Annotated in this window: 106 protein-coding genes, 1 tRNA gene and 1 other RNA gene (1 of these 108 only partly in view); 65 read left to right on the forward strand and 43 right to left on the reverse strand. The window is 65.4% G+C overall.

Going from position 1 to position 112,395, the window contains the following annotated elements; genetic code table 11:
* Positions 1 to 425: 425 nt before the first annotated feature.
* The 4 genes from H8F01_RS12365 (at position 426) to H8F01_RS12380 (ending at position 4,624) form a co-directional block, all read left to right on the forward strand.
* Positions 426 to 1,205 carry an SEL1-like repeat protein gene (locus tag H8F01_RS12365; protein WP_187055421.1) on the forward strand — a complete coding sequence of 260 codons (780 nt, stop codon included), beginning with the start codon at positions 426 to 428 and terminating at the stop codon, positions 1,203 to 1,205.
* A gap of 113 nt (positions 1,206 to 1,318) precedes the next feature.
* A complete protein-coding gene (pdsR, locus tag H8F01_RS12370) occupies positions 1,319 to 2,008 on the forward strand; it encodes a proteobacterial dedicated sortase system response regulator (RefSeq protein ID WP_074546320.1) in 690 nt (229 codons plus the stop codon).
* Positions 2,008 to 2,595: a hypothetical protein gene (locus H8F01_RS12375; RefSeq protein ID WP_187055422.1), complete on the forward strand. Its 588-nt coding sequence runs from the start codon at positions 2,008 to 2,010 to the stop codon at positions 2,593 to 2,595. The genes pdsR and H8F01_RS12375 overlap by 1 nt, the downstream gene beginning before the upstream one ends.
* A gap of 25 nt (positions 2,596 to 2,620) precedes the next feature.
* Entirely contained in the window at positions 2,621 to 4,624 is a 2,004-nt protein-coding gene (locus H8F01_RS12380; protein ID WP_187055423.1) for an ATP-binding protein, read from the forward strand.
* A gap of 89 nt (positions 4,625 to 4,713) precedes the next feature.
* Here H8F01_RS12380 and H8F01_RS12385 read toward each other — a convergent pair whose 3' ends face one another.
* Positions 4,714 to 5,952: a hypothetical protein gene (locus H8F01_RS12385; protein ID WP_187055424.1), complete on the reverse strand. Its 1,239-nt coding sequence runs from the start codon at positions 5,950 to 5,952 to the stop codon at positions 4,714 to 4,716.
* A 192-nt stretch (positions 5,953 to 6,144) separates the two neighbouring features.
* On the opposite strand from H8F01_RS12385, the gene trpE reads away from it, so the two are divergent.
* The 4 genes from trpE to H8F01_RS12405 all read left to right on the forward strand — a co-directional run bounded on the left by trpE (position 6,145) and on the right by H8F01_RS12405 (position 9,630).
* The gene (gene trpE / locus H8F01_RS12390) at positions 6,145 to 7,620 is read left to right on the forward strand and encodes an anthranilate synthase component I (protein ID WP_187055425.1); all 1,476 of its coding nucleotides are present in this window, start codon (positions 6,145 to 6,147) and stop codon (positions 7,618 to 7,620) included.
* A gap of 2 nt (positions 7,621 to 7,622) precedes the next feature.
* Positions 7,623 to 8,330: a GntR family transcriptional regulator gene (locus H8F01_RS12395; protein ID WP_238480968.1), complete on the forward strand. Its 708-nt coding sequence runs from the start codon at positions 7,623 to 7,625 to the stop codon at positions 8,328 to 8,330.
* 218 nt (positions 8,331 to 8,548) lie between these two features.
* Complete coding sequence (locus H8F01_RS12400) at positions 8,549 to 9,241, forward strand: hypothetical protein (RefSeq protein WP_187055426.1); 693 nt, start codon at positions 8,549 to 8,551, stop codon at positions 9,239 to 9,241.
* 161 nt (positions 9,242 to 9,402) lie between these two features.
* Positions 9,403 to 9,630 (forward strand): hypothetical protein, encoded by a 228-nt coding sequence (locus H8F01_RS12405; protein ID WP_187055427.1) that lies wholly within the window; start codon positions 9,403 to 9,405, stop codon positions 9,628 to 9,630.
* 1 nt (position 9,631) lies between these two features.
* On the opposite strand, the gene H8F01_RS12410 is transcribed toward H8F01_RS12405, so the two are convergent.
* Genes H8F01_RS12410 through H8F01_RS12430 form a run of 5 tightly spaced genes read right to left on the reverse strand, consistent with a single transcriptional unit; the run spans position 9,632 to position 15,437 of the window.
* A complete protein-coding gene (locus H8F01_RS12410) occupies positions 9,632 to 10,684 on the reverse strand; it encodes a serine hydrolase domain-containing protein (protein WP_187059274.1) in 1,053 nt (350 codons plus the stop codon).
* A gap of 31 nt (positions 10,685 to 10,715) precedes the next feature.
* On the reverse strand, positions 10,716 to 11,447 hold the full coding sequence (locus H8F01_RS12415; protein WP_187055428.1) for a M15 family metallopeptidase: 732 nt from the start codon (positions 11,445 to 11,447) through the stop codon (positions 10,716 to 10,718).
* Positions 11,448 to 11,451: 4 nt separating this feature from the next.
* Positions 11,452 to 12,669, reverse strand: coding sequence for a dipeptidase (locus H8F01_RS12420; protein WP_187055429.1), 1,218 nt, complete (start codon positions 12,667 to 12,669; stop codon positions 11,452 to 11,454).
* Positions 12,666 to 13,922, reverse strand: a complete 1,257-nt coding sequence (gene lysA, locus H8F01_RS12425) for a diaminopimelate decarboxylase (protein ID WP_187055430.1) — start codon at positions 13,920 to 13,922, stop codon at positions 12,666 to 12,668. Before lysA ends, H8F01_RS12420 begins: the two co-directional genes overlap by 4 nt.
* A 60-nt stretch (positions 13,923 to 13,982) precedes the next feature.
* The gene (locus tag H8F01_RS12430; protein ID WP_187059275.1) at positions 13,983 to 15,437 is read right to left on the reverse strand and encodes a transglutaminase-like domain-containing protein; all 1,455 of its coding nucleotides are present in this window, start codon (positions 15,435 to 15,437) and stop codon (positions 13,983 to 13,985) included.
* A gap of 211 nt (positions 15,438 to 15,648) precedes the next feature.
* On the opposite strand from H8F01_RS12430, the gene H8F01_RS12435 reads away from it, so the two are divergent.
* The 7 genes from H8F01_RS12435 to H8F01_RS12465 all read left to right on the forward strand — a co-directional run bounded on the left by H8F01_RS12435 (position 15,649) and on the right by H8F01_RS12465 (position 23,396).
* Positions 15,649 to 16,800 carry a DUF819 family protein gene (locus tag H8F01_RS12435; RefSeq protein ID WP_187055431.1) on the forward strand — a complete coding sequence of 384 codons (1,152 nt, stop codon included), beginning with the start codon at positions 15,649 to 15,651 and terminating at the stop codon, positions 16,798 to 16,800.
* Between the two features lie 17 nt (positions 16,801 to 16,817).
* On the forward strand, positions 16,818 to 18,215 hold the full coding sequence (locus tag H8F01_RS12440) for a C40 family peptidase (protein WP_187059276.1): 1,398 nt from the start codon (positions 16,818 to 16,820) through the stop codon (positions 18,213 to 18,215).
* A 31-nt stretch (positions 18,216 to 18,246) separates the two neighbouring features.
* Entirely contained in the window at positions 18,247 to 19,344 is a 1,098-nt protein-coding gene (locus H8F01_RS12445; protein WP_187055432.1) for a dipeptide epimerase, read from the forward strand.
* 1 nt (position 19,345) lies between these two features.
* Positions 19,346 to 20,203 (forward strand): MurR/RpiR family transcriptional regulator, encoded by an 858-nt coding sequence (locus H8F01_RS12450; protein WP_187055433.1) that lies wholly within the window; start codon positions 19,346 to 19,348, stop codon positions 20,201 to 20,203.
* Positions 20,204 to 20,299: 96 nt separating this feature from the next.
* On the forward strand, positions 20,300 to 21,019 hold the full coding sequence (locus H8F01_RS12455) for a L,D-transpeptidase family protein (protein WP_187059277.1): 720 nt from the start codon (positions 20,300 to 20,302) through the stop codon (positions 21,017 to 21,019).
* Positions 21,016 to 22,263 carry a dicarboxylate/amino acid:cation symporter gene (locus H8F01_RS12460; protein WP_187055434.1) on the forward strand — a complete coding sequence of 416 codons (1,248 nt, stop codon included), beginning with the start codon at positions 21,016 to 21,018 and terminating at the stop codon, positions 22,261 to 22,263. The genes H8F01_RS12455 and H8F01_RS12460 overlap by 4 nt, the downstream gene beginning before the upstream one ends.
* Positions 22,260 to 23,396: an NAD(P)/FAD-dependent oxidoreductase gene (locus tag H8F01_RS12465; protein WP_187055435.1), complete on the forward strand. Its 1,137-nt coding sequence runs from the start codon at positions 22,260 to 22,262 to the stop codon at positions 23,394 to 23,396. The genes H8F01_RS12460 and H8F01_RS12465 overlap by 4 nt, the downstream gene beginning before the upstream one ends.
* A gap of 51 nt (positions 23,397 to 23,447) precedes the next feature.
* On the opposite strand, the gene H8F01_RS12470 is transcribed toward H8F01_RS12465, so the two are convergent.
* On the reverse strand, positions 23,448 to 23,807 hold the full coding sequence (locus H8F01_RS12470; RefSeq protein ID WP_187055436.1) for a hypothetical protein: 360 nt from the start codon (positions 23,805 to 23,807) through the stop codon (positions 23,448 to 23,450).
* Positions 23,808 to 24,212: 405 nt separating this feature from the next.
* On the opposite strand from H8F01_RS12470, the gene H8F01_RS12475 reads away from it, so the two are divergent.
* The 6 genes from H8F01_RS12475 to H8F01_RS12500 all read left to right on the forward strand — a co-directional run bounded on the left by H8F01_RS12475 (position 24,213) and on the right by H8F01_RS12500 (position 29,336).
* Complete coding sequence (locus H8F01_RS12475) at positions 24,213 to 24,725, forward strand: helix-turn-helix domain-containing protein (protein WP_187055437.1); 513 nt, start codon at positions 24,213 to 24,215, stop codon at positions 24,723 to 24,725.
* A 248-nt stretch (positions 24,726 to 24,973) separates the two neighbouring features.
* Positions 24,974 to 25,570, forward strand: coding sequence for an anthranilate synthase component II (locus tag H8F01_RS12480; protein ID WP_187055438.1), 597 nt, complete (start codon positions 24,974 to 24,976; stop codon positions 25,568 to 25,570).
* Positions 25,567 to 26,634 carry an anthranilate phosphoribosyltransferase gene (trpD, locus tag H8F01_RS12485; protein ID WP_187055439.1) on the forward strand — a complete coding sequence of 356 codons (1,068 nt, stop codon included), beginning with the start codon at positions 25,567 to 25,569 and terminating at the stop codon, positions 26,632 to 26,634. Before H8F01_RS12480 ends, trpD begins: the two co-directional genes overlap by 4 nt.
* A 42-nt stretch (positions 26,635 to 26,676) precedes the next feature.
* Positions 26,677 to 27,471, forward strand: a complete 795-nt coding sequence (trpC, locus tag H8F01_RS12490; RefSeq protein ID WP_187055440.1) for an indole-3-glycerol phosphate synthase TrpC — start codon at positions 26,677 to 26,679, stop codon at positions 27,469 to 27,471.
* Positions 27,472 to 27,492: 21 nt separating this feature from the next.
* On the forward strand, positions 27,493 to 28,194 hold the full coding sequence (locus tag H8F01_RS12495) for an HAD family hydrolase (RefSeq protein ID WP_187055441.1): 702 nt from the start codon (positions 27,493 to 27,495) through the stop codon (positions 28,192 to 28,194).
* Between the two features lie 167 nt (positions 28,195 to 28,361).
* Positions 28,362 to 29,336, forward strand: coding sequence for a bifunctional helix-turn-helix transcriptional regulator/GNAT family N-acetyltransferase (locus H8F01_RS12500; protein ID WP_187055442.1), 975 nt, complete (start codon positions 28,362 to 28,364; stop codon positions 29,334 to 29,336).
* Positions 29,337 to 29,485: 149 nt separating this feature from the next.
* On the opposite strand, the gene crp is transcribed toward H8F01_RS12500, so the two are convergent.
* The gene (gene crp / locus H8F01_RS12505) at positions 29,486 to 30,181 is read right to left on the reverse strand and encodes a cAMP-activated global transcriptional regulator CRP (RefSeq protein WP_187055443.1); all 696 of its coding nucleotides are present in this window, start codon (positions 30,179 to 30,181) and stop codon (positions 29,486 to 29,488) included.
* Positions 30,182 to 30,458: 277 nt separating this feature from the next.
* Between crp and speD the strand changes: the two genes are divergently transcribed.
* Positions 30,459 to 31,244, forward strand: coding sequence for an adenosylmethionine decarboxylase (speD, locus tag H8F01_RS12510; protein ID WP_019465856.1), 786 nt, complete (start codon positions 30,459 to 30,461; stop codon positions 31,242 to 31,244).
* Between the two features lie 986 nt (positions 31,245 to 32,230).
* Here the strand turns inward: speD and coq7 are convergent.
* Both coq7 and H8F01_RS12520 read right to left on the reverse strand, forming a co-directional pair.
* On the reverse strand, positions 32,231 to 32,872 hold the full coding sequence (gene coq7, locus H8F01_RS12515; RefSeq protein ID WP_187055444.1) for a 2-polyprenyl-3-methyl-6-methoxy-1,4-benzoquinone monooxygenase: 642 nt from the start codon (positions 32,870 to 32,872) through the stop codon (positions 32,231 to 32,233).
* Positions 32,869 to 34,107, reverse strand: a complete 1,239-nt coding sequence (locus tag H8F01_RS12520) for a (Fe-S)-binding protein (protein WP_338017279.1) — start codon at positions 34,105 to 34,107, stop codon at positions 32,869 to 32,871. The genes coq7 and H8F01_RS12520 overlap by 4 nt, the downstream gene beginning before the upstream one ends.
* Positions 34,108 to 34,217: 110 nt before the next feature.
* Here H8F01_RS12520 and rplM point away from each other — a divergent pair, with 110 nt between their 5' ends.
* From rplM to H8F01_RS12535, 3 genes are all read left to right on the forward strand, one after another.
* On the forward strand, positions 34,218 to 34,646 hold the full coding sequence (rplM, locus tag H8F01_RS12525) for a 50S ribosomal protein L13 (RefSeq protein ID WP_109123708.1): 429 nt from the start codon (positions 34,218 to 34,220) through the stop codon (positions 34,644 to 34,646).
* A gap of 9 nt (positions 34,647 to 34,655) precedes the next feature.
* A complete protein-coding gene (gene rpsI, locus H8F01_RS12530) occupies positions 34,656 to 35,048 on the forward strand; it encodes a 30S ribosomal protein S9 (RefSeq protein WP_074546260.1) in 393 nt (130 codons plus the stop codon).
* 54 nt (positions 35,049 to 35,102) lie between these two features.
* Positions 35,103 to 35,176 (forward strand) — tRNA-Gln (locus tag H8F01_RS12535).
* 771 nt (positions 35,177 to 35,947) lie between these two features.
* Here the strand turns inward: H8F01_RS12535 and H8F01_RS12540 are convergent.
* Positions 35,948 to 36,853 carry a GYF domain-containing protein gene (locus H8F01_RS12540; protein ID WP_187055446.1) on the reverse strand — a complete coding sequence of 302 codons (906 nt, stop codon included), beginning with the start codon at positions 36,851 to 36,853 and terminating at the stop codon, positions 35,948 to 35,950.
* Positions 36,854 to 37,258: 405 nt separating this feature from the next.
* On the opposite strand from H8F01_RS12540, the gene H8F01_RS12545 reads away from it, so the two are divergent.
* Complete coding sequence (locus tag H8F01_RS12545) at positions 37,259 to 38,911, forward strand: MFS transporter (RefSeq protein ID WP_187055447.1); 1,653 nt, start codon at positions 37,259 to 37,261, stop codon at positions 38,909 to 38,911.
* Positions 38,912 to 38,998: 87 nt separating this feature from the next.
* Here the strand turns inward: H8F01_RS12545 and rpiA are convergent, their stop codons facing one another.
* The 6 genes from rpiA to H8F01_RS12575 form a co-directional block, all read right to left on the reverse strand.
* Entirely contained in the window at positions 38,999 to 39,637 is a 639-nt protein-coding gene (gene rpiA, locus H8F01_RS12550; RefSeq protein ID WP_187055448.1) for a ribose-5-phosphate isomerase RpiA, read from the reverse strand.
* A gap of 30 nt (positions 39,638 to 39,667) precedes the next feature.
* Positions 39,668 to 40,132: an EVE domain-containing protein gene (locus tag H8F01_RS12555; RefSeq protein ID WP_187055449.1), complete on the reverse strand. Its 465-nt coding sequence runs from the start codon at positions 40,130 to 40,132 to the stop codon at positions 39,668 to 39,670.
* Complete coding sequence (locus H8F01_RS12560) at positions 40,129 to 40,749, reverse strand: 5-formyltetrahydrofolate cyclo-ligase (RefSeq protein WP_187055450.1); 621 nt, start codon at positions 40,747 to 40,749, stop codon at positions 40,129 to 40,131. The genes H8F01_RS12555 and H8F01_RS12560 overlap by 4 nt, the downstream gene beginning before the upstream one ends.
* A 106-nt stretch (positions 40,750 to 40,855) precedes the next feature.
* A non-coding RNA gene (ssrS, locus tag H8F01_RS12565) (6S RNA) lies at positions 40,856 to 41,042 on the reverse strand.
* Between the two features lie 7 nt (positions 41,043 to 41,049).
* On the reverse strand, positions 41,050 to 41,379 hold the full coding sequence (locus H8F01_RS12570; protein ID WP_187055451.1) for a cell division protein ZapA: 330 nt from the start codon (positions 41,377 to 41,379) through the stop codon (positions 41,050 to 41,052).
* The gene (locus tag H8F01_RS12575) at positions 41,372 to 41,611 is read right to left on the reverse strand and encodes a TIGR02449 family protein (RefSeq protein ID WP_187055452.1); all 240 of its coding nucleotides are present in this window, start codon (positions 41,609 to 41,611) and stop codon (positions 41,372 to 41,374) included. Before H8F01_RS12575 ends, H8F01_RS12570 begins: the two co-directional genes overlap by 8 nt.
* A gap of 102 nt (positions 41,612 to 41,713) precedes the next feature.
* Here H8F01_RS12575 and H8F01_RS12580 point away from each other — a divergent pair, with 102 nt between their 5' ends.
* Positions 41,714 to 42,277, forward strand: coding sequence for a UPF0149 family protein (locus H8F01_RS12580; RefSeq protein ID WP_187055453.1), 564 nt, complete (start codon positions 41,714 to 41,716; stop codon positions 42,275 to 42,277).
* Positions 42,235 to 43,584 carry an aminopeptidase P N-terminal domain-containing protein gene (locus H8F01_RS12585; RefSeq protein ID WP_187055454.1) on the forward strand — a complete coding sequence of 450 codons (1,350 nt, stop codon included), beginning with the start codon at positions 42,235 to 42,237 and terminating at the stop codon, positions 43,582 to 43,584. The genes H8F01_RS12580 and H8F01_RS12585 overlap by 43 nt, the downstream gene beginning before the upstream one ends.
* 103 nt (positions 43,585 to 43,687) lie before the next feature.
* Here H8F01_RS12585 and cydX read toward each other — a convergent pair whose 3' ends face one another.
* The 10 genes from cydX to rph form a co-directional block, all read right to left on the reverse strand.
* A complete protein-coding gene (gene cydX, locus H8F01_RS12590; RefSeq protein WP_187055455.1) occupies positions 43,688 to 43,819 on the reverse strand; it encodes a cytochrome bd-I oxidase subunit CydX in 132 nt (43 codons plus the stop codon).
* 15 nt (positions 43,820 to 43,834) lie between these two features.
* Complete coding sequence (gene cydB / locus H8F01_RS12595) at positions 43,835 to 44,965, reverse strand: cytochrome d ubiquinol oxidase subunit II (RefSeq protein WP_187055456.1); 1,131 nt, start codon at positions 44,963 to 44,965, stop codon at positions 43,835 to 43,837.
* Positions 44,966 to 44,975: 10 nt separating this feature from the next.
* On the reverse strand, positions 44,976 to 46,553 hold the full coding sequence (locus tag H8F01_RS12600) for a cytochrome ubiquinol oxidase subunit I (RefSeq protein ID WP_238481256.1): 1,578 nt from the start codon (positions 46,551 to 46,553) through the stop codon (positions 44,976 to 44,978).
* Positions 46,553 to 46,783 carry a cytochrome oxidase putative small subunit CydP gene (gene cydP, locus H8F01_RS12605; RefSeq protein WP_187055458.1) on the reverse strand — a complete coding sequence of 77 codons (231 nt, stop codon included), beginning with the start codon at positions 46,781 to 46,783 and terminating at the stop codon, positions 46,553 to 46,555. Before cydP ends, H8F01_RS12600 begins: the two co-directional genes overlap by 1 nt.
* Positions 46,784 to 46,982: 199 nt before the next feature.
* Positions 46,983 to 48,308, reverse strand: a complete 1,326-nt coding sequence (gene pepQ, locus H8F01_RS12610; RefSeq protein WP_187055459.1) for a Xaa-Pro dipeptidase — start codon at positions 48,306 to 48,308, stop codon at positions 46,983 to 46,985.
* A 1,351-nt stretch (positions 48,309 to 49,659) separates the two neighbouring features.
* Positions 49,660 to 50,019: a PilZ domain-containing protein gene (locus H8F01_RS12615; protein ID WP_187055460.1), complete on the reverse strand. Its 360-nt coding sequence runs from the start codon at positions 50,017 to 50,019 to the stop codon at positions 49,660 to 49,662.
* Entirely contained in the window at positions 50,016 to 52,313 is a 2,298-nt protein-coding gene (locus tag H8F01_RS12620) for a DUF1631 family protein (RefSeq protein WP_187055461.1), read from the reverse strand. Before H8F01_RS12620 ends, H8F01_RS12615 begins: the two co-directional genes overlap by 4 nt.
* 81 nt (positions 52,314 to 52,394) lie before the next feature.
* Entirely contained in the window at positions 52,395 to 53,561 is a 1,167-nt protein-coding gene (gene hemW, locus H8F01_RS12625; RefSeq protein ID WP_187055462.1) for a radical SAM family heme chaperone HemW, read from the reverse strand.
* A 3-nt stretch (positions 53,562 to 53,564) separates the two neighbouring features.
* Complete coding sequence (gene rdgB / locus H8F01_RS12630; protein WP_187055463.1) at positions 53,565 to 54,164, reverse strand: RdgB/HAM1 family non-canonical purine NTP pyrophosphatase; 600 nt, start codon at positions 54,162 to 54,164, stop codon at positions 53,565 to 53,567.
* A 17-nt stretch (positions 54,165 to 54,181) separates the two neighbouring features.
* The gene (gene rph, locus H8F01_RS12635) at positions 54,182 to 54,913 is read right to left on the reverse strand and encodes a ribonuclease PH (protein WP_187055464.1); all 732 of its coding nucleotides are present in this window, start codon (positions 54,911 to 54,913) and stop codon (positions 54,182 to 54,184) included.
* 76 nt (positions 54,914 to 54,989) lie between these two features.
* Between rph and H8F01_RS12640 the strand changes: the two genes are divergently transcribed.
* The 7 genes from H8F01_RS12640 (at position 54,990) to H8F01_RS12670 (ending at position 60,312) form a co-directional block, all read left to right on the forward strand.
* Complete coding sequence (locus tag H8F01_RS12640; protein WP_187055465.1) at positions 54,990 to 55,850, forward strand: YicC/YloC family endoribonuclease; 861 nt, start codon at positions 54,990 to 54,992, stop codon at positions 55,848 to 55,850.
* Positions 55,847 to 56,488: a guanylate kinase gene (gene gmk, locus H8F01_RS12645; protein ID WP_187055466.1), complete on the forward strand. Its 642-nt coding sequence runs from the start codon at positions 55,847 to 55,849 to the stop codon at positions 56,486 to 56,488. The genes H8F01_RS12640 and gmk overlap by 4 nt, the downstream gene beginning before the upstream one ends.
* A gap of 255 nt (positions 56,489 to 56,743) precedes the next feature.
* Positions 56,744 to 57,580, forward strand: a complete 837-nt coding sequence (locus H8F01_RS12650) for an ABC transporter ATP-binding protein (RefSeq protein WP_187055467.1) — start codon at positions 56,744 to 56,746, stop codon at positions 57,578 to 57,580.
* Positions 57,577 to 58,350 carry a lipid asymmetry maintenance ABC transporter permease subunit MlaE gene (mlaE, locus tag H8F01_RS12655; protein ID WP_187055468.1) on the forward strand — a complete coding sequence of 258 codons (774 nt, stop codon included), beginning with the start codon at positions 57,577 to 57,579 and terminating at the stop codon, positions 58,348 to 58,350. The genes H8F01_RS12650 and mlaE overlap by 4 nt, the downstream gene beginning before the upstream one ends.
* A gap of 59 nt (positions 58,351 to 58,409) precedes the next feature.
* On the forward strand, positions 58,410 to 59,273 hold the full coding sequence (gene mlaD, locus H8F01_RS12660) for an outer membrane lipid asymmetry maintenance protein MlaD (protein ID WP_187055469.1): 864 nt from the start codon (positions 58,410 to 58,412) through the stop codon (positions 59,271 to 59,273).
* Positions 59,274 to 59,326: 53 nt separating this feature from the next.
* Positions 59,327 to 60,010 carry an MlaC/ttg2D family ABC transporter substrate-binding protein gene (locus H8F01_RS12665; protein WP_187055470.1) on the forward strand — a complete coding sequence of 228 codons (684 nt, stop codon included), beginning with the start codon at positions 59,327 to 59,329 and terminating at the stop codon, positions 60,008 to 60,010.
* Positions 60,007 to 60,312 (forward strand): STAS domain-containing protein, encoded by a 306-nt coding sequence (locus tag H8F01_RS12670; protein WP_187055471.1) that lies wholly within the window; start codon positions 60,007 to 60,009, stop codon positions 60,310 to 60,312. Before H8F01_RS12665 ends, H8F01_RS12670 begins: the two co-directional genes overlap by 4 nt.
* A gap of 69 nt (positions 60,313 to 60,381) precedes the next feature.
* On the opposite strand, the gene H8F01_RS12675 is transcribed toward H8F01_RS12670, so the two are convergent.
* Positions 60,382 to 61,239 carry an MlaA family lipoprotein gene (locus H8F01_RS12675; RefSeq protein WP_187055472.1) on the reverse strand — a complete coding sequence of 286 codons (858 nt, stop codon included), beginning with the start codon at positions 61,237 to 61,239 and terminating at the stop codon, positions 60,382 to 60,384.
* Positions 61,240 to 61,441: 202 nt separating this feature from the next.
* Between H8F01_RS12675 and rpoZ the strand changes: the two genes are divergently transcribed.
* The 8 genes from rpoZ (at position 61,442) to H8F01_RS12715 (ending at position 70,105) form a co-directional block, all read left to right on the forward strand.
* Positions 61,442 to 61,732: a DNA-directed RNA polymerase subunit omega gene (rpoZ, locus tag H8F01_RS12680; RefSeq protein ID WP_114238931.1), complete on the forward strand. Its 291-nt coding sequence runs from the start codon at positions 61,442 to 61,444 to the stop codon at positions 61,730 to 61,732.
* Positions 61,733 to 61,865: 133 nt separating this feature from the next.
* Positions 61,866 to 64,031: a RelA/SpoT family protein gene (locus tag H8F01_RS12685; protein WP_187055473.1), complete on the forward strand. Its 2,166-nt coding sequence runs from the start codon at positions 61,866 to 61,868 to the stop codon at positions 64,029 to 64,031.
* 127 nt (positions 64,032 to 64,158) lie between these two features.
* Complete coding sequence (locus H8F01_RS12690; protein WP_187055474.1) at positions 64,159 to 64,542, forward strand: RidA family protein; 384 nt, start codon at positions 64,159 to 64,161, stop codon at positions 64,540 to 64,542.
* A 79-nt stretch (positions 64,543 to 64,621) separates the two neighbouring features.
* Positions 64,622 to 66,739: an ATP-dependent DNA helicase RecG gene (gene recG / locus H8F01_RS12695; RefSeq protein WP_187059278.1), complete on the forward strand. Its 2,118-nt coding sequence runs from the start codon at positions 64,622 to 64,624 to the stop codon at positions 66,737 to 66,739.
* Between the two features lie 104 nt (positions 66,740 to 66,843).
* Positions 66,844 to 67,770: a nucleoside hydrolase gene (locus H8F01_RS12700; RefSeq protein WP_187055475.1), complete on the forward strand. Its 927-nt coding sequence runs from the start codon at positions 66,844 to 66,846 to the stop codon at positions 67,768 to 67,770.
* A 108-nt stretch (positions 67,771 to 67,878) separates the two neighbouring features.
* Positions 67,879 to 68,124: a type B 50S ribosomal protein L31 gene (locus H8F01_RS12705; RefSeq protein ID WP_187055476.1), complete on the forward strand. Its 246-nt coding sequence runs from the start codon at positions 67,879 to 67,881 to the stop codon at positions 68,122 to 68,124.
* Positions 68,125 to 68,380: 256 nt separating this feature from the next.
* The gene (locus H8F01_RS12710; RefSeq protein ID WP_187055477.1) at positions 68,381 to 69,676 is read left to right on the forward strand and encodes a citrate synthase; all 1,296 of its coding nucleotides are present in this window, start codon (positions 68,381 to 68,383) and stop codon (positions 69,674 to 69,676) included.
* A 93-nt stretch (positions 69,677 to 69,769) separates the two neighbouring features.
* Positions 69,770 to 70,105, forward strand: coding sequence for a hypothetical protein (locus tag H8F01_RS12715; RefSeq protein ID WP_187055478.1), 336 nt, complete (start codon positions 69,770 to 69,772; stop codon positions 70,103 to 70,105).
* A gap of 54 nt (positions 70,106 to 70,159) precedes the next feature.
* Here the strand turns inward: H8F01_RS12715 and H8F01_RS12720 are convergent, their stop codons facing one another.
* The gene (locus tag H8F01_RS12720; protein ID WP_187055479.1) at positions 70,160 to 70,834 is read right to left on the reverse strand and encodes a hypothetical protein; all 675 of its coding nucleotides are present in this window, start codon (positions 70,832 to 70,834) and stop codon (positions 70,160 to 70,162) included.
* A gap of 85 nt (positions 70,835 to 70,919) precedes the next feature.
* Positions 70,920 to 73,418, reverse strand: a complete 2,499-nt coding sequence (locus H8F01_RS12725) for a penicillin-binding protein 1A (RefSeq protein ID WP_187055480.1) — start codon at positions 73,416 to 73,418, stop codon at positions 70,920 to 70,922.
* A 250-nt stretch (positions 73,419 to 73,668) separates the two neighbouring features.
* Between H8F01_RS12725 and H8F01_RS12730 the strand changes: the two genes are divergently transcribed.
* The 11 genes from H8F01_RS12730 to H8F01_RS12780 all read left to right on the forward strand — a co-directional run bounded on the left by H8F01_RS12730 (position 73,669) and on the right by H8F01_RS12780 (position 86,018).
* A complete protein-coding gene (locus H8F01_RS12730) occupies positions 73,669 to 74,727 on the forward strand; it encodes a pilus assembly protein PilM (RefSeq protein WP_187055481.1) in 1,059 nt (352 codons plus the stop codon).
* Entirely contained in the window at positions 74,727 to 75,443 is a 717-nt protein-coding gene (locus H8F01_RS12735; protein WP_187055482.1) for a PilN domain-containing protein, read from the forward strand. The genes H8F01_RS12730 and H8F01_RS12735 overlap by 1 nt, the downstream gene beginning before the upstream one ends.
* Complete coding sequence (locus tag H8F01_RS12740) at positions 75,440 to 76,105, forward strand: type IV pilus inner membrane component PilO (protein ID WP_187055483.1); 666 nt, start codon at positions 75,440 to 75,442, stop codon at positions 76,103 to 76,105. Before H8F01_RS12735 ends, H8F01_RS12740 begins: the two co-directional genes overlap by 4 nt.
* Positions 76,102 to 76,638 (forward strand): pilus assembly protein PilP, encoded by a 537-nt coding sequence (locus H8F01_RS12745; protein WP_187055484.1) that lies wholly within the window; start codon positions 76,102 to 76,104, stop codon positions 76,636 to 76,638. The genes H8F01_RS12740 and H8F01_RS12745 overlap by 4 nt, the downstream gene beginning before the upstream one ends.
* A 54-nt stretch (positions 76,639 to 76,692) precedes the next feature.
* On the forward strand, positions 76,693 to 78,816 hold the full coding sequence (locus tag H8F01_RS12750; protein WP_187055485.1) for a type IV pilus secretin PilQ: 2,124 nt from the start codon (positions 76,693 to 76,695) through the stop codon (positions 78,814 to 78,816).
* 157 nt (positions 78,817 to 78,973) lie between these two features.
* Complete coding sequence (locus H8F01_RS12755; RefSeq protein WP_187055486.1) at positions 78,974 to 79,969, forward strand: AAA family ATPase; 996 nt, start codon at positions 78,974 to 78,976, stop codon at positions 79,967 to 79,969.
* Complete coding sequence (locus tag H8F01_RS12760) at positions 79,966 to 80,898, forward strand: DUF58 domain-containing protein (protein ID WP_187055487.1); 933 nt, start codon at positions 79,966 to 79,968, stop codon at positions 80,896 to 80,898. The genes H8F01_RS12755 and H8F01_RS12760 overlap by 4 nt, the downstream gene beginning before the upstream one ends.
* The gene (locus H8F01_RS12765) at positions 80,895 to 81,428 is read left to right on the forward strand and encodes a DUF4381 domain-containing protein (RefSeq protein ID WP_187055488.1); all 534 of its coding nucleotides are present in this window, start codon (positions 80,895 to 80,897) and stop codon (positions 81,426 to 81,428) included. Before H8F01_RS12760 ends, H8F01_RS12765 begins: the two co-directional genes overlap by 4 nt.
* Complete coding sequence (locus H8F01_RS12770; RefSeq protein ID WP_187055489.1) at positions 81,425 to 82,405, forward strand: VWA domain-containing protein; 981 nt, start codon at positions 81,425 to 81,427, stop codon at positions 82,403 to 82,405. The genes H8F01_RS12765 and H8F01_RS12770 overlap by 4 nt, the downstream gene beginning before the upstream one ends.
* On the forward strand, positions 82,402 to 84,318 hold the full coding sequence (locus H8F01_RS12775) for a tetratricopeptide repeat protein (RefSeq protein WP_187055490.1): 1,917 nt from the start codon (positions 82,402 to 82,404) through the stop codon (positions 84,316 to 84,318). Before H8F01_RS12770 ends, H8F01_RS12775 begins: the two co-directional genes overlap by 4 nt.
* Positions 84,315 to 86,018, forward strand: a complete 1,704-nt coding sequence (locus H8F01_RS12780; protein ID WP_238480971.1) for a BatD family protein — start codon at positions 84,315 to 84,317, stop codon at positions 86,016 to 86,018. The genes H8F01_RS12775 and H8F01_RS12780 overlap by 4 nt, the downstream gene beginning before the upstream one ends.
* Here the strand turns inward: H8F01_RS12780 and H8F01_RS12785 are convergent.
* The gene (locus H8F01_RS12785) at positions 86,002 to 86,523 is read right to left on the reverse strand and encodes an O-acetyl-ADP-ribose deacetylase (protein WP_222615661.1); all 522 of its coding nucleotides are present in this window, start codon (positions 86,521 to 86,523) and stop codon (positions 86,002 to 86,004) included. The genes H8F01_RS12780 and H8F01_RS12785 overlap by 17 nt on opposite strands.
* Positions 86,524 to 86,596: 73 nt before the next feature.
* On the opposite strand from H8F01_RS12785, the gene H8F01_RS12790 reads away from it, so the two are divergent.
* The 3 genes from H8F01_RS12790 (at position 86,597) to H8F01_RS12800 (ending at position 91,657) form a co-directional block, all read left to right on the forward strand.
* Positions 86,597 to 87,061: a MarR family winged helix-turn-helix transcriptional regulator gene (locus tag H8F01_RS12790; protein ID WP_187055492.1), complete on the forward strand. Its 465-nt coding sequence runs from the start codon at positions 86,597 to 86,599 to the stop codon at positions 87,059 to 87,061.
* 347 nt (positions 87,062 to 87,408) lie between these two features.
* Entirely contained in the window at positions 87,409 to 88,542 is a 1,134-nt protein-coding gene (locus H8F01_RS12795; RefSeq protein ID WP_187055493.1) for an efflux RND transporter periplasmic adaptor subunit, read from the forward strand.
* Positions 88,543 to 88,555: 13 nt separating this feature from the next.
* Positions 88,556 to 91,657 (forward strand): efflux RND transporter permease subunit, encoded by a 3,102-nt coding sequence (locus H8F01_RS12800; RefSeq protein ID WP_187055494.1) that lies wholly within the window; start codon positions 88,556 to 88,558, stop codon positions 91,655 to 91,657.
* Positions 91,658 to 91,825: 168 nt separating this feature from the next.
* On the opposite strand, the gene H8F01_RS12805 is transcribed toward H8F01_RS12800, so the two are convergent.
* From H8F01_RS12805 to H8F01_RS12815, 3 genes are all read right to left on the reverse strand, one after another.
* The gene (locus H8F01_RS12805; protein ID WP_187055495.1) at positions 91,826 to 93,265 is read right to left on the reverse strand and encodes a M20/M25/M40 family metallo-hydrolase; all 1,440 of its coding nucleotides are present in this window, start codon (positions 93,263 to 93,265) and stop codon (positions 91,826 to 91,828) included.
* Between the two features lie 144 nt (positions 93,266 to 93,409).
* Positions 93,410 to 93,826 carry a large-conductance mechanosensitive channel protein MscL gene (mscL, locus tag H8F01_RS12810; protein WP_187055496.1) on the reverse strand — a complete coding sequence of 139 codons (417 nt, stop codon included), beginning with the start codon at positions 93,824 to 93,826 and terminating at the stop codon, positions 93,410 to 93,412.
* Positions 93,827 to 93,906: 80 nt separating this feature from the next.
* Positions 93,907 to 94,593, reverse strand: a complete 687-nt coding sequence (locus tag H8F01_RS12815; RefSeq protein ID WP_187055497.1) for a fumarylacetoacetate hydrolase family protein — start codon at positions 94,591 to 94,593, stop codon at positions 93,907 to 93,909.
* 237 nt (positions 94,594 to 94,830) lie between these two features.
* On the opposite strand from H8F01_RS12815, the gene H8F01_RS12820 reads away from it, so the two are divergent.
* From H8F01_RS12820 to H8F01_RS12835, 4 genes are all read left to right on the forward strand, one after another.
* A complete protein-coding gene (locus H8F01_RS12820) occupies positions 94,831 to 96,078 on the forward strand; it encodes an efflux RND transporter periplasmic adaptor subunit (protein ID WP_187055498.1) in 1,248 nt (415 codons plus the stop codon).
* Positions 96,079 to 96,163: 85 nt separating this feature from the next.
* Positions 96,164 to 96,850 (forward strand): ABC transporter ATP-binding protein, encoded by a 687-nt coding sequence (locus tag H8F01_RS12825; protein WP_187055499.1) that lies wholly within the window; start codon positions 96,164 to 96,166, stop codon positions 96,848 to 96,850.
* A gap of 10 nt (positions 96,851 to 96,860) precedes the next feature.
* Positions 96,861 to 98,027: an ABC transporter permease gene (locus H8F01_RS12830; RefSeq protein WP_187055500.1), complete on the forward strand. Its 1,167-nt coding sequence runs from the start codon at positions 96,861 to 96,863 to the stop codon at positions 98,025 to 98,027.
* A gap of 10 nt (positions 98,028 to 98,037) precedes the next feature.
* Entirely contained in the window at positions 98,038 to 99,357 is a 1,320-nt protein-coding gene (locus H8F01_RS12835) for an ABC transporter permease (RefSeq protein WP_187055501.1), read from the forward strand.
* A 54-nt stretch (positions 99,358 to 99,411) separates the two neighbouring features.
* Here the strand turns inward: H8F01_RS12835 and H8F01_RS12840 are convergent, their stop codons facing one another.
* The 4 genes from H8F01_RS12840 to H8F01_RS12855 all read right to left on the reverse strand — a co-directional run bounded on the left by H8F01_RS12840 (position 99,412) and on the right by H8F01_RS12855 (position 103,230).
* A complete protein-coding gene (locus H8F01_RS12840; RefSeq protein ID WP_425490116.1) occupies positions 99,412 to 100,800 on the reverse strand; it encodes a short-chain fatty acid transporter in 1,389 nt (462 codons plus the stop codon).
* 102 nt (positions 100,801 to 100,902) lie between these two features.
* A complete protein-coding gene (gene yedA, locus H8F01_RS12845) occupies positions 100,903 to 101,817 on the reverse strand; it encodes a drug/metabolite exporter YedA (RefSeq protein ID WP_187055503.1) in 915 nt (304 codons plus the stop codon).
* Positions 101,818 to 101,944: 127 nt separating this feature from the next.
* Positions 101,945 to 102,823: a methylated-DNA--[protein]-cysteine S-methyltransferase gene (locus H8F01_RS12850; protein ID WP_238480972.1), complete on the reverse strand. Its 879-nt coding sequence runs from the start codon at positions 102,821 to 102,823 to the stop codon at positions 101,945 to 101,947.
* Between the two features lie 134 nt (positions 102,824 to 102,957).
* Positions 102,958 to 103,230 (reverse strand): hypothetical protein, encoded by a 273-nt coding sequence (locus tag H8F01_RS12855; RefSeq protein WP_187055505.1) that lies wholly within the window; start codon positions 103,228 to 103,230, stop codon positions 102,958 to 102,960.
* A gap of 79 nt (positions 103,231 to 103,309) precedes the next feature.
* On the opposite strand from H8F01_RS12855, the gene H8F01_RS12860 reads away from it, so the two are divergent.
* The 4 genes from H8F01_RS12860 to H8F01_RS12875 all read left to right on the forward strand — a co-directional run bounded on the left by H8F01_RS12860 (position 103,310) and on the right by H8F01_RS12875 (position 106,405).
* The gene (locus H8F01_RS12860; protein WP_187055506.1) at positions 103,310 to 103,654 is read left to right on the forward strand and encodes a Rieske (2Fe-2S) protein; all 345 of its coding nucleotides are present in this window, start codon (positions 103,310 to 103,312) and stop codon (positions 103,652 to 103,654) included.
* 26 nt (positions 103,655 to 103,680) lie between these two features.
* Positions 103,681 to 103,893, forward strand: a complete 213-nt coding sequence (locus tag H8F01_RS12865; RefSeq protein WP_187055507.1) for a hypothetical protein — start codon at positions 103,681 to 103,683, stop codon at positions 103,891 to 103,893.
* A 295-nt stretch (positions 103,894 to 104,188) separates the two neighbouring features.
* Entirely contained in the window at positions 104,189 to 105,703 is a 1,515-nt protein-coding gene (locus tag H8F01_RS12870; protein WP_187055508.1) for a Wzz/FepE/Etk N-terminal domain-containing protein, read from the forward strand.
* A 69-nt stretch (positions 105,704 to 105,772) separates the two neighbouring features.
* Positions 105,773 to 106,405: a phosphatase PAP2 family protein gene (locus tag H8F01_RS12875; protein WP_187055509.1), complete on the forward strand. Its 633-nt coding sequence runs from the start codon at positions 105,773 to 105,775 to the stop codon at positions 106,403 to 106,405.
* Between the two features lie 52 nt (positions 106,406 to 106,457).
* Here H8F01_RS12875 and H8F01_RS12880 read toward each other — a convergent pair whose 3' ends face one another.
* The 5 genes from H8F01_RS12880 to H8F01_RS12900 all read right to left on the reverse strand — a co-directional run.
* Positions 106,458 to 108,275, reverse strand: a complete 1,818-nt coding sequence (locus H8F01_RS12880; RefSeq protein ID WP_187059280.1) for an SLC13 family permease — start codon at positions 108,273 to 108,275, stop codon at positions 106,458 to 106,460.
* 308 nt (positions 108,276 to 108,583) lie between these two features.
* A complete protein-coding gene (gene trmB, locus H8F01_RS12885) occupies positions 108,584 to 109,309 on the reverse strand; it encodes a tRNA (guanosine(46)-N7)-methyltransferase TrmB (protein ID WP_187055510.1) in 726 nt (241 codons plus the stop codon).
* A gap of 3 nt (positions 109,310 to 109,312) precedes the next feature.
* Positions 109,313 to 110,113 carry a thiazole synthase gene (locus tag H8F01_RS12890; RefSeq protein WP_187055511.1) on the reverse strand — a complete coding sequence of 267 codons (801 nt, stop codon included), beginning with the start codon at positions 110,111 to 110,113 and terminating at the stop codon, positions 109,313 to 109,315.
* 61 nt (positions 110,114 to 110,174) lie between these two features.
* Positions 110,175 to 110,375: a sulfur carrier protein ThiS gene (gene thiS, locus H8F01_RS12895; protein WP_187055512.1), complete on the reverse strand. Its 201-nt coding sequence runs from the start codon at positions 110,373 to 110,375 to the stop codon at positions 110,175 to 110,177.
* Between the two features lie 98 nt (positions 110,376 to 110,473).
* Positions 110,474 to 112,395 carry the 3' portion of a FecR family protein gene (locus H8F01_RS12900; RefSeq protein ID WP_187055513.1) on the reverse strand. It continues 412 nt past the right edge of the window, so 1,922 of the gene's 2,334 nt are visible here — the last part of the coding sequence; its start codon lies beyond the right edge, outside the window; its stop codon occupies positions 110,474 to 110,476.

Consider the following 112,395-nt stretch of genomic DNA (forward strand, 5'->3'; position numbering starts at 1 on the left):
CCTGCGCGGCCCGCCGGTCAGCCCCGGCGGCCGGCGCGCTTCCGTGCGCACCAGCCGCTTTCAAGGCTTCCACGGCAGAAGCAGAAACGGACGGGTTCAGCTGGCGAGGGCCATGCAGCGGCCATCGCCCTCAATGCATGCTCATGACCAGGCCCAGCAACAGGCCTCCGATCGCCAGCACCACGCGCAGTGGCTCGAAGCCGCGCAGTTCGGCATTGGGGTCGACGTTCGGTTGGCCGGAGGGGCGCATGGGCAGGGTTTCCTGAGATGGCGGCTCCATTGGGCGACCTCGGTGGGCATGGGGCGGGCGCCGGATATGGCAAAACGCGGGCAAGATCGGCCGGGGAGGTGACGGGTTCATCGTCAGCCTGGCGAAAGTGTTTGCGCTAGAGTGGCTCGCACTCGCCGCGAAAGGGATGTTCGTGATGACCGCTCGCATCCGCTACGCCCCGCTCGTCGCCTGCGCAATGCTCCTGCTGGCCGGCTCGGCCCAGGCCGCTTACCCGCCGCAGTCCGCCACGGGCGAGGCGCCCGCGCGGGAAACCTTCAAGCCGGACCGCAGTCCGGAAGAGGTCGGCCAGTCCTATTGCCCTACCGGCATGCAGCGTTTCGTGCCTGGCAGCTACTACTACTGCATGGGGCGGCGCGAGCTGGCCAAGGGAAACCACGCACGCAGCATGGCCGCCCTCATCGAGGCGGCGCGTTGGGGCAGCAAGCAGGCCCAGTTCCTGCTCGGGGTGGGCTACTTCAAGGGCGACAACCCGCGCCAGGATCGCGCCCGTGGCCTGGCCTGGCTGGGGCTGGCGGCCGAGCGCGGGGACGTGCTTTATCTCGGGGTGCTGAAGTCCGCCATGGCGCAGGCCACCGACGAGGAAAAGGCACGCGCCAGCCAGCTCTACACCGAGCTGCTGGGCAGCTATGGCGACGACGTGGCGGCCGTTCGTGCCGAGCGTCGCTATCGGCGCGAGCGTGACCAGCTGGTACGCGGCGATGTCTATGGCGCCGAAATCTGCATCGACGGTCTCAATGCCACCCGTCCGCCGACGGCGCGCGCGGACGATCCGGACCAGACTTTCTGCCCGAGTCGCCTGCCGGTTGCGCTGGTGGCCCGCCAGGTGGACGAGTCGGCCGAAGAAGTGCTGCGGGGCTGGGCGGGTCATGTCACTGTGGGCGAGCCGCGCAAAGTGCCCGCCCCCGGCCAGTGAGTCGTGGCGCCGCGCCGACGGCGAATGGCGAAATGCGGGCATTGGGGCTTCGTGGCTTGCACGGGCGCGGCGCAGCCGGCACGCTGCGCGCCATTGCCATTCCGGAGCGAGCCATGGGCCGCAGCATCGCCATCGTCGAAGACGAGCCACTGATCCGCGCGAACTACGTGGAAGCCCTGACCCGCTTCGGCTACGAAACGCGCGGCTACGGCTCGCGCCAGGAAGCCTCCAGCGCCTTCGCCATGCGCCTGCCCGAGCTGGTCATCATCGACATTGGCCTGGGCGACGAGCCCGAGGGTGGCTTCGATCTGTGCCGCGAGCTGCGCGCCAAGTCCGCCACGCTGCCGATCATCTTTCTCACTGCGCGCGATTCGGATTTCGACGTGATCTCCGGCCTGCGCCTGGGTGCGGACGACTATCTGAGCAAGGACACCAGCCTGCACCAGCTGGCAGCGCGCATTGCCGCGCTGTTCCGCCGCATCGAGTCGCTGAAGGTGCCGGCCAGCAGCGAGACGGTGATTGAGCATGGTCCGCTCAAGCTCGAGTCCGAGCGCATGCGCATCACCTGGAACAACGAAGAGATTCCGCTCACGGTCACCGAGTTCTGGATGGTGCACACGCTGGTGCGCTTCCCCGGCCATGTGAAGAATCGCGACCAGCTTATGCGCGAGGCCGAGCTGGTTGTGGACGACGCCACCATCACCTCCCACATCAAGCGCATCCGCAAGAAGTTCATCGCCGTGGCGCCGGAATTCGACGCCATCGAGACGGTGCATGGCGTGGGTTATCGATGGAAGCCGTGATGAAACGTTGGTGCTGGGCGTTGCTGTGGTTGCTGCTGATGTCGACGGCGCAGGCGGCCACCGGGGACAGGACAGCTGCGGTGTCCGGGCCGGCGGATCGCGATATCCCCGGCTGGACCATCCGCACGGTTGCGCCTGACGGCTGGACGCAGGATTGCTGCCTCTACGCCAAGGCCATCGGCGTGAACCAGGTGTTCTACAAGGGCGAGTGGACGGGCGAGCCCGAGCGGGTGATGGTGCTCAACGTATGGCCGTCCAAACTGTCGTCGCTCGAGGCCGAGCTGCAGGACGATCGCCACCATTACCTTGAGCGCGACAAGGCCGGCAAGGCCAGTGACTTCGCGGTCGACAACAAGACCATGGCCTGCCGTGGCGTGTTGTACGAAGGCACCGACCACAAGGACGACGTGGTGGTGTTCTGCGATCCGGGCCTCGCCACCGGCATCCGCCTCAGCTGGTCGATGACGCTGGCGCACGGCGACGCGCAGGAACATGACCTGCTCGCGTCGTTCCGTCGCGTGGTCGAGCAGTCCCAGTACGTGATGCAGCCGCCGGCCAAGGCGGGAGCCGCCAAAACGCAGCACTGAGCCGCGTTTTCGGTATCGTCGCCCCATGTCCCTGCGCCACAAGCTCCTGCTCGTCGCCCTCTGCACCCTGGCCTTGCCCGTGGCCGGCTGGCTGTACGTGCGCCAGATGGAGACCTTGCTGCGCGAAGGGCAGGCGCAGGCGCTGACCGCCTCGGCCCGCGCCATGGCGCGCAGCCTGGTGGTGACCGATGCGCCGCTGCCGCCGGCGGGGCCGGTGTGGTACGTGCAGGCCACGGCCAACCCCATCACCGTGGATGGCTACGGCGACGACTGGGCGCCGTTGACGCCGTGGAGCCAGTCGCTGGACAAGCGCGCCAAGGTGCTGCTGGCCCAGGACTCCGAATGGCTTTACCTCTACGCCGATGTGCGTGGCGCGCTGCGCACGCGCGCCGACGCGGACGATCCCGGCGCCCTGCGCGCCGACCATCTCGTGTTGAGCCTGGGCAAGGGCGGACAGTCGCGTCGCTTTCTGATCGCCAGTTCCGCTCCAGGGCAGGTCACCGCCCGCCCGCTCGATCCGCCGGTGGACGGCATGCCCGCCCGCCTCAGTGCGCAGTGGCAGGAAGACGGCAGTGGTTACCGCGTGGAACTGCGCGTCCCCCGCGATGGGCTGGATACGCTGGGGCTGGCCGTATTCGACCCGGCCACGGGGGGCGACCCGGAAGCCGTCAGCAGTCGTCCCCTGGTGACCTATTCCAGGGCGTTGTCGAAGGAACTGGGCCTGCTTGCCCTCGATGGCGTGCAGGCGCGCGTGCTGGCGCCCCAGGGCTGGCTGCTTGCACAGACCGGGCGCCTCAATACACCGGCTGCCGCAGCGGGAGATCAGCCGGGCTGGTTTGCCGCGCTGGTCTACCGCTCGCTGTTCGCCAACCAGGTGGACGATGCGGAGCTGTGGACGCAAGACGTGCCGCGGCTGGACGTGAGTGAGGTACGGCAGGCCAGCGAAGGCCGGCCGGCCACCTTGTGGCGGCAGGGTGAGGCGCGCGGCAGCGTGGTGCTCGCCGCGGCCGTGCCGATTGAAAGCGATGGCAAGGTGCGTGGCGTGCTGTTGCTGGAACAGGCCAGTCGTGCCGTGCCCCTGCTGGCCAACCGCGCCTTGCTGGGTTTGTTGTTGACCAGCTTCGGCGTGCTGCTGGTGGCCGGTGCGATCCTGCTGACCTTTGCCACGCGCCTGAGCATTCGCCTGGGCCGCCTGCGCGACGCGGCCGAACGTGCGCAATTGAACGATGGACGTCTGGACGGCCCGTTCCCGATGACCGCGGCCGAGGACGAGATCGGCGACCTGGCGCGCAGCTTCGAGCGCCTGTTCGAAGTAGTAGGCGGATACACCGACTACCTGCGCACGCTGGCGTCCAAGCTCTCGCACGAGCTCAATACGCCACTGGCTATCGTCAAATCCTCGCTGGACAACCTGGAGCACGCGCTGCAGGAAGGCAACGCCATGCCGCCGGATGCGCAGCCCTACATGCAGCGCGCGCGTGACGGCGTGGCGCGACTCGGCGCGCTGGTACGCGCTATGAGCGAAGCCAGCCGCATGGAACGCGCGATTGCCGCCGCCGAGCCCGAAGATGTCGACCTGGTCGAAGTGGTGCGCGGTTGCAGCGAGGCCTACCGACCGCTGGCGGGCACGCGACGGCTGGACACCCGTCTGCCCGACGAGCCGCTGACCATGCATTGCGCGCCCGAGCTGATCGCGCAGGCGCTGGACAAGCTGTTCGACAACGCCCTGTCCTTCACGCCCGAAGGCGGCTGGCTGCGCCTGACCCTGCATGCGACGGCCGACGGTGCGGAGATCGAACTGGCCAATCAGGGCCCGCCGCTACCGGCGGCGATGCAGGGTCGCCTGTTCGACTCGCTGGTCAGCCTGCGTGACAAGGCGACGCCGGGCGACGCACCGCATCTTGGCCTGGGACTCTATGTGGTGCGACTCGTCGCCGAACGCCATGGCGGCGTGGCGATGGCGCGCAATCTGGAAGACGGCGTGGCGTTCACGCTGCAACTGCATGGCATGCCGCGCCAGCGGCTGTAGGGCAGGAGTGAGTGAATGAGAAGTGAGAAGTGAGAAAAGGCCGCCGTGCTCTTCTCTCACTACTCACTTCTCGTCACTCACTCCTCGCTTCACTTCATCTCACCCAAGGTCCAACCACCGCCGCCCGGCATCACCGCAAACTGCCGCACGCTGGTCGCGGCGCAACTGGCCAGCTTGTCGGTGCATTGGGCCAGCGTGACGCGCAGGTGCTGGTCGTCCACCAGGTCGAAATCGGTGAGCTTGGTGCTGGCCACGCTGGCGGCAGTGTCCAGCGCCGTGCCGATGAACACGCCGTTGCGGAAAACGTAGAGCTGCAGCGCACTGGGCTGGCATTGTTGGTCGACCGACACGGCGGCTTCAGCGACATAGGTATCGCCCTTGCGCTGCGCGCGACCGGTGAGCAGGCGCTCGCCGGTGAGCAGGAAGCGGTCTTCGTCGTTCTTGGGCGAGGCCGTGCGCGCCATGCATTGCGCCGTGGCCGCGGCACCGGACAGCGGCTTCAACGGGCGTGCGACGTAGGGCTGCGCCACCGCCACGGTGGCGGGGCGGGGCATCCAGAGGAACAGGCCGGTCGCGCTGAGCAGCACCGCGGCAACCGCGATGGCGCGGCCACGCAGCATCGGCCGCTGGTGCAGGTACACCAGCGCGCACAACGCCAGCAGCAGGGCGAAGGGCGACAGCACGTGCCAGTACAGTCCCGCTGCAGCCAACAGTACGGTGAATACCGCTGCGGCAGAGAGTGGCTTCTTCACCGGTCTGGCTGTGACCGGCGTGGGTAGCGGTGGCGGCTCGGCCGCCGTGTCGTCCCGTGCATCGGGCGGAAAGGCCTCCGCGTACTCGTCGGACGCCCAGGTGTCCGTGTCGTCGTGCAACGGGGCGGCAAGGAGGACCGGCAACGGCGGCGGTTCGGGTTCTACGCCAGCCTCCGCCTTGACCACCACCTCCGCGTCAGTTGGTGCGAGCGCCCAGGCAAACCAGGTCTGGCCGCCGTCGTGACACCACTGGTCCCCAGCCTGGCCGTACTGGTTCAGTGCTTCCTCGGGCAGGGGGCCGCGCACCTGGTTGTCGCGGCGCAGCCACACCAGGCGTTCGCTGTCCGGCCATACGTCGGCTTCCGCGCCCATGCCGCGCAGCTGGGTGGCTTGCGTCTGGGCCGTGGCGTCTTCGAGCCCGCGGCGGATGATCAGCGGCGCCCGCGCGAACACCCGCTCGCGGAATCCGGCCATCTCCATGCCGAACGCCGCGGCCATGCGAGCGTGCACGGTTGCCGGGTCCTGCCCGTCGAGCAGGCGGCCTGAAAGCACCAGGCAACGGAGGTCCATACCCATCGATTTCCCCTGCGGATGCAGCCCTGTGCACCGATATCGCAAGGTTAGGCGCGCAGCGATGGCCGGACAAGCGGGCAGTTTCCTAGGGCCTGTCGACATGGCTGGCGCGGCCGGCGTGGTTGCCCGGGCTTCGGTTCGCGAGGCTGGTGCCCCTACAATGGCCGTTCAAGCTTGGCCATCCGGATCCCCCACGTGATTTCCCGAGACGATTTCGACGCGCTGGCAGCGCAGGGTCATACCCGTATCCCGCTGGTGCGCGAGGTTTTTTCCGACCTCGACACGCCGCTGTCGGTGTACCTGAAGCTGGCCGACGGCCCGTACACCTTCCTGTTCGAATCGGTCGAGGGTGGGGCAACCTGGGGACGCTATTCCATCATCGGCCTGCCCGCCAAGCGCGTGTACCGCCTGCGCGGCCATGAACTGGAGGTGGAGGACGCCGGTGAAGTCACCGAGCGCCGCCATGTGGCCGATCCGCTCGCCGAGATCGAAACGCTGCGCAAGCAGTACGACGTGCCGCGCCTGCCCCAGCTGCCTGCCTTCAGCGGCGGCCTGGTCGGCTACTTCGGCTTCGAGACCATCGGTTACATCGAGCCGCGACTGGCGAAGTGGGACCGCGCGGACGAACTGGGCACGCCCGACGTGCTGCTGATGCTGGCCGAGGAAGTCGCGGTGTTCGACAACCTCAAGGGCCGCCTGTACCTGATCGTGCATGCCGACCCGTCGCAGCCGCACGCCTATGCCGAAGCGCAACGCCGCCTCGACGCGCTGGTCTACCGCCTGCGCCAGAGTGGCGTGTCCTATCCGCAGCTCAGCCAGAGCACCGCGCTGGACGAAAGCGACTTCAAGTCGTCGTTCACCAAGGAAGAGTTCGAGGCGATGGTGGAACGCGCGAAGGAATACATTCGCGCGGGCGACATTTTCCAGGTGGTGCCGTCGCAGCGCCTCAGCGTGGGCTTCAATGCGCGCCCGGTGGACGTATACCGCGCACTGCGCGCCCTGAATCCGTCGCCGTACATGTACTTCGTGGATCTGGGCAACACGCAGATCGTCGGTTCGTCGCCCGAGATCCTGGCCCGTCTGAAGGATGGCAAGGTAGTGGTGCGCCCGCTGGCCGGCACGCGCAAGCGCGGCGCCACCGAGCAGGAGGACCAGGCGCTGGAAGCCGAACTGCTGGCCGATCCGAAGGAACGCGCCGAGCACGTGATGCTGATCGACCTGGGCCGCAACGACATCGGCCGCATCAGTGAAACGGGTAGTGTGGAAGTGAGCGAGTCGTTCGTGGTCGAGCGCTACTCGCACGTCATGCACATCGTGTCCCAGGTGCAGGGTGATGTGCGGCCGGACGTCGGTTACATGGACGTCCTCAAGGCTACCTTCCCTGCCGGCACGCTCAGTGGTGCACCCAAGATCCGCGCGCTGGAAATCATCCAGGAGCTGGAGCCGTACAAGCGCAACATCTACGCCGGTGCCATCGGCTGGATCGGCTGGTGGGGCGATGCGGATACCGCCATCGCCATCCGCACGGCCGTGATCCAGGACGGTCGCCTGCATGTGCAGGCAGGCGCGGGCATCGTGTACGACTCCGATCCCGCGTCGGAGTGGGAAGAGACCATGAACAAGGGCCGCGCATTGTTCCGTGCCGTGGCCCAGGCAGCGAAGGGGCTCTGAGCGTGGCCGGCCGGCGACGCAGTGCCACATGGACCTGCGCGCTGGGCCTGGGCAGCACCCTGCTGCTTGCGCCGCTGCATGCGCGCGAGCCGGAGACCGTGCCGGGCTGGCATGACGACGCCACGTCGCGCCTCGAGGCGCTTGCCCTGCTGCAGTCGCTCAATGCCGAACTGCTCAGCCATCCCAGCGCCACGCTGACGCTGGAACGCTGGTGTGGCGCCCATCACCTGGCGCCCGAGGCGAAGGTGATCGCCGAGCGCGTGCAGGGCGAAGACAAACCGCTACCGGCCGATGCGCGCGAGCAGTTGCAGATCGGTCCTGACGAACCGGTGCGCTACCGTCGCGTGCAGCTCGCCTGCGGCGGCCACGTGCTGTCCGAAGCCGACAACTGGTACGTGCCTGCGCGCCTGACCGACGCGATGAACCACGAGCTCGACACCACCGACACGCCGTTCGGCAAAGTGGTGCAGCCGTTGCACTTCCGTCGCCAGACGCTCTCGGCGGAACTGCTGTGGTCGCCGCTGCCGCCAGGCTGGGAGAATCAGCCCACGTTGCCGGCCTCCGCCCAGGCCATGCTGACCCTGCCGCACCACGTGCTGCAGCATCGCGCGGTGCTGTTCGACCAGTCCAACCGGCCCTTCAGTCTGGTGGTCGAGAGCTACACCGCGCAGGTGCTCGCGTTCACTCCACCCGCGTCGCATCGGCCATAAGTTAGATACGCGACCTATCGTTTTTCCCGGGCGTCTTCGATAAGAATGCGGGCCACAGTCACAGGGGGCTGACTGTATTGCGCGTAGCTGTCGAGAGACAGCCGTTTCCTGTCACGCGCATGCATCGCGCATCACCGCCGCCTGTTTATCTCCCGCGCTACGCGCGTCCATTGGGGGGACGTGCGGTAATGCGCGGGATACCAAGTCAGGGGAATGACATGAAGCTTTTATGGAAGAAGGGCGTGGTCATCGCGTGCGCCTTGAGCGTGTCCGCGTGCGCGTCGATCGTCGGAGGTCGCTATCAGAAGGTGGAAGTGGAAACGCGCGCGGCGAACCAGAGCGTGCATGCCGACTGCACGTTGAGCAACGGCGAAAGCCAGGTTCGCGTGACCACGCCGGGCACGGCAACGGTCCATCGTTCCTCGCATGACCTGAGCGTGAGTTGCCAGAAGGACGGCAAGCAGATCGCCCAGCAGTCGTACGACTCGACCATCCGCGGCATGGTGTGGGGCAATCTGATTTTCGGTGGACTGATCGGCATCGTGGTCGATTTCTCCGACGGAGCATCGCATCACTACCCGGACAAGTTGAGCGTGCCGGTGTCTTCGTCGTACGCCAGCGGCACGGTGTATTCGAACGCGGGCATCGCCCGGACGGGTGCCATGACGGCTCCTGCCCCGACGCTGGCCGATGGGCTCGCGAGCATGGACAGCCGCGTGGGCAAGACGATGTTCAACGCGGCGCAGAATGTGGCCGCCGCGCATCAGTGCAACCGCGCCATTCACGTGGTGATGGTCGACGGGCAGCGGGCGATGTTCCGTTCGCAGTGTCCGGCCTCGGACGACGTGCAGATCGAGTGCGCGGGCGACGCCTGCGTGGCCATGCAGCCGACGGGTCTTGCCGGCAGCTGAGTTACGCCGGGGCGACGTGCAGCAGCATCGGGGAAGCCGGATAGCGGTCCGGCTTCCTTGCTGCTTTCAGAAAAATCCCATGTTTCCACCCGCGTGCGGGACCTAATTTGTAGGAACTCGGATCACATCTGTGGGCGAAGCCCGCAGTAAGGAGTTCCCTCATGGTCACCCACGCTGTCGAATACGTCGTCGTGCACCAACACGGTGGCGACTGGGCCGTCTTGCGCGATGGTTCGCCCATCGGTCGTCGCCGTGCGCTGGGCGATGCCCTGGATTTCGCCACCCAGCTTGCCGAGTGCGAAGCCACGCAGGGCTGGCACGCCACCCGCGTGACCATGGACCGGCGGGACGTCGCCGAACTGCCAGGGTGTTGGCAGGTGGCCGCCTAGTTCATGGCTGGAGAAAGTGCTCGCCGATGGCCAGTGCGGTGCTGTAGGGCTCAGGGTCGTTGCGGTTGCTGAGCAGGATCACCGTGAGGTGTTGCTTCGGCCAGCGGATGATCACGTTGCGAAAGCCCATGCTCTCGCCGGAATGCCACCGCACATCGCCGTGGATACGCCAGCCGAAGCCGTAGCTGTCCACATCGGTTTCGCCGATGACCTTGTTCTGCGGGCTGAAGGCCAGCTGGCGCGAGGCATCGGAGAGCAGGCGGTGGTCGTAGAGCGCGGCGTCCCACTTCGCCAGGTCGTCGATGGACGAATAGATGCCGCCATCACCGCGCGTCGCACTGGTCGGGCTCTGGTCGGTCTGCGTCCACTGACCATTCTCTTCGCTGTACCCGTAGGCGCGATGCGTTACTTCAGGGCCGCCGTGCACATACATCAAGGTGTGCGTCATGCCCAGAGGACGGAAAATATGGTCGGCCAGGAAATCCTGCAGTGACTGCTTCGATGCGCGCTCCACGATCAGCCCCAGCAAGACATAGCCGCCGTTGCTGTAGCGGTAGGAGGTGCCAGGCGGGAAATAACTGCGTGGTTCCGCCGCCAGCAGGCGCAGCACGTCGGCATCGCTGATCTGCGTGGTCTGGTCCGCCGGCATCAGGTCTTCGTAATCGATCAGGCCGCCGGCATGACTGAGCAACTGGCGGATGGTGATGGCCTCGTGCTCGGCGGGAAGCTCCGGCAGCCAGTGCCTGACATGGTCGTCCAGGCCGAGCTTGCCGCGTTCGGCGAGCAACAGGATGGCGGCGGCAGTGAACTGCTTGCTGACGGAAGCGAGGCGATAGTTGGTGGCCGGCGTGGCCGCTTCGTGTTTCTCGAGATTCGCGTAGCCGTAGCCGCGGCTGACCACCGGTTTGCCATCCTTGATCACCAGCAGCGACGCGCCGGGAACCTCACCCTGATAGCGGGCCATCAGGGTATCGACCTCGGTCGCCGGGTCCCTGGCATGGACCAGCCCGGTCATGAACAGCAGCAGCGCGAACAGCGGCGTGAACTTGTGCATCGGGTCTGGCCCTCGGCCCTTGGCCATGGTCTTACTGCACGGGGACGTCGTAGATGGTGTCGGGCGTCGGTTCGGGACTCAGTGTGTAGTGCCACCACTCCATGGCGTAATTGCGGAAGCCCTCGCGCTCCATCGCGTGCCTGAGCACCTCGCGGTTGGCGTGCTGCGCCGCGCTTGCCTCCGGCGAGTCGGTATTGGCGCGGGTGCCGAAGTAGTCGAAGTCCGTACCCATGTCGAGCGGGGTGCAATGGGCGCCGGTGGTATCGCACTGCATCAGGGTGAGGTCGACCGTGGCCCCGCGGCTATGACCCGAGACCGGCGCAATGTAGTCACCCAGCAGCTGGCTCTTGTCGAGCAAGGGGTAGTGCGCCGCCTTGGTGCGCTGGTCAGCAAGATCGCCGGCCCAACGCACGAAGTGCTTCACGGCACGCGCCGGGCGATAACAGTCGAACAGTTTCAGCCGCTGGTGTTGCGCCTGCAGGTCGTGCTCCACCCGGGCCAGTGCCTCGGCCGCCGGCTTGAGCAGCAGGCATTTCGGTGCAAGGTAACCATCCACCGGTGCGCCGACAAAATTGTCGCTGCCCGCGTATTTGATGTCCTCGGCGATATCCGGCGAGAGCTGGTGGATATCGACCAGCCCTGCTTGCGTCGCAGTGGTTGCGGGCGACACGCGTGGCGTGCCGTCCGCATGCGCCGGACACGCCAGCGCCATCAACAGCATGGCTGGCAGGATGCAACGGTGGAGGATTACCGCCGTTTGCATTGGCTCAGCCCGCGTGGCCAGCGGTGGCGCGTTGGGTGACTTCGCCCCATACACGAAGCAGGTTTCCGCCCCAGATCTTGGCGATGTCGTCATCGCTGAAACCAGCCTTGCGCAGCGCAGCGGTGACATTGCGCGTCTGCGTGGCATCGCTCCAGCCGGCGAGGCCGCCGCCACCGTCGAAATCCGAGGCAATGCCAACATGGTCGACGCCAGCCACTTCGACCATATGCTTGATATGGGCGACATAGTCATCCACGTTGGGCGGCGGCAGTGCCGCATCGATGCGCTTCATGCCATCGATATAGGCGGGCAGGTATTCGTGTTTCTCGCTGTCGAAGTGCTTCGCGCCGGCCTGCTTCGCCACCTGCGCCTGCAGCGCCTTGATGGCGAGTTCGCGCGCCGGGTCGAGCCGGATGAAATCCTGCACGGCCACCGCCTGGATCACGCCACCCTTGGCCGCGATGGCGCGCAGCAGTTCATCGGACAGATTGCGTGGATGCGCATCGAGCACGCGCGAAGAGGAGTGCGATGCGATCACCGGTGAGGTGGACAGCGCCAGCACTTCGCCCACGCAGGCGTCGGACGAATGCGACACGTCCACCATGATGCCCAGCTGGTTGGCGCGCTTGACCACGCTGCGGCCGAATTCGGTGATGCCGTACTCCGGCAGTGGCGTGTCGCCCAGATCGGCTTCGGGCGTGGAGCTGCTGCACAGGTCGTTGTTGCCCATGTGGGCCAGGCCGACGTAGCGGGCGCCGCGCTGGTAGGCGATATCCAGATTCTTGATGTCGTGGCCCAGCGAGTAGCCGTTCTCCACGCCGATCATGGCCGACAGTTTGCCGGCCTTCTTGTTGGCCCGCACCTGGTCGGGCGTGGTGGCAAGGCGGATCTGGTCGGGGTACGTCTTCACCATCAGGTCGATGGCGTCGTACTTCTGTTTCGCCTGCGCCACCGCGTGTGCCCAGCCTGCCGGTGTCAGTGGGCCCTGGTCCACGTAAACGATAAAGAACACCGCGTCGAGCCCGCCGCGCCGCATTTTGTCCAGGTCCACCTGCATCGGCGTCTGCTTGCCGAAATCGAAGCGCGCCTCGTGCATGTAGGCAAAGGGGATGTCGACATGCGTGTCGAGCGTGATCGGCGGATCTTTCTGCGCGATGGCTGCGTTACTGGCGAGCGCCAGCGCGATGGCGATGCCGCTGCACAACAAGCCGATGTTCTTCATACGCTCTCCCAGTGACCAGCCAGCTGCTCGCCGGCAACCATGTCCTCAAAACGCTGTCGTTGCCGCACGACGGCGTAGCGCCCATCGTCCACCATGACTTCGGCCGCGAGCGGGCGCGAGTTGTAGGTGGACGACATGGAGGCACCGTACGCGCCTGCGGTGTGTATCATCAACAAGTCCCCGGGCGAGCAGGCGGGCAGGGTGCGGCCCCGGGCGAAGGTGTCGCCGGTCTCGCACACGGGGCCTACGATGTCGTAGGTCGTTGCCGGATGGGTGTTGCTGCCGACCGGGGCAATGTCGTGCCAGGCGTCGTAAAGGCTGGGCCGGGCCAGATCATTCATGGCGGCATCCAGTACCAGGAAGTTGCGTTCCTCGCCGTGCTTGACGCGGATCGCGCGCGTCAACAGTACGCCCGCCTCACCCACCAGGTAGCGGCCGGGCTCGAACAGTAGCCGTCCTTCGAAACCGGCCAGCGCCTCGCGCACGGTAGCGATGTAGTCGGCGGCGTCGACCGGATGGTCATGACCCTCGCGATAGCACACGCCCAGGCCGCCGCCCACGTCGATGCTGGCGAGGACGTGTCCCCCGGCCGCCAGTTCGCGCCAGAACGCCGCCACGCGTTTCAGCGCTTCGCGGTAAGGGCCGAGGCTCAGGATCTGCGAGCCGATATGCACATGCAGGCCGTCGAGCTGCACATGGCTCAGCGCATGCCGGGCGGCAAACCAGCGACGTGCCTCGTCGATGCTCACGCCGAACTTGTTCTCCGCCTTGCCGGTGGAGATCTTCTCGTGGGTCTGCGCATCCACGTCAGGGTTGATACGCACGGCGGCGCGTGCGGTGGTGCCGCGGGATTGCGCCAGTCGTTGCAGGGTGAGCAGTTCGTCGTGCGATTCCACGTTGAAGCGCAGGATGCCGGCATCCAATGCCTCGACGATCTCCTGCTCGCTCTTTCCCACCCCGGAAAACACGATGTGCTCGGGCGGGATGCCGGCCTGCATGGCTCGCCACAGTTCGCCGGCCGACACGATGTCGGCGCCCACGCCCTGCGCGTGCATCAGGGCGAGCACGCCGCGGTTGGAGTTGGCCTTTACGGCGAAGCAGATCAGCGAATCGGTGCCGTGCAGGGCCGCCTGCAGCGACTGGATGCGCTGGCGGATGGCACTGGCGGAATACACGTAGAGCGGCGTGCCCAATCGCGCGGCCAGCGCGTCCAGGTCCACGCCGTCGAGTTGGTGGTGCGGTGATGCCGTCATGCGCTTGCCTGGTGAATGAAGCGGCCTGAACCGTGCAGGCAGCGAGGAAGGGTAAGGGATTTAGCGTGTCGCGCTGGCCGCCCTGGCGGGCGGTAGCAGCTGCCAGGTGAAGTCGTAGTCCCACTGGTCGAAGTACAGGTTGCCACCGCGCCACTCCAGCTCGCCACGCTGCGAATCCACCGTTTCGGACCGGAAGAACTGTTTGTTCGGTACGAAGGGCTGGCTGAAGTCGCTGTTGAACGCGATGCGGTAAGCGTCCAGTCCGCCGAGGTAGAACCACTGCAGGGCCGGATCATCGCCCTTGGCCGGATGCAGCTGGCCGAAGGTCACGTCCATCGGCACCCAGCCGTAAGGGGCCAGGTACAGCTGGCCCCAGTCGTGGATGTTTTCGTATTTGCCGTCGGAGAAAATCCAGCCCGATTGCCAGCGGGCAGGAATGCCGTTGAGGCGCAGCAGTGCGATCAGCAGCATGGTCTGTTCGCCGCAGTCGCCATGACCGGCGTGCAGCGTGTAATCGCTGATGTTGCTGATGGTGGAGTATTCGCGCGCACCGGCCCAGGGAATCTGGTCCACCGCGGCGAACAGCTTCTGCGCGATGCGGTACGGGTTCTTCTCGTCGCCGACCACCTTGCGCGAGTACGCGCGCAGGTCATCGGTGAACACGATGTGCGGTGCACGCTCGGCCACGTAGGGAGCGAGCTCCGGCGTGATCGTGGTGGGCACGACCTTCGAGGCATCGATGTCGTGGTACTGCGCGTACACGGTCAGCTCGTAGGTCACGGCAAACGTGGTCGGCTTGCCCGCCTGCGCCTTCTTTTCCATGTAGGCCGTGCGTTGCAGCGTATCCACTGGAGCTACCTGTGCTCCATCGGGCTGGCTGTCGACCAGGCGCACGCCTTCCTGCTGGCCGGCCAGTTCGCGAGGGAAGGGCAGCCACGCGCGGATGGTTTCGCCCGCCGGTACGGCATCGGCGCGCACGGTCACCGTTTCGGTGACGCGCACATGGTTTGGCGTGACGCTGCTGCGGTGCGTGGCAAGCGCTTCGCGCCGGGCTTCGCGATGGTGGTCGCTGATCGATTCCAGCGGGCTGTCGCTCGATGGCACGGGGTGGGTGCGCCGCGCTGCGGCCTCGGGGCTGAGCAGGAACAGGTTGCTCGGCGCGCGCTTGAAGTAGAGCGTGCGGCCGTCGATCACCTGGTGCTCGATCAGGCCCTGCTGGTCCCAGCGGGCGAACTCCGCGTCGGTGAGGTCGGGCACCTGCTTGCGTACGCGCGCCTTGGCGGCGTCGGTGTCCAGGGTGAAGTCGAGCAGGATGCGGCGCATGCGTTCGCGCTGGAACAAGAGTGCTTCGCGCGACTCGCCCGGAAGGCCGGGCTGGGCCAGCGCCTTGCTGATGTCCGACTCGGCTGCCTTGAAGTGCCCGGCATCGATCTGGGCGATGGCCCGCTGCACCGGGGAGCCATCGACAGGCGTTGCCATGAGCATGGCGGGAAGGCAGGACAGCGCCCATGCCATCGGCAGCGTGCGCCAGCGTCGAAACGATAAGGAACCCTGAAGCGTCCGCACCTGCCACTTCCCCGCGAGAACCAGGCGAAGCCGTTGTGTAGCACGCTTGCATTCGACGGTCAATAAATTATGCTCCGGTCGAACTTCGATTGAATTAGATATTCCAAAACTTGGGAAAGGTATTCCTAAAACGAATGCCTCGGGGAGTCAGAGGGGACGCATGATCCACACGGCCTGGCCTTATCTCGCTGTCATGTTGCTGGCCGCGGGCTTGTTTCCCGCTCTCGAGCGGCGCTTCCAGTGGCGGTTCTTCGAAGTCCTTCCGCCCATCGTGCTGACTTATCTGCTGGTGACTGCCCTGGCGGTGTCCGGGCTGTGGCAGGTCAACGACGAGATCCGTTCGACCCAGACCCTGCTGATCGCGCACCTGGTGCCGGCCCTGCTGTTCCTGCTGATGATCAACTGCGACCTGCGCGCCATCTACCGGCTGGGACCGCGCGTGTTGGCCGTGTTTTTCGTGACCATGGTGTGCCTGTTCATTGCCTTTGTCGGCACCTTCCTGGTGTTCCGTCACTGGTTGCCCGGCAAAGCGTGGCAGCCGCTGGCGGCGTTGTCCGGCAGCTGGATCGGCGGCACGGCGAACATGGTGGCGGTGAAACAGGCCATCGGCATGCCGGACAAGTTGCTGGCGTTCTCCCTGCTCACCGATGCGCTGTGCTACTCGATGTGGGTGGTGGTGCTGTTCGGGCTGGGCAGGGTGGCCACGCAGTTCAACCAGTGGACCCGCGCCAAATCCAGCGCCGACATGGTGGTCGAGGAAACGCGCAGCCATGGCCCCACCACGCCGGACAACGTGCTGCTATGGCTGGGCATGGCGCTGCTGGCGGCCGCGTTCGCATCGTGGGTGGGTGATCGCCTGCCGACCTCGGACATGATCTCGCCGACCACCTGGACCATCATGCTGGCCACGGCATTCGGGCTGGTGGCTGCGCACACGCCGCTGGCGCGTTTTGCGGGTGCCAACACCATTTCCAGCGCCATGTTGATCAGCGTGGTGGCCATCCTGGCCTCGCAGAGCAACTTCGACGGCATCGCTTCGGCGCCGCTCTACATCATCTGCGGCCTATGCATCATCGCCATCCATGCCGTGCTGCTGGCGGGCGCGGCGCGCGTATTCCATTTCGACCTCTACCTGTGCGGCATCTCCTCGCTGGCATGCATCGGCGGCGTGGCTGCCACGCCCATCCTCGCGGCCAGCTACTCGCGCTCGCTGGTGCCGGTGGGCATCCTGCTTGCGCTGCTCGGCTATATCCTCGGTACCGGGTTTGGTCTGCTGGTGGCGCAAGTGATGTCGTCGCTGGCCATTGCCTAGGAGTCACCATGCGATTCATGTCTCGCCTGCCGATCTGTCTGATGCTTGCCCTGGCGTCCGTGCCCGTCCTGGCGGACAAGGGGCCCGATACCTTGCCGGTGCCGCCATCGGGCGTCATCGGCATCGCCAATAACGCGATGCTCGGCCCGGATTTCTGGATCAGGCAGTCGACGCAACCCGAACGCGTGCTGCTCGATGCCAGTGACATTCGCAGCCACAACGCCAACCTGTTCAAGGTCGATGCGTCCATGCACGACCTGCATGCGTTGCCCGCACAGATCGATCGGGCGACGGTCACCGGCTGGATCAACGACCTGTCCCAGTACCCCAAGCGCAAGCTGTACGACATCAAGGGACAGCCGGTGCCCGACAGCCTGCGCAATGAGCTGACGGACGCGTTGGCGCTGGACGCCGTGCCTGCGCAACAGCCCGCGCGCTACGGCATGGTGGTGCAGCGTGCAGCGCTGCGCACCTTTCCGACCAGCACGCGGGTGTTCACCTCCAACGACGACACCGATATCGACCGCTTCCAGGAAACCGCGGAGTTCCCGGGCACGCCGGTGCTCATCGCGCACACCAGCCGGGACGGTCACTGGTTGTTCGTGGTGAGTCCGCGCTATGCCGCATGGACGCTGCGCGAGAATGTGGCCGAAGGCCCGGCAGCGGATGTGCTGGCGTATGCCGGGCGCACGCCGCATCGCGTGGTCACCGGTGGCACCGTCACCACGGTGTTCACGCCCGAGCAACCGGCGGTGTCGCAGCTGCAGCTGGACATGGGCATCGCCGTGCCGGTGCTGTCCGATCTCCCGCCGGACCAGCCGGTGAATGGTCAGTCCCCGTATGCATCGCATGTGGTGCAACTGCCCATCCAGCAGGCGGATGGCAAGCTGGCCTTTTCGCCGGCGCTGATCCAGCGCGTGGCCGATACGCAGGACGACTATCTGCCGCTGACCGAGGGCAACATCATCCGCCAGGCCTTCAAGTTTCTCGGCGAACGCTACGGCTGGGGCCACGACTACGACGGACGCGACTGCAGCGGCTTCGTGTCGGATGTCTATCGCAGCATGGGCGTTGAGATGCCGCGCAACACCAGCAAGCAGGCGATCAGCCCGGGCTTCACGCACCAGGCCTTTGGCGACAAGGACAGTCACGATGCGCGCCTCAAGGCCGCCATGGCGCTGAAGGTAGGAGATCTGGTCTACATCCCCGGCCACGTGATGATGGTGATCGGCAAGCTGGACGGCGAGCCTTACGTCATTCATGACACCGGCGGCATTTCCTATCGCGACGGCAAGGGCGGCATGCGCCGCGTCAAGCTCAACGAAGTGTCGGTGACGCCGCTGCTGCCGCTGATGTACGACGACAAGCACACCTACGTCGACCGCATGACCAGCATCGTGCACGTACGCCCCTGACCGACTCCTCTTCAAGGACAGACTTCCCCTCATGAAGATCACCGACATCCAGTTCGGCATGCTGCGGGTACCGCTGAAAACGCCGTTCAAGACGGCGCTGCGTACCGTCAACCAGGTCGAGGACATCGTGGTGATGGTGCATACCGACAGCGGTCACGTAGGCCATGGCGAGGCGCCGGCGACAGCGGTGATCACCGGCGACACGCATGGCTCGATCATCGATGCGATCCGCCACTACATCGCGCCGCGCCTGATCGGCGAGGACATCGCGGACCTCAATCGCATCACCCAGCTTATCCAGACCGCGCTGGAGAAGAACACCAGCGCCAAGGCCGCGGTGGAGATTGCCGTGTACGACCTGTGGGGCCAGCTCTACAGCGCGCCGCTGTACAAGCTGCTCGGTGGCGGGGCCCCGGTGATCACCACCGACATCACCATCAGCGTGGATTACATCGACAAAATGGTGGCCGATTCGGTGAGCGCGGTGGAGCGCGGCTTCGAGTCACTGAAGATCAAGGTGGGCAAGGATATCGGCGTCGATATCGAGCGCATCAAGGCCATCTACGCCGCGGTGGATAACCGCGCGCTGCTGCGTCTGGATGCCAACCAGGGCTGGTCCGCCAAGCAGGCGGTGTATGCCGTGCAGACGCTGGAAGATGCCGGCATCCGGCTGGAGTTGGTGGAGCAGCCGGTGAAAGCGCGTGACCTGGAAGGCATGCGTTATGTCACCGAACGGGTGCATACGCCCATCATGGCCGACGAAAGCGTGTTTGGCCCGATGGAAGTCATCGAGCTGATCCGCATGCGCGCGGCCGACATCATCAACATCAAACTGATGAAGACCGGTGGCATCTCCAATGCCATCCGTATCGCCGACATTGCCGCCATGTACGGCGTGGAGTGCATGATCGGTTGCATGCTGGAAAGCAGCATCAGCGTGGCCGCGGCGGTGCACGTGGCGGTGGCCAAGTCCTCGGTGATCACCAAGGTCGATCTGGATGGCCCGTCGTTGTGCCAGTACAACCCGGTGGACGGTAGCGTGGTGTTCAACGAGTCGGAGATCTCGGTAGGCGATGCGCCGGGGCTGGGCATCCGGGAAATCCGCGGGCTCGAGAGGCTGGAAGGCTGACATGTCGCCGCTGGTGAAAATCCGCGCCGAGCGCGACCAGATGTCGGCGGTCGAGCGTCGCGTTGCCGACTTCATCCTCGAGAACGCGCAGCTGCTGCGCGACTACTCCTCGCAGCAGCTGGCCAACGCGCTGGGCATCAGCCAGTCCAGCGTGGTGAAGTTCACGCAGAAGCTGGGCTTCAAGGGTTACCCGGACCTGAAATATTCCGTAGGCGAGGCCATCGCGCGCGCCGACAACGGCGATGCGGCCCAGGTGGACGCGCAGGCGCGTGCGGCCGAGGGCGAGTCGGATGGCCGCAGCCTGTGGCGGTGCAAGTCCGAGGCGGAAGAAGAAACGCGCCTGATCAATCCGGACGACACCCTGCAGGCGGTGGCCCAGGCACTGGCCAGCGCCGGTTCCACCGGCAAGGTGTTCATGGTGGGTCTGGGTGACGACGACATCCATGCGCGCAGCTTCGCGCTGCGCCTGTCGCTGCTCGGCATTCCGTCCGTGCACAACGCGGACCCGGCGCGACTGGCGGCCAGCGTGTCGGCCGCGGGCGCGGGCGATTTGCTGCTGGTGTTCTCCGAGCAGGGCCATCATCCCGCCTTGTGCAAGGTTGGCCGCTTCTTCAAGGAGCAGCAGGGGCGCCTGGTCACGGTGACGCGGCATACCTCCAACCCCTTGCGCGCGCTGGCGGACGTGGCCCTGCTGGTGTCCGCGCACGACGACCGCCCGTATATCCAGCCGCTGCTTTACCAGTCCGCCCTGCAGCACCTGCTCGACAGCGTGTTCGTTCTGCTGTGCGAGGGAGACGAGCAACGCCACCTGCAGCTGCTCGCCAATCTTGAACGCGTCCAGCAGATGCTGGAGCCCTAGGCCACTCATCCACGGTATCGCATGAATCCACAGTCCCGTCGTTTCATGATCTGTCGTTTCCTGGCGGCCACGCTGGCAGCAGCGGCTGCCTGGCCCATGTCGTCGGCGTTCGCCGCGCAGGAGAGCAACGGTTGGCAGGGTTCGCGCCAGATGGTGCTGGTCATCACGCCCGACTGGAATGCCGACCACGGCGTGTTGCGTGCGTTCGAACGCACCGGGGACGGCTGGAAGCCGGTGGTGGACGCACAGAACGTCACGGTGGGCCGCGCCGGTGCGGCGTGGGGCATCGGCCTGAACGAAGCGCAGACCGATGGCCCGCAGAAGCACGAAGGCGATGGTCGGGCCGCGGCGGGCGTGTATCGCGTCGGCGAGGTCTTCGGCTACGGGGCGCAAGCGGATACGCGCATGCCCTACAGCGCCATGACCGATACCGACTGGTGCGTCGATGTGGACGGTTCGCCGTACTACAACCAGATCGTCGATGCGAAGAAGGTCGGCGCGAAGGCGGTGGAGGGCGCCAGCGAGCCGATGCGGCGCGACCTGCACATGGATGGCGACCAGCGCTACAAGATCGGTTTCGTCATCGAGCACAACGCTGGCGGCAAGCGCGGCGGCGGCAGCTGTATCTTCGCCCACCTGTGGGCGTCGCCCACGGATGCCACCGCCGGATGCACGGCCATGCCCGAACCGGTGATGCGTCGCCTGCTGGCCTGGATGAAGCCGGAAGAACAGCCAGTGTTCGTGCTGTTGCCGCAAAGCGAGTACGCACGGCTGCGTGCGTCCTGGCATCTGCCTGTCGTGGGTAAACAGCCTTGAGCCCGACCGCGCGGGTACTGGTGGGTCTGGTGCTGGGCGCCGCCGGCGGCCTGGTGCTGGCGTCGTGGTCGCCCACCGCCGCGGTGCAGGTGGCCGACGCCGTGCAACCGTTCGGGCGGTTGTGGCTCAACGCACTGCAGATGACCGTGGTGCCGCTGGTGTTCGCGCTGGTGGTGGTCGGGGTCAACACGGCCAGCGATGCGGCCGCATCGGGACGCATTGCCCGGCGTGCCATCGTCGCCTTCATCCTGATCCTCTCGGCAGGCGCCTTGTTCGCCGCAGCTGCCGCACCACGGTTGTTCGCGCTGTTTCCGCATAACCCGGCGTTGACCTCGGCGCTGGAAAGCGCCGTCGCCACGCATGTGCCGCCGTCCACGCAGGGCGTGGGCTGGGCGGAATGGTTCAACGGCATCGTGCCGTCCAATGCGATAAGTGCCGCCGCACAGAGCGCCATGTTGCCGCTGGTGGTGTTTGCGCTGTTCTTCGGTTTTGGCCTGACCCGCATCGAGGCTAGACAGCGCGAACTGGTGGTGTCGTTCTTCCGCGCCATCGCCGACACCATGATCGTGATCGTGCGCTGGGTGCTGTGGGTGGCGCCGCTGGGCGTGTTCGCCCTGATCCTGGCGGTATGCGCGCGCGCCGGCCTGCATATGCTGGGGGCGCTCGGCATCTACGTGCTGGTCGAATGCCTGCTGTATCTCGCCGTCACCTTGTTGATGCTGCCGGTAGCCATGGTGTGGGGTGGCGAAACCCTGCGCCGGTTCGTGCCGGCGCTGGTGCCGGCGCAGATCGTTGCAGCCAGCACGCAGTCCTCGCTGGCATCGCTGCCGGCCATGCTGGAAAGCGCGGAACAGCGGCTGGGCTATCCCGCCCAGGTGAATGCGCTGGTGCTGCCCATGGCAGTGAGCCTGTTCCGCCTGACCAGCCCGGTGCAGTACGTGGCATCGGCATGTTTCATCGCATGGGCCTACGGCATTCACGTGGGCGCCGCACCGTTGTTCGCGGCGGCACTGCTGGCGGTGGTGATCAGCCTGGGTTCGGTGGGGCTGCCCGGCGCGGTGAGTTTCATGGCGACCAACCTTCCTGTCGCGCAGGCGATGGGTGTGCCGGTGGGGCCGCTGGGGTTGATGCTCGCCGTCGATGCCTTGCCTGATGCGCTGGCCACCCTGGGCAACGTAACCGCCGACCTTACTGCCACCAGCGTGGTGGCACGCCAATCCATCCGGGAAAGTGATACCGCATGAGCAAGCTCCACGACGCCGACGTCATCGTGATCGGTGCCGGCATGGCCGGTGCCTCCGTGGCCTATTTTCTTGCGCCGCATGCGCGCGTGCTGGTGCTGGAGCGCGAAGATCATGCGGGCATGCATTCCACCGGACGCTCGGCCGCGCTCTTTTCCGAAACCTACGGGTCGGCCCAGGTGCGTGCGCTGACGCGCGCGGCGCGTCGCTTCTTCGACCATCCCCCCGAGGGTTTCACCACTCACCCGATTCTTACGCCACGGGGTTCGTTGAGCATTGGCACTGAGGCACAGATCGACACGGTGCATGCCCTGCATGCGGAGATGGCACCACGCACGCACGGATTGCGCGTGGTGGATGCGGCCTGGCTGCAGCAGACCGTGCCGGTGTTGCGTCCCGAGGCGGCGCAGATCGGACTGTATGAACCCGCCGCGGCTGATATCGACGTGAACGAACTGCACCAGGGCTTCCTGCGCGGACTACGCGCAAGAGGCGGTCAGTTGCGGCTGGGTATCGACATTCGTTCGATCGAACGTGGTCCGGGGCATTGGTTCATCGACGCAGGCCAGGAGCAGTTCCGTGCGCCCTTGCTGCTCAATGCAGCCGGTGCGTGGGTGGACCAGGTCGCTGCACTCGCCGGCGTCGCGCCCATCGGTATCCAGCCCAAACGTCGTTCCGCGTTCCTGTTCGAACCGCCTTCGGGCTTGAACACATCGAGCTGGCCGTTCGTGATGGACGTTGATGAGAGCTTCTACTTCAAGCCAGACGCCGGTTTATTGCTCGGTTGTCCCGCAAACGCCGACCCGGTGCCGCCGCATGACGTACAACCGGAAGAGCTCGACATTGCGATGGGCATCCATCGCATCGAAGAAGCGACCCGCATGACCATCCGCCGCCCCACGCGGACGTGGGCCGGCCTGCGTTCGTTCGTCCCGGATGGCGACCTGGTCGGTGGCTTTGCGCCGGGCGTTGACGGCTTCTTCTGGGTGGCCGCGCAAGGTGGTTACGGCATCCAGACCTCGGCCGCCATGGGCGAAGTGTGTGCGCATCTCGCGCTGGGCCTGCCGTTGCCGGGTCATTTGCAGGATGCAGGGCTGACGGCCGGCATGCTGGATCCACGCCGCCTCACGGCCTGACGTGGCGGCGAACGGATGTTGGCACGCCGCCGGACGCTGAGCCAGCGCCTGTCACGAGGCCTGGTTTGGCGGTTTCGTGGTTCCCGGAATATAGAGGTGCTGGAACACTGCGGCCTCATGTGCCTTGCCCATGCGTCGTGATCGCTCGAACAGCGTAGTGAGCAGGGGCCTCAGGACCAGCGGGCGCAGGTTGTGCGAGTCCTGCTTCAGGGCGTAGTCGAGCACGCCGCGAATGTAGGAGCGCTCGTCGTCAGTAAAGGCGAGTATGTGGGTGGCGATCTGCCCGCCCACCAGGGCGAAATCCAACTGTATCGGCACGTGTCCATCCCACGCGTGCCTCGCCTGCCGGCGGATCTGCCGCACTGCAGGGAGCAGTGCCAGTGCATCGAGAAACTTGTGCGGTGGAACCATGGTTCACGATCCATGTTTCGCCATTTGCGTTGGCTTGGATCATGGATAGGCAGGCCGGGGCGCTGACAGCGGGCAGCAACGTTCGCCGGCGTCCGGTATTACCACTGTTTGGATCGGTCAAAAATCAGAATAGTCGCGCAGCGATTCACGGCATCGGGCGATTGCAGGCGAAATGACACGTGTCAGGGCGGGTCGAAATCGCTGTGTGATCTCACGAGGCAGATACGCATGCAGGAAAGAACTTACCTGCACGCGATTCGCAGGGCGGCTGCAAGCGCGCCCCACTGCGGCGTAATCTCAGGAGTCTTCCTGTTCGCGTATCCGTGGTGCCCTTGCGGGCCGGTGCGTGAGGCGACGGCCGGTAGGCCTTTTGCGAGGGAGCTCTCCGTAGCGGTGTGGTGCGATGTGAAACACAAAGAGAACAGTAATACACCGAATGTGTTTGGTGATCGCGACGCGTGTAGGGAATACACGCATGGTGTCGAAGGCGACGGGCTGAGCGCAGATGCCGTTATCCGTCGGATGCGTCAGGTCTATGCGGTGCGCAGCGATAGTGCGCTCGCCGCCGCGCTTCACCTGGCGCCGAGTGCACCCAGCAACTGGCGCCAGCGGAACCGTCCTCCATTCGGCATGTGCGCTGCCATCGCGCAGTCCCGCGGCGTTTCCCTGGACTGGCTGGTGCTGGGCATTGGCGAGATGCGTCCGGCTATGCGTCGACAGGTTCGCGACACCCCGGCGGCGCCTTACCGGGCTTCCTCCCCGGTCGCGATGCGGCTCATCACCTTCGTGTCCTTGTGGGATGCCGCCGGATCGACGGACGAGCTGATCTGGCTGGAGCAACACCTCAAGCGCACGGTTTCCGAATATGAGAAATGGCTGGATGCGAACGCTGAAGAGGCGCCCGCAGCCGGCGATTGACCCTCGGAGCGGGTGATGCGGTGCGGGCATCCGTGCCTGGCGCTTCCGGGGCGCCAGGTCGGGGTGGCTGGATGGTTGCTGGCGTTACTTTTATTCCGTGAATCGGTGACTTTTTTTCCGTATTCCAGCGCGCGCGGACATTTCCTGCAGTCTTGCTGCATCGCGGCGATGGTGGCCGTTACAATCGGACCTCCCGGTACCTCGCCGGCAGACCATCCACGGCCCGAGATTCGCAGGTTACGCCGCTTATGCTCCTGATGATCGACAACTACGACAGCTTTACCTTCAACCTCGTGCAGTACCTGGGCGAGTTGGGGCAGGCCGTGAAAGTGGTGCGCAATGATGCGCTGGACGTGGCGGGTATCCGGGCGCTGAAGCCGTCCCACATCATGATTTCGCCAGGCCCCGGCACGCCGGACGACGCGGGCGTGTCACTGGATGTGCTGCGCGAACTGGCCGGCGAGATTCCGGTGTTCGGCGTGTGCCTGGGCCATCAGGCCATCGGACAGGTGTTTGGCGGCAAGGTGATTCGTGCCAAGCAGATCATGCATGGCAAGACCTCGCCGGTACGCCATCGCGGGCAGGGCGTGTTCGCCGGCCTGCCCGATCCGTTCGAGGCCACGCGCTACCACTCGCTGGTGGTGGAGCAGCATTCGTTGCCCGATTGCCTGGAAGTCACCGCGTGGACGGAGAACCCGGACGGCAGCATTGACGAGATCATGGGCCTGCGCCACAAGACCCTGAAGGTCGAGGGCGTGCAGTTCCATCCCGAGTCGATCCTCACGCAGTACGGGCACGACCTGCTGCGCAACTTCCTCGGCCTGCCGCTGAAGCTCGCCGCATGAACAGTGCAGGGACTGTGGGGCGCCGCGTCACCATCACGCCGCAGGAAGCGCTACAGCGCACCATCGAGCATCGCGAGATCTTCCACGACGAGATGATCGAGCTGATGCGGCAGATCATGCGTGGCGAGGTGAGCCCGCTGATGACCGCGGCGATCATCACCGGCCTGCGCGTGAAGAAGGAAACCGTGGGCGAGATCACCGGCGCGGCGCGCGTGATGCGCGAGCTGTCGGCAAAGGTGACCTTGCCGCCGCACGAGCATTTCGTCGACATCGTCGGTACCGGCGGTGATGGCGCATCGAGTTTCAATATTTCCACCGCCTCCATGTTCGTGGCCGCCGCGGCCGGTGCGCGCGTCGCCAAGCATGGTGGTCGCAGCGTGTCGTCCAAGTCGGGCAGCGCGGATGTGCTCGAGGCGCTGGGCGCGGTGATCGACCTGCCGCCGGCCCAGGTGGCGCAGTGCATGGATGAGGTCGGCATCGGCTTCATGTTCGCGCCCAACCATCATCCGGCCATGAAGGTGGTGGCACCGGTGCGCAAGGAAATGGGCGTGCGCACGCTGTTCAACATTCTCGGCCCGCTGACCAACCCGGCTGGTGCGCCGAACATCCTGATGGGCGTGTTCCATCCGGACCTGGTCGGCATCCAGGTGCGCGTGCTCCAGCAGCTGGGCGCGAAGCACGCGCTGGTGGTGTGGGGGCGTGACGGCATGGACGAAATCTCGCTGGGCGCGGCCACCTTGGTGGGTGAGCTGCGTGACGGCGAGGTGCGCGAGTACGAGGTGGAGCCGGAGGATTTCGGCCTCGCCATGGCCTCCAGCCGCAACCTGCGCGTGGAGAACGCCGAGGAATCGCGTGCCATGCTGCTGGAGGCGCTGGAAGGGCGTCGTGGTGTGCCGCACGACATCGTCTGCCTCAATGCCGGCGCGGCGCTGTACGCGGCCAACGTGGTGGATTCCATCGCCGCCGGCATCGAGCTGGCGCGTGGAACCATTGCCAGCGGCGCGGCCCGTGCAAAAATGGACGCCTTCGTGGCCACCACGCGGCGCCTGGCTGAAACCGCCTGACGCTCACATCTCTTTCATGCCCCGACGCTGCAAGCTTTCACCATGACCGACATCCTGCAACGCATCCTCTCCCGCAAGACCGAAGAAGTCGCCGAGCGCAGTGCCAGGCTGCCGCTGGCCGAGCTCTCCGCCCGCGTGGCAGACCTGCCGGAAACCCGCGGCTTTTCGGCGGCCATCGAGGCCAAGATCGAAGCCGGCCTGCCGGCGGTGATCGCCGAGGTGAAGCGCGCCAGCCCGAGCAAGGGCGTGATCCGCCCGGACTTCGATCCGGCAGCCATTGCCCGCAGCTATGAAAAGGGCGGGGCGGCCTGCCTCTCGGTGCTGACCGACAAGGATTTCTTCCATGGCAGCGAAGATTTCCTGCAGCAGGCCCGCGCCGCGTGCTCGCTGCCGGTGCTGCGCAAGGATTTCGTGATCGATCCGTACCAGGTGTACGAGGCGCGCGTGATCGGCGCCGACTGCATCCTGCTGATCGTGGCCGCGCTGGGCGACGCCGCCCTGCTGGAGCTGTCGCTGCTGGCCGCCGAGCTGGATCTGGACGTGCTGTGCGAAGTCCATGACGCGGAAGAACTGGAGCGCGCACTGGCGTTGCCCGTACCGCTGATCGGCGTGAACAACCGCAACCTGCGCACGTTCCACACCTCGCTGGATACCTCGCTGGAGCTGCAGCAGCTGATGGAATACGACCGCATCCTGGTCAGCGAGTCGGGCATCCACACGCCCGACGACGTGATCACGCTGCAGGACGCAGGCATCAATGCTTTCCTGGTCGGCGAGGCGTTCATGCGCGCCGACGACCCCGGCGCGGAACTGAAGCGCCTGTTTGCCACGACCTAAGAACACGCCAGAAGTAAACGTATGACCACAGGGGAAAGCAGTCTGGAGCCGGCAGCGGCGGAAGCGGCCGTGGCTTCGCCGCGCACGGTGCTGTTCGATTTCGACGGCGTGCTGATCCACGGCGACGCCTTCTATCTGTTCATGCGCGAACGTTATCGCCGCTCCTGGCTGCGCAAGCTGGGGGCGCTGTGCGCGCTGCCGTGGATGCTGCTGGTGGCCCCGTTCTCGCGCAAGCTGGCCGAGCGCGCCCTGGTGCATGTGGGCCTGATGGGACTGAACGAACATCGTTACCGGGCGGCGGCCGAAGCCTTTGGCGCGAGCCTGGTCCGTCGGCCCCGGCAGTTCTGCCGCGATGGCCTCAACGCCCTGCGCCGCCATCAGGCGGCGGGCGACCGCGTCATCGTGGTCACCGGCTGCGAACACGTGCTGGTCAGCCACATCCTGGCCCAGCTGGGCCTGGCGGATCTGGACGTGTTGGCCTCCCGGCTGTATTCGGGGCCGTTGGGCATGCGCGTGAAGCTGCATAACGTGGGGCGCCGCAAAACCGCGCAGCTGGCGGCTTTCGGCGTTAGCGAGTGGCATGTGGCCTATAGCGACTCGCTGGCCGATGCCCCCATGCTCAAGCCCGCTGCCGAAGCCGTGCTGGTCAATGGCACGCCCAAGCTTTGCAAGAAGCTGGAAAAGGCGCTGGGTCGCACCATCACCCGCGTCGACTGGTTCTAACCGGCTTTTTCCCTGTGTGAGTGCACCCTGTGCGCGATCACGGGGCGGGGGTGTTCGTCCCTGTTCCATCGCGCGCCATGGCAGGCCGTGCGGCCAGGGTCCGGGCTTGTCCCGGTCCGGGGATCGAATTACGTTAGCGTTTACATATTTGGTTCGAGGGCCGTCGGATGTACCTCCCTTCGCTCGCCCAGCTGGCGCTTGGCAGCCGGCTCAAGTCGCTCAGCGACCATTTCTATGGCGCCGTGGACGAGGTCTACCGCACCTGCGGGGCCGGCGTGGAGTCGCGCTGGTTTCCGGTGCTGCGCTTCCTGTGGGAAAACGGCGAGACCACGGTCAGTGACGTGGCGCAGGCCATCGGGCAGACCCATTCGGCGGTGAGCCAGCTGGCCGACAAGCTGGTCGATGCCGGCCTGGTCTGCCGCAACAAGGACATCCAGGACGGCCGCCGCAGCCTGCTCGCGCTGACCGACAAGGGGCGCGCCAATCTCACCGCGCTCGGCCCGATCTGGGTGGCTGTGCGCCGGGGCATCGTGAAATCGCTGGGCGAAGAAGGCCTGGAAACGCTGCTGGCCGCGCTGGCCGCCACCGAGGCCGGCCTGCAGGAACGGCCGGTGGTGGACGCCATGCTGGCCGAGCACGCGGCACTGACCTCGGCCACGCTGGAGATCGTGCCCTACGAACCGGCCCTCAAAGACCACTTCTACCGCCTCAACGCCCAATGGCTGGAGCGCCATTTCCGCATCGAGGACATCGACCGGGAGCTGCTGGGCGACCCGGAGCGCTACGTGCTGGCGCCGGGCGGCGCGATCTTCTTTGCCCGCCTGGACGGCGAGGTCATCGGCACCTGCGCCCTGCTGCACGAGTCGGCCGGCGTCTACGAGCTGTCCAAGATGGGTGTGGACGAAACTTTCCGCGGCATGGGTGCGGGGCGCAGCCTGCTGGCGGCGGCCATTGCCGAATTCCAGCGTCGGGGCGGCACGGAGCTGTTCCTGGAGTCCAACAGCCGCCTGAAGACCGCCCTGCGCATGTACGAGCAGGCCGGCTTCGTGCTGCAGCCGGCGGTACGCGCCGGGTCCCATTACGAGCGGGCCGACGTTTACATGGTCTACCAGCCGGGCGGGCGCCGCGGCCAGCCGGGCTGACCGGCGCGGGGGCATGAAAAAACCGGCCTGGGCCGGGCTGACGTCGAAGGGGCATGAAAAAACCCGGCCTGGGCCGGGCTGACGTCGAAGGGGCATGAAAAAACCCGGCCTGGGCCGGGTTTTTCTGTTTCCGGGGCGGCGTGGGTGCCTCAGCGCGTGCCGCGCACTACGATGGTCTTGCCCGCCACGTCGATCATGCCCTGCTCTTCGAGCTGCTTGAGCACGCGGCCGACCATTTCACGCGAGCAACCCACGATACGGCTCACTTCCTGGCGGGAAATGCGGATCTGGGTGCCTTCCGGGTGGGTCATCGCATCCGGCTCCTGGCACAGGTCCAGCAGCGTCTTGGAGATGCGGTTGGTCACGTCCATGAAGGCCATGCGGCTGACCTGGCGCGAAGTGCGCAGCAGGCGGTGGGTCAGCTGGGAGCCGATGGCGAACAGGATCTTGGGGCATTCCTCGCGCAGCGGACCTTCCATCAGCTGGAACAGGCGCTCGTAGCTGATCTCGGCCATCTCGCAGGCGGTACGGGTTCGCACCATGGATTCGCGCTGCGCCTGCTCCACGAACAGGCCCATTTCGCCGATGAACTGGCCACGGCTGAGGTAGGCCAGGATCAGTTCGCGGCCCTGCTCATCCTCCGTGCACACGGCCAGCGAGCCGTCCACGATGTAATAAAGCGTGTTGGCCGGGTCGCCGGGACGGATGATTGCGGTCTTGCCCGGGTAGCGACGGCGGTGGCAAAGCGCCAGAAACCGCTCCATCGAGGCCGGGTCCGGTGCGAAATTGGCTGGCGCCTGGGAGCGTTCAAAGGCTTGCTGGAGCTGATATTTGAGTTGCGCCACGTTAGATCCCGTTGATTCAAACGGAGGGCGCGGGCGTCCCCCGATGGTCCAATCCTTCCCCCCTCCGGGCATTATGGCAAACTAAAAGACCTGCCGAAGGTTCAGTTTTCCTTTTTTTTGCCGCATACTTCACGGTCTTTCGGACGCGATCCCTTTGTCGCGCTCCGGTCACAAGGGTCGTGGAAGCTTCCTGCTTTCACGTCGAATTATCCAGCGGGGACCCTTGTAGCTAACCCGCCTCTACTGCTGGCCCCATCCCCGGCCATGGAGAGTCGTTGTGGTTAAACCGCTTCCCCGCCTGCGTCTGCAGGGCTTCAACAACCTGACCAAGGCCCTGAGCTTCAACATCTACGACATCTGCTATGCAGTGTCGGAAGAGCAGCGCCAGCGCTATATCGAATACATCGATGAGCAGTACGACGCCGATCGCCTGACCCAGATCCTGACGGATGTGGCCGAGATCATCGGTGCCAACATCCTGAACATTGCACGCCAGGACTACGATCCGCAAGGCGCGTCCGTCACGATCCTCATTTCCGAGGAGCCCGTGGTGGAAAAGCTCGGCCGTGACACGATCTCCGACGCGGTGGTCGCGCACCTGGACAAGAGCCACATCACCGTCCACACCTACCCGGAAACGCATCCGCACAACGGCATTGCGACGTTCCGCGCGGATATCGACGTGGCCACCTGCGGCGTGATCTCGCCGCTGAAGGCCCTGAACTACCTGATCGACAGCTTCGAGTCGGACATTGTCATCGCCGACTACCGCGTGCGCGGCTTCACGCGCGACGTGAAGGGCAAGAAGCACTTCATCGACCACAAGATCAACTCAGTGCAGGACTATCTGGCCAAGCACATCCGCCAGAAGTACGAGATGTTCGACGTGAACGTGTACCAGGAAAACATGTTCCACACGAAGATGCACATCAAGGATTTCGACCTTGATACCTACCTCTTCGAGGCGCATGCGGATGACCTTTCGTTCAAGGAGCGCCAGCGCATCGAATCGCTGCTGCGTCGCGAGATCGAGGAGTTGTTCCACGGTCGCAACCTGATGTGATGAGAAACCCGCCGAAAGGCGGGTTTTTCTTTTGGGAGTCCTGGCTTTTCGCGGGAAACCGTGCAATGCAGCGTTGCTCCCTCTCCCCTCTGGGGAGAGGGTGGGGTGAGGGGCGGGTGCTCGCCTCGCGGTTTCATCCTTTAGCCATCAGCCATCATCTCTGTGATCAGGCTCATCGCTTCATTGAGGCCGTCATCCCGTCGCACTGGCCTGGACGCGTACTCCCCTCACCGTCATCCCTGCGCAGGCCGGAAGCGTTCTTCAGCAGCCGAATGGCTGGTCATCCAGGGCCTTAGTGGTCGGTCGTCGCCTCGTGCGTTCCCGCGACCTGGCCGCCTACGACGCAAAGCTAGTCCTCGTGGGACGCCGCGGGGGCGTTTCGGCCTCCTGCCGGCGACGCGAAGCTAGCGCCCTTTTCGGGGAGGCCGAGTCACTTTTCTTTTGCTGGCCCAAAAGTCCCACGGGGATTAGCTTCGCGTCAAAAGTAACCCAAAGAAAATGGCCTGAATGCTCCGGTGATTTTGTTGAATACGAGCCTGGCGGGGCTTCGGCATTCGGCACCGCACGATTCACGCGCAAGCGCTACGGCTCCCCCCGCGATGATTGTTTCCTTGGGGAGCTCTGCATCATGTGGAATACAAGCGCTACAGGTTCCGGAGCCCTAATTGCGACAGGCGCAGCGCCTAGACACTGACGCTACACCGCAACGCGCTGTGAGCAAGAGGACTTAAAGCCTCCGTCGAGACGTTCCGGTGCGATCCCGATTCCAGTCCCGATCCCGACCCCCGGTGGGAGCGAACCCTGTTCGCGACAGCGGTTTTGCGACTCCCTCGTAGGAGCGCACCCTGTGCGCGACCGCAGCGCTATGTCGATACCGCTCCGTCAGGTGGTCGCGCACTGGGTGCGCTCCTACAGGGAAGGGCGATGTGCCCTCTTTCCCCTATCCCCAAGGTTGGCCACGACAGAACGCCAAAGGCCATCACCCCTCAAACGCGATACGCCACCGCCTTCATCACCATCGACGTCAGCTGCATCACGCCGGGAATCGGAAACGGCAGATCGATGCCGCCTCGCTCGCGGGCATTGTGCGCATGGCGGATTTCATCGGCCTGCATTTGCGTCAGCACGGCGCGTGAGCGCTCATCTTGTGCCGGCAGCTGGTCGAGGTGTTCTTCCAGGTGCGCTTCCACCTGGCGCTCGGTTTCCACCACGAAACCCAGGCTCACCGGATCCCCCGCCAAGGCGGCGATGGCGCCAATGGCGTAGCTGCCGGCATACCACAGGGGGTTGAGCAGGCTGGGGCGGCTGTCCAGTTCCTTCAGGCGCTCGCTGCACCAGGCGAGGTGGTCGGTTTCCTCGGCGGCGGCATGCAGCAGGTGTGCGCGGGTTTCTTCGTTGCGCGCCAGCGCGGCCTGTCCGTCATAGAGCGCCTGCGCGCAGACCTCGCCCGTGTGATTGATGCGCATGAGGCCGGCGGCGTGCTTGCGCTCGGCATCGTCCATGTCCGACTCGTCAAACGCTTCGGCTGGTGAAGGTCGCGCGGCTTCCGGTGCGCCCGACACCGTTTCCAGGGCGCGTTCGATGCCGGCCAGCAGGCGGTCGAGCGGGGAAAGCGTGCGTGCGTTCATGGCGAAATCTCCAGTTGCTGCGCGAGCAGCGTAAGCGGATGCATGTGCGGCCAGTGCCGCCCCTGCTCATCCATGCCTGCGGCCAGATGCAGCCGGCATCCGATATTGGACGACAACAACTGCTCTGGCGCCAAGGTGGCGATCTGTCCCAGTACGCCTTCGCGCAGGCGCGCCGCGCGCTCGGGGAACTCCAGCATGTGTGTGCCGGCCGCGCCGCAACAGTGCGGCGGGCGTGGCACCACGGCGATATCGAGCGAGGGGATTTTGCGCAGCAGCTCCTGCAAGGCTGCTTCGCTGCGAGCCACATTCAGTTGCGTGCATGGGAAATGCAGTGCGATGCGTTGTTCGAGCGGACGGAACGCAAGGCGGTCGATGCGTTCGGCAAGCAGGCTTACCGGGTCGCTTACGGCTACGTCGGGAAGAGCGCGGCGCAGTGTGCCCAGGCAGCCTGGCGTTACGGTGACCAGCTTTGTCGCGCCTGAGCGGTGCCAGTTCTCGCGTACGCGATCGGCCAGGCGAACGGCGGTATCCATATCACCGCCGTGTAGATCCATGGCGCCGCAGCAAAACGCGGGCAGGCGCGCGACGCGATAGCCGGCGGCCTGCAATAAGGTGATGGCCGCGCGTTCGGCGGCTTCATCTTCCACGCTGGCTACGCAGCCGGGGAAAATCGCTACGGTGGTGTGCCCGGCGTCGTCGGCAGGGGCGGGAAGGGGTTTTGCATCGCTATCCGCATCCGACCAGGTCTGCAGGGCCGCACGCCATGCAGAGTTGGCTGGCAAGCGACTGGCAAGGCGCTGTTTCCAGTACGCCACGCCGGTGGTGCCGGCGACACGCGCGGCCAGACGTAGCAATGTGGGCTGCCTGAGCAGCGTCAGCAATACGGTGGGCCGCTCGGGTGCAGGGCCGATCAAGGCGCGCGTTTCCACCAGCAGCTCGCCGTATTTGACGTTGGCCGGGCATACGCGCTGGCAGTTGAGGCAGCCCAGGCAGTGATCCAGGTGAATGCGCAGGGCCGCCGTGGGCTCGGCATCGCCCCGGGCCAGCGCCGCTGCGATGGCTATGCGGCCGCGCGGAGACTCCGCCTCATTGCCGTCCAAGCCATAGGTAGGGCAGGTGGGCAGGCACAGGCCGCACTGCACGCACTGGTCGGCCAGAGCGACTATCTTCTGTTTTCGAGTGTGGGGGGGCTTTTCAAGCGCCATAGTGATCATGCTATCATTGCCAGCTCGCATCCCACCGGTCGGTGGGCTTGCGCGATTGATGAAAACTCCGTTATCATCTCGCGCCTTTGTTCCACCGATTATGTGTACCGCCCATGTGGCGGCAGCCCAGGTATTCTGAAATGAAAACGTTCAGCGCCAAGCCGGAAAGCGTCAAGCGCGATTGGTTCGTGATCGACGCCACCGATAAGACTCTGGGTCGTCTCTCGACCGAGATCGCCCGCCGTCTGCGCGGCAAGCACAAGCCGGAATTCACCCCGCACGTCGACACCGGCGATTACATCGTCGTGGTCAACGCCGAGAAGGTGGCCGTCACGGGTGCCAAGCTGGACGACAAGATGTACCACCGCTTCACCGGCTACGTCGGCAACCTGAAGACCACGAGTCTCAAGGATCTGCTGGCTTCGCATCCGGAGCGCGTCATCGAAATCGCCGTCAAGGGCATGCTGCCGAAGAACCCGCTCGGCCGCGCGATGTACCGCAAGCTCAAGGTGTATGGCGGTGCCGAGCACCCGCATACCGCACAGCAGCCGCAGGCGCTGGAAATCTAAGGAACCATCATGGCTATCCAGCAGAATTACGGCACCGGCCGCCGCAAGACCTCCGCTGCTCGCGTGTTCCTGCGCAAGGGCACCGGCGCGATCACCGTCAACGGCAAGACCCTCGACCAGTTCTTCGGTCGTGAGACGTCGCGCATGATCGTTCGTCAGCCGCTTGAGCTGATCGAAGCGACCGACAAGTTCGACGTGAACGTCACGGTCGCTGGCGGCGGCATCACCGGCCAGGCCGGCGCGATCCGTCTCGGTATCGCCCGCGCCCTGATCGAATACGATGAATCCCTGAAGTCCCAGCTCCGCAAGGCTGGCTTCGTGACCCGCGACGCCCGCGAGGTCGAGCGCAAGAAGGTCGGTCTCCACAAGGCCCGCCGCGCAACCCAGTTCTCGAAGCGCTAATCACGCTTCGACTGGCCGGTGCATCAAGTCAGAGCGCACCGCTCAGCAGGGTTTTGGGAGATCGTCTAACGGTAGGACAACGGACTCTGACTCCGTTTATCTAGGTTCGAATCCTAGTCTCCCAGCCAAAAACAAAAAGCCCGCCTTCATGGCGGGCTTTTTGTTTTTGATTGGGAGGTAGAGGACTCGCACCCCGTTCGACAAATTTGTCTGGAACAAATTTGGACAGCGCAACGCGCTGGCCCCGCAGCGCGAAGCGCGGAGGGGTGAGCCCCATGGAGGGGGCGAACAATCCTAGTCCCCACGTGCCAACAGCCCGCCTTCATGGCGGGCTTTTTGTTTTTGATTGGGAGGTAGAGGACTCGCACCCCGTTCGACAAATTTGTCCGGAACAAATTTGGACAGCGCAACGCGCTGGCCCCGCAGCGCGAAGCGCGGAGGGGTGAGCCCCATGGAGGGGGCGAACAATCCAGGCCTCCACGCATCGACAGCCCTCCTGACGAAGGGCTTTTTGTCTTTGATTGGCAGGCAGAGGACTCGCACCCCGCTACTCGGCACATCCTGCGCCTCACCCTTCGGGCCATTGGCTACGCCGATGTTCGCTCCGGCATCCTGCCTCCGCAGTCGACACATTTGTCTGGAACTCATTCGGACGGCGCAACGCGCTGGCCCCGCGGCGCGAAGCGCGAAGGGGTGAGCCCTATGAAGGGGGTGAACAATCCAGGTCCGTCATGCCAACGCGGCCGGATATAAAGCGGGTTCTTCTGTTTTTGATCGAAAGAGCAGGCTGGGCCGCCCGCTTCCAGAAATCCGCCCAGCCCTACCCGCTCAGAAGGCAGAAAAAAAGCCCGCCATAAGGGCGGGCTTCTGTGATCCACGCAAACCGCAGCGACCAAAGCTCACTGCCCCCGCTGCAACTCCATCGCATGAGCCCGCTTCACATAGTTCTGGTATTGCGGAATGGCAATCGCGGCAAGCATCGCAATCACGAAAACGGGCACCAGCAGAAGAAAGTAGAAGGCGGCTTTCGGCGGCTTGGGGTTGCTCGACCCGGTGTCCTGCCAGCGCGCGATCCAACTCAGCTGGGCCTGCAGATAGAACGTGTTGAAGAAGAACAGGGTCACGCCACCGATTTCGACCGGCAGGCTGTACTCGGCGAGCTTGCGCTTGATGGAGTCGGCCATCGAGAAGTACGCGGTGATCCAGAGCACGTAGTAGGCCAGCGTGAGCAGGCCACCAAGAACGGACTGCCTGTTGCCCGGCGCAACGATTTCCGAGGCGACCAGGCAGACCAGTCCGCCGGCGAGCATCATCGTGGCCTTGCTGTCGCCATCAATCTTGCGCACCCAGTTGGCCTGGATGAACGGCCAGATGATGGCGAAGATGCCGAGGGTGAGAATGCTGAACAGAAACACCAGGCCCCAGTGCAGAGAGGGAGGCGTGGGCAGGTCGCGGCGGTCTACGCGGTCCGATGCGTAGTCGGCATGTGATGCGTAGCCAAATCCTGGCGACGCCGCGACGGGTGCCGGATCGTTGGCATTGAACGTCGAGCCGGGGCGATCATGCGCGGTGAACACGGCGGCCGGTGCGCTCGCCGTTGCTTTCGGCGGCGGCGGTGCTGGTGGCGTGACCGTGTTTTCCGGAAACAGCGAGAACAACGGTACCCACTCGGTCAGGCCTTTGTGCCAGACCAGCGTATCGGGGCCGTAACGTCGTTCCGCGATGCCCTGCCGCACGTCTTCCTGAGTGAACGGGCCGCTCCGCTGGCCGTCCTGCGCTATCCATATCTTCTCGCCGTTGAGCATCTGGAGTCCCCTTCCTGTCTGGATTCAATATGTACAAAGGCCCGCTGTCAGGCGGGTCGTGAAGTACGCATGGGAGGTGTGCGCCAACTGCATGCGCCCGGGCGCGGGCGGTGTCACGTGAGTTGCGTGGATACGTGTACGCGCGCGCAAACGCCTGCGCGGATGCCCTGCGCACGCCCTGCGTTCTTCATGACAACGCCGCCAGCGGCCGGACGCGCCGGGCACAGACGGGCAAGCGATACGTTCCATTTACCGCTCCTGGTCCCCGGCTTCGAGCCTACTGGTGCACAGCGGGCAGGACAAGTTGGCCGTGCGGGCGCAGGCCCGGGACATTCACGACCCAAGGACGGGCAACCGCCGACTCTTGGCGGCACACCGGTGACACCAAGAGTTCATGGGCCGCACATGCTTCAGTCCACTACGCCCCAGGTCGACGCCGCCCCGCAGCCCACGCAGGAGCGCGAATCGGGTGTGCTGGCACCGCTGAAGGTGCCGGTGTTCCGGCAGATCTGGGTGGCCAACCTGTTCGGCAACCTGGGTACATGGGCGCAGTCGGTGGCGGTGGCGTGGGTGATCACCGCGTCGCATGCCAGCGCCATCATGGTGGCGATGGTGCAGGTGGCATCCGCCGCGCCGCTGGTGGTGCTGTCCATTGCCACCGGCGTTCTGGCCGACAACTACGACAAGCGGAAGATCATGCTGGTCGGGCAGGTGGTGGAGATGGCCGGCGCGATCTTCCTCACCACGCTGGCATTCATGGGGACGCTCGATCCCACCTTGCTGATCCTGGCGGTGTTGTGGATTTCGCTGGGCAGCGCCATCACGGTGCCGGCCTGGCAATCGGCCGTGGGCGAGCAGGTGCCACATCGCATGGTGAGTTCGGCGGTGTTGCTCAACGGCGTGAACTACAACGTGGCGCGTGCGGTGGGACCGGCCATCGGTGGCTTGATGTTGAGCGTGCTCGCGCCGAGCTGGGTGTTCCTGGTCAACACCCTCAGCTATGTCGGTCTGCTGGCGGCGCTGTGGTACTGGCAGCGCGACATCCCCGTGCGCACGCTGCCGCCGGAAGGTATCCGCGAAGGCGTCGTGGCGGCCATGCGCTTTACCTGGAACTCCACGGTAACGCGGCTGGCGATGCTGCGCTCTTTCATGTTTGGCTTTACCGCGAGCGTGATCTGGGCGTTGCTGCCCCTGGTGGCGCGCGAGCGTCCCGATGGCAGCGCAGCACTCTACGGCTACATGCTGGGCACGCTGGGCGTGGGTGCGATTCTGGGCAGCGTGCTGGTGCCGGTGCTGCGTCGGCTGCTGGGTTCGAGCCGGCTGATCAGCGTGGCGGCGATGACGCTTGCCGTGATGCTGGTGCTGCTGGCTTATGGCGGCTCACTGGCCGTGGTCATGCCTGCGCTCGGCGTATCGGGTGCCTGCTGGATCGCCGCCCTTACCGAATACAACGCCAACGTGCAGCTGCTCGTGCCCGACTGGGTGAAGGGCAGGGCATTGGCGCTCTATCAGACGGCCTTGTACGCAGGCCTTGCCATCGGATCGTTCCTGTGGGGGCATCTGGCCGAGACGATGAGCGTCTCCGGCGCCATCCTTTGCGCGGCGATCACCATGGGTGTCACCTCGCTGCTGGCCTATCACTCGCAATTCCCGCAGCTGGATACCGGCAGCGTCAAACTGGTGAAGCGTGCCAGCGGTTTTTCGCCGGAGATCGTGTTCGACCACGAGCGTGGTGACGTGGTCATGGCCATTGAGTACGTGGTGGCCGCCGAGAACGCTTCGGAGTTCATGGCGCTGGCCGATGACCTGAGGCATCTGCGCCAGCGTAACGGCGTGCGCTACTGGGGGCTGTATCGCGATGTCCGCGATGGCGAGCTGTGGCGCGAGGTGCTGCTGATCGAGAGCTGGCTGCAGCATCTGCGCATGCTCGATCGCATGACGCTGGCCGACAAGGCGCTGATCGACCGAGCGAGGGCGCTGCATCGCGGGCCGGACCTGCCCAAGGTGACGATCAGCGTGGCCTACGACTCCATTCCCCACGCGTCGGATGCCACGTAAGGGCGATCCATTCGCGGGATACGCACCATGAAAAAAGCCTCCCGGTTGCCCGGGAGGCTCTTGTCGTATCGCTCACCGGTGGCGGGCTCAGATTTCCTTGTCGCCCACCAGCACCACATTGGCCGGGCGGCGCGCGAACAGGCCGACGGTAACAATGCCGGGGAGCTGGTTGAGGTCGTTCTCCAGCGCCACCGGATCGGTGATCTGCCAACCGTGCACGTCGATCACCCAGTTGCCGTTGTCGGTGACCACGCCGTCGCGCCACACGGGGTTGCCGCCGCGCTTGACGATCTCGCGGCCGATCAGGCTGCGTGCCATGGGGATCACTTCGATGGGCAGCGGGAACTTGCCCAGCAGCGGTACCTGCTTGCTGGAGTCGATGATGCACACGAACTTGTCGCTGGCCTCGGCGATGATCTTCTCGCGCGTGAGTGCCGCGCCACCGCCCTTGATCAGGCGCTTGTGCGGATCGCACTCATCGGCACCATCCACGTACAGCGTGAGGCGGCCGGTGGCATTGAGGTCAAGCACCGGAATGCCCAGGCGCTTGAGGTGCGCGGTGGACTGCTCCGAACTCGACACGGCGCCCTGGATGCGATCCTTCAGGTCGGCCAGTGCGTCGATGAAGAAGGCCACCGTGGAGCCGGTGCCGACGCCGACAATGGCGCCGTCCTCGACGTAGCGGATGGCGGCTTCACCGGCGAGTTTCTTTTCGTTGGCGCTCATGGGCATGGGTTCCAGTAAGGGATGAAAGCGTTATTCCATCGTCAGGATGTGGCGCCATTCCTCGGCGCCCACGGGCATGACGGAGAGCCGGTTGCCCTTGCGCACCAGTGCCATGTCGACGAGCGCGGGTTCGGCCTGCAGCTGCTTGAGCGTGATGGTGTGCTTGAGCTTCTTCACGAATTTCACGTCCACCAGCATCCAGCGCGGATTGTCGCGCGAGCTGGCGGCATCGAAGTACTTGCTCTTGGGGTCGAACTGGCTGGGGTCGGGATACGCGTCCGTGGCGACTTCGGCAATGCCGACGATGCCCGGCTCATCGCAGTTGGAGTGATAAAAGAAGATCTTGTCGCCCACGCGCATGCCATCGCGCATGAAGTTGCGCGCCTGGTAATTGCGCACGCCATCCCAGGCTTCCTGGCCTTTCTTCTTCAGGTCGTCGATGGAGAAGGCGTCTGGCTCGGACTTCATCAGCCAGTACTGGGTGTTCTTGGTCATGCCTGGGCTTCTCCGTCCTTGCCGTTGGCGTGGCAGTCGATCAGTTCCTGATCGGTGGCGATGAAATCGAGCGGGACGTCCCAGGGTTCGTCGCCGATCTCGGGCAACTCCTGAAACGCATAAGCGATGCCAACCAGCAGCGGCTCGGTGGGGCGTACCTGCTCGTTGAGGAAGGCGAACGCGCGGTCGTAGTAGCCGCCGCCCGTACCCAGCCGGTTGCCGCGCCGGTCGAAGGCGGTCAGCGGCACCAGGACCAGGTCGAGCTGGAAGGGCTCCAGCAGCTCGCGCGGGTGGGTGGGTTCCGGGATGCCGTAGCGGTTGGGCTGGACATCCTCTCCCGACTGCCAGGGTGCAAAGCGCAGCTGATGATTCGGGCCGATCACCGGCAGCAGGAACTGCTGTCCACGGGTGGCCAGCGGCGGAATGACCAGGTTGAGTGGCAACTCGCCGTCGCAGGCCCAGTAGCCGGCCACGCGGGCGTCGGTGAGGTATTCAGGAAGCTGTTCCAGGCTGCGGCGCAGGCCCTGGGCGGCAGCGATACGCTGCGCGGGCGTCAGTGCGCGGCGCTGTTCGGCCAGTCCCCGGCGTAGTTCGCGTCGCTGGGCGTTGACGTCCACGTTCGCGTCTCCTGCTGTACGAGAGGCCTTGGGGTCCCCGGTCCATCAGGCGAGGAAACCCCTAGAACTTGCGGCGCCCGTAGGCGCCGCAAGTAGGGAATAGGTGGCGTTAACCGCGATGCCGCTGCCCACCAAACGACCTTGATCCACGATGGATCAGGTGGGAGGGCGACATGGTCTCAAGGCTTTCCGCACGCGGCGGACATGCACAACAACCGATGAAAAACCGACCCGGGGCCGTATTTAGGAACAAGGCAATAGTAAGAGTGTGCTGGCGCACACCGCAGAAAACGCCGTGGACTATTTTATGTGGGCGTCGAGGGCGGCTTCAAGCTTGCGACGCAAAGCGGCGATGCCGTCAGTCACGCTCTGATCAGAGCCGGTGTGCTGCTTGCGCAGGGCAAGGAACTCGTGCGTGACGCTGATGGCGGCCAGTACGGCCAGGCGGTCGAAGCCCGGTGCCTTGGCGTTGGCACGCAATTCGCGCATCTTGCGGTCGAGGAAGGCGGCCGATTCCAGCAGGCCGTCGCGCTCTTCGGGCGCACAGGCGATCAGGAACTCGCGATCCACCAGCCGCAGGGCGACGGCAACCGGCTCGTTGGCGGTGCTACCCACAGTGCTCTCAGCCATTGTTCTCGAGCGCCTTCAGTCGCTGGATCATTGCTTCGACGCGGCTGCGCGCCTGTTCATTGCGGGCCATCAGGCCGGCGCGCTCGCTGGCCAGCTGTTCCTGGCTATGGCGCAGGCTGCGGTTTTCCTCGCTGAGACGGCGCACGGCGTCAAGCAGGCGTTCAACCTGGTCGCCAAGAGCGGCAAGCTCTAGCTTCACGGGATCTGGCTTGACGGAATCGGGCGCGCTCATGGTTCGGAACTATAGCAGGAGGGCTGCCGAAAGCAGCAGGCGCGGGGGCGTTCTGGGAACCAGTGCATTAAACTCCGCCATTGTCTTGAAAGGAGCCTCGCGATGACCGCCAACGAGCTGATCGGCTACGACGAACTGGATGCCGCTGCCGCCCGCCTGCAGCTGGCTGAAGACGCCAGCGGCCTGCATGGTTCGCTGTGTGGCTTCCTGGCTGGCGGCGGCCGCATCGGCAAGCAATCGCTGGTGGAGGCGCTGCACATGGACGCCGAGGCGGCGACGCCCTCCGCGGGCGACAAGGCACTGCTTGAGCGCCTGGTGAAGCAGACTGAAACCGAACTGGCCGACCCTGAACTTGGTTTCGAGCCACTGATGCCCGCCGACGACCGGCCGCTGGAAGAACGCGCGGATGCCCTGGTGGACTGGTGCCGCGGATTCCTTGGCGGCTTCGGCCTGGGCGGCGCGGAGAACCACGGCAAGCTGTCGGATGAAGCGCAGGAGATCCTCAAGGACCTCGGCACCATCGCCGCCTCGTCCTTCGAGTTCGGTGACAGCGCCGAGGACGAAGACTCGTTGATCGAAGTGCACGAATTCGTGCGCATGGGCGCCATGCTGCTGTTTGCCGAATGCTCGAACCGGCCCGGTTCCAGCAACGACACCGTGCATTGAATATTTCGTCCGAGGAATACACCCGTCGCCGCCGCCAGCTGATGCGCATGGCGGGCGACGACGCGGTGCTGTTGATCGCCGCGGCGCCCGAGCGCGTGCGCAACGCGGATGCCAACTGGCCGTATCGGCAGGACTCGGACCTGCACTATCTCTCCGGGTTTCCGGAGCCCGACGCCGTGCTGGCGCTGATGCCCGGTCGCAAGCACGGTGAGGCAGTACTGTTCTGTCGCGAGCGCGACGCCGAGCACGAGCGCTGGCACGGGGAATCCATCGGTACCGATCGCGCCGTGAGCGAACACGGCATGGACGATGCGTTCCCCATCGATGACATCGACGACATCCTGCCCGGCATGATCGAGGGCAGGGCGCGTGTCTACTGCCACTTTGGCCGTGAACCCGAGTTCGACGCCCAACTGCTGGGCTGGATGCGTCGGCTGCGCCAGTTGCGCGGCGGTGGCGTGGTGCCGAAGGAGTTCGTGGCGCTGGGCCACCTGCTGCACGATCTGCGCCTGTACAAGTCACGGGGCGAGCTGAAGCTGATGCAGTCGTCGGCGTCGATTGCCGCCGAAGCGCATCGCGCGGCCATGCAGGCGGCCATCGCCGGTCGCCATGAATACGAAGTGGAAGCGGAGCTCCTGCGCGTGATGCGCAGCCGGGGCGCCGTTCCCGCGTTTCCGCCCATCGTGGCCGGTGGCGCCAATGCCTGCGTCATGCATTACACCGCCAACCGCGCCACCCTGCGGGATGGCGATCTGCTGCTGGTGGATGCCGGCGCGGAAGTGGACTGCTACGCATCCGACATCACGCGCACCTTTCCGGTGAGCGGGCGCTATAGCCGCGAGCAGCGCGCGCTGTATGAAGTGGTGCTGGCGGCGCAGCTGGCGGCGATTGACGAGGTGCTGCCGGGGCGCGCATTCAACGCGGCGCACGAAGCCGCCGTGCGGGTGATCGCCGAAGGCCTTTGCGCGCTGGGCCTGATCAAGGGCTCGGCCGACCATGCCATTGCCGAAGGCAGCTACAAGCGCTTCTTCCCCGCCAAGACCGGCCACTGGCTGGGCCTGGACGTGCACGACGTGGGCGACTACCGCGTGGACGGCGAACCGCGCGTGCTCGAACCGGGCATGGTGGTGACGGTGGAGCCGGGCATCTACGTACCGCCCGGCGATTTCACCGTGGCCGAGCGCTGGCGTGGCATCGGCATCCGCATCGAAGACGACGTGGCCGTGACCAAGGATGGCAACGACGTGCTGACCGACGGCGTGCCCAAGGATGCGGACGAGATCGAGGCCCTGCTGGCCTCGCGTTGAGATTCTTGACGCTGTAGGAGCGCACTTGTGCGCGACCGTCCCGCTCGGTGGTTACTGCTTCGCTGGTGGGTCGCGCACAAGTACGCTCCTACAGGGACAGGACTTACTTGCCCGGCTGACGCGGCTCCTTGCGCGCGTGCGCCTCATCCGTGGCATGCACCTCGTACCACATGGCATTGAGAATGCCGAAGGCGGTAGCGAGGCCGAGGCCGAGAATCCACGAGAAATACCACATGGCGTCGTTCCTCTCTCAGTAACCGTGGCCGGACTGGCGCACGTGATCCAGCGTGACGCGACCGCGCATCACGCGGTACACCCAGCTGGTGTAGATGATGATGATCGGCATGAAGATCACCGTCATGGCGAGCATCAGGCCCAGCGTGCCCTGGCTGGAGGAGGCATCCCACACGGTGAGGCTGGAGCGCGGATCCAGGCGGGAGGGCAGCAGGAACGGGAACAGCGCAAAGCCGGCGGAGAGAATGGTGCCCGCCACCATCAGGCTGCTGCACACGAAACCGCCCAGCCCTTTCTTGCCCACCGTGAGCTGCACGCCGATGGCGCCCGCAAAACCCAGCACCGGCGCAAGCCAGAAAGCCGGATGCTGCATGTAACTGGCAAACCAGCTGCTGCCGTGAGCCACCTGCTTGTAGAGCGGGTTGGAGACGCCGTCCGTGACCACCGGGCCTACGATGGCGAAGCCCTGCACGCCATAGGCGAGCCAGATGCCGGCAACCACGTAGAGCACGACGTAGGCCAGTGTTGCGATGCGCGCGACGCGTACCGCGCGGTCGGCGACCACGTGATCCGCCTTGTACGCGGCCCAGCAGGCGCCATGTGAAAGCAGCATGCTCAGCGAGACCAGTCCGGCCACCAGCGCAAACGGGTGCAACAGCTCGAAGAAGCTGCCCTGCCAGGTCATGCGCAGGTCGTTGTCGAACTGGAACGGTGCGCCAAGGAACAGGTTGCCGAAGGCAACTCCGGAAATCAGCATCACCACGATGCCGGAGGCAATGAGCACCCAGTCCCACAAGGTACGCCAGCGCTCGTCATGCACCTTGCCGCGGAAGTTGAAACCGACCGGACGCAGGATCAGCGCCAGCAGTACCAGGAAGATGGCCAGGTACATGCCGGAGAACGACACCGCGTAAAGCTGCGGCCACGCGGCGAACGCCGCGCCGCCACCCAGCACGAACCACACCTGGTTGCCTTCCCAGGTGGGCTCGATGGTTTCCAGCATCACCAGTCGTTCGTCTTCGGTCTTGCCCAGCACGCGCAGCAGCGCGGCAATGCCGAAGTCGAAGCCGTCCATGATGGCGAAGCCGATCAGCAGCACACCGAGCAGGGCCCACCAGATCACGCGTAGTGTTTCGTATTCGAACATGGCGTTCTCCTCAGGCGTGTGCCGGTACGGTGGTGGCCGTCGGCGCGGGATGGGCAGGGGGCCAGAGGCCCAGTCCATCCGGGCCCTTCCTGGCGTACTTCACCATCAGCACGGCGTCGATCACGGCCAGGGCGCTGTAGAACAGCACGAAGCCGCCGAGCGAGATCCACACCTGTCCCGCCGTGACGCTGGAGACGCCCAGCGCGGTCGGCAGCACACCTTCGATTGCCCAGGGCTGGCGGCCGTACTCGGCCACGATCCAGCCCAGCTCGGTGGAAATCCATGGCAATGGCAGGCTCCACAAGGCGAGCTTGAGGTACCACTGGTGCTTGTCCAGTTCGCGCCTGCTCGACTTCCAGAAGGAGAACGCGAACAGCGCGATGAAATAGAACCCGCAGGCCACCATGATGCGGAACGACCAGAACAGCACCGGCACGTTGGGAATGGTGCTGTCCGCGGCCTTCTGGATGTCCGCCGGCGTGGCCTTGCGCGGATCGTCCATGAAGCGTTTCAGCAGCAGCGCGTAACCCATGTCCTTGTCGTGCGCCGCGAGAATGGCCTTGGCTTGCGCGTTGTTCTTGTCCTCACGCAGCACCAGCATGGCGTCGTAGGCTTCGATGCCGGTCTGGATGCGTCCCTTGGTGTCTTCCACCAGGTTGGCAATGCCCGGAATGGGCTTGTCGATGGAACGCGTGCCGATCAGGCCCATCACCCACGGAATGCGCAATGCATAGTGCGTGGTGTGGTTCTCCACGTCGGGCAGGCCGAACAAAGTGAACGAGGCAGGCGCCGGCTCGGTTTCCCACATGGCCTCGATCGCGGCCATCTTCATTTTCTGGTTCTCGGAAACGGCGTAGCCCGATTCGTCGCCCAGCACCACCACCGACAGTGCAGCGGCGAGGCCGAAGCTGGCCGCCACGGTCATGGAGCGCTTGGCGAAGTCGACGTTGCGACCGCGCAGCAGATACCAGGCGCTGATCGACAGCACGAACATCGAGCCGATGACGTAGCCGGCGCTCACCGTGTGCACGAACTTGGCCTGCGCCACGGGGTTGAACATCACCTCGGTGAACGAGGTCACCTCCATGCGCATCGTCTGCGGGTTGAATGCCGAACCCACCGGGTTCTGCATCCAGCCGTTGGCGATGAGGATCCACAGTGCGGAAAGGTTGGTGCCAAGCGCGAGGAACCACGTGGTGAGCAAGTGCGACACGCGCGACATGCGGTTCCAGCCCATGAAGAACAGGCCCACCAGGGTTGCTTCGAGGAAGAACGCCATCAGGCCCTCGATGGCCAGCGGCGTGCCGAACACGTCGCCCACGTAGTGTGCGTAATACGCCCAGTTCATGCCGAACTGGAACTCCATGGTGACGCCGGTGGCGACGCCCATGGCGAAGTTGATGCCGAACAGCACGCCCCAGAACTGCACCATGCGCTTCCATACTTCCCGCCCGGTCATCACGTAGACACTCTCCATGATGGCGAGGATCCACACGATGCCCAGCGTCAGCGGCACGAACAGGAAGTGATAGAGCGCGGTCAGCGCGAACTGCAGGCGTGAAAGCGTGACGACCTCGGGGTCGATGATCATGGGCTGCCTGCTTGCGGTGAGGAGGACGAGGACGCCGGCGCGAGCAGCTGCTCGATCGCGGCAGGTCGGGTATCGGGCCGGTCGTAATGCGAGGCGACAACCCACCAGATCAGAGAAATGACGGCGATCTTGGCGACTACCAGCCACACCAGTTCTCGCCCCAGTCGGCGCAGCAGCGGGCGTGGTGGATCAACGGTGGTGGCCGGCTCGGTGGACGGCATGGACATGCATCAGGCCCCTGGAAGTACCTTGGGGGCGAGCATACGGAAGGGATGTGAAGCTGTCGTGCGGGTGGATGACGCAGCGGTGGATAGCCGCGTGGGCGGAAATGTCGCAACGATGGTGGTGCGAGTTCGTGTAAGTGTTTCTACGTATGCCCTGCCCGGTGCGAGCGGGCAGGGCAGGCTGCGATGCGGGTTCGCAGGATCAGCCGATCAGGTCGAACGCATCGCGCGTGAGGTTCTCCGGTGTGTTGTCCGTGCACACCACATCGTCCTCGATGCGGATGCCGCCGTACGGGCGGAAACGCTCGATGCGAGCCCAGTCGATATCCGTTGCCACCGGCTTGGCACGCAGCTCCTCGAGCAACATGTCGATGAAGTACAGGCCCGGCTCGATGGTTACGACCATCCCCGGCTCCAGCACGCGCGTCATGCGCAGGTACGGATGGCCCTGTGGGCGGGCGATGGTGCCACCGGTCTCCGACGCCTGGAAGCCAGCCACGTCGTGCACTTGCAGGCCGATGGGGTGACCCAGTCCGTGCGGGAAAAACGCCGACGTGACACCGGACGACACCGCGCTCTCCACGCTCATGCGGATGATGCCGTGCTCGCGCAGCACCTCCGCCAGCACGTGATGGGCGTGGATGTGCAGCTCGGGATAGCTCTGGCCGGCGCGCACTTTTGCAGCGAAACCGCGCTGCGCCACATCGACACTGTCGATCAGTGCCTGGAATTCGCCGTGTCCCGCGGCGGCGTAAGTGCGCGTAATGTCGCTGGCGTAACCGGCGGCGCTCGCGCCTGCATCGATCAGGAACGAGCGGCTTTGCGTCGGGGCGTTGCGATCAAAGTGGGTGTAATGCAGCACGGCACCGTGTTCGTTGAGTGCCACGATGCTGGCATAGGGCAACTCGGCATCGATCTGGCGCGCGGCCGCGAGATACGCCATGTGGATGCCGAACTCGCTCTCGCCCGCACGGAACGCCTGTTCCGCTGCATGGTGAGCACGTGCACCGATGCGGCTGGCCTCGCGCATGAGTTCCAGCTCATAGGGCGTCTTGTATGAGCGATGCCAGTGCAGGTAGTCCAGCACGGCCTGCGGGTTGTTCGCCTCGGCGCCCGGCACGGTGGGGCATTCGGGGCCGATGATCGCCCGATGCGTGGCCGCGCCCGGCAACAGGGCCACCGCGTCAATCGCTTCGCGCACGATCTCGATGTCGAAGTGTTCCACCCAGTAGCCGCTGGGCGCCGCAGGGACCACGTGCCAGTAGTCTCTGGGTTGCAGGTAGATCAGCTTGGGTTTCTGGCCCGGCGTATAGACGAGCCAGCTTCCCGGCGTATCGGTGAGCGGCAGCCAGTGACGGAAATGCGGGTTGGCGACGAACGGATAATCCTGATCGTCCAGAAACTTGCGCAGTGGCGTACCCGCCGCGATCACCAGGTGGTCGAAGCCGCCCAGGGCAAGCGCCTTGTCGGCGCGCTCACGGAGCGTGGCGAGGTGCTGGGAGTAGAGCGAGGCGAGGCGATCGTGCATGGCAACTCCGGACTGGCGCGCCCGGCCTTCGGGGTGGGGCGGGCGGATGGGGAAAGCTGGATGATCGCGCGGTGGGGTGGGGATGGCTAGTTTTGGTGGGGTTTAGGGGGCGTTACTTGCTGGGGGAGGCCTTGCAGGGCGCCTGGCCTTTGCTTTTCTCCCTCTCACCGTGGGGGAGAGGGCTGGGTTAAAGGGCCGGTGCTCGCCTCGGACTCTATTTCCCTCACCGTCATTCCTGCGGAGGGAGGAGGCGCCTTTCAACCGCCGAAGGGCGGGTCATCCAGTGTCTTTGCTCTGTGCCTTCGGTAGTCATGCCGGCGCCAGGTTGCCGCTTACGCCGCGGAGGCGTTTCGACCTCCTGCCGGAGGCCGAGTCACTTTTCTTTTGCTGGCCCAAAAGAAAAGTAACCCAAAGAAAATGGCCTTAAAGGCTGGCAGCATTCCGTGGGGATAAGCCCGAACGGCTGAGGAACGTTGTTGCTTGGCAACCTCCGCCTCTACACAGCGGGTACTTCCAAGCGCTTCGCAACGCGCCGATGCGAAGAGGGCTTAACGCGGAGCGTCGTGCCGCTGCGCGGCACCTCCTTCCTTGCCACTTGGTGGTTCACGTTGAACATCACCGGTCGCTCGTCTCCTCCCGTTCGGGAGAGGACTGGGCTGAGCACTGAGGTGAGAGAGAAACAGACTTCACACGGTGCGAGACACCCCCTGTAGGAGCGCACCTTGTGCGCGACCGCAGCGCCATGTCGATACCGCTCCGTCAGGCTGTCGCGCACAGGGTGCGCTCCTACAGTGATGCTAAGCCGGCACTCGATGTGTCATCGCGTCGCGATGTGCAGCGCAGCTGCACGAGCCTTCGGCTCTGGCTCTCGACCTACCCTCCCCGTTGAGCGGCGGTGAGGGGCGGACGAGAAGGCCCGCAGGGGGATCGGCAAGGATGCCGATCCCTTTTCGACAGGACAGGGATGTCCTGTCGAAAAGCCCGGCCGACCCTCACGGACTGGCCGGTTTCACCGGCCAGCGCCGCGATGGGGTGCTCTTTCTTTTGGTTACTTTTCTTTGAGCAAGCAAAGAGAAGTGACCCGGCCTCCGGCAGGAGGTCGGAACGCCCGCCGCGTAGGCGGCCAGGTCGCGATGCCACAACAACCGAAGGCCGTGAGCAAAGTCACTGGACCCCTGCCCTTGCCCCCCATTGCGGGGTCCGCAGGGGTGACGGCTAAAGAATGAAGTGACGAGGCGAGCACCCGCCCCTCATCACCGTAAACGTGGCAGTGCCCTCACGGCTCTCCCCCGGTGATGATGAAGGCACAAGGCCCGCCCTTTTGCGTGCCCCAAAGGGAGAAAGAGCCCCCTCAATCCCTCTCCGGCTGCTCCAGCCAGGCATCCAGCAACGCCGCATCCGACTCATCGATCGCCACGATGCGATACCCCGCCCATACCTGCCCGGGGCTTGCCGCCGCCTCGTGCCACTGCTCCTGGATCCCCACTTCGATGCTCTGCGGCGCGCTGCCCAGTCCGGGCAGCGCCACGCTGACCTGATAGATCGCTTCGCTGCGGGGCGGATGGGTGCTGATCAGCAGCATGCCGTTGGCGGAAAGGTTGCCCAGGTGGCCGATGGGGTGGCCGGTGATTACGTCGGTCACCACAGCGGTGAAGTTTGCGCGCTTGCGCAGGGCGCGGCGCTGGTCGATGGAGGCGACGTTCTCGTTCACGTCGGTGCTCCCGGACGCGTAGCGGCCGGCTGGCCGTTGGTGAGCTGGCGCAGGTGGCTGGTCAGTGCATGCCAGGCGCGGTCGAGCAGGTTTTCCTTGACCGGGGGCATCTCGCGCACGCGGCCGCAGGCCATTTCATGGGCGAGTTGTTCCAGCGTGATTTCCTGGCTGCGAAGACCGCGGCGGGTCACGAACAGGCTGTTGCCCGACACCGGTGAGTACCATGCCAGCTTGCGCTGGGTGATGCGTCCGTTGGCGGGGTCGATGAATTCGAACCAGCTGCCGAACGGCAGTTGGCGCAGGCGCTGGCGGATGCGGCGCTCGGGTGATTCAGGCGGCGGTGTCGGCACGGGCGGTGCCGGTACCGGCGGTGGCGCATCCGGTGCCAGGTGTTCACCGAGTCGCTGGTGCTGCTTGAGCTTGAGCGCCAGTTCGGTGGTGGTGGCGGGTTCGGCGGTGGTGGTGGTGGTCGTGGCGGCGCTGGCGGCGGGAATGCCCAGCAGGCGTTGCGCCACCTGCACGGCTTCCTCGGCGTGCATGCCGATCTGCTGCAGGCCCGATTCCACCTCGGCACGCAACAGGTTGCGATCGTGCACCGGATTCTGGCCAAGCAACTGGTCGGTGACGCCCAGGCGCATGGAGAAGGCTTCGCTGTCTTCGCCGTGACGCAGCAAGGTCAGGGCGAGCACGTCGGACCAGGCGCGTTCCAGCAACGTGCGCAGCAGTCCGCGCGGATTGCATTTCTCGAAGCGCTCGGCCATCAGCTCGGCGGCGCGGTGGCGCGCCTGCTCCAGCCGTTCGCGACCCTGCATGGCTTCCACTTGCCGACGTTCGGCGATCTGCGCCTTGCGGTTGAGCAGGCCCAGATGGTGTTCGATGTCGGCCAGCAGGCTGGTGTAGAGACCGGTGCTGGGCGGCTCGCGGCGGGCGCGGTCCACCAGCTGGTTGAGCTTGGCTTCCAGCGAACGATCCACGTCGCCTTCGGGGCCGTCCAGCCAGTCGTTGGCGGCCTCGGTCACCAGGCCAAGCAACTTGCGCGCGGGGTGCTCACTCTGATTGAAGAAACCCTGATCGGCCACGGCCATGCGCAGCACAGGCAGCTGCAGCTCGCCCAGCAGTGAATGCGCGTTGCCCTGGTGATGTACTTGGCGGTCCATCTGCTCGAACAGCATGGCCACCAGTTCCACCGTGTCGCCCTGTTCGTCGGTCAGGTGCATCTGCGCGGAACCCTCCGCGCGGCCGGTGTTGAGCTGGGTCACCAGTTCGTTGCGCAGGGCCTGCGCGCTGAGCAGTTCGCGGCGTGCCTGGTCGGCGACGTCGCCAACGTGCAGCTGCAGGGCATCCAGTGCCAGCTGCAGTTCTTCCGGTGTCGCGGCGCGACCGCCCTGGTAATTGAGCGTGCCCTGGCCGGCGCGATGATGGGCAAGCATTTCGCGAAGGTTGTCGAGCACGGCGATGTTGTCGCTGCGCGCGGGCTGGTGCGCGCCGGCAGCCGCGGCGGGCGGCGTCGGCTGGCGCTGGAACGTCGCCGGCGGCGTGTCGTTCGGGACGTTGCGCGGCTGGCGCTCCACCTGGGTGCGCGGCGCCGTGGGGAAGGCGCGCAATTGCGGAAGGATGCCATCCGCGCGCAGGTGTTCGTTGACGGTGTCGTAGAGGGTGGACAGGCTCTGCACCACGGCCAGGTCGAAACACTGCAGCAGATGCAGGCGATGCTCGACGGGTATGTCGGCTTGGGCCATCGCACCGCGGAAGGCCGAACCCAGCGCGTGGGGGCCCAGTGGCAGATGCTCGCCTTCCAGCGGCGGCATGCCGACCAGCACGGCCAGCCGGTAACCCAGCTCGAACAGCGGCGTGCCATGGCGGGCTTCGCCACGCGCTACCAGCTGTTCCAGCGCCACGGACTGCTCGTGCTCGGTGGCATCCAGCAATTCCAGCGGGCGGCGCAGGGCATCGGCGTGCGTTTCGGGTTCGATGATGGCGCCCACGCCGTTGAACTGCTGGCGCACGCCTTCCATGAAGGCGCGTTCCAGCGGTACGCGCTGCTGCTGGATCACCTGGCGGGAATAAAGGTAATGCTGCTGCTCGGAGGGGTTGCGTGAGCGTTCCGCCTGCGCGTACAGGCGTTGCGAGGCTTCGCTCAGGCACAGGCGCAACGGCGCCTCGAGCCAGCTCGCGCAAAGTGCATGGGTTTCTTCGATCAACCGACGCGCGCGCGGCGCCCAGCCGACATGGTCGGGACGCGACTCCCTATCGGATGCAAACGGTGGTCGTCGACCCTGCTGTTCGACTTCCATGACACACCTTGATTCATTCCCCCCGGATGGCGGCAAGTCTAAAGCGCGCCCCGCGCTCCCGCCATCGGCCGGACGGTGGATTCAGTCAAGGAATCCGGAGATGACGTCGTTGAGGAAGCGCTGGCCGAGGGCGGTGGTATGCAGGCGGTCGGCTTCGCCGCTCAGCCAGCCTTGCTCGCGGGCACGCTTGAGGGCGGCGCCGATGCGCGCGGCCGGCAGGCCGGTGCGTTCGGCGAAATCGGCCATGGGCACGCCGTCGATCAGGCGCAGGGCGTTGAGCATGTACTCGAACGGCAGTTCGTCGGCCGCCACGGGGTTGCTGCCACCGATGCGCTCCGGGCTGCCAGGGGCGGCCAGATAGGCCTTGGGGTGGCGGGTTTTCCAGCGGCGAATGATGTCGCCCGCGGCAACGTCGGTAATTTTACCGTGTGCCCCGGCGCCGATACCGAGGTAGTCGCCGAAGCGCCAGTAGTTGAGATTGTGCTCGCAGCGGCGATCGGGCCGGGCATAGGCGGATACCTCGTATTGCCTATAGCCGGCGTCAGCCAGCTGTTGTTCGCAGGCTTCCTGCATGGCCCAGGCGTGGTCGTCGTCCGGCAGCGGCGGCGGATTGGCCGCAAATGCCGTGTTCGGCTCCAGCGTCAGCTGGTAGTGCGAAACATGCGTCGGCTGCAGGGCGACGGCGCGCGCCACGTCGGCCAGCGCACCTTCCTGCGATTGCTCGGGCAGGGCATACATCAGGTCGAGGTTGATATTGCTGTAGCCGGCATCCTGCGCCGATTTCACCGCAGCCTCGGCCTCGCTGGCCGAGTGGATGCGGCCAAGGCGGCGCAGCTTGTCGTCGTCGAAGCTCTGGATGCCGAACGAGAGCCGGTTGACCCCCGCCGCCAGATAGCCGTCGAAACGGCCGTGCTCCACCGTGCCCGGATTGGTCTCCAGCGTGATCTCCGTGCCGGCCGCCAGTGGCAGGCGCTCGCGCACGCCATCGAGGAAACGGGCGATCTGCTCCGGCGTGAACAGGCTGGGCGTGCCGCCGCCGAAAAACACGCTGTGCACGGCGCGGCCATGGATGGCGGCGCCGAAATCACGCAGGTCGGCATCGAGGTCGGCGAGCAATGCGTCCACGTATGCCTCGTACGGCGGTGGCTCGCCGCGCAGGCCGTGGGAGTTGAAGTCGCAGTAGGGGCACTTCTTCACGCACCACGGCATGTGGACGTACAGCGAAAGCGGGGGCGCGATCAGGGACATGACTTAAACGTGCAGCTCGCTCAACTGGCTACGCAGCAGCGCGAGTGCGCGGCCACGATGGCTGATTCGGTTCTTCAGGCCGGGGGCGAGTTCGGCGGCGCTCACCGTCTCGTCGTCGGGCAGGAACAAGGGGTCGTAGCCGAAGCCGTGCTCGCCACGCTCTTCGGTAAGCACGCGGCCGTGCCAGCGACCTTCGGCGATCAGTGGCGCCGGATCGTCGGCATGCTGCAGCAGCACCAGCACGCAGATGAAGAACGCGCCGCGCTGCTCCGTCGGCACGCCGTCGAGTTCGCGCAGCAGTCGGGCATTGTTGGCGGCGTTGTCGCCATGCGCACCACTGTAGCGCGCCGAGTAAAGACCCGGCGCGCCGCGCAGGTGTTCCACGCACAGGCCTGAATCATCGGCCAGCGCCGGCAGGCCGCTGATGCGCGCAGCGTGGCGGGCCTTGAGCAGCGCGTTCTCCACGAAGGTGAGGCCGGTTTCGTCGGCATCGTCCACGTTGAAGGCCGATTGCGGCTCGACGTGCAGCCCGCTGTCGGCCAGCAGGGCGTTGAACTCTTTCAGCTTGCCGGGATTGCTGCTGGCCAGGACGATGCGTGTCATGCGTGCTTCCGCGTGGATCAGGGCAGTTCCAGCGCAGCGCGCTGGGCGGCGACCAGTTCGTTCACGCCCTTCTCTGCCAGGCCGAGCAGGGCGTCCATTTCGTCGCGGCGGAAGGCGTGGCCTTCGGCCGTGCCCTGCACCTCGATGAAGCCGCCGCCGTCGTTCATCACGACGTTCATGTCGGTGTCGCAGCTGGAGTCTTCGGCGTAGTCCAGGTCGAGCACCGGCACGCCCTGGTAGATGCCCACGGACACCGCGGCCACGGCACCCATGATCGGGTTGCGGCGCAGGTTCTCGCGCTTCATCAGCAGGGTGACGGCGTCCACCAGCGCGACATAGGCGCCGGTGATGGCCGCCGTACGCGTGCCGCCGTCGGCCTGGATGACGTCGCAGTCCAGCGTGATCACGCGCTCGCCCAGGGCCTGGCGGTCCACGCAGGCGCGCAGGCTGCGACCGATCAGGCGCTGGATTTCCATGGTGCGACCGCCCTGGCCGCCGCGCGCGGCTTCGCGCTGCATGCGGGTGTGGGTGGCGCGGGGCAGCATGCCGTATTCGGCGGTGACCCAGCCTTCACCCTTGCCGCGCAGCCACGGCGGCACGCGGTCTTCGATGCTGGCGGTGCACAGCACCTGGGTGTCGCCGAAGCTCACCAGCACCGATCCTTCGGCGTGGCGGGTGTAATGACGTTCAATGGTGACGGTGCGCAGCTGATCGCTGGCGCGGCCACTGGGGCGGCTGGGGGAGCTCATGTAGGGCAGGCCATTGGGCAAGGCAGGGCAGGAAAGTTTACCATTGCGCCCTTTCCTGGCGATTCCAAGGTTTCCCATGACCCGCAGCATGACGGCTTATGCCTCCGCCGAGACCACGGGCCCGGCTGGCACGCTGGCCTGCGAATTGCGCACGGTCAACCATCGCTACCTGGAGCTGAGCCCGCGCCTGCCCGACGAATTGCGGGTGTTCGAGCCGGCCCTGCGCGAACGCATCGCCGCTCGCCTGTCGCGCGGCAAGGTGGATGTCACCGTGCGCCTGCGTGGCGAGGCACGGGCTGAATCGCTGCAGGTCAACGCCATCGCCCTGGCGCGCCTGTCCGAGCTGGCGCAGGACCTGGAAGCGCGTTTCCCGCGCATGAATATCGAATTCACGGAGCTGCTCCGCTTTCCGGGCGTGCTGCAGCAGTCGGATGTGGATCCGGACGTGCTGCAGGCTGCCCTGCTGGAGGTGCTCGACCGCGCACTCGAGGCACTTACCGCCACCCGCGAACGCGAAGGCGCCAAGCTGGCCGAGCTGCTGAGGGAGCGACTGGATGCCATCGAGCGCATCGTGGCCGATGTGCGCGGCTTCATGCCGCAGATCCGCGAAGGGCTGCGCACGCGCCTGGAATCGCGCCTGGCCGACCTCAAGCAGCCGGCCGACCCGGGTCGCCTGGAGCAAGAGCTGGTGCTGCAGATCACGCGCAGCGATGTCGACGAGGAACTCGACCGCCTGGCCACGCACATCGCCGAAACGCGCCGCGTGCTCAATACGAAGGAGCCGGTCGGTCGCCGCCTCGATTTCCTCATGCAGGAATTCAACCGCGAAGCGAACACGCTCGGCTCCAAGGCCGTCGACGTGCGCAGCACCAATGCGGCGGTGGACCTGAAGGTGCTGATCGAGCAGATGCGCGAACAGGTGCAGAACATCGAATGAACACGACCACGCCTCCCGCCGAAAGCGCGACCTGCACCCTGTTCGTGGTGGCTGCGCCTTCGGGTGCGGGCAAGTCCACGCTGGTCAATGCGCTGCTGGAGCGGGAGCCGGCGATCTCGCTGTCGATCTCGCACACCACCCGCCCGCCGCGGCCGGGCGAGCTGTACGGCCGGCACTACTTCTTCGTGGAGCGCGAGGCGTTCGAGCAGGAGATTGCCGAGGGCATCTTCCTCGAACATGCCGAAGTGCATGGCAACCTCTACGGCACGTCGCGCAACACGGTGGATACGCTGCTCGCCTCCGGGCGCGACGTCTTGCTGGAAATCGACTGGCAGGGCGCGCGGCAGATCCGCAAGAGCAAGCCGGACTGCGTAAGCGTGTTCATCCTGCCGCCGTCGCGCGCCGAGCTGGAGCGCCGCCTGCGCGGTCGCGGGTCGGACAGCGCCGAGGTGATCGCTCGCCGCCTGCACAACTCGCGCGAAGAAATTGCCCATGCGCACGAGTTCGACTTCATCATCGTCAACGACAACTTCGATGAGGCGCTCGGCGACCTGCAGGCCATCGTGCGCGCGGTGCGCGAGCGCTCGGAGCTGCCGTGGAAGCGTCACGAGGCGCTGATCCAGGAGTTGCTGGCCTGATGGGCTGCTCCACTCTGTAGGAGCGCACTTGTGCGCGACCGGCCGATTACGGGATAGGGGCGCGCCCGGCTCCCGCCTGTCACAGAGGAGTGCCGTCAGTCCGCGGTCGCGCACAAGTGCGCTCCTACAGGGGAACTGTCAGAGGTCGCCAAGGTCTTGTTTTATTAGCCATTCCTGAGCGTCCTGAGAGGGGGCTCATGGCCTTCGTCCCCCTATTCAGCTAATTTGGCGCTTTTCCCCGGACCTCTCCCGCCCATGATCGACTCCGTTAGCGCCAAGCCAGACGACAGCGCCCTGGTGCGCGTCCGTGGCCTGACCACGGTGCTCAATGGCAAGAAAGTCTTCGATGCGCTGGACATGGACATCCCGCGCGGCAAGATCACCGCGATCATGGGACCCAGCGGCACCGGCAAGACCACTCTGCTGAAGCACATCACCGGGCAGATGCGCGGCGACAAGGGCGAGGTCTGGGTGGACGGCAAGAACGTGCCGACCCTGTCGCGTGACAAGCTGTTCGAGCTGCGCGAGCGCATCGGTTACCTGTTCCAGAATTCCGCGCTGCTCACCGACTTCGACGTGTTCGAGAACGTGGCGTTTCCGCTGCGCCAGCACACAGCGCTGCCGGAAGTGCTGATCCGCAACATCGTGCTTACCAAGCTGCAGGCCGTGGGCCTGCGCGGTGCGGCGGACCTGATGCCGACGGAACTGTCGGGCGGCATGGCGCGTCGCGTGGCGTTGGCGCGCGCCATCGTGTTCGATCCCATGCTGATCCTGTACGACGAACCTTTCGTTGGCCTCGATCCCATCGCGCTGAACCAGGTGCTGAAGCTGATCCGCACGCTCAACCAGACGCTGGGCATCACCAGTGTGCTGGTGGCGCACGAGCTTGAGGCGATCAAACAAGTGGCCGATCACATCTATCTGATCGCCAACGGCAAGGTGGTGGCACAGGGCGATCCCAAGACCATTGCCGATGATGGTTCGCCGTGGACGCGCCAGTTCTTCGGTGGCGAGGCCGACGGCCCGGTGCCGTTCCAGTATCCGGCCGGCGATCTGGGCGCGGCGCTTGGTTTTCCAGGGAAGGGCGCATGAGCGCGACGTCAGGTTCCGAAAATATCGTGGTGCGTTCGCTGTCGCAGATCGGCGATTGCGGGTTGTTCCTGCTGCGCATTCTTTCGGCCGTGCCGCGCAGCCTGCGCCACTGGCGCGAGACGGTGCGCCAGCTGTGGTTCGTCGGCGCGATGAGCCTGATCATCATCATGGTCTGCGGCCTGTTCGTGGGCATGGTGCTGGGCCTGCAGCTGTATGACGTCCTGTCGATCTTCGGCGGTACCTCGGCCACCGGCACGGTGGTGGCCATCGCCATCTATCGCGAGCTGGGGCCGGTAGTGACGGCGCTGCTGTTTGCCGGCCGCGCTGGCACGTCGGTCACGGCCGAAATCGGCCTGATGCGTGCGACCGACCAGATCGCCGCGATGGAGATGATGGCGGTCGACCCGATTGCCTACGTGGTGGCGCCGCGCTTCCTCGCTGGCGTGATCGCCATGCCCCTGCTGACCTGCGTGTTCTGCGCGCTGGGCATCTTTGGCGGCCACCTGGTGGGCGTGACCTGGCTGGGCATCGATAACGGCACCTTCTGGTCGAACATGACCGCCACCGTCGAGGTGGTGAAGGATGTGGTCAACGGCGTGATCTGGAAGAGCGTCGTGTTCGGCATCGTGGTGTCGCTGATCGCCGTGTTCCAGGGCTACACCACGCCGCCGACCAGCGAGGGCGTGGCTTACGCCACCACGCGTACCGTCGTTGCCTCGTCCATCGCCATCCTGGCGCTGGACTTCGTGCTCACCGCCTTCTTGATGTGAGTGCCTGACGTGAGCGCATCCATGACCGTAACTACCCACTTTTCCATGAGGATCGTGCCGTGAGCCAGAGACAATCCTATGCCGTCGGCACCGGCCTGTTCATCGTGCTTGGTTTTGCCGCGCTGGGTTACCTTGCGACGCAGACCACTTCGGTGGCCAACACCAGTCGTGGCCCGAGCTATGCCGTCGAAGCGCACTTCGCCAACATCGGCCAGCTCAAGGAGCGCGCGCCGGTGAAGGTGGCGGGTGTTCGCGTGGGCCAGGTCCAGTCGATCGTGCTCGATCCGGGCAAGGAGACGGCCGATGTGAAGCTGGCCATCGACAAGCGCTACGACCAGATCCCGGACGACTCCGTCGCCACCATCTTCACCAGTGGCCTGCTGGGCGACCAGTACGTGGGCCTGCAGTACGGCAGCTCCAAGAAGACGCTGGCCGAGGGCGGCACGCTGGCGCTGACGCGTCCGGCCCAGCAGCTGGAGGAAATGCTCGGCAAGTTCTTCGGTGCTGGCGGCGTGGCGGACAACCTGTCCGGCAGTTATTACGTCAAGGCCCGGTTCACCAACGTGGGCGCACTTTCCGTCGGCGCTCCGGTGAAGATGGCCGGCGTGGCCATCGGCAGCGTGCAGGCAGTGAAGGCCGATCCGGTGAAACTGGACGCCGAAGTCACCCTGGCCATCGACAAGCGCTACGACCAGATCCCGGATGATTCCGCCGCGGCGGTGTTCACCAGTGGTTTGATCGGCACCCAGTACGTTGCCGTCCAGCCCGGCGGCTCGCCGGACATGCTCAAGAACGGCGATGAGATGGTGCTGACCCAGTCGGCCATGCAGATCGAAGACCTGATCGGCAAGTTCCTCGTCAGTGGCTCGTCCTCTGACAAGAAGCCGGCTGATGCCGGCAAGACCGACAGCGGCAAGCATTGAACCGGCGCATCCCGTACCGATATTCCAACGACGTATTCCCCAGGAGTTTCCCCATGTTGCGCAGTCTGGCCATTGCCACCGCCATCGCTTTCGGTAGCGTGATCGCCGCCCCCGTATTTGCGCAGGACGCCGCCCAGGGCGCGGCCGCGCAACAGACGCCGGTGCAGGTGGTGCAGGCGGTGTCCGACGATCTCGCCCGGGCGATCGACGGCCACCAGCAGGAACTGAAGAACAACCGCGAAAAGCTGATCGGCGTGATCGACAGCGCCTTCCTGCCGCACTTCGACATCGACTACGCGTCGATCCTGGTGCTGGGCCAGCATGCCCGCGAGGCCACCCCCGAGCAGCGCTCGCGCTTTGCCAAGGCGTTCTACAACTCCATCACGCACCGCTACGCGGAAGGCCTGCTGGACTACACCAAGGGCCGCGTGAAGGTGTTGCCGTTCTCGGGCGACCTCAACGACAAGCGCACCATCGTGCGCAGCCAGGTGGTGATGGATGACGGCAAGACCGTGGCCGTCGATTACGCGTTCCGCAAGGACAAGAACGGCACCTGGAAGGCCTATGACGTGATCATCGAGGGCATCTCGTACATCACCAACTACCGCAACCAGGTGGACGCCGAGATCCGCAAGGTCGGCATCGACAAGCTGACCAGCAACCTGGAAACCCAGGGCGACCAGGCGCTGAAGGAAATGGAAAAGGAATCCTCGGGGCAGCCGGGCGCCAAGCAGTGAGTGAATCCACCGCCAACGTGCGCATCGACGAGGCCACGCCGGGCAGTGTGCGCGTGTCTGGCGAGCTGACCTTCGGCAATGCCGCGGCAGCGCTGACGGCCATCGACGCGGCCGTGTCGCGCGACGGCCGCTCGGTACTGGATCTCTCGGGCGTGACCCGCAGCGACAGCGCCGGCCTGGCTTGCGTGCTGGCGGTACTAGCGCAGTCGGCGGGACGTGGGCGCAAGCTCAGCGTGAGCCACGTGCCCGAAGGCATGCACCTGCTGGCCAGTGTTTGCGAGGTCGAGGGCTTGATGGCCTGAGTCCAGGTGGGTCGGGTGGACATGAAAAAGGGGCCGTGAGGCCCCTTTTTCATTGCCGGGAAGGACGTGTCAGTCCTTCTTCGGCGCCGGCTGCTGGCTGTTGTCGGTTGCCTGCGGCTTCTGTTCCTTGTTCTCCCACTTCTGCTGCTCGTCCAGTAGCTGGTCGGGGTCGAAGCTCTTGTCGTGCAGGCCCTGCAGCTGCTCGATCACTTCCTCCGGCGGGTTGCCGTCGTAGATCTGGTAGATGCGCTGCTGGCGGTAGGCGTCGCGGATGAAGGCGTACGGGTCGTAGGCGGAATTGAGGAAGCTTTCCGCATCGATGGCGCTGGAACGCAGGGTCACCAGGTACATCAGCTCAGGCAGATACTGCTGGCCGTACTCGTAGTGGTTGTTCCGCGTGAAGTAGCTGATCGGGTCGAAGAAATAGCCGTCCACCGGCACGCGCCAGAAGTCGCGGCCCGTGGTGGGGCCGAACAGCGGGAGCACCAGGTAGGGGCCATCCGGCACACCCCAGCGAGCAAGGGTGACACCGAAATCGGTTTCGTTGAGCGGGATGCCCAGCTGGCTGGCCGGGTCGAAGAAGCCGCCAATGCCCAGCGTCAGGTTGACCAGGAAGCGTCCGCTGCCCTGCAGCGCCTGCTTCGGTCGTGCCTGAAGCAGGTCGTTCGCCACCGAGATCGGCATGTGGATGTTGGTGAAGAAGTCCGCCATGCAACGGCGGACGGTCGGGTTGGTTACCTTGCGGTATCCCACAGCCACCGGGCGGATCACCGCCTTGTCCAGCGAATCGTTGAAGGCGTAGACCTTGCGATTCATCTTTTCGTACGGATCGTCCGTACGGGGCTTGGCGATCGTGCAGCCGGCAAGCAGCGCAATGGCCGCCAGGGGCAGGCTGCGCATGACAAGTGAACGGAGTGCGGACGGCATGAAGGCGACGGTCCCAAGGGGCTGAAGGGAGTAGAATATTGTACTGTTGGGTTTTTTATTATGTACAGACCCCCATAAGTCTATGAGGGCCGGCTGCAGGCCGCATGAACCGCGCATCTTAAGCCTTGCTGCATTGCCAGCAAAGCCGCCGCTGGCTACACTGACAGGTGATAAGTCGCTTTATTCTCTAAGGATTTCAGTAATGGCCCGCATTACCGTCGAAGACTGCCTGCAGGTAGTCGACAACCGCTTCGAACTGGTGCTGATGGCGACCAAGCGCGCCCGCCAGCTCGCCAAGGGTGCCGAGCCGGCAGTCAATCCCGATCATGACAAGCCGACGGTGCTCGCCCTGCGCGAAATCGCCGATCGCCGCATCGACCAGGCCACCATCGACGAGATCGACAAGGCCGAGCGTGAGCGCGCCGAGCGCGAAGCGCTGGAGTGGGCCGCCGCCGAAGTGGACGACGACCTCTCCAAGGGCGGAGACGACTGATGGATGGCGGTGGCTGTAGCCAGCAAGGCCCTGGCGCCGGCTTGTCCGGCGCTTTGCGCTGCGGGCTTCATGCCGCCACCCTCGCGCCACTCAAACGTCGCGAGGCGGTCGCCTGAGCGGGGACCGGACATTCATGCCTGCCGTCACGGACTCCTCTTCCCCGGATACGTCGACGCTGCCCCCGTATGTGCTGGCTCTGAAGGAGCGCGTGGCCTACCTGCCCGAACCGCAGGTGGCCCGCGTGATCCGCGCCTACGAAGTCGGCGCCGTGGCCCACGAAGGCCAGGCCCGCAAGAGCGGTGAGCCATACATCACGCATCCCGTAGCCGTGGCCGGCATCCTGGCCGAGCTGGGCATGGACGCCGAGACCATCATCGCGGCGATCCTGCACGACACGCTGGAAGACACGGCGCTGAGCCGCACGGAGCTCGCCGGCGAATTTGGCGAAACCGTGGCCGAGCTGGTCGACGGCGTCACCAAGCTGGACAAGATGCGCTTCTCCAGCCGGCAGGAGGCGGATGCCGAAAGCTTCCGCAAGATGCTCCTGGCCATGGCGCGCGACCTGCGCGTGATCCTGATCAAGCTGGCCGATCGCCTGCACAACATGCGCACGCTGGGCGCCAAGGATGCCCCGTCGCGCCGCCGCATCGCGCGCGAGACGCTGGAGATCTACGCGCCCATCGCACAGCGCCTGGGCATGAACAAGTTCAAGGCGGAGCTGCAGGACCTGGGCTTCCGCGCGCTGTATCCCGATCGCTACCGCGTGATCAGCGAGCGCATCCGCGCCGCGCTGGGCAATCGCCGCGAAGCCATGGGCAAGATCGAGGCGGCGCTTTCCACGCGCCTGACGGCCGACCACATCACCGCCAGGGTGGTGGGGCGGATCAAGTCCGCGTGGAGCATCTATTCGAAGATGCGCAACGAGCACAAGAGCTTTGCGCAGCTGATGGATGTCTACGGCTTCCGCGTCGTGGTCGACTCGGCCATGAGCTGCTACATGGCGCTGGGCGCCGTGCACGGTCTCTACAAGCCGGTGGATCGCCGTTTCAAGGATTTCATCGCCATTCCCAAGGCCAACGGCTACCAGTCGCTGCACACCGTGCTGCTGGGGCCGTTCGGCGCGCCCATCGAAGTGCAGATCCGCACGGCGGAAATGGATTCAGTGGCCGAGCGCGGCGTGGCTGCGCACTGGGCCTACAAGACCGATTCCGGCCCGGCCAACAGCGCGCAGGCGCGTGCCCGTGAATGGCTGTCGTCGCTGGCGGACAGCCAGGCTCATACCGTTTCGTCGTCCGAGTTCATCGAGAACGTCAAGATCGACCTGTTCCCGGACGAGGTCTATCTGTTCACCCCGCGCGGCGACATCCTCGCGTTGCCGCGCAACGCCACCGCGCTGGACTTCGCCTATGCCGTGCACACGGACGTGGGCGACCATGCCGTGGCTGCCCGCGTGGACAAGAAGCTGGTGCCGTTGCGCACGCGCCTGGAATCGGGCCAGCTGGTGGAAATCATCACCGCGCCGTCGGCGCTGCCCAATCCTGCCTGGCTGGAGTCGGTAGTCACCGGCAAGGCGCGCACCGCCATTCGCCAGTACCTGAAGCACCTGCAGCACGAGGACGCCGTGGACTTCGGCCACCGCATGCTCGATCGCGCGCTCGATGCCCTGGGCACCAGCCTTGATGCGATTCCGCCGGCCGTGCTGGATCGTTTCCTGGAAACGTCCAAGCTCAAGCGATTGGAAGAGCTGCTGTCGGATATCGCGCTGGGCAACCGCGTGCCGCATCTGGTGGCCAGCCAACTGGTGGCTGCGCGCGGCAAGAAATCCACCGAGGTGCAGCAGTCGCCGCACGCGATGGAGAAGATCCGCATCACCGGTGCGGAGCGCGGCGTGCTCAGCTTCAGCAATTGCTGTCATCCGCTGCCGGGCGACGAGATCATCGGTTACCTCTCTTCCGGCAAGGGCATCGTCGTTCATCGCGTCGAATGCCCGAATGTGGTGGAGCTGCGCAAGTCGCCTGAGCGTTGCGTGGCCATCGAGTGGGACCGCGACGTGCAGGGCGATTACCGTGCCGAGCTGCGCATCGAAGTCATCAATCGCCCCGGCGTGCTCGCCACCGTGGCCGCGGCCATTGCAGCGGCGAACTCGAACATCGAGAACGTGGAATACGTCGAGCGCGACGCCGCGGCGGCCACGCTGCTCTTTGCGCTGGAAGTGAAGAACCGCAAGCACCTGGCCGACGTGATCCGCCGCGTGCGCCGCACCGGCGTGGTCAGCGGTGCCTACCGCTACCCGCTTTAGGGCGAGAAGTGAGTGAAGAGGAGTGAGAAGTAAGAGAAGGCTAGCCGGCTCTCTCTCTCACTACTCACTCCTCTTCACTCACTTCTGGTTTTAGACTGTGGGCCTCAGGCAACCACGAGGCTCTCCCATGTCCCGCAGCATCATCACCACCGACAAGGCACCGGCCGCCATTGGTCCGTACTCGCAGGCCGTGCGCGCCGGCAACACGGTGTATTTCTCGGGCCAGATCCCGCTGTGTCCGTCCACCGGCAACATGATCGATGGCGATATCGCGCTGCAGGCGCGCCAGGTGTTCCTGAACCTCAAGGCGGTGGCCGAGGCGGCCGGTGGCTCCCTGGAGAAGATCGTGCGCATCGGCATTTACGTGACCAACCTCGGTCACTTCGCCACGGTCAACGAGATTATGTCCGAGTACTTCACCGCACCGTTCCCGGCGCGCTCGACCATCGAAGTGTCCGCGCTGCCCAAGCTCGCGGCCATCGAAGTCGACGCCATCATGGTGCTCGACTGAGCGAGCCCGGGGCTCCATGCCGCTGACCGGCCTGCGCGGCCGGCCGCGGCTGGACGGCTCGCCCGGTCAGGCTTCATCGATGCCGCCCTCTCGCGCCAACGCCGCCACCATTCTTTCCGATCCCGGCGCCACGCCGGTATCGGCGTTGCCGGGTGTCGGCCCTGCCTTGGCGGAGACGCTTTCGCGGTTGGGGCTGGAGCGTGTGCAGGATCTGTGGTTCCACCTGCCGCTGCGTTACGAAGACCGCACGCGCGTTACCGCGATCGCCGACCTGCGTCCTGGTGAGCGCGCGCAGGTCGAAGGCGTCATTGAGGCCGTCGAGCGCGGTTTTCGCTATCGACCCCAGTTGAAAGTCGTCATGACCGACGACTCGCACCAGACCCTGGTGCTGCGCTTCTTCCATTTCAATCGCAACCAGTCGGAGCAGCTCAAGCCCGGTACGCGCCTGCTCTGCTACGGCGAAGTGCGGCAGGCGGCGCAGGGGCTGGAGATGGTGCACCCGCAATACCAGCGCCTGAGTGGCGATGAGCCGGCGACCGTGGACGATCTGCTCACGCCTGTCTACCCGACCACGGAAGGGCTGGGCCAGAAGCGCCTCGCTGGCGTGATCGCCAAGGCTTTGGCGCTGTTGCCGGCGGATGCGCAGCTCGAACTGATGCCGACCGAGCTTTGCGTCGCGCACGGGCTGACCTCGTTGCGCGAAGCCTTGCTCTACGTGCACCGTCCGCCACCGGATGCCCACCTGGGGCAACTCACCACCGGCCGTCACCCTGCCCAGCAGCGACTGGCTTTCGAAGAACTGCTGACGCAGCACCTGAGCCTCAAGCGCATGCGCGCGGCGGTGCGTCGTCGTCACGCGCCGCGGCTCGCTGGTACCGGCGAGTTGCGCCAGCGGCTGCTGGCGAGCCTGCCCTTCGGTCTTACCGGTGCGCAGCAGCGCGTCAGCGCGGAAATCGCCCGGGATATCGCCGAGCCCAGCCCCATGCTGCGGCTGGTGCAGGGTGATGTCGGCAGCGGCAAGACCATCGTTGCCGCGCTTGCCGCCCTGGCCGCCGTGGAATCGGGCCAGCAGGTGGCGCTGATGGCGCCCACCGAATTGCTGGCCGAACAGCATCTGCATCACTTCCGGCATTGGTTGACCCCGCTGGGCATCGAAGTGGCGTGGCTGGCCGGCAAGGTGGCGGGCAAGGCGCGCCAGCAGGCATTGCAGCGGGTGGCGTCCGGCGCGCACGTCGTCATCGGCACGCATGCCTTGATGCAGGAGGGCGTGTCGTTTGCGCAGCTGGGCCTGGTCATCGTGGACGAGCAGCATCGCTTTGGCGTGCAGCAGCGACTGTCCCTGCGTGACAAGGGGGCCGATCACGACACGGGCCTGGTGCCGCACCAGCTGGTGCTGACGGCCACGCCGATCCCGCGCACGCTGGCGATGAGTGCCTACGCGGACCTGGATGTGTCCGCCATCGACGAGTTGCCGCCCGGGCGCACGCCGGTGCAGACCATCGCGATCTCCAATGCCCGCCGCTTCGATGTGATCGAGCGCATCCATGCCGCCTGCCAGGAAGGGCGCCAGGCGTACTGGGTGTGCACGTTGATCGAAGAGTCCGAGCAGTTGCGCGCCCAGGCCGCCGAAGTGGCCCATGCCGAGCTTTCCGCGGCGCTGACCGATTGCCGTATCGGTCTTATCCATGGGCGCATGAAGCCCAAGGAAAAGCAGGCCGTGATGGATGCTTTCAAGGCCGGCCAGCTGTCCGTGCTGGTGGCCACTACCGTCATCGAGGTGGGCGTGGATGTACCCAATGCCAGCCTGATGGTGATCGAGAACAGCGAGCGCCTGGGTCTGGCGCAGCTGCACCAGCTGCGCGGGCGAGTGGGGCGCGGCGCAATCGCCTCCAACTGCGTGCTGCTGTATCAGCCGCCGCTCGGCCAGCTGGCGCGCGAACGCCTGCAGGTGATGCGCGAGACCAATGACGGCTTCCGCATTGCCGAAAAGGACCTCGAACTGCGCGGCCCCGGTGAGGTGCTTGGCACGCGGCAGACCGGCCAGCTGAGCTTCCGCATTGCCGACCTCGCAAGGGATGCCCATCTTCTGCCCGCCGTGCAGGAAGTGGGCGCGCTCCTGTTGGAGCAGCACCCGCGCCAGGCCGAGCTGCTCATCACGCGCTGGATCGGCGCGGCGGCCCGCTACGCACACGCGTAAACGCCGCTTCATCGGGCAGGCGCATGCTTGGCGCCATCCCGGCCAGGCTTTGCGCGCACCGTGCAAGGCCCTAAGCTAACCAATCCCCCAAACGAAAGATCGCCATGAGCCAGCTGCAATTGTTGATCGACACCGACCCGGGCGTGGATGACGCGCTCGCCATCCTGATGGCCCACGCGCACGCCGACGTGCTCGGCCTGACGATTGCGGCCGGCAACGTCGGACTCGGTCACACGGTTCGCAACGCGCGCACGTTGGTGGATCTGGTGGCGAAGCCGACGCCTGTGTTTCCCGGTTGCCCGACGCCGCTCGTGCGCCTGCCCGAGGAAGATGCCATGCACGTGCACGGCAGCGATGGCCTGGGCGATATCGGCTTTGCGGAGCCGGTCAGCCTTGCCGCCGCCGAACACGCGGTGCACGCGCTGATCCGCCTGACGCGCGAGCAGCCGGACCTCACCCTGGTGGCCCTGGGACCGCTGACCAATCTGGCGCTGGCCGTGCGATTGGATCCCACCCTGCCGCAGCGCGTGAAGCGTCTGGTCATCATGGGCGGTGCTGTCACCGGGCTTGGCAACACGGGGAAGATCCCCGCCGAGTTCAACATCGGCTTCGACCCCGAAGCGGCGCATGTGGTGTTCGAGGCCTTCCCGAAGTTCGATCTGGTCGACTGGGAAGTCGTGCTGCGCCACGCCTTTGACGACGAGGAATTCAACGGCTGGATCGCTGCCGGCGACAAGCGCGCGGTGTTCTTCGAGCAGGTGTTCGGCACGGCGCGTGCGTTCAATGCCAAGCGCGGGCGTCGCGGCGTGATTGCCGCCGATGCGCTGGCCATGGCGGTGGCGATCGATCCGGCCATCGTGACGCGCGCGGAAGAGCGCCATGTGGCGGTGGAAATGGACGGTCGCCTGACGCGCGGCGCGACGGTGGTGGACTGGACCGCCCGACTGGGCCAGCCGGCCAATGCACGCATCGTCATGGAGGTCGACCAGGCCCGTTTCGCAGCCATGGTGCGGCGGGCACTGGGAGCCTGAAGGGCCTGACCGGGCGGGGTTTTCCGGTCCAAGTCACTGACCGGCTTGCCAATGGGAGAGGGTTGTGGTTAAAATGCCGCTCTTTTCACCCACCGCTTTGAGTCAGTCATGAAGCCCGATATCCATCCGAATTATCGCCCGGTGGTGTTCCAGGACCTGTCGTCGGACTTCGCGTTCCTGACGCGTTCGACGATCGCCACCAAGGACACCGTCAAGTGGGAAGACGGTAACGAGTACCCGCTGATCAAGGTGGATATCTCGAGCCACTCCCATCCGTTCTACACCGGCAAGCAGAAGACGCTTGACACCGGCGGTCGCGTCGACAAGTTCCGCAAGCGCTACGCGCAGAAGTAATCGCGCGAACGCATCAGCTGTCACGCCGCGGCCACGTGGCGTAAGCATGCTTGATCGCACGGGGCGAGCCTAGGCTCGCCCCGTGCTTTTTTGCGTTCGCCATCCGACCATCCGCTAGGGCATGTTGGCTAGTCGATATGTGATAATGGGCGGCGAGGTGTCGCAGCCTTTCCCCATCCGCGACATCAACCCTACCTCGTCGGCCACCGCCCAAAGGCGAGACGCCGTCGATGACATTTCGTGAAGGAGGTTTTCCGTGTCCGATTCCAAGATCGTCAAGTTGGTGGATGAGTCGACCAACCGCAGCAGTGAACTGCCCCTGCTGAGCGGTACGCTCGGTCCCGCATGCATCGACATCGGAACGTTGTACAAGGACACGGGCCACTTCACCTATGACCCGGGCTACGGCAGCACCGCCAGCACCAAGAGCGCCATCACCTACATCGACGGTGACGAAGGCGTCCTGCTGTACCGCGGCTACCCGATCGAGCAGCTGGCCGAGAAGTCCAACTTCCTCGAGACCTCGTACCTGCTGCTGAACGGCGAACTGCCGACCCAGGCCCAGTTCACCAAGTTCGAGCACGACATCACGCATCACACGATGATGCACGAGTCCCTGAAGGACTTCTTCAAGGGCTTCCACCACGACGCGCACCCGATGGCCATGCTGGCCGCCTCGGTGGCGTCGCTGTCGGCCTTCTACCACGACGACATCGATGTCGATAACGCGGAAGACCGCAAGCTGGCTGCGATCCGCCTGATCGCCAAGATGCCGACGATTGCCGCTGCCTGCTACCGCTACTCCATCGGCTGGCCGTTCCGCTACCCGCGCAACAACCTCGAGTACGTCAACCGCTTCCTGCACATGATGTTCGAAGTGCCGAGCGAGCCGCTGGAAATGAACCCGGTGGCCGCCAAGGCGCTGGACCTGCTGTTCATCCTGCATGCCGACCACGAGCAGAACGCCTCCACCTCGACGGTGCGCCTGGTGGGCTCGACCGGTGCCAACCCGTACGCTTCCATCGCCGCGGGCATCACCGCGCTGTGGGGTCCGGCACACGGTGGCGCCAACGAAGCCGTGCTGAAGATGCTCGAAGAGATCGGCACCGCCGACAAGGTCGAGACCGCCGTCAAGCGCGCGAAGGACAAGAACGACAACTTCCGCCTGATGGGCTTCGGCCACCGCGTGTACAAGAACTTCGATCCGCGCGCCAAGATCATCCGCGAGATGTGCCACAAGGTGCTCAACGAGCTGGGCGTCAACGACCCGCTGCTCGACGTGGCCATGAAGCTGGAAGAAGCCGCGCTGAAGGACGACTACTTCGTCGAGCGCAAGCTCTACCCGAACGTCGACTTCTACTCGGGCATCATCTACAAGGCGCTGGGTATCCCGACCGAGATGTTCACGGTGATGTTCGCCATCGCCCGCACCTCGGGCTGGATCGCGCACTGGATCGAACAGCACGAAACCCCGGGAGCACGCATCGGCCGTCCGCGCCAGATCTACACCGGTGCCGACGTGCGCAATTACGTGTCGAGCGACAAGCGTTGAGCTGACAGACGTCGAGCTTGACCCTATGGCAAGCTGAAAAGCGCCCCGGTTTCCGGGGCGTTTTTTTATGCCCGCGCGGCAGGAGGTGCAGCGATGTCCGGCATTCGATGGAGGGTGGCTTCACTCATCCTTGTCCTGGTGGCGCCTGGAATGGTGATGGCAGGTATCTGGAAGGAATCCCAGCCATGGCCGTATCCGGGGGAAATGCTGATCTACAGCGGCTGCGGTTGTGCGGACAGTTGCTGGGTTGCCGAGCTCAGGAGCAAGCGCACACAGGCACTGAAGGCACGGCTTCGGTGCGACTGCGAGGTTGTGCACTTTTTGAAAGTCGGTGAGAAGGAGCGTGTTTACGCCCCCTCGTGCAAGGCATTTGAGGGGAATGACAAGTTCGAGGTGATCACGCGGACCATGGAAACGCTGACGCACTGATGAAAAAGCCCGGCATCAGGCCGGGCTTTTTGCGTTGCCGATACCGGAATGTCGTCAGCGTAGTGCGGACGACAGCATGCGCTCGAACTCGTCGTCATTGCCGGCGGTGGCGAGCAGCTCCTCCACGGCCGTGATGGAGGCGCGGCGCATGGGCTTCTCGTCGATGCGATCCAGCGGCGCCTGCTTCAACGCATCGTGTGGCAGTACGGTGATGTCGAAGGGCAGACCGTCGGCGGCGAACAGCAGTACGGGGTATTCCTCCTGCTCGTCGCGAGTGACACGCAGGCGGCGTGTCTGCTGGGTCAGCGGGATGCCGCGTTCCTCAAGGAACAGAACGACGCTTTCCGGTGTATCGCTGAACACGTGCAGGCAGACAGCCGAATGGGCATCGGCCGTGCCTTCGAGTACGGCGCCGACCAGGCGCGGGTCGAAGCGGTCGAGGAAGCGCATGGCCTCCACGGCGGCCTCGCGGCGCGTCTGCAGCAGCTGGGGTTGGGAGTCGGCCTGGAAAATGCGCTGGTGTTCGCGCAACGCGTCTTCGATCTCATTGTTGCGCGGCAGAGCCTGCGCATCGAGGATGCCGAGCCGCTCGGCGGCCTTGATCTTGGCGTGGTGGAAATCGCGGATGCCGTGTTCGCTCATCAGTCGTGCCGCCTCCTGGGCGACACGCAGACGATTGCGCTGAAGACGATCCTGCGCGTGGATGCGATGGTGCTGACCTCGTGCCATGCCTCATTCCTCCGGCAATCTGGCGCTCGCGGTGGCGAGCGCAGGCGGCAGCGCGGCGTTGGGAACCGATCCGCTCTGCCGACGATTAGAAGATGTCGTAGGCGTGCTGCTGATCCTGATCCTCCTGTTCCTGGTTGGCCTGCTGCTTCATGCGGTCCACATCTTCGACCTTCATTATTTCGGATCGACCATTGATCTGCACGGTGGAGATGCCCGGCGGCATCGGCAGCAGCTCCGCAGGAGTGTCCTTCAGGGCGCTGCCCATGTAGGACATCCAGATCGGCAGCGCCGCCTTGGCGCCGAACTCGCCCTTGCCGAGCGAGCCGAAATCGTCGAAGCCGACCCACACCGTGGTCACCAGGCTGCCATTGAAGCCTGCAAACCAGGCGTCGCGGTGATCGTTGGTGGAGCCGGTCTTGCCGGCCAGGTCGGTGCGGCCCAGGGCCATGGCGGCCGAGCCAGTGCCACGCTTGATCACGTCCTGCATCAGCGAGGTGATCAGGTAGTCGTTGCGCACGTCGATGACCTGGGGGGCCAGCACGGGCGGATGGGCACCGTCGCCATGGGCGTCGGCCGGGAGTACGGCGTCGCCCACGCCGGCCACGCTGCCGGTCGTGGCTGGCGTGCCGGTGGAGCTGGCGGCGGCTACCGCATTGGTGGGCGCTGCCGAGGCGCCGGCCGGCGGCGGCGGGCCCGGCGGGCGGGTATCCAGCAGGCGCTCGGCGCAGGTACGACAGGCCCGGGCGGGGTTGGCCTGGTACACGGGCTTGCCGTCGCGGTCGTCGATCTCGCTGATGAAGTAGGGCGTGACCAGGTAGCCGCCGTTGGCAAAGACGGCATAGCCACGCGCCATGCTCATCGGCGACACCGAAGCGGTGCCCAGCGCCATGGAGAGGTTGCTGGGCAGGGAGTCCAGGGCGAAGCCGAAGCGGGTCACATAGTCGCGCGCATAACGCACGCCGATGGCGTCCAGCAGGCGCACCGAGACCAGGTTCTTGGACTGCACCAGAGCCTCACGCAGCGGAATCGGTCCGTCGAACTTGTCGTCGTCGTTGGACGGCGTCCAGAGGCCGCCCGGGCGCGACGGGTCGGGCAGGGCCAGCGGGGCGTCGTTGACGATGGAAGCCGGCGTGAAACCGCGTTCGAAGGCCGCCGAGTAGATGAACGGCTTGAAGCTGGAGCCCGGCTGGCGGGCCGCCATCACGGCGCGGTTGAACTTGCTGCGCAGGAAGTTGAAGCCGCCCACCAGGGACTGCAGGGAGCCGTCCTCGGGGCTGATCGAGACCAGGGCGGCCTGGGCCGACGGGATCTGGGTGAGCTGCCACTGGCCCTTCTCGTCGCGGGACAGGCGGATGATGTCGCCGCGCTTGAGCACGGTGGACACGCTCTTGGGGGTGGCGCCGACGCGGGTGTCGTCGATGCGGGGGCGCGCCCAGCTCATCGCCTCCAGGTCGAGTTTCACCTGGTCGCGGCTGGCCAGGTAGACGCTGGCCTCGGTGGCCGAGACCTGGGTGACGATGCCCGGCTGCATGCCGGAAATGTCGGTGTAGCCCGCCAGTGCACGCTCCAGTTCGTCCGTGCCGGCGTCGGCGCCGAGCTCCTGGTGGGCCTCGGGGCCCCGCCAGCCGTGGCGGTGGTCGTACTCCACCAGGCCGCTGCGCACGGCGTCCACGGAGGCCTGCTGGCGCTTGCTGTCGACCGTGGTCTTGACCACGTAGCCCTCGGTCAGGGCGTCGTTGCCCAGGCGGTCGAGCACCTGCAGGCGCACCATTTCGGCCAGGTAAGGGGCATCCACCTCGATCGGCGGCTCATGCGGCGAGGCATTGTTCGGTTCGGCGATGGCCTGCTCGTACTCGGCCTTGGAGATGTAGCGGTTCTCCAGCATCTGGCCCAGCACCCAGTTTCGCCGTGAAATCATGCGCTTGGGGCTGTTCAGCGGGTTCACCAGCGACGGCAGCTGGAAGGTGGAGGCGATGGTGGCGCATTCGGCCACGGTCAGCTGGTCCAGGGTCTTGCCGTAGTAGTACGAGGCCGCCGCGGCCACGCCGTAGGAGCGGTGGCCCAGGAACATCTTGTTGATGTAGAGCTCCAGGATCTGGTCCTTGGTCAGCTCGCTCTCCATGCGCAGGGCGATGAAGATCTCGGTCAGCTTGCGGGAATAGAGCTTTTCCGGGCTCAGGAAGAAGTTGCGGGCCACCTGCTGGGTAATGGTGGAACCGCCCGGCCCCTTGTCGCCGCCGGACACCACCACGTGCCAGCCGGCGCGGGCGATGCCGTGCCAGTCCACGCCGGGGTGCTGGTAGAAGCCGGCGTCCTCGGCGGCCAGCACGGCGTGCTTCAGCCGGTCCGGCACCTCGCCGATAGCCACAGGGATGCGGCGGGTTTCGCCGAAGCTCGCAATCAGCTTGCCATCTGCCGATAGCACCCTGAGCGGCACCTGCATGTGGTAATCCTTGAGGACGGCCACCGAGGGCAAACGGGGGGAAATAAGCCAGTAGGCCACGCCGATCGCGGCAACGCCCAGCAGCAAACCCGTGAAGGCCAGGACGAGGATCCAGCGCAGCAACCGCTTAAGAATTTGCATGATTGGGTGTTTGCGAGACGTGAGTCAAAACAAGACAGAGTATAGATGTAGCAGTATCTACGGCATGAACCGTAGGGTGCCACAGCAAAAAACAGGCCACCGACCCATTCGTTAAAGCTGTGCATGCCGTCACGCGAATGGTTCGAGAAAAGACGCGTAGGCCGTTGCCAATACGTTAATTTTTGGATTAAATGCCGACGCGCACTGTGCCAGTCACTGGCCCGGGCGCCTAGGGGCAAGGGGGAAAATCGTGGGGCTTTTTACACCCAAGAAGCCGCCGCTTGTTGGCGTCGACATCAGTTCGACGGCCGTCAAGCTGCTGCAGCTCAGCCAGGCCGGCGGTCGCTATCGCGTAGAACACTACGCGGTTGAGCCACTGCCCCCCAATGCTGTGGTCGAGAAGAACATCGTCGAAGTCGATGCCGTGGGCGAGGCCATCCGGCGCGCCCTGGCGCGCTCGGGCACCAAACTCAAGCATGCGGCGGCAGCGGTGGCCGGGTCGGCAGTGATCACTCGCGTCATCCCGATGCCGAGCGAGCTGTCCGAGGATGACCTCGAGGGCCAGATCCAGGTCGAGGCCAACCAGTACATCCCGTATCCGATCGAGGAAGTCAGCCTGGACTACGAGATTCTCGGTCCGGTGCGTGACAACCCGGAAATGAACAACATCCTGCTCGCGGCCTCGCGCACCGAGAACGTGGACATGCGCGTTGCCGCGCTCGATCTGGGCGGTCTGACCGCCAAGGTGATCGACGTCGAGGCCTTCGCCATGGAGAACGCCTTCGCGATGGTGGCCGACCAGCTCAACGTCGGGCGCGATGCGCTCGTCGCCGTAGTGGACATCGGCGCCACCATGACCACGCTGTCGGTGCTGCGCAACCAGCGCACCATCTACTCGCGTGAGCAGGTCTTCGGCGGCAAGCAGCTCACCGACGAGATCATGCGCCGCTATGGCCTTTCCTACGAGGAAGCCGGCCGGGCCAAGCGCAAGGGCGGGCTGCCGGACTCCTACGAGAGCGAGGCCCTCGAGCCGTTCAAGGAATCGCTGGTGCAGCAGATCAGCCGCCTGCTCCAGTTCTTCTTCGCAGGCAGCGAGTACAGCAAGGTCGATCAGGTCGTGCTGGCCGGCGGTTGCGCTTCCATCGACGGCATCGGTCCCATGCTTGAACAGCAGCTCGGCGTGCCGTGCCTGGTGGCCAACCCGTTGGCCCGCATGTCGCTGTCGCCCCGCGTGCAGGCCCAGTCGCTGGCACAGGACGCCCCCGCGCTGATGATCGCGGTCGGCCTCGCGCTGAGGAGCTTTGACTGATGGCACACATCAACCTACTCCCGTGGCGAGCCGAACGGCGCAAGCAGCGCGAGCGCGAGTTCTTCATGCAGCTCGGCTCCGCCGTGGTGGCGGCCGTGCTGGCGGTGCTGGTGTGGTCGCTCTGGATGGATGCACGCATCAGCACCCAGAACGATCGCAACACCTACCTCCAGGGTGAGATCAAGCAGCTCGACGAGCGCATTGCCAAGATCAAGGACCTCGAGAAGGTCCGCGAGAGCCTGCTGGCCCGCAAGCAGATCATCGAGCAGCTGCAGGCCAATCGTTCGCAGATGGTCCATCTGTTCGACGAGCTGGTGAAGACCATTCCGGCCAGTGCGCGCCTGAACGGCCTCAAGCAGACCGGCGAGTCGATGACCCTGGACGGCGTGGCGCAGTCCAACGCCAGCGTGGCCGAGTACATGCGCAACATCGAAGCCTCGCCGTGGATGGGGCATGCCGATCTGCGCAAGACCGAAAACACCCATGGCGACAGCCGTCTGCCTTACTCCTTCGGACTGGACGTGGCATTGAACCGCCCGAAGCCGGATGAGAACGGCGAGGGAGCGAACAGTGACGTGGCTCCGGCTGCGGCGGGTTCGTCGGCCGCGCCGTCGGGCCAGGGCAAGGCCGCCCAGCCAGCCAAGGCGGCATCGACCGCCCCGACTCCGGCTGCCAAGCCGGCCATTCCTGCAGCCAACGGAGGAGCCAAGTCATGAAGTTCCTCCAGGAATTGCAGAGCCTCGACCGCAACAACATCGGCGGCTGGTCCAAGTCGATCAAGATGTTCTTCAGCGGCCTGGTATTCGTCCTCATCGTGTTCCTCGGCTGGTACCTGTTCATCAGCGACCAGCAGGACCAGTTGCAGACGGCGGCCGGCAAGGAAGACCAGCTGAAGAAGGAGTTCTCCGACAAGCAGGCCAAGTCGGTTAATCTCGAGGCGCTCCAGCAGCAGCTGGATGAAATGCAGGACATGCTGCGCCAGCTGCTGCGCCAGCTGCCCAGCAAGACGGAAATGCCCGAACTGCTGGTGGATATCTCGCAGACCGCGCTGTCGGCAGGCCTGGAAACCGAGCTGTTCCAGCCGGGCCCGGAGTCGCCGAAGGACTTCTACGCAGAGAAGCCGATCCAGTTGCGCATGGTGGGTACCTATCACCAGTTCGGTACCTTCATCAGCGGCGTGGCTTCGCTGCCGCGCGTGGTGATCCTGACCATGCATGACGTGTCGCTGACACCCAAGGACAAGGCTTCGGGGCTGCTGGTGCTGCAGGGCACGGTGAAGACGTACCGCTATCTGGATGAAGACGAAAGCGCATCAGCCAAGGCGGCCAACGCCAAGTCGCCGCGCGGCAAGGCTGGCAATACCGGGGGGCGGAAATGAGCAAATTGACTGCCACCGCGCCTGCCTTCATGGCTAAAGCGTCATTGGTGATGTGCGCGCTGCTGACCCTCGCCGGTTGCAGCGGGCAGGACGATCTGCACCAGTGGGTCGCGCAAGAGAAACAGAAGAAGGGTGCGCCGATCCCGCCGTTGCCGGTGATCAAGACGTTCGAAACCTTCCAGTACGCCGATCAGGACAAGCGTGATCCGTTCAGTCCGAGCACGGCCGAACTCCAGGGGAACTCCAACACGGGACCTCGGCCGGATGAAAACCGGCCGAAAGAGCCGCTGGAAATGTTCGCGCTGGATAGCCTAAAGATGGTGGGCACCGTGGGGACCGGCGCCGGCATGGAAGTGCTGGTGAAGGATCCAGGGGGCGTGATCCACCGCGTTCATCGTAACGAATACATGGGCCAGAACTATGGTCGGGTCACCGCGGTCAGCGACGACCACCTCGACCTGGTGGAACTGGTTTCCAACGGCAACGGTGGCTGGATGGAACGTTCCGCCAGCATCGCGCTCAGCGAGAAATAAGAAACAGGGGCTGATGCAATGACCAATCAATTCAAAACTGTTCGAGGCCGCGTCATGCGCCAGGCAAGCCGTTATGTGGTCGTGAGCCTGCTGGCGCTGGGCGCTGCCTGGTCGAATGCGGCAGCCGCTGCCACCAGCACCCTGAAGGACATCAGTTACGACGCCTTGCCTGGTGGCCGCGTCGAGCTGCACCTGAACTTCGCCCAGGGGCCGGTGCCGGAGCCGAAGATCTTCACCACCGGGAATCCGCCGCGCATCGCTGTCGATTTCCCGGATACAGACAACTCGGCACCGCGCCATCTGGATATCGGCAAGGGCTCGACGTCCGGCGTGTCGGCAGTGTCTGCCGGTGGCCGTACCCGTGTGGTGGTGGAGCTGTTTCGTGACTCCACCTACCGTTCACGCGTCGAGGGCAACAGCCTCGTGCTGACCGTCAACAACGGCACGGATGCGCAGACCACCACCACGGCTGCGACCATCGACCCGTCCAAGGCACTGCCTTCGATGGCGAACGGTCCGGCGATCTCCAACATCGACTTCCGCCGCGGTCCGAACGGTGAAGGCCGCATCCTGATCGATTTCAGCGCGGCCGGCGCCAATGCCGACATGAAGCGCCAGAACGACAAGGTCATTGTCGACATCGATCACGCCAACCTTCCGGCCAACCTGGCCCAGCGCCTCGATGTGCTCGACTTCGCCACGCCGGTGCAGTCCATCGTGACCAAGGCCGGTCCGCGCGGCGGCGCGCACATGGAAATCAGCGTGAAGGGGCCGGCGGATACCTCGGCTTACCAGAGCGGCAACCAGTACGTGGTGGAAGTGGCGCCGAAGAAGAAGGACGCCAAGGCCGATGGCGTCACCGCCAAGGGCCAGGATCCGGTCTACACGGGCAACCGCGTGACCTTCAACTTCCAGGACATCCCGGTGCGCTCGGCCCTGCAGCTGCTGGCAGACATTTCCGGCCTCAACCTGGTGGCTTCGGACACGGTGGGTGGCAGCGTGACGCTGCGCCTGGTCAACGTGCCGTGGGATCAGGCGCTGGATGTGGTGCTGCGCGCCAAGAGCCTGGACAAGCGCCGCAACGGCAACGTGATCTGGATTGCGCCGCAGGACGAACTGGCCAAGTACGAGCAGAGCATTGCCGATGCCCGCATGAAGGCGGAAGACAATGCCGAGCTGGTCACCGACTACGTGCCGATCAGCTACGGCAAGGCGAAGGACATTGCCAAGCTGCTGACCCAGGGCAGCATGCAGGGGCAGGGCGGTAGCGGTAGCGGCAACGGTTCTCGCGGCTTCCTGTCAGCGCGTGGCAGCGTGTCGTTCGACGAGCGCACCAATACCCTGCTGATCAACGACAACCCGCAGAAGATCCGCGAACTGCGGGCCCTGATCGCGGTGCTCGACAGACCGGTGCAGCAGGTGCTGATCGAATCGCGCATCGTCATTGCCACCGACAACTTCACCCGTGAGCTTGGCGCCAAGTTCGGCGTGCAGGGTAAGAAGGTGAACCCGAGCGGCCAGACCCTCTCCACCGGTGGTTCGAGTAATGGCGACGGCACCGCCAGCGGCATCAACGTCAACCTCCCGGCCGCCGGGTCCGGCGGCAGCTTCGCCCTGGGCATCCTGGGCAAGAACTACGCCCTGGACCTGGAACTCTCGGCCGCACAGACCGAAGGCCGTGGCGAAGTGATCTCCAGCCCGCGCGTCATTACCGCCAACCAGCAGGAAGCGGTGATCCGCCAGGGCCAGGAAATCGGCTACGTGACCTATCAGAACAGCGCCACGGGTGCGTCTGGCAGCGGTACGGCGACCGTCCAGTTCAAGGACGCCGTGCTGGAGCTGAAGGTCACGCCGACCATCACCTCTGACAACCGCGTGTACCTGATGATCAATGTGAAGAAGGATGCGCTGGCCCAGTTCATCACCGTGCCGGGCAGTGGCCAGGTGCCGCAGATCGACACGCGTGAGATCAACACCTCGGTGCTGGTCGATAACGGTCAGACGGTGGTGCTGGGTGGCATCTACGAGATCACCAAGCAGAACACGGCCACCAAGGTGCCGGGCCTGGGCGACATTCCGGGTATCGGCATCCTGTTCCGCAACACCTCGCGTGAAAGCGACAAGGCGGAGCTGCTGATCTTCGTGACGCCGCGCATCCTGAGCGACAGCCTGCAGTAACCGGTCTGACCACAGGAAAACAAAAAGAAGGGGCGGCCATAGCCGCCCCTTCTTTTTGCCGGCGCGGCCGGCGATCCGGGGGCCGGAAGTCATGGGTATTAAACTTCCGGGGCCGGTTAAGGTCTGACCTACGTTCAACCCCCGATGGATTCCCCTGATGGACATGCCCGAGGCTTCTTCCTCATCCCGCCTGCAGCAGGCGTTCCTGCACGTTCGCGATGAGCTGCAACGCAGCGTCATCGGCCAGCCGCACCTGATTGACTGCCTGCTCGTGGCCTTGCTGGCGGACGGGCACCTGCTGGTGGAAGGCGCGCCCGGCCTGGCCAAGACCACCGTGGTCAAGGCGCTGGCAGGCTGCATCGAGGCGGACTTCCACCGCGTGCAATTCACGCCGGACCTGCTGCCGGCCGACCTCACCGGCACCGACGTCTTTCGCCCGCAATCGGGCAGTTTCGAGTTCGAGAAGGGGCCGCTGTTCCACAACATCGTGCTGGCGGACGAGATCAACCGTGCACCGGCCAAGGTGCAATCGGCCCTGCTCGAAGCCATGGCCGAGCGCCAGATCACCGTGGGTCGCAGCACCTGGCACCTGCCCGAGCTCTTCATGGTGATGGCGACGCAGAATCCGATCGAGCAGGAGGGCACCTTTGCGCTGCCCGAGGCGCAGCTGGACCGCTTCGTCATGCATGTGACCATCGGCTATCCCGATGCATCCGCAGAGCTGGCCATCCTGCAGCTCGCGCGCGAACAGGCACGCCGCAGCCTGCATCCGGTGTCGGCGGCGCGTCCCTCGTTGAGTCAGATGGATCTGTTCAGCGCGCGCGAAGCCGTGCTCGACGTGCATATGGCTCCGGCGCTGGAGGAGTACATCACCCAGCTCGTGCTCGCCACGCGCGAGCCGGGCGTCTACGGGCCGGAACTCAAGCGCTGGATCGCCTGGGGCGCAAGCCCACGCGGCACCATCGCACTGGATCGCTGCGCGCGCGCCCATGCATGGCTGGCGGGTCGCGACTACGCCCTTCCGGAAGACGTGCACGCCATTGCGCACGAAGTATTGCGTCATCGCGTGCTGCTCAGTTACGAGGCGGAAGCCGAGGGTATTCGCAGCGACAAGGTCATCCGTCGCGTACTGGACCTCGTGCCCTTGCCGTGAGTGCCGTCGTCGACATCCCATCGGACGGCGATGGGCGCACGCGTGTCCGCCTGGCCGAGCTGGTCGCCCTGCGCGCCCGAGTCGCCAAGGCCGCATTACCGCGCCTGGAGAGTCGCGCCATGCGCGCCGGCCAGCAATCGAGCCGCCTTTTTGGGCGTGGCATGGATTACGCCGAGTCGCGCATCTACCAGCCGGGCGATGACGTGCGCCGCCTGGACTGGCGGCTGACGGCGCGCAGCGGACGACTGCATACCAAGCTGTTCCAGGAAGAGCGCGAAGGTCGCCTGATGATCCTGCTTGATGCGCACGAAGGCATGCGCTTCGGCACCCGCGTGCGCCTGAAGTCCGTGCAGGCCGCGCGCGCCGCTGCGCTGGCCGCGTGGTACGCGGTGCGCGCCGGGGAACGCGTGGGACTGATGTCGTTTGGTCATGGGCACCGCTTGTTGCGTCCCCAGGCGGGCACGCGCGGCGCGCTGGCGATTTGCGGTGCACTGGCCGACTGGGATGCCAACCCACAGGATGCGCCGGGTGAGCCGTTGTCCGATGCGCTGCTGCGCGCCGGACGGCTGATGCACGGCGCCAACCGGGTGCTGCTGATCAGTGATGGCCTGAGTGCCGATGAAGCCTCCCGCGGGCGCCTGCTCGATCTCTCGGGCAAGGCCGGCATTCGCGTGCTGGTCGTGGCGGACGCACTGGAACTGGGCATGCCGCCGGCAGGCCGCTATCCCATGGAACACGATGGCGTACGCCGTGAAGTGGCGCTGTTTGGCGAACGCCAGCGCAGGGAATTCCAGCAGGCGCTGGGTGCGGGGCAGGCACGATTGAACGGCATGGCGCAATCGCTGGGCGTGCCGCATGTCACCATCGATACCGCTGCCGACCCGTTGGATGCATTGATGTCGTTGCTCGCGCCCGGAGTGCGTCGATGAGCGCGTCAGCGGCAACGCCGAACGGACCCCAGCTGCGGGATATCCATTTGCCACCCGCGCCCTCGTGGTGGCCGCTGGCACCGGGTTGGTGGGGCCTGGTCGTGCTGGCCATCGTGCTGATAGCGGTGAGTCTCTGGTGGTGGCGCCGTCGAACCCGAAGGCTTGCCGCAGAGATGCAGGTGCTGGCGGAGGTCGATCGCGTGGCGGCCCTGTGGCGCGAGCAGCCGCAGGCCTTGGCGTCCGCGCTGCACCAGCTGCTGCGTCGCGCCGCGTTGCGTTTCGATCCGCTGGCAGGACAGCAGCGCGGCGACGCCTGGCGCCAGACCCTGGCGCGCGTTCCCGTCGACGCATCGACGCTCGGGCAATTGCAGGCGCTGGAGACGGCGATGTTTCGCCCGGATGCCTCACTGGATGCCGATGCAGCCGTATCGGCAGTACGACGCTGGCTGGTACTGGCGTGGCGGCAGGGTGGCCAAGCCCGGCGACCGCCTGCACAAGGCATCGTCGCCGCAGGCGAGGTGCAGCCATGATGGCGTTCGCGTGGCCGTGGATCTTCGTGTTGGCTCCCCTGCCGTGGCTGGTGCGCTGGTGGTTGCGCCCGGCACCACCGGGGCAAGCCCTGCATCTGCCGCATCCCGGTGTGCACCTGGATGCGCCGGAACGGCAGGGCCGCGGCAGCTGGCGCACCTGGCTGCTGGTGCTCGCGTGGCTGGCCCTGCTGGTCGCTGCGGCACGTCCCCAATGGGTCGGTCCGCCGCAGGTGCAGCAGCGCAGCGGACGTGCCTTGATGCTGGCTGTTGACCTGTCCGGCAGCATGCGTACCGACGACATGCAGTTGAGCGGACAGCCCGTCAGTCGCTTCGGTGCCGTCGAGGCCATTGCCGGTGACTTCATCGCGCGGCGCAGTGGCGATGAAATGGGTTTGATCCTGTTCGGCAGTCGCGCATTCCTGGTAACGCCGTTGACCTACGACCTGCACGCGGTGCAGGCGCAGCTGCAGGGTGCAGCCGTGGGGCTCGCCGGCACGGAGACTGCGATCGGGGATGCCATTGCCGTGGCGGTGAAGCGACTGGCAGGCCAGCCCGAGCAGGCCCGCGTGGTGGTGCTGCTCACCGATGGCGTGAACAACGCGGGCAACATCACGCCGCTCGATGCGGCCCATGCGGCCAAGGCAGCCGGCGTGCGCATCTACACCATTGGCATTGGTGCGACGGAGATGAACATTCCCGACTTGTTCGGCACGCATACGGTCAATCCGTCTGCCGATCTCGATGAGAGCATGCTGCGCTCCATCGCCGGCCAGACGGGCGGCCGTTACTTCCGTGCCACCGATTCGAACCAGCTTGCCGACGCCTATCGCGCCATCGACGCGCTGGAGCCGATGCCGCAGCAGGGGCCGTCGCTGCGGCCGCGCCACGAACTTTTCCGTTGGCCGCTCGCACTGGCCACGCTCGCCTGGTTGCTGGCCTTTGCACCGGGCGTGCGTCGCCGGGAGGCATTCGCATGAGCGAGGCCTTGCAACAGTTCCACTTCCTGCGGCCATGGTGGCTGCTTGCGCTGGTGGCGTTGCCGTTGCTGGTCCTGATCGCGACGCGTCGACAGGGCGCCCGCGAACAGCTCTCGCGCCTGGTCGACCCCGAACTGCTGCCATTCCTGCTGAAGGGAACCACGGTGCGCCGCCGTGCTTCGCCGTGGCTGCTTGCCGGTGGCTGGCTGCTCGTCACGCTGGCCATGGCGGGACCCACCTGGAGCCGTGTCGCGCAGCCGCTCTACGCGAAGCGTGCGGCGCAGGTGGTGGCCGTCTCCATGTCACAGCGCATGCTGGCGCGCGACGTCACGCCGAGCCGCCTGGACCGGGCGCGCTACAAGGTGCGCGACCTGTTCGCCGTCAATCACGATGGACTCAATGCCTTGATTGCCTACGCCGGCGAAGCCTTCGCGGTGGCGCCATTGACCACGGACGCGTCCGCGCTCAACGACCTGCTCGACGCGCTTGCGCCAGACACCATGCCGGTGGATGGTGACAACGCGGCCCAGGCCATCGAGCGCGGCACCGCGCTGATTCGCGACGCGAAGGTGGGTGGCGGATCACTCGTGCTGGTCACCGATGATGCCGGCGACGCGGCGCAGGCGGCAGCGCGCAAGGCGGCGGCCGATGGCGTGCGCGTGTCGGTACTCGGCATGGGTACCGCTCAGGGCGGGCCCGTGCCGTTGTCGGACCAGGGCTTCCAGCGTGACGAACACGGCGACATGCTGCTCGCGCGCCGCAACGACAGTGCCTTGCGTGCACTCGCTGCCAGCGGCGGTGGGCAGTACGTGCCGATGACCGACGACAACCGCGATATCCAAGCCCTCGCCACCGAACTGGCGACGCATGGCGAGGCGGAACCGGCCGCGGACCTGCACAGCGATGAATGGCAGGATCGCGGCCCGTGGCTGTTGTTGCTGTTGCTCCCGCTCGCGGCGGTGTCGTTTCGTCGTGGCTGGCTGATGCTTCTGGCGCTGGCGCTGCTTCCGGCATGGCCCGGTCCGGCGCGCGCCAGCAGCTGGAGCGATCTGTGGCATCGCCCCGACCAGCAGGCGGCCACCGCCTTGCAGCAGGGCGATGCAAAACGGGCGCAGCAGCTGGCGAAGGATCCGGCATGGCGTGGTGCAGCTGCCTATCGCGCGGGCGACTACGCCACGGCGGGAAAGGACCTGCGCAGCCTTCCCGGCAGCGATGCCCAGTACAACCTCGGCAATGCGCTGGCGAAGCAGGGCGATTACCAGGGCGCGCTCGACGCCTATGACCGCGCGCTCAAGGTGGATCCCCACAACGCCGATGCGCAGGCCAACCGCAAGGCGGTGGAAGACTGGATGCATCGCCAACAGAAGAATCCACAGAACGACAACGGCGCGAAGGACAACAAGGGCAAGGCTGGCCCGGGTCCAACCACCACGCCGCCCGACAACGCGCAGGGCCAGTCCGGCCAGCCGCAGCGCGAGGACGGCAAGCAGGATCAGGGTCAGGGCAAGCCATCGCAGGACGGCAAGGATGGCGCGCAGGGCAACGGCAAGCCGCAGGGTGAGCAGGGTGGCAACCAGCCGATGGACCGCTCTCCGGATCAGGGTGGCGCCACTCCACCGCAGACGCCGGAGCAGCAGGCCGAGCAGCGTGCCCGCCAGGAACAGGCGCAGCAGGCCCTGCAGAAGCAGATGGACGCGGCCCTGGGTCAACAGGCCAGGGACAAGCCACAGAACGGCGCGCACGAGCTGGGCGCCATCGAGAAGGACGATCCGCAAGCGAAGTTGCCCGCCGATGTACGCCAGGCGCTGCAGCGCGTGCCGGACGACCCGGGGGCGCTGTTGCGACGCAAATTCGAACTGGAATACCGGCAGCGCCACGGTGGCGCCGGGCCGTCAGAGGGTGATTCGCCGTGAAGCTGCGTCTGTGGAGATTCCTGTGCTGCGGCATCCTTTGCCTGTGGCCGCTGGTGTCGCTGGCCGCCGAGGTGCAGGCCACGCTGGATCGCCAGCAAGTGGCCCTGGGCGAGACCGTCACACTGAACCTGCGCGCCAATGGCGGCGGCATGGCGTCCGTGCCCGACCTGAGCGTGTTGTCGCGCGATTTCGCCGTGCTCGGTTCGTCGAGCAACACCAGCATCAGCATCATCAACGGGCAGCGCGCCGCACAGCTGACCGTGGGCGTGGCCCTGCGCCCCTTGCACGCGGGTACGCTGCACATTCCCGCGCTGTCCTTCGCCGGCGGCACCACCGGGCCGCTGGAGCTGGAGGTGACGCCCGCGGATGCCAGCGTCGAGGCGGCGGGGCGCAAGGACGTTTTCCTTGAGGCCACGGTCGATCCGGCGAGCGCCTACGTCGGCCAGCAGATGACCTATACCGTGCGCCTGTTCTTCGCGACCGACCTCACCAGCGGTGCGCTGGAAGATCCGCAGGTCACGGGCATCGACTTCCGCCGGCTGGGCGATGAGGTCAACTACCAGGCCGAGCGGGGCGGTCGCCGCTACAACGTCATCGAGCGCCGCTACGCCGCCATCCCGCAGCGCGAGGGGCACCTCAAGATTCCGTCGGTGGCGTTCCAGGGCGAAGCGGTCAACATGGCCAATTCGGACGCCTTCTTTGGCAACGGCACGCCGGTGACCGCGGCCTCGCCGGCGGTCGACATCGATGTGCGCGCAGCGCCGGCCCAGGCCTCGCGCGCTGCGTGGCTGCCCGCGCGCGCGCTCAGCCTCACCATGGATGGCGGCCCGGCGCACGGTGATCTGCATGTCGGCGAGCCGCTGAACCTGGTGATGAGTCTGCAGGCCACCGGGCTGCCCTACGAAGCGCTGCCGTCGCTCAGCCTGCCGTCGCTGGACGGCGCCACCGTGTATCCGGACAAGCCGGTGAACGGCACGCGCGTGGAAGGCCCGTGGCTGGTCGGACGTCGGCAGCAGAGTTTCGCCGTGGTGCCGCATCGCGCCGGCACGCTCACCATTCCGGAAACCACGCTCACCTGGTGGAACGTGGCGGAAAACCACGCCGAAACCGCGCGCATTCCGGCGCAGACCCTGACCGTACTGCCCGCCGCCGGGACGCCTGCCTCCTCGTCGTCGGCTCCGCAGTCCAGCGTTGCAGCGCCCGCCACCACGCCCGGCGAGGTCCCTGTCACCGCTGTCAGGCAGATCCCGTGGCGCCTGCTTGCCCTGATCAGCCTGGGCCTGTGGGTGATCAGCGTGGTGGGGTGGCTGGTGTGGCGTCGGCGTCCGCGTGGGCCCCGGTCGGCGCCGGGCGTTTCCCCGGATGCCACGAACGGATCGGCCTCACGTCTGCAGGCGGCCTTCCTTGCCGAGGCAAAGGGGAATGACACTGGGCGGCAGGCCAGCGCACTGCTCGCCTGGGCGCGCGCGGAACGACCCGCGTTGCAGAACCTGGGTGAGCTGGCGCAGGCGTTGTCGGCTGGCCCACAGCGCGAAGCCATCGATGCGCTGCAGCGCAAGCGCTATGCGGGGGTGGAAGAAACGGGTCTTGGCGACCGGCTCGCCCAGGCGTTCAAGCAAGGCTTCGCGTGGCAGCCTGCGGCAGAGGCCGGTGACGGCTCGCCGTTGCCGCCGCTCTATCCCTTCAATCTTCGTCGTTGAGCGCGGCGCGCCACAGGGCGGCCATGGCGTCACCGAAGCAGCAGATCAACACCTGCTCGGGGCCACCCGTGGGCCCATCGAGCAGGGTGCGCAAAGCAACGCGTGACGCCTGTTCCGGCGGATATCCGAACACGCCGCAACTGATCGCGGGAAATGCGATGGAGGAAAGGTCATACTCCGTCGCGAGCAGCATGCTTTGCCGGTAGCAGCTGGCCAGCCGTTCCGCCTCGCCGTGGCTGCCGCCATGCCACACCGGGCCAACGGTATGGATGATGTAGCGCGCAGGCAGGTCAAAGCCGGGCGTGACGCGGGCTTCACCCGTAGGGCAGCGTACGCCGGGGCTGACCTCCGGGATGGCGCGGCAGGCTTGCAGTAGCCGTGGGCCTGCGGCACGGTGAATGGCGCCATCCACGCCACCGCCACCCAGTAGCGAGGTGTTGGCGGCATTGGCGATGGCATCCGTCCCGAGGCGGGTAATGTCACCAGTGATGATCTCGATGTTCACAGGCATTGGCTTCGTAAAAAGTTGCGACGTATGCTTGGCCTTCCATCCTGCCCTCCGGGACTGATCCATCGCCATGACTAAGGCAGAAGACATTTCCTTCGGCTATCTGCTCAACGACGTCACCTTGCTCATCCGCAAGCACTTCGACAGACGCGCCGTGAAATTCGGGTTGACCCGTGCACAGTGGCGGGCCACGAAGATGCTTTACCACCGCGAAGGCATGCGCCAGACCGAGTTGGCCGAATCGCTCGAGATGGAGCCCATTGCGGTGGGGCGCGTGATCGATCGCCTGCAGGCCGCCGGTTTCGTCGAGCGCCGCCCCGATCCCAAGGATCGCCGCGCCTGGCGCCTGTATGTCACCGACCAGGCGCGCGGCGTCATCGCCGACATGGAACTCATTGCGCGGGGTATCCGCAAGGACGCCGCCAAGGGCATCCCCGTGGCCGAGCTGGAACAGGCGCTGGGCGTGCTCAACCGCATGAAGGACAACCTCCAGGCGCTGGATACCGGCACCGCCGAGGAAGTAGGCGAGGCCTAAGGCCGCCAGCACACTGCCGCGCGACCGACAGGCGGGCTCTTGCCACGCCCTGTCGGCGACCCGGTCACGCTCGTCCCGGAAAAGACACCCGTTCCAGGCCTTTTGGCAGGTGCGCGTCACTGCCCTGCCACACTACTTTGCAGAACTATTGCGCCAGCCTGACGGGGGCGTTTTGCAGGGTGCTGCCGGTCGTGCGGGTGTTGATCTCCCGCTGCTTCCACCATGCCCGTGCAACGCACCGGCAGAGCGGGCAAGGTGCATTCCCTTTTGGACAGGCAGCGCAGCCGATAAAGCGGCGTCCCGGCGCATGACGGGCATGTCGGTAGCGGTGAGTGGTCGGAGACATCATGCAGCGTACGATCCGCAGGAAATCCATCGTGCTCGCCACGGGCATCATCGCCGCCGTCGCCGCTGCGCAGATGTACCGTGGCAGCGAGCGTGCGAAGGCGAAGACGCCTGCCGCCCCGTCGTCGTCCGTGCCGGTGAAGGTGGCCAGTGCCCATCGCGGTGACCTGGACCTGCGGCTCAAAGTGATCGGCCGTGCCGAAGCGTTTTCCACGGTGAACGTGCAGGCGCGCGTCAGCGGCCAGCTGCAGACGCTGCTGTTCTCGCCGGGCGGACAGGTGAAGCAGGGCGACACCATCATCCGCATCGATCCCAGCCTGCTGCAGGCGCAGGTGGACCAGGCGCTGGGCAACCTTGCCAAGGACCAGGCGCAGCTGGACAACGCCAACACCGTCATCAAGCGCTACCAACCCCTGCTCGGCAAGGGTTACGTGTCGCAGATGGATTACGACACCTACAAGGCGAACCAGGGCATCTACACCGCCTCGGTGAAGGCCGATAAGGCCGCGGTGGAGCTGGCACGCACGCAGCTGGGCTACGCGCAGATACAGGCGCCGTTCGACAGCATTGCCGGCGCACCGCTGGTGTATCCGGGCGCACAGGTCACGGCGAACGACACCTCCATTGTGGTGCTGAACCAGATCCGCCCCATCCATGTGACCTTCGCGGTTCCTGAAACCGGGCTCGATGGGATCAAGGAATCCATGGCGCGCGGCAAGGTGCCGGTGACGGTGAACGTTCCCGGTTCGAAGGCCGCGCCGATGGAGGCCGAGCTCGACTTCATCAACAACGCGGTGGATGCCACCACCAGCACCATCCAGCTCAAGGCACGCTACGCCAACGACGACATCCGGCTTACGCCGGGGCAGTTCGTGGAAGTGTCGCTGCCGACCACGCGACTGGCCAACGTGGTGACGGTGCCCGTGGTGGCGTTGCAGAACTCGCCGCTGGGCAGTTTCGTGTTCGTCGCCAACGGTGACGGCACGGTGCAGCAACGCATGGTGACCGCCGGGCCCACCACGGGCTCGCAGATCGTCATCGAGAAGGGCCTGACCGGCAACGAGACGGTGGTGACGGACGGCCAGCTGCTGCTCGTGGATGGTGCGGCGGTGCACGTCGTGACCGACAACGGCTGATGCGGCGACCCTCATGATTCTGCCCGCTCTGTGCATCCGACGTCCGGTGATGACCACGCTGCTGATGGTGGCGCTGCTGGTGTTCGGCATCGCGGCGTATCCCAAGCTGCCGGTCAACGAGCTGCCCAACGTCGACTTCCCCACCATCACGGTGAACGCGAGCCTGCCCGGTGCCGCGCCGGAGACCATGGCAACCGCGGTGGCGACGCCGCTGGAGAACCAGCTCTCCACCATTGCCGGCATCCAGTCGATGACCTCGACCAGCGCGCTGGGCTCCACCTCGATCACGCTGACCTTCGAGCTCGACCGCAATATCGACGGTGCCGCGCAGGACGTGCAGGCAGCCATCTCCTCGGCGCAGCGCCAGCTGCCTACCAACATGCCCACGCCGCCAACCTTCCGCAAGGTGAATCCGGCGGATGCGGCCATCCTCTATCTCACGCTGCGTTCGCGCACGCAGCCACTGTCGGTGGTGGATGACTACGCGGAAACGCAGCTGGCGCAGCGCCTGTCGATGATCGACGGCGTGGCGCAGGTGAACGTGTACGGCTCGCAGAAGTATGCGGTGCGCATCAGCGTGGATCCGCAGAAGCTGGCGGCCAGCGGCATCGGCATCGATACCGTGCAAAATGCGGTGTCCGCGGCGAACGTGAACCTCGCCACCGGCTCGCTCAACGGCAATCGCCAACTGCTGCAGATCCGTTCGGACGGCCAGCTCCCGCGCGCCAATCTCTACAACAACATCATCGTCGCCTATCGCAATGGTGCGCCGGTGCGCCTGGCTGATCTCGGCAAGGCCGATGACAGCGTGCAGAACGACCAGGTGGCCAGCTGGTACAACGGCGAGCGTGCCATCGTGCTGGCCATCCAGCGCCAGCCCGGCTCCAACACCGTGGCCACCATTGATCGCATCCGTGCGGTGCTGCCCGCCTTCGAAGCCACCCTGCCGCCGTCGATCAAGCTGGCGGTGCTGTACGACCGTTCGGTGTCCATCCGCGAATCGGTCAGCGACGTGCAGTTCACCCTGCTGCTGGCGGGTGTGCTGGTGGTGCTGGTGATCTACCTGTTCCTCGGCAACGCTTCGGCCACGCTGATTCCGGCACTGGCCTTGCCGGTGTCCATCGTCGGCACCTTCGGCGCGATGTTCGCGCTGGGTTACAGCCTGGACAATCTCTCGCTGTTGGCGTTGACGCTCGTTGTCGGCTTCGTGGTGGACGATGCCATCGTGATGCTGGAAAACATCGTGCGCCATGTCGAGGACGGCATGGACCCGTACGAGGCATCCCTGAAGGGCGCCAGCGAAATCGGCTTCACCATCTTCTCCATGACGTTGTCGCTGGTGGCGGTGTTCCTGCCGGTGATGTTCATGGGCGGCATCGTGGGGCGCCTGTTCCACGAATTTGCCGTGACGCTGAGCGTGGCGATCCTGATCTCCGGCTTCGTGTCCATCACGCTCACGCCCATGTTGTGCAGCCGCTTCCTGAAGCACGCTGAGCATGAGAAGAAGGCGCGCATCGTGCTGTGGTTCGATGCCGGCTTCGAGCGCGTGCGCCGCGGTTACGTGAGCACGCTGACCTGGGCCGTGCATCATCCGCGCAGCATCCTGGGCTTGTTCGCGGCCAGTCTGCTGGCCACCGGCCTGCTGTTCGTGGTGGTGGACAAGGACTTCATTCCGGCCGGCGATTCGGGTCAGCTCAACGTCAACGTCGAGGGTCCGGACGACACGTCGGTGGCAGGCATGGTGCTGCGCCAGCAGCAGCTGGCCAAGATCGTCGCTGACGATCCCAACGTGGCCAGCTATATGTCGTCCGTGGGCAGCGGCGGTGCGCGTACCACGACCAACAACGGCTCGCTGTCACTCACGCTGAAGCCGGCCAGCGAACGTCCGCAGGGCATCAACGACATCATGCAGGAGCTGCGCGCGAAGTTCGCCGCGGTGCCGGGTATCCGTGCCTACATCCAGAACCCGCCATCCATCCAGGTGGGCGGACGCCAGTCCAAGGCGCAGTACCAGTACACGCTGCAGTCCATCGACACTCCTGCGCTGTACCACTGGTCGGGTAAGGTGATCGACGCCTTCAGCAAGTTGCCGGGCTTCCAGGACGTCACCAGCGACCTCGATCTCAACGGGCCCTCCATCGTGGTCAACGTGGACCGGGACAAGCTCGGCACGCTGGGCCTGACCATGGATCAGGTGCAGACGGCGCTCGGCTCGGCCTTCGGTGCCAGCCAGATCTCCACCATCTACGGCGCGTCCTCGCAGTACTGGGTGATCCTGCAGGTGTACTACGCGCTGCAGAACGATCCCGATGTACTGTCGCAGCTCTACGTCACCTCCAGCAGCGGCACGCTGGTGCCGCTCAATGCGGTGGCGAGCTTCGAGCGCAAGCCGCAGGCGCTCACGGTGAATCACCAGGGGCAGATTCCGGCGGTCACGGTGTCATTCAATCTGGCGCCGGGCGTGAGCCTTAGCGAAGCGGTGGCCAGCATCGGCGGCGCCATGAAGCAGATGAACCTGCCGCCGACGATCACCGGCAGCGTGCAGGGTACGGCGCAGGCTTTCCAGGATTCGATGCAGGGCATGGGCCTGCTGCTGGTGCTGGCAGTGTTCGTGATCTACCTGGTGCTGGGCATCCTGTACGAGAGCTTCATCCATCCGTTGACGATTCTCTCGGGCCTGCCGTCGGCCGGCGTGGGTGCGTTGCTGACGCTGATGGTGTTCCGCGCGCCGCTGGACCTGTTCTCCTTCGTGGGTATCGTGATGCTCATCGGCATCGTGAAGAAGAACGCGATCATGATGATCGACTTTGCGCTGGAGAAGCAGCGCAACGAAGGCACGGATCCGGCGCTGGCCATCGTGGAGGCCTGCCACGTGCGTTTTCGCCCGATCATGATGACCACCATGGCGGCGTTCGCGGGCACCTTGCCGATTGCACTGGGGCTGGGCGCAGGTGCGGAGACGCGTCGCCCGTTGGGCCTAGCGGTGGTCGGCGGCCTGCTGGTGTCGCAGGTGCTCACGCTGTACCTGACCCCGGTGATCTACCTGTACCTGGATCGGCTGCATGCGCGTTTCTCGAGCAAGCGGCGCGTGGGTGGAGTCGAAGCCGCGCATTGAGCGGCGGGCAAAACCGTAGGAGCGCACTTGTGCGCGACCGCGGCGTTTTGTCGTAACCGTTTCGCTGGCTTGTCGCGCACAAGTGCGCTCCTACAAGAGTGGGTCTACGCAAGGCCCAAAAAAAAGGCGGCCAATGGCCGCCCTTTTTTCATTCATCATCGCGAAGTATCACTCCTCCGCGCCATCACCCTTGAAGGCGCCCGGCTTCGAGCCGAAATCACCATCGGCCTGCGCCGCCATGTACGAGAACGCGGCATACACCGCGACGTTCTGCGCCAGCTCCTTGGGGTCGATCTTGTCTAGCGTGTCGTTGGCGGTGTGGTGGTAGTCGAAGTAGTACGTGCCATCCTGCACCAGGCTCAGCGCGGCCATGCCCTTGCCATGCATCTGCGACAGGTCGGAGCCGCCGCCGCCGGGCTTCTTGGCGTCGTAGTCCACGCCGATGGGCGCGAGCACCTTGGCGATCTGGTCGATGGCGCCGCGAGCTTCGGGCTTCACACTGGCGGTCATCAGCCAGATCTTGCCGGCGCCGAAGTCCGACTCGGTGCCGAGCTGGAAGTTCGACACTTCCTTGGCGTGCTTGTCGGCGTAGGCACGGCCGCCCCACAGGCCCATCTCTTCGTTGGCGAAGGCGATGACACGGATGGTGCGGTCGGGGCGCTGCGGCATGTCGTGGATGAGCTTGCCGGCCGCCATGGCAATGGCCACGCCCGCGCCGTCATCGATGGCGCCGGTGCCCGGGTCCCACGAATCGAGGTGACCGCCGATGGCAACGACCTGTTCCGGATGCTTCTTGCCCGTGACTTCACCGATCACGTTGGCGCCCTTGTAGGTGCCATTGAAGCCCACATCCAGATCCAGCTTGATGCTCACCGGCTTGCCGTAGCCCAGGATGCGCGTGAGCTGGTCGGCATCGGGGTTGGACAGCGCGGCCGCCGGGATGGCGTCCTTCGGATCGGTGAAGCCGGTGACGCCGGTGTGTGGCGTGCGGCTATGGTCATCGGTGCCGGCGGAGCGCAGCAGGAAAGCGGCGGCGCCCATCTTGGCGGCGATCACCGGGCCGCCTACGCGGATGCCTGAGCCGATGGCGTAGTCGGCGCCATCCTTGTGACGCTGCATGCGCTCGTCGATATAGACGATCTTGCCCTTCACGCTGGCCGGATCGGCCTTCTTCAGCGCATCGAGCGTGTCGAAGTGCACCACTTCGGCGGTCAGGCCGCCCTTGGGCGTGCCGGCGGAATAACCCAGTGCAATCAGGTCGAGCGGCTGCGGGAAGGGCGCCACGATCGCGGCGTGTTCGCTGTGGCGTTCCCACAGCGGGTAGCTCACTTCCTCGGTGTAGACCTTGTCGAAGCCCAGCGCCTTGAACTTGGCGATGGCCCACTCGCGGCCGCGCACGTCGGCCGGGCCGCCGGCAATGCGCGGGCCCACTTCCGTGGTCAGCGACTCGACGATCTTATACGCCGTGTTGTCGTTCATGGCCGTGTCGCGCAGCTGTTCGGCCGTCTTTACGGCTGCGGCAGGGATGGTGGTCTGGGTCGCTGCGTTCGCCGTGCCGATGGCAAGCATCAGGCTGGCGGAAAGCAGGGTAAGCGGCAATCGGCGCATGGGGTGGTCCTTGGGCGGAAACTGCGATTATGGCCCGCCACCATGTGGCTGCTTAGGCCAGAAGTCATGGTGTGGGCAACGAACAAACCAGCCAAACGAAAAAGGCGCCCAGCGGCGCCTTTCCCGCGTGTCGTTCCCCGTCGCTTACTTCGGGTTCTGCGACTTCAGCAGGTCGCGGATCTCGGTGAGCAGCACCACGTCGGCCGGCGGGGCCGCGGGGGCGGCTTCCTGCTTCTTGGTGAGCTTGTTGATGGCCTTGACCACCAGGAAGATCGCGAAGGCAATGATGAGGAACTGGATCAGGGTATTGATGAAGTTGCCGTAACCAATAGCCACTTCGGCGATTTTGTGCGCCGGATCGGTATTGTCGGCCGGCTTGAGCACTAACTTCATCTGCGAGAAGTCGACGCCGCCGGTAAGCATGCCGATGGGCGGCATGATGATCTGGTCCACCAGCGCGGTGACGATCTTGCCGAACGCGCCGCCAATGACCACGCCGACCGCGAGGTCGATGACGTTGCCACGCATGGCGAATTCTTTGAACTCTTTGATCATGCTCATGCTTCTCTCCCTGGACTGGATGGCGAAGGAACTCTAGCGCAGCGGGCCATGGACGCGACAGGCATTCGCGTCCGTGGGGTTCAGGCTACCTTGCCTTCGAGTGTGGCCACGCCCGCCAGCTCCGCACGGAAATGGTCGCCACGCTGCAGGGCGGAAACGCCGGCCGGCGTGCCGGTGAAGATCAGGTCGCCCGCCTTCAACTCGAACAGCGTGGACAGGATGGCGATGATCTCGTTCACGCCATGCACCATGTCGCCGAGACGACCGTGTTGGCGCTGAGCGCCGTTCACGGAGAGCGTCAGTGCGGTGTCAGCATCCAGCGTCACGTCGCCTGCCGGACGCAGGGCGGACACCGGGGCGGAGTGGTCGAAGCCCTTGGCCACATCCCACGGGTGGCTCTTGGCCTTGGCGATGGCCTGCAGGTCGCGACGCGTCAGGTCCAGTCCCACGCCATAGCCCCAGATCAGCCCGGCGGCCTGCGCATCTGACAGATCGCGTCCCCCGCCGCCCAGGGCTACCACCATCTCCACCTCGTGGTGCAGGTCATGCGTGGCTTGCGGGTAGATGACGTCGGCGCCGTCGGTCACCACCGCATCGGCGGGCTTGGTGAAGAACAGCGGCGTGTCCTTGTCCACCGTCGCGCCCATCTCGCGGGCGTGCTCGGCGAAATTGCGCCCGATGCAGAAAATGCGGCGCACCGGGAAACGTTGGTCGCTGCCGATGATGGGCAGGCTCGGAACAGGCGGGGGCGTGAGGGCGTATGACATGGCTCGAAGGGTACCACCGTGGGCCATACGCGCCAGTCACTTGTCACGTCAGCTTTTTTCGCGTGCGGCATGCGAGTACAACCGGGCCGGCTCTCGGCCGCTGGCCGCCGCCGTGTGACACCTGTCACCGTGTTCGGCTGATGTGGGCATCTGGAGGCGAAGGCATCGCCCCCGCATTCTGTGTGGCATCGAGCTGTATGGCGTCAAGGAACCGGCGGGGACCGGCAGGGAGAGCGTGTGGCGAATGCGGATCTGTTGAAGGAACTGCGCATCGAGAAACACCTGCGCGAAGAGCACAGCCAGGGGCCCGGTCGCTGGCCGTGGATCGTGGGTGCCGTGCTGCTTGTGTTGGCCCTGGCAGCAGCTGCGGCTTGGTGGGTGATGGGGCATCGCGCCATCGAGGTGCAGACGGCGCAGGCGCAATCGCCCGTCGCCAATGCGGCAGCGGGCGCCGTGCTGCAGGCCACTGGGTACGTCACCGCACGGCGGCAAGCCACGGTGTCGGCGCAGATCACCGGCACGCTGACCGAGGTGCTGATTGAAGAAGGTGATCACGTGAAGCAGGGCCAGGTGGTGGCCCGGCTGGATGACTCGCAGTACAAGGCGGCGCTGGAAGCTGCGCGCACGGCAGCGGCGGCGTCGCATGCGCTGGTCGCCCAGTTCCAGGCGCAGCTCGCGCAGAACGAGCGGGATGCGGTGCGCAACGAGCAGCTGGCCACCAAGGGGCTGGTCGCCAAACAGGTGGCCGAACAGGCGCGTACGCAGGTGGACAGCACACGCGCCCAGCTGCTGTCGCAGCAGCGCAGCGCGGCATCCGCCGATTCGCAGGTCGTCGAAGCCAAGGTGAATTTTGACTACTGCGTGATCCGCGCGCCGTTCGATGGCGTCATCACCACCAAGGACGCGCAGGTTGGCGAAATCGTCTCGCCGTTCTCGGCCGGCGGTGGTTTCACCCGCACCGGCATCGGCACGGTGGTGGACATGGATTCGCTGGAAGTGGACGTGGATGTCAACGAGGCGTACATCGGTCGCGTAAAGCCGAACATGCCCGCCGAGGCGGTGCTGGATGCTTATCCGGACTGGAAGATCCCCGCGCACGTGATTGCCATCGTGCCGGCCGCCGATCGCGGCAAGGCCACCGTGAAGGTACGCGTGGCGCTGGAGAAAAAGGATTCCCGCATCGTGCCGGACATGGGCGTGCGCGTGTCTTTCCTTGAGCAGAAGCAGGACGCGCAACCGGCGCAGGTGCCTCAGGGCGCGCTGGTGCCGGCGGCAGCCATTGCCCAGCGCGATGGCCATGGCGTCGTGTTCATCCTTCGCGGCGACACGGTGCAGCAGCGCGGCGTGCCGTCAACGGCATCCAAGGTCGGCGACCAGAGTCTGTTGCCGACGGGTGTGGACGTAGGTGACACCGTGGTCGTGTCGCCGCCGGCGGAATTGAAGGACGGTGACCGGGTGAAGGCAGCGGCCAAGGCCGCGCAATAACCCGTTCGTCAAGCGATAGCGGCCGCATCGCGAGGGGCGATGCAGGCCAGAGCATGCAGAGCCATTCGCATCGGGAGTGACAGCCATGAACACGTTGATCGAAACCCGCGACCTGTCCAAGGTGTACGAGCGCGGCAAGCAGAAAGTGGAAGTGCTGCATCACATCAACCTGGATATCGCCGAAGGCGACTTCCTCGCGTTGATGGGCCCTTCCGGTTCGGGCAAGACCACCTTGCTCAACCTTATCGGTGGCCTCGATACGCCGACCGGCGGCAGCATCACGGTGGCCGGCCAGCGCCTGGACCAGCTCTCGGGCGGGCAGCTCGCCAAATGGCGCGCCGCGCACGTGGGCTTCGTGTTCCAGTTCTACAACCTGATGCCGATGCTCACGGCGCAGCGCAACGTGGAGTTGCCGCTGCTGCTCACCAAGCTCTCGGCTGCGCAGCGACGCAAGAATGCCTCCATCGCGCTGCAGCTGGTGGGGCTGGAAGAGCGTGCTTCGCACAAGCCCAGCGAACTCTCCGGCGGCCAGCAGCAGCGCGTGGCCATTGCGCGCGCCATCGTGTCCGATCCTACACTGCTGGTCTGTGACGAACCCACGGGCGACTTGGATCGCCAGTCGGCCGAAGAGGTGCTTGGGCTGTTGCGTGTGCTCAACCGCGAACATGGCAAGACCATCGTGATGGTCACGCATGACCCGAAGGCGGCGGAGTACGCCAATCACACGCTTCATCTGGACAAGGGCACGCTGGTCGAACAGGCCCTGGCGTGAGGATGCGACGATGAAATATCTCCATCTCATCTGGGCGGCGCTGTTCCGGCGCAAGACCCGCACCATACTCACGCTGGTATCGATCATTGCCGCGTTCCTGCTGTTCGGCATGCTCGACGCCGTGCGCACGTCCTTCAACCAGGCCGGGCAGAGCGCCAATGGCGCCGAGCGCCTGCAGACCGGCTCGAAGCTCTCCTTCATCCAGACCCTGCCGCAGGCACTGGAATCGCAGATCGCACAGGTACCCGGGGTGAAGATGGTGACCTACGCGAACTGGTTCGGCGGTGCCTATCAGGATCCGCATAACCAGGTCTTCAGTTTCGCGGTGGAGCCGAACTATATCGACCTCTATCCCGAGATCCAGGTGGATCCGGCCGAACGCAAGGCGTTCGACGACACGCGTACCGGCATCCTGGTGGGTGAGCGGCTGGCCAAGCGCTTCAACTGGAAGGTGGGCGACAAGATTCCGCTGCAGTCCACCATTTTTCCGAACCGCCAGGGCAGCAAGAACTGGACCTTCGACATCGTCGGCATCCTGCATGCCAAGGACAAGAAAAGCGGCGGCTTCTTCGACCAGATGTTGCTTCTTCACTGGAAGTACTTCGACGAGACCACGCCATTCAATCGCGGCACGGTGGGCTGGTACGTCACGCGCGTGGCCGATGTGAACCAGGCTGATCGCGTCGCCAAGGCCATCGATGCCATCTCGGCCAATTCCGACCACGAAACGCGCACGCAGACCGAGCAGGCCGCCACTGCCAACTGGATGAAGCAGCTGGCCGATATCGGGCTGATCGTGGGTTCGATCATGGGCGCGGTGTTCTTCACCCTGCTGCTGCTTTCCGGTAACACCATGATGCAGGCCGTGCGTGAGCGCACCAGCGAACTGGCCGTGCTCAAGACGATTGGCTTCTCCAATCACGCAGTGTTGGGCATTGTGCTGGCCGAATCGGTGTTGCTGCTGTTGCTCGGCGGCGTGATTGGCCTGGGCATTGCCTCGCTGATTGTTCCGGCGGTAAGCGCGGGCAGTGGCGGCATGCTCAACCTGCCCATCGTCGGTGCGGGCAGCTGGATTCTTGGCGTGGTGTTGATGATCGCCATCGGGCTGCTGGTGGGTGCCTTGCCCGCCATACGTGCGATGCGCCTGAACATCGTCGACGCACTGGCCGGCCGCTGAGGAGAGCGACATGAACAATTTCCTGATCAACCTCGGCCTGCTCATTCTTGTCATTGTCGGGGTCGCCTTCTGGGTGACCTTGCCCTGGCAGGCGGCCATCGTGCTGGTCGTGCTGTTTGCCTTGTGGATGGGCCTGACGCGATCCGGCCGCCGTGCGGCATCGGTGGCCAGCGTGGGCATCAGCACGCTGGGTCAACGACTCGGTTCATCGGCCGTCATCGTGATCGGCATCGCCGGCGTGGTCGGCGTGCTGGTTGCGCTGCTGGCGATGGGCGAGGGCTATGGCGAAACCCTGCGCAAGACGGGCAGCGCCGATACCGCCATTGTCATGCGCGGTTCGTCCGCCGCCGAAGTGATGTCGGTGCTGGATCACGACAGTGTCACGCTGATCCCGCAGGCCGCCGGCATCGCCAAGGATGCGAAGGGCCAGCCCATCGCCTCGCCCGAGATCGTCGTGGCGGCCAACCTTCCGCTCAAGGGCAGCACGGCCGATGACGAAGGGAGCGTGCAATTGCGTGGTGTGGGCGAGCAGGCATGGGCGGTGCGGCCTAACGTGAAGATCGTGCAGGGACGCAACTTCCAGCCCGGCATGCGCGAGCTCATTGTGGGCAAGGGCGCTGCCAAACAGTTCGACGGTCTGGTTCCCGGTCACACCATCAAGCTGGGCAACCAGCAGTGGACCGTGGTGGGCGTGTTCTCCTCCGGTGACGCGATGGACTCGGAAGTGTGGGGCGATGCCAGCGTGGTGGCCGATACCTACCGCCGCGGCAGCAGTCGTGCCTCGGTCACCGTGCGCCTCACCGATCCCAAGGCCTACGACGCGTTCAAGAAGGAGCTGGAAGACAACCCGCAGCTGAAGGTGGATGTCAGCACCACCATCGACTACTTCAGCAAGCAGTCCGAAGGCATGACCAAGGTGATCCGCATCATGGGCATTACCGTGGGCCTGATCATGGCCATCGGTGCGATGTTCGGTGCACTCAACACCATGTTCGCGGCGGTGGCCGCGCGCGCACGCGAAATCGCCACGCTGCGTGCCATCGGGTTCCGTGGCTTTCCGGTGGTGGTGGCGGTGATGCTGGAAACCATGCTGCTGGCGGCCATCGGCGGTTTGTTGGGCGGCGTGCTCGCCTGGCTGATCTTCAACGGCTACAGCGCCTCGACGCTGGCGGCCGGTACCGTCGGCAAGCTCAGCTTCGAGTTGCGCGTGTCGCCCGAACTGCTGTGGACCGGCCTGAAGTGGGCATTGGCCATCGGTTTCATCGGCGGCCTGTACCCGGCCGTGCGCGCGGCGCGGTTGCCGGTGACTACGGCCTTGCGTGAACTCTGAGGCGGGGTAGGTGATGCGAAAAGGGCGCGGCATGTGCCGCGCCCTTTTCCTTCATTACGGCATCACCGGTGGAACATAGGTCAGTGTGAGGCCAAGCGCCCATAGCAGCCCCAGCACCAGCGGCACGTGCACCAGCAGCTGCATGAAAGTGAAGCCGACCACGTCGCGAGCCTTCAATCCCAGCACGCCAAGCAGCGGCAGCATCCAGAACGGATTGATCAGGTTGGGCAGTGCTTCGGCGGCGTTGTACACCTGTACGGCCCAGCCCAGGTGCACATGCAGGTCGTTGGCAGCCTGCATCACGTAAGGGGCTTCCACCAGCCACTTGCCACCGCCGGACGGCACGAAGAAGCCGAGCACCGAGGAGTACACGCCCATCACGAACGGGAAACTGTCGGTGGTGGCGATGTGCACGAACAGACCTGAAAGCCGGTGCGACAGCGTGACATCGCCCACGCCGGGCGCATGCGTGAGCAGAGCGGCGATACCGCCATACAACGGGAACTGGATAAGCACACCCGCCGTGCTCGGCACCGCGCGTGCCACGGCATTGAGGAAGCTGCGCGGTCGCCAGTGCAGCAACAGCCCCACCGTCAGGAACAGGAAGTTGTAGGTGTTGAGGTTGGCGATTGCCGTGACCGCTGGCTTGGAGACGAACTCGACGGCGAGCCAGCCTAGCCCGATCAGGCCAATCAACACCGAGAGCAGCGGGCTGTACTCAAGCCATTCGCCCGGACGTTGGCGTGGCGGCAACGCCGGGGTTGCCGTTTCCGTCACGCCGAAATCGTTCGCCGTGCGTGCGGCGCGATCCGATGGCGCGGTGAGCCAGCAGACCAGCAGCGACACCACGATGAGCGCGGCGGTGAGCAGAAGCGATTGCCACAGGAAAATCGTCTGGCTGAAGGGCAGCACGCCGGTGATGTTGATCAGGCCAGGCGGCATGCTTTTGGGGTTGGCCTGCAGTTGAGCGGCCGATGACGACAGGCCCATGGCCCACACCGCGCCCAGGCCCAGATAGGCGGCCGCGCCGGCAGCGCGGTAGTCCATGCGCAGGTCGTCGCGACGCGCGAGTGCACGCACCAGCAGGCCGCCGAACACCAGCGAGAAGCCCCAGGACAGCAGCGAGGCGAGCATGCTGATCAGTCCGACATAGCAGATCGCGCCTCGCCCGGTTTTCGGCGCGCGCGCCAGCCATTCGATGAAGCGCGCAACCACCGGCGCGGTGGCCACCACGTAGCCGCCTATCACCACGAAGGCCATCTGCATGGTGAAGGGAATCAGGCTCCAGAAGCCGTCGCCGAACGCGTTGACGGTGACGGTGGGCGTTGCACCGAACGCCAGCGCGGCGACGGCGACGATGATCACACCCAGTGCCGCGAACACCCATGCGTCGGGAAACCACTGCTCCGACCACGCCGCGCAACGTAGCGCGGCCCGGGCCATCAGACCTTCGTTCGTCGTGTTCATGGGCCTATCCCAAGCCAGGATCAGGCCATGGTGAAGGCCCCGCCGAGGGCGAGGCAAGCACGCCAGACTAAAGCGGCGTCAGCGGCGCTGACGCGCCAGCGTGATGGCACCCACGCCAAGCAGGATGATGGCCATGCCGGCCAGGTCATACGGGCCCACGCTTTCACCAGCCAGCATGACGCCGAACAGCACGGCCACCGGGGGATTCACATAGGCGTAGCTGGTCGCGAGGGCCGGGCGTGCGTGCTTGAGCACGTACAGGAAGGCGCTGAACGCGATGATGGAGCCGAACACGGCAAGGTAGACCACAGCGGCCGTGGCGCGCGCTGTCGGATGTTCCGGCAAGCGTTCGCCGCTGGCGAAGCCGACGGCGAGCAGGGCCACGCTGGCGCAGAGCATCTGCGCCGCGGTGTTCATCGGGCCGGTGGGCATGTCCTGGCGACGGCTCCAGGTGGCACCGAACGCCCAGCTCATGGCGGCAACCAGCAGTGCGATGGCGCCGATGCGCGAGCCGGACAGGCTGCTGCCGAGGTTCAGTACGATCACGCCGACAAAGCCGATCACCAGCCCCACCGTTTCCCGCCGGTTGGGCCATTCACCGTAAAGCCCGGAGAACAGGGCGGCGAACAGCGGCATGCTGGCCACGGCTACCGCGGCAATGCCGGAGCTCACCCGTTCTTCGGCAAAGCACACCAGACCGTTGCCGAAGCCCAGCAGCAGGATGCCGGTGATGGCGGCATTGCGCCATTGGCGCAGCGAGGGAGCGGCCATGCCGCGCAGGCGCAGGAAGGCGAACAACGCTACGCCCGCACCAAGAAAACGGATACCGGCGAGCAAGAAGGGCGGGTAGCTCTCCAGCGCAAAACGGATACCCAGGTATGTCGAGCCCCAGATGATGTAGAGCGCGAATAACCCTAGCGGCACCAATACGCGGGTGTCGGCAATGGGCGATGTCGCCGCGGGCGCGGCGGTGGTGGTCGTCGTGTCTGTCATGGCCGGGGTCGCGGGGAAGCATCGCGGGGCGGATGCCACCTATAGTTTACAGGCCAGTTGAAGATAATCCGGGCGGAGCGAAGGCAGAAGCGAGTCTTCCGCAAGACAGGCTTGAGCGCCGCTCAAGTCAGGCGGCGGAGCGTTTGGGTTGCTCCCGGTCGGCGCGTTGCTCGCTGGCGAGCAGGTCGCGCTTGCGTTCCACCCCCCAGCGCCAGCCGCCCAGCGAGCCGTCTTCGCGAACAATGCGATGGCACGGCACGATCAGTGCCAGGCGATTGTTTCCGCACGCGTTGCCGATGGCACGGGCCGCCTTGGGCATGCCCAGTTCCGCCGCCAGTTCGCCGTAGCTCATGGTGGTGCCGGAGGGGATGCGCGTCAGTGCGTTCCACACACGCCACTGGAAGGCGGTCGCGGCCACGTCGAGCGGTGGCAGCTCCGGCGCGTCGGCATGGCTCCAGCCAAGGTCGCTGGCAATGCGGGCAATCACGGCATCAAGCCATTCCTCGCGGCCGGCATCCACGCGTTCGCGCACGGCCTTGGGGAACTCGCTGATGAGTCGCTGTTCGAGCTCCGCATCGGTATCGCCCAACGTTACCGAGCAGATGCCGCGCGTGGTGGTGGCCACCAGCATTCGACCCAGCGGCGTGCCGGTGGTGGTGTAGCGGATGTCCGCGCCTGCGCCACCGGCGCGGTAGCTGGCCGGCGTCATGCCCAGCAGGCGATCGCTGTGTTCGTAGACGCGGCTGCCCGAGCCGAAACCGGCGTCGTACACGGCATCGGAAACGGCAGCGCCCTTGCGCAGTGCGTTCTTCAGCTGCCCGAAGCGACGAGCGCGGTGATACTCGGCCGGGCTCATGCCGAAGCGGCGACGGAAGGCGCGTTGCAGATGACTGGGGCTGAGACTGGCTGCATCGGCCAGCACCTGCAGGGTGGGCGCTTCCTCCGCCTGTTCCAGCAACTGGCGGACATGTTCGAGCGTGGTTTCGTTGGCGTGACGGGCGTTCATGATCGACATCCGGTGAACCGATGGGACCAGCCTAGTGCCCTGGCACGGGGGTAGCCATCCGGATCTTGCGCGCGTCTTCGGCCGCCCTCATGCGGCGGTCGGCATAGCGGATGTCGAGGCCCGCGGGCCGGGTCTCAGCGAGCCGCGTGACGCGTCTGGTGAAGCACCACGAATTCGCCCTCGATCACCTCGGGCTTGTGCGCGCGACGCCCCTGGGGCGACACGGCGCCCCGCTTGCGCGACCATTGGCGCAGGGCGAACACCACGGCGCCGCCAATCAGCAGCACGCTGGCCACCACCAGACCGAACACCATCAGCACGCCAACCACGGCCAGACCCAACACCAGGGACAGGGCGCGGACCAGCGGGTGGCGGGAGCGACGCGGCAATGGCAGCGAAAAACGCATGATGTTAAAAATCCGTGTGGTAAAATCAACGACTTACGTACGTAACGATGGGGCCTGACGGCCAAAGAGGCAAGTGCCTATGGACACAGCAACTCCCGACCAGGCGCTTTGCCGGCTGGACGAAATCCCTGATAACGGCGCCATTGCCGTCGATGCCGTGCTGCGCGACGGCGAGGAAAGCGTGATCGTGCTGCGTCGCAACGACGCGGTGCACGCCTACCTCAATATCTGCCCCCATGCCGGCAGGCGGCTGGACTGGGCGCCGGGCAAGTTCCTCGTGAAGGACAACTTGCTCATCTGCGCTGCACATGGCGCGTCCTTCCAGGACGCGGACGGCTTGTGTGTCGGCGGCCCCTGTCGTGGCGAGCACCTGCGTCGGGTGGGCGTACGCGTGACCGATGGTGAGGTCTGGCTGGACGACTGAGATCGCCTGCCTGGACTGGTGAGGTTTTGCCGCAGGACGCCAAGGCCACCGTCTATCAGCTCGACGCGCGCTCCCCCGACGCCTTCATCCTGGCCAACCAGTTCAAGGTGAAACCCGGCGACGTGGTGTTCGTCGGCCCCGCGGGCATCACCCGCTGGAACCGCTTCCTGACGCAGCTGCTACCGTTGACCGGCATCATCAGCAACGCCGCCAGCGCCACCTACAATTTCGATCGCTGAGCATCGCGCAGGGCATGTCGAAACACCTGCCTGAGGCAGGTGTGGCAATACTCGAGGGGAAGCTCGTCAGATCCTGCTCATGGTCTCGCAGGTTGGCAGAGCGTCTGCACGCCGTTCTGCTGATCGTCGACACCGCGAATGACGTAGATCGCCTTGGCTTTCGATGTGCTCGGGTTGAGTACCTGCACCCGGAGCGCACAGGTGCACCGGTTATGAGTCGTGCATGGGCGTAAGCGCCCTGACCCCGTGACGAAGTAGCCATACCACTCTGCAGGCATAGCCCGGGCCGAACCACATGTCCGAAAGACCCTCCCTTCCGCCTCAGGACGACGAGATCGACCTGCGCGCGCTGCTTGGCACGTTGCTCGATCACAAATGGCTGATCGGCATCGTGACCGGCGCCTGCTTCGTTCTCGGCGTCTGCTACGCGGTTCTTGCCACGCCAATCTATGAGGCCGACGCGCTGGTTCAGGTCGAGCAGAAAGTGCCGGACCTGCCAGGGCTGAGTGCCATCAGCCAGACACTGGGTGCATCAAGTTCGGAAGCCACTACCGAGATCGCGCTACTGACCTCGCGCGCAGTGATCGGCACGGCTGTCGCTGATCTCAATCTTCAGGTTGATGTGCAGCCGTATCGACTGCCGTTGTTCGGGGGCTGGTTAGTGAGCCACTTCGTGCCTGCCACGGAGGGCGAGGTGGCCGCTCCCCGGTTCGGACTGAGTCGGTACGACTGGGGTGGTTCGGTTCTCGATGTTTTCCAATTGAAAGTGCCGGCGTCCCTGGAAGAAGAAGAGATGACGCTGCTCGCCGACGGCGGCGGCCGGTACAGACTGCTATACCGCGGCGACGTCATGCTTCAGGGCCAAGTTGGCAGCGTCGCCAGTGGCCATGGCATAGCCATGCAGGTGCGCGAGCTCCGGGCCAATGCAGGGGCACGTTTCGCCGTAACGCATCATGCCGCACTGGCGGTCAAGGGGCTTGGCGTAGACGCGGGCAATGGCCCCTGGTTTGGCGCGATTGTCAGTGCGGCATTGACGATACTTCCGTTGTTGCGCGGATGCCGTATTCCGATGCGTCTGTTCCTGGTGGCTTGTGCGTGGGGCGTCATCAGGGCGAGCTTCCTATCCGTTCTGTCCAAGGATCTCCTCGCTGCGTACTTGATTCTTCCTTTGACTCTGTTCGCGGGCCACCGTGCTTTTGGCAAGGCATGGACTGTTGCTGGCCTGCTCTACGGTTGGGTCATTCGCAAGTACTGGGTGCTGGCCACTTTGACGTGGCTTGGTCTGCAGTGCGTAAGAAAATGGTTGACGCCGTTTCGCGTTCTGCTTGGCGTCTTTTTGCTTTATCTCACCTTTGCAATCATGTTCCAGTCGTTGCTCGGTCAATCGCTGGATTTTGCACGTTCGTCAATGAACGAGAACCGCGTTCTTGGATCGCAGGGTTCACAAACGGTCATCGTACCCATCTTCAGTTCGGCCAATGTGGTGATGCAGGCCATCAACGCGATGCTGGTGCTCTTTAGGCTGGTTTTCCCCGTAGAACTGCTGCGGTTTCTGTCCCCAGACAAGATTGCATTTGTGATCTTGACGCCCGTGACGATCTGGTGGGCGCTGAAGATTGTCTGGGCGTCGGTCCGAGCCGACCATCCTGTCGTCATCCGGGCAGGAAAAGCGGCTCTCGTACCGTTGGCTTTCCTCGTGGTCGAAGGCATCTTCGAGCCCGATTGCCTGCTCGCGGTGATCTGCAGTCACGGCGTGTATGTCTTCGTGGAGCGTCCGTTGACGAATCAATTGCGAAGGCTGGTCTCCTGAACCGTCGTGCCCGTTGTTACCGCGCGGAGTGGGTAAGTCGTCTTGTGCGCACGCGCGGACCGTTCCGTCATGACGTTTGCATCTCACTCTGACTCCTGGTCCGTATTCTGGCGGTATCTGACCGGCCTGGGTGATTTGGCCGTGGTGCTGCCTTGCGCGATCATTCTTGGAGCCTGGCTCGTGTGTCATGCGGAGTCGCGGCGGCAAGCGAAGCGATGGTCTATCGCCTTTCTCACGGTAGCTACGCTGGTAGGTGCGAGTAAGCTCGCCTACATGGCCTGGGGGCTGGGTATTCCATCGTTGGACTTCATAGGGTTCAGTGGTCACTCGGCCGTGGCCACTCTGGTGTGGCCCACCCTGTTGGGGGTATTGGCGGATCGATGGGGAACTGCGAGGCGTTCGCTCGGCATGGGCCTGGGACTTTTGCTGGCACTGTGTGTGTGCGTATCCAGAGTCGTACTGCATGCCCATTCAGTGGCAGAAGTGGTAGCAGGCTTTGCGCTTGGCTTGGTGGCTCTACTGGAATTCTGGCGTGAACTTTTCGCGGCACGACTGCCTGAGCGCAAGGCGTCCTTGCTGTTGCTGCTAGCGTTGGTCGTGCCACTGGCCGGTGGGCATCGCTTCCCGTCGGAGGGGCTGCTGCGAGCCGTTGCCATTGAATTGAACCATCGTCATATGGCACATGCGCGTCACGAGCTGTAGGACACGTAGAGCGCACAGGTTCCGGCCGCGCCTGCCGTGCGGCTTAGGTGGCTCAGTGATACATCAAATTGATCGTCACCAACGTCAACACCAGCACGATCGCGGTGAGTGGCAAGCCCACACGCAGGAAGTCCCTGCCGCGATAGCCACCCGGGCCGGCCACCATCATCAGTGCCGGGTGACCGGAGCTGAGCAGGAAGGTGTTGGACGAAGATACCGCGACGATCAGCGCGTACGCCGATGGGTTGTTGCCGGTGGCGACGGCGACGCTGATGGCGATGGGAACCATCATCACGGTGGCGCCCACATTGGACATCACCTGCGAGAACAACAGGGTGAGAATGGCCAGGGCCAGCTGCAGGATCCAGTGGTTGGTGTGGCCAAGGTGTTGCAGCACGACCTGTGCAAGCCATGCGGCTGCACCGGTGGCGTCCATCGACCAGCCGAGAGGAATCAGGCAGGCGGTGACGAAGATGGTCTTCCAATTGACCGCCTTATAAGCCTCGTCCATGTTGAGCACGCCGGTCAGCAGCATGCCGATGGCGCCGGTCATCATGGCCACGGACAGGTCGAGATGGGTGAACAGGGCAAGGCATTTCGCCAGCAGGAAGAAGCCCACCGCCTGCCAGATCTTGCCGGGGCGCTGTTCTTCCTTGGGAATGTCGGTCACCACGACCAGGTCTCGGTCTTCGCTGGCGAGCACCAGGTCACGCCAGCTCGAATGCAGCACCAGGGTGTCGCCGGCGCGCAAGCTCACGGAGCGCACGTCGTCGCGATAGACCTGGTCACCGCGATTCACCGCCAGCACTGATATGCCATAGCGCTTGCGCAGCCGCAGCTCGCCGACGGTCTGCTTGAGGAAGCGCGAGCTCGGGGGGATCACCGCCTCGGAAATACCGGCACGCGACGGATTGAACAGCTCACCCAGTTGGCGCATGCGCGGCGAGAGCTTGCACAGCTGGTTGTTGGCAAACTGGTTGAGCTGGTCGCGCGGGCCGAGCACGCCAAGCACCGAACCAACCCAGATCACATGATCCGCTGGCGGCGCCATGCGCGAATCGTTGCCGCTCTTGATGGCAAGAATCAGCGGGGCGCCGTACAGCTGCTCCACCTCACCGATGCTCATGCCGACCAGCGGGCTTTCCGCCGTAACGGTGAGCTCCGCGCTTTCACCGACGATGCCGTAGGTGTCGGCGAAGTAGCTTTCCGTGCGGCCGGGCGTCACCTTCAGGCGTTCGTCCTCGCGCTCGGGCAGCAGCTTTTTGCCGAAGAAATAGAAGAAGCCGACACCGGCGAAGGCAAGCACCAGACCCACCGGCGTCACGCTGAACAAGCCGAACTTCGGGATGGTGTGTGCGCCGGCCGGCAGGTTCGCATTCGAGCTGGCCACCAGGTCGTTCAGCACGATCAGCGGTGAGTTGGCGATCAGCGTGGTGTTGGTGGCGGTGAGAATGCAGAACGCCATCGGCAGCAGCAGGCGCGAGATGGGCACGCCGGTGCGCGCGGCGAGGCGACTGGTCACCGGAATCATCAACGCCGCCAGGGCCTGGCTGGGAATCACCGCGCTGAACAGGCTGGTGACAAGGTTGATCACCACGCCCAGGCGTGACTCCACGCCGCGCGCCATGCGCATGACGAAGCTGGCGGTAAGGGTGAGCACGCCGGCGCGGTCCAGTCCCGCGCCCATGATCATGATGGCGATGATGGCGATGACCGCGTTACCGGCAAAGCCATTGAACACGCGATCCGAAGGAATGAGTCCGGTGAGGCCGATCACGACCACCACCAGCAGGGCCACCATGTCGGCGCGGATCCACTCCAGCACCAGCATCAGCATGGTGAAGCCCACCAGCCCCAGCACCAGGATCATTTCAGGGGTGAGGGCGAGTCCCACTAGCGAGCGCCCCGCGGCTGGGCGTCGTGCTGACGGTTGGATGTGGGCAGTGGGAGCTTCACGCTGCGACGACTCGTCCCTGTTTGAGACGTGAGTATAAGCGCGTGAAGAGGTGGGCTGGTGAACCGAGTATGCAACGCGGATCGCCGTTGGCCTGGTTGGCCGGCTCCCAGTTCACCACGGAAAGCGGCTGGCGCCCTCGATGACCACGCCAGGGCGAATCCTTCAAGCGAACGGAGCGTTGAGCATCGGGGCCAATGATGTGCTGACCCCGATGCCGCCACTCAACGCTTCCGGTAAAGCAGATCCCATACCCCGTGTCCCAGCTTCAGCCCGCGACGCTCGAAATGGGTTTCGATGCGCCATGCGGGCTTCTCGGCGTACTGCCCGGGGCCGAGGTCATTGCGCCAGTCCGGTGCGGCCTCCATCACCTCGAGCATGTGCTCGGCGTAGGGCTGCCAGTCGGTGGCCAGGTGCAGCAGGCCGTTGGGGGCCATACGGGAGGCCAGCAGGGCGACGAAGTCGGGCTGGATGATGCGGCGCTTGTTGTGGCGCTTCTTGTGCCACGGGTCGGGGAACCAGATGCGCGCTTCGGCGAGGGTGCCGGGCGGAATCTCGTTCTCCAGCACTTCCACCGCATCGTGCTTGTACAGACGCACGTTGCTGGCGTCGCGCGCGGCCAGGGCGTTCATCAGGCGGCCCACACCGGGGCCATGGACTTCGACGCCGATAAAGTCGCGCCCGAGGTCGTTTTCGCTGGCCCAGGCCAGCGCCTCGCCATTGCCGAAGCCGATTTCCAGCACCCGCGGGGCGGTGCGCCCGAAGCGGGCGGCGTAATCCTGCGGCGTGGCGGTGTAGTCGATGCCGAAGCGGGCCCAGTGTTCGTCGAAAGCACGCTGCTGGGCCGGCGTCATGCGCCCTTCGCGCAACACGAAGCTGCGGATACGGCGCATGAAGTGCGGATGCTCGGCGTCGTCGTGTTCGCCGTCGTGGTCGTGCTGGTCAGTCATGGATCAGCCGATGGTGCCGTCGATCGGGCTCGAGGCCGAGGCGAAGCGCTTGCGCGGAATGCGGCCGGCCTTGAAGGCGGCGCGGCCGGCCTGGATAGCAAGCTTCATGGCGTGCGCCATCAGCACCGGATCCTTGGCGCCGGCAATGGCGGTGTTCATCAGCACGCCGTCGCAACCCAGTTCCATCGCAATGGCGGCGTCGGAAGCGGTACCCACGCCGGCGTCGACAATGATCGGCACCTTGGCGTTCTCGATGATCTCGAGCAGGTTGTAGCGGTTCTGGATGCCCAGGCCCGAGCCGATGGGTGCGGCCAGCGGCATCACGGCCACGCAGCCGATCTCTTCCAGGCGCTTGGCCAGGATCGGGTCGTCGCTGGTGTACACCATCACGTCGAAACCGTCGGCCACCAGCGTTTCGGCGGCCTTGAGTGTCTCGACCACGTCGGGGAACAGGGTGCGCTGGTCGCCCAGCACTTCCAGCTTCACCAGCTTGTGGCCGTCCAGCAGCTCGCGGGCGAGTTTGCAGGTGCGCACGGCGTCGACGGCGTTGTAGCAGCCGGCGGTGTTGGGCAGCAGGGTAAATTCTTCGGGCGGCAGGGCGTCCAGCAGGTTGGGCTGGCCGGCGTCCTGGCCGATGTTCACGCGGCGGATGGCGACCGTGACGATCTCGGCACCGGCGGCCTGGCTGGCGCGGCGGGTTTCGTCGAAGTCCTTGTACTTGCCGGTGCCAGTGAGCAGTCGGGAGCCGTAGCTCTTGCCGGCGATGATCAGCGGATCGGAAGTGTCGAGCGTCTTGATGTTCATCGTGGTGTCTTCAGTCTGCGGGGACGCTCAAGGCGTCGCATGAACGCGGATACCGGGGCGATCAGCCGCCGCCGATGGCATGGACGATCTCTACGCGGTCGCCGTCGCCCAGTACGTGGCTGGCGTGGAGGCTGCGCGGAACGATCTCGTGGTTCACTTCCACCGCAACGCGACGCTGGCCGTAACCGGCTTCTTCCAGCAGTTGGGTGACGGTGGTGGCGGGGGCGCAGTCGCGCGGACTGCCATTGAGCGTGATGTGCATCCGCCCATTGTAGCCGCTGGCGGCCCCGATGCCGGCCCTCGGGCAAAGAAAAGGCCCGGCAGAACCGGGCCTTTCGGGCGGCGAGGCCTTGCGGGGCCTCAGTTGTGCTGTTCGTCCTTGCGCGGCGGGGGTGGCTTGCGCTCCTCGTGGCCCTGCTGCGGATGCGGCTGGTTGTTCTCCGGGCGCGGCTGGGCTTGCGGGGGCTGGTAGCCACGCGGTGGCTCGTAGCCGCGTTGCTGTTGCTGCTGCATCTGGCGCTGCTGCATTTCCTGCTGCTGCATGGCCTGACGCTGCTGCATCTGTTGCTGCGCCTGCTGGCGCTGTTGCATCTCTTGCTGCTGCGCCTGCTGCCGTTGCTGCATCTCCTGCCGCTGCTGGGCCTGCTGCTGTTGCTGTTCCTGCATCTGGCGTTGCTGTATTTCCTGGTGCTGCTCGGCCTGCCGCTGCTGCATCTCCTGCCGCTGCTGCGCCTGTTGCTGCTGCATCTGCTGTTGTTGCATGGCCTGGCGTTGCGCGGCATTGTCCTGGTAGGTGGGCTGGCGCGGGGCCTGCTCGATGCGTGGGGCGTTGGGGAGCGTGCCCTGGCCCTGTTGCGCGCGCGAGCGGTCTTCGGCAGCGTTCGGGATATAGCTCACGCCGGGCCGCGGCTGGTTGTTCTGGCCGCGCTGGTACTGGGTTTGCTGGTCGTTCGGGCGGGCAAAGCGCGAGGACGGCAGCTCGCCCGGGCGCATGGCGGCGTCGTTGTCGGGGCGCGGCGAGGGGCGGTTGGCAGGGGCCTGCGCGTTGAAGCGCGAGGGACCGTTCTGGTCCGCCGGGTTGGCAGGCTGGCGGTTGGGGCCATTGGAGCGCATGCTCGGCCCCTGCTCATTCAGTAGTCGCACGTTGCCCGGGGCAGCCGGGGCCATGCGTGGCACGCCGGCGACGTTGGCCGGGCGTCCGCCGGCAAAGTTCGCGGCGGGCGGGGTGCGGGCCACCACCTCGCGCTGGAAACCGCCGGCGGGAAGCGGCCGAGCGTTGGCGGCGCGCGGGGGCGCGTAGCTGGCGCGTACCGGCGCCATGCCGCTGACGCCGCGCGGTGCAACGGGCGCGTTGGCGAACTGGCGCGGGTCCATTGGCGCCATGTGCTGGCGGGCGTTGCGGGCGGCGACGAAATCCTGCCCCGACATGGCGCGGAACGCATGCGGCACATCGCGGTTCACGTACCGCTCGTTCGGCATGCCGCGACCCTGGCGGAAGTAGTTGTAGTTATTGTTGATGTTGTTGATCACCACGGTGCGGTTGACGTTGCGCACGTAGATGTTGGTGACGTTGACGTTGGTGTAGTAGCCGCGGCTCGCGTGGTACCACGGGTTGTAGACCTCGCCCGGGGCCAGCGGGAACCAGCCCACCGGGTGAGCCCCGATGCCCACGGATACGCTGACACCGCCGACGAAGGCCACCAGCGCCGGCGCGTAGACCGGGCGCACGCCGACCGGGCCGGGCACCCAGCACCAGCGTTCGCGGACATGGGCCCAGCGACCGTAGTGATAGGGCGCAAAGCCCCAGGGTGCCGTATCCACCCACGTCCAGCCCCACGGGGCCACGTAGGACCAGTGACCGTCGCTGTAGGGCGACCAGTCCGCACCCACGTTCGACGGGTACCAGACCTGGCCGTAATCCGGATCGGATTGCCAGTTGCCGTACTGATTCAGGTCCTGGGCGCCGACCACGTCGGGTGACACGTACTGGTTGCCTGGCTCGCTGGCGTAGCGCTGGTTGCGGCTGTTGCACCAGGTGTCGAAGTCATCGCCGCCTTCGATGTCGTTGACGGTGACCTCGTTGAGCGACGAATCGGTAAATTCGTATGAACGCCCTTCGGCCACCATGCGTTGCGCGCCGCCTTCGCCATACACCGTGGCCCGGCCGTCGAAGTCGGTGACACGGGTGGACTTGCCATCCTCGCTGATGTCCACCCGGTAGGTGCCGGGCTGGTTGACCACCAGCGCCACGGTAGGGGTATCGATCTCATAACCCTGTCCGT

It is taken from the genome of Dyella telluris, from assembly GCF_014297575.1.
In the GTDB taxonomy this organism is placed as follows: Bacteria; Pseudomonadota; Gammaproteobacteria; order Xanthomonadales; family Rhodanobacteraceae; genus Dyella; species Dyella telluris.

Bases quoted from the DNA above. Each gene is read 5' to 3' on its own strand.
- H8F01_RS12365 (WP_187055421.1), top strand. From the start codon at position 426: ATGACCGCTCGCATCCGCTACGCCCCGCTCGTCGCCTGCGCAATGCTC.
- pdsR (WP_074546320.1), top strand. From the start codon at position 1,319: ATGGGCCGCAGCATCGCCATCGTCGAAGACGAGCCACTGATCCGCGCG.
- H8F01_RS12375 (WP_187055422.1), top strand. From the start codon at position 2,008: ATGAAACGTTGGTGCTGGGCGTTGCTGTGGTTGCTGCTGATGTCGACG.
- H8F01_RS12380 (WP_187055423.1), top strand. From the start codon at position 2,621: ATGTCCCTGCGCCACAAGCTCCTGCTCGTCGCCCTCTGCACCCTGGCC.
- H8F01_RS12385 (WP_187055424.1), bottom strand. From the start codon at position 5,952: ATGGGTATGGACCTCCGTTGCCTGGTGCTTTCAGGCCGCCTGCTCGAC.
- H8F01_RS12400 (WP_187055426.1), top strand. From the start codon at position 8,549: ATGAAGCTTTTATGGAAGAAGGGCGTGGTCATCGCGTGCGCCTTGAGC.
- H8F01_RS12405 (WP_187055427.1), top strand. From the start codon at position 9,403: ATGGTCACCCACGCTGTCGAATACGTCGTCGTGCACCAACACGGTGGC.
- H8F01_RS12410 (WP_187059274.1), bottom strand. From the start codon at position 10,684: ATGCACAAGTTCACGCCGCTGTTCGCGCTGCTGCTGTTCATGACCGGG.
- H8F01_RS12415 (WP_187055428.1), bottom strand. From the start codon at position 11,447: ATGCAAACGGCGGTAATCCTCCACCGTTGCATCCTGCCAGCCATGCTG.
- H8F01_RS12420 (WP_187055429.1), bottom strand. From the start codon at position 12,669: ATGAAGAACATCGGCTTGTTGTGCAGCGGCATCGCCATCGCGCTGGCG.
- lysA (WP_187055430.1), bottom strand. From the start codon at position 13,922: ATGACGGCATCACCGCACCACCAACTCGACGGCGTGGACCTGGACGCG.
- H8F01_RS12430 (WP_187059275.1), bottom strand. From the start codon at position 15,437: ATGGCATGGGCGCTGTCCTGCCTTCCCGCCATGCTCATGGCAACGCCT.
- H8F01_RS12435 (WP_187055431.1), top strand. From the start codon at position 15,649: ATGATCCACACGGCCTGGCCTTATCTCGCTGTCATGTTGCTGGCCGCG.
- H8F01_RS12440 (WP_187059276.1), top strand. From the start codon at position 16,818: ATGTCTCGCCTGCCGATCTGTCTGATGCTTGCCCTGGCGTCCGTGCCC.
- H8F01_RS12445 (WP_187055432.1), top strand. From the start codon at position 18,247: ATGAAGATCACCGACATCCAGTTCGGCATGCTGCGGGTACCGCTGAAA.
- H8F01_RS12450 (WP_187055433.1), top strand. From the start codon at position 19,346: ATGTCGCCGCTGGTGAAAATCCGCGCCGAGCGCGACCAGATGTCGGCG.
- H8F01_RS12455 (WP_187059277.1), top strand. From the start codon at position 20,300: ATGTCGTCGGCGTTCGCCGCGCAGGAGAGCAACGGTTGGCAGGGTTCG.
- H8F01_RS12465 (WP_187055435.1), top strand. From the start codon at position 22,260: ATGAGCAAGCTCCACGACGCCGACGTCATCGTGATCGGTGCCGGCATG.
- H8F01_RS12470 (WP_187055436.1), bottom strand. From the start codon at position 23,807: ATGGTTCCACCGCACAAGTTTCTCGATGCACTGGCACTGCTCCCTGCA.
- H8F01_RS12480 (WP_187055438.1), top strand. From the start codon at position 24,974: ATGCTCCTGATGATCGACAACTACGACAGCTTTACCTTCAACCTCGTG.
- trpD (WP_187055439.1), top strand. From the start codon at position 25,567: ATGAACAGTGCAGGGACTGTGGGGCGCCGCGTCACCATCACGCCGCAG.
- trpC (WP_187055440.1), top strand. From the start codon at position 26,677: ATGACCGACATCCTGCAACGCATCCTCTCCCGCAAGACCGAAGAAGTC.
- H8F01_RS12495 (WP_187055441.1), top strand. From the start codon at position 27,493: ATGACCACAGGGGAAAGCAGTCTGGAGCCGGCAGCGGCGGAAGCGGCC.
- H8F01_RS12500 (WP_187055442.1), top strand. From the start codon at position 28,362: ATGTACCTCCCTTCGCTCGCCCAGCTGGCGCTTGGCAGCCGGCTCAAG.
- coq7 (WP_187055444.1), bottom strand. From the start codon at position 32,872: ATGAACGCACGCACGCTTTCCCCGCTCGACCGCCTGCTGGCCGGCATC.
- H8F01_RS12520 (WP_338017279.1), bottom strand. From the start codon at position 34,107: ATGCGAGCTGGCAATGATAGCATGATCACTATGGCGCTTGAAAAGCCC.
- rplM (WP_109123708.1), top strand. From the start codon at position 34,218: ATGAAAACGTTCAGCGCCAAGCCGGAAAGCGTCAAGCGCGATTGGTTC.
- rpsI (WP_074546260.1), top strand. From the start codon at position 34,656: ATGGCTATCCAGCAGAATTACGGCACCGGCCGCCGCAAGACCTCCGCT.
- H8F01_RS12540 (WP_187055446.1), bottom strand. From the start codon at position 36,853: ATGCTCAACGGCGAGAAGATATGGATAGCGCAGGACGGCCAGCGGAGC.
- H8F01_RS12545 (WP_187055447.1), top strand. From the start codon at position 37,259: ATGCTTCAGTCCACTACGCCCCAGGTCGACGCCGCCCCGCAGCCCACG.
- rpiA (WP_187055448.1), bottom strand. From the start codon at position 39,637: ATGAGCGCCAACGAAAAGAAACTCGCCGGTGAAGCCGCCATCCGCTAC.
- H8F01_RS12555 (WP_187055449.1), bottom strand. From the start codon at position 40,132: ATGACCAAGAACACCCAGTACTGGCTGATGAAGTCCGAGCCAGACGCC.
- H8F01_RS12570 (WP_187055451.1), bottom strand. From the start codon at position 41,379: ATGGCTGAGAGCACTGTGGGTAGCACCGCCAACGAGCCGGTTGCCGTC.
- H8F01_RS12575 (WP_187055452.1), bottom strand. From the start codon at position 41,611: ATGAGCGCGCCCGATTCCGTCAAGCCAGATCCCGTGAAGCTAGAGCTT.
- H8F01_RS12580 (WP_187055453.1), top strand. From the start codon at position 41,714: ATGACCGCCAACGAGCTGATCGGCTACGACGAACTGGATGCCGCTGCC.
- H8F01_RS12585 (WP_187055454.1), top strand. From the start codon at position 42,235: ATGCTCGAACCGGCCCGGTTCCAGCAACGACACCGTGCATTGAATATT.
- cydX (WP_187055455.1), bottom strand. From the start codon at position 43,819: ATGTGGTATTTCTCGTGGATTCTCGGCCTCGGCCTCGCTACCGCCTTC.
- cydB (WP_187055456.1), bottom strand. From the start codon at position 44,965: ATGTTCGAATACGAAACACTACGCGTGATCTGGTGGGCCCTGCTCGGT.
- cydP (WP_187055458.1), bottom strand. From the start codon at position 46,783: ATGTCCATGCCGTCCACCGAGCCGGCCACCACCGTTGATCCACCACGC.
- pepQ (WP_187055459.1), bottom strand. From the start codon at position 48,308: ATGCACGATCGCCTCGCCTCGCTCTACTCCCAGCACCTCGCCACGCTC.
- H8F01_RS12620 (WP_187055461.1), bottom strand. From the start codon at position 52,313: ATGGAAGTCGAACAGCAGGGTCGACGACCACCGTTTGCATCCGATAGG.
- hemW (WP_187055462.1), bottom strand. From the start codon at position 53,561: ATGTCCCTGATCGCGCCCCCGCTTTCGCTGTACGTCCACATGCCGTGG.
- rdgB (WP_187055463.1), bottom strand. From the start codon at position 54,164: ATGACACGCATCGTCCTGGCCAGCAGCAATCCCGGCAAGCTGAAAGAG.
- rph (WP_187055464.1), bottom strand. From the start codon at position 54,913: ATGAGCTCCCCCAGCCGCCCCAGTGGCCGCGCCAGCGATCAGCTGCGC.
- H8F01_RS12640 (WP_187055465.1), top strand. From the start codon at position 54,990: ATGACCCGCAGCATGACGGCTTATGCCTCCGCCGAGACCACGGGCCCG.
- gmk (WP_187055466.1), top strand. From the start codon at position 55,847: ATGAACACGACCACGCCTCCCGCCGAAAGCGCGACCTGCACCCTGTTC.
- H8F01_RS12650 (WP_187055467.1), top strand. From the start codon at position 56,744: ATGATCGACTCCGTTAGCGCCAAGCCAGACGACAGCGCCCTGGTGCGC.
- mlaE (WP_187055468.1), top strand. From the start codon at position 57,577: ATGAGCGCGACGTCAGGTTCCGAAAATATCGTGGTGCGTTCGCTGTCG.
- H8F01_RS12665 (WP_187055470.1), top strand. From the start codon at position 59,327: ATGTTGCGCAGTCTGGCCATTGCCACCGCCATCGCTTTCGGTAGCGTG.
- H8F01_RS12675 (WP_187055472.1), bottom strand. From the start codon at position 61,239: ATGCCGTCCGCACTCCGTTCACTTGTCATGCGCAGCCTGCCCCTGGCG.
- rpoZ (WP_114238931.1), top strand. From the start codon at position 61,442: ATGGCCCGCATTACCGTCGAAGACTGCCTGCAGGTAGTCGACAACCGC.
- H8F01_RS12685 (WP_187055473.1), top strand. From the start codon at position 61,866: ATGCCTGCCGTCACGGACTCCTCTTCCCCGGATACGTCGACGCTGCCC.
- H8F01_RS12690 (WP_187055474.1), top strand. From the start codon at position 64,159: ATGTCCCGCAGCATCATCACCACCGACAAGGCACCGGCCGCCATTGGT.
- recG (WP_187059278.1), top strand. From the start codon at position 64,622: ATGCCGCCCTCTCGCGCCAACGCCGCCACCATTCTTTCCGATCCCGGC.
- H8F01_RS12700 (WP_187055475.1), top strand. From the start codon at position 66,844: ATGAGCCAGCTGCAATTGTTGATCGACACCGACCCGGGCGTGGATGAC.
- H8F01_RS12705 (WP_187055476.1), top strand. From the start codon at position 67,879: ATGAAGCCCGATATCCATCCGAATTATCGCCCGGTGGTGTTCCAGGAC.
- H8F01_RS12715 (WP_187055478.1), top strand. From the start codon at position 69,770: ATGTCCGGCATTCGATGGAGGGTGGCTTCACTCATCCTTGTCCTGGTG.
- H8F01_RS12720 (WP_187055479.1), bottom strand. From the start codon at position 70,834: ATGGCACGAGGTCAGCACCATCGCATCCACGCGCAGGATCGTCTTCAG.
- H8F01_RS12725 (WP_187055480.1), bottom strand. From the start codon at position 73,418: ATGCAAATTCTTAAGCGGTTGCTGCGCTGGATCCTCGTCCTGGCCTTC.
- H8F01_RS12735 (WP_187055482.1), top strand. From the start codon at position 74,727: ATGGCACACATCAACCTACTCCCGTGGCGAGCCGAACGGCGCAAGCAG.
- H8F01_RS12740 (WP_187055483.1), top strand. From the start codon at position 75,440: ATGAAGTTCCTCCAGGAATTGCAGAGCCTCGACCGCAACAACATCGGC.
- H8F01_RS12745 (WP_187055484.1), top strand. From the start codon at position 76,102: ATGAGCAAATTGACTGCCACCGCGCCTGCCTTCATGGCTAAAGCGTCA.
- H8F01_RS12750 (WP_187055485.1), top strand. From the start codon at position 76,693: ATGCGCCAGGCAAGCCGTTATGTGGTCGTGAGCCTGCTGGCGCTGGGC.
- H8F01_RS12755 (WP_187055486.1), top strand. From the start codon at position 78,974: ATGGACATGCCCGAGGCTTCTTCCTCATCCCGCCTGCAGCAGGCGTTC.
- H8F01_RS12765 (WP_187055488.1), top strand. From the start codon at position 80,895: ATGAGCGCGTCAGCGGCAACGCCGAACGGACCCCAGCTGCGGGATATC.
- H8F01_RS12770 (WP_187055489.1), top strand. From the start codon at position 81,425: ATGATGGCGTTCGCGTGGCCGTGGATCTTCGTGTTGGCTCCCCTGCCG.
- H8F01_RS12775 (WP_187055490.1), top strand. From the start codon at position 82,402: ATGAGCGAGGCCTTGCAACAGTTCCACTTCCTGCGGCCATGGTGGCTG.
- H8F01_RS12790 (WP_187055492.1), top strand. From the start codon at position 86,597: ATGACTAAGGCAGAAGACATTTCCTTCGGCTATCTGCTCAACGACGTC.
- H8F01_RS12795 (WP_187055493.1), top strand. From the start codon at position 87,409: ATGCAGCGTACGATCCGCAGGAAATCCATCGTGCTCGCCACGGGCATC.
- H8F01_RS12800 (WP_187055494.1), top strand. From the start codon at position 88,556: ATGATTCTGCCCGCTCTGTGCATCCGACGTCCGGTGATGACCACGCTG.
- H8F01_RS12805 (WP_187055495.1), bottom strand. From the start codon at position 93,265: ATGCGCCGATTGCCGCTTACCCTGCTTTCCGCCAGCCTGATGCTTGCC.
- mscL (WP_187055496.1), bottom strand. From the start codon at position 93,826: ATGAGCATGATCAAAGAGTTCAAAGAATTCGCCATGCGTGGCAACGTC.
- H8F01_RS12815 (WP_187055497.1), bottom strand. From the start codon at position 94,593: ATGTCATACGCCCTCACGCCCCCGCCTGTTCCGAGCCTGCCCATCATC.
- H8F01_RS12825 (WP_187055499.1), top strand. From the start codon at position 96,164: ATGAACACGTTGATCGAAACCCGCGACCTGTCCAAGGTGTACGAGCGC.
- H8F01_RS12830 (WP_187055500.1), top strand. From the start codon at position 96,861: ATGAAATATCTCCATCTCATCTGGGCGGCGCTGTTCCGGCGCAAGACC.
- H8F01_RS12835 (WP_187055501.1), top strand. From the start codon at position 98,038: ATGAACAATTTCCTGATCAACCTCGGCCTGCTCATTCTTGTCATTGTC.
- H8F01_RS12840 (WP_425490116.1), bottom strand. From the start codon at position 100,800: ATGGCCCGGGCCGCGCTACGTTGCGCGGCGTGGTCGGAGCAGTGGTTT.
- yedA (WP_187055503.1), bottom strand. From the start codon at position 101,817: ATGACAGACACGACGACCACCACCGCCGCGCCCGCGGCGACATCGCCC.
- H8F01_RS12850 (WP_238480972.1), bottom strand. From the start codon at position 102,823: ATGAACGCCCGTCACGCCAACGAAACCACGCTCGAACATGTCCGCCAG.
- H8F01_RS12855 (WP_187055505.1), bottom strand. From the start codon at position 103,230: ATGCGTTTTTCGCTGCCATTGCCGCGTCGCTCCCGCCACCCGCTGGTC.
- H8F01_RS12860 (WP_187055506.1), top strand. From the start codon at position 103,310: ATGGACACAGCAACTCCCGACCAGGCGCTTTGCCGGCTGGACGAAATC.
- H8F01_RS12870 (WP_187055508.1), top strand. From the start codon at position 104,189: ATGTCCGAAAGACCCTCCCTTCCGCCTCAGGACGACGAGATCGACCTG.
- H8F01_RS12875 (WP_187055509.1), top strand. From the start codon at position 105,773: ATGACGTTTGCATCTCACTCTGACTCCTGGTCCGTATTCTGGCGGTAT.
- H8F01_RS12880 (WP_187059280.1), bottom strand. From the start codon at position 108,275: ATGATCCTGGTGCTGGGGCTGGTGGGCTTCACCATGCTGATGCTGGTG.
- trmB (WP_187055510.1), bottom strand. From the start codon at position 109,309: ATGACTGACCAGCACGACCACGACGGCGAACACGACGACGCCGAGCAT.
- H8F01_RS12890 (WP_187055511.1), bottom strand. From the start codon at position 110,113: ATGAACATCAAGACGCTCGACACTTCCGATCCGCTGATCATCGCCGGC.
- thiS (WP_187055512.1), bottom strand. From the start codon at position 110,375: ATGCACATCACGCTCAATGGCAGTCCGCGCGACTGCGCCCCCGCCACC.